The sequence below is a fragment of the Bradyrhizobium sp. JR4.1 genome, from assembly GCF_040548605.1.
Taxonomy (GTDB): Bacteria; Pseudomonadota; Alphaproteobacteria; order Rhizobiales; family Xanthobacteraceae; genus Bradyrhizobium; species Bradyrhizobium canariense.
Window position 1 is genome coordinate 1 of sequence record NZ_JBEPRY010000029.1, and the last position, 86,007, is coordinate 86,007.

Sequence of the window (86,007 nt, forward strand, 5' to 3'; positions counted from 1 at the left end):
GACAGCGCGAGCCAAGCAACAATGGCCAGGCCATGGATGCGTCTCGCCGGAACACAGCAGATCGCTGACCAGCGGCCTCAAACTGGATCGACTTTTGGAGTAAACGACTTTGAAACCCCTCGACAACCCGTTCGGCACGAGGTTGTCACCCATGTCTTAGGTACGACCTGTTACCTATGTCTCCGGTCTGGACACTTGAAATAATGGTCGGAGTGGCAGGATTCGAACCTGCGACCCCTGCGTCCGCAGCCCCGACTAGCCGATGGAGTGATCCGCCCCGTTGAGAGAGGGCGAAGGCGATCGATCGGAGGCCAATGTTAAGTGCTGGGCTGGGCCCCCCGGGTTTGATGTCGATGCATTTTGTAATAGGAGATAGTCCTGCAATAACCTGACAAGGGGCAGGGCACGATTCCGAGCTGCTAATGGGAAGCACGCGATGTGATCGCTGCGCAAAGCATTAGGGTCATAACCAAGCGGAGGATTTTTGTACGTAACGTTCCAATCTGTGGCCGGAGCAACACGCTCGGGCGAGTAAAGGCACCGTTCGTACGTCCGGTGCTGTATTGTCGGCGCTCCGCCCAGACTTCGCTATTAATAGTTGGCGAGCAAAGCAAAACTCTTCCTTCGCACTCACATGCTCGGAAAAAGTTCGATATGAATCATGACGACAACGGAAATCGCCATGAAGTATCGCTGATGACGGACGAACAGCTCGAGCTGGCGCACTGCAAGCGACAGATTGCTCGCCTCAAACAGCTGGTTGTGCGCCTTTCTGAAATTGCGTTGCGCAACGTCGTAAGAGAGGCCGAGGATCGAAGATCGGAGCGCGCGTGAATCTCTGGCGGGCCACCGAACGACCGGCCCGGAGGGAAACGAACGTTGCCTCGTAGCGCGCTGTTTGGCACCGTGGTTCCCGCCGGGGGTCAGGGAGCAGCCCCCCCTATCCATAGGGTGGGGCTCCTATTTTGTCGCCCGTGAAGAATTCGGAAGCGATTGATCTGTCGCAGTGATTTGACGCGAGCAAGTATTCGATTTTGCAAGAAAGCCGTGGGTAGGTCCTGGTTTTCTTGCGTTTTTGGATTCCGGATTGGGCGGCTTCGTGATTCCTTTGACGGCGAGATTCGCTGTTGGGGAGAACCCATGAGCCATCCGCGCGACGATCGTCAGGACGATCTGTTTCGTCCATCTCTGGAGAAGATCATCAACCTTCGCCATCCGTTGGTGCGTCTGGCGGCGGAGATCGATTGGGACTTCCTGGCGGGACGCTTCAGTTCGGTCTGTCGCCTCGGGCCGGGGCAGCCACCGTTGCCGACACGATTGGTAGCCGGACTATTCATCCTCAAGCACATGCACAATCTCTCTGACGAGGGGCTGTGCGACAGGTGGGTCGAGAACCCGTATTTTCAGTATTTCTGCGGCGAGGTGGTGTTCCGGCACGACTTGCCATTCGATCGCTCGTCGCTGACCCGCTGGCGCCAGCGGCTGGGTGAGGAGCAGATCGCCGCGCTGTTGCAAGAAAGCCTCTCGGTGGCGCATCGAACTGGGGCAATCGAGACCAAAGATCTCGAGCGGGTCGTTGTGGATACCACCGTACAGGAGAAGGCGATCGCGCATCCGAGCGATGCGCGGCTCATGCACCGGGCGATCGAGAAGCTGGTCGGTTTGGCCAAACGCGAGAGCGTCGAACTGCGCCAAAGCTATCTGCGCGTGGCCAGGCGCGCCGCCATCATGGTGGGACGCTACACGCATGCCCACCAGTTCAAGCGTGCCCGGCGAGAGCTCAAATTCCTGCGCACCCGGCTTGGCCGCATCATCCGTGACATCAGACGCAAGATCGAGGGCGACCCTGCCCTTGAGGATCGCTTTGGTCCGCTGCTCGATCTTGCCCACCGGGTTCGCCATCAAGAGCAGCGTCAGCGCGGTCCCAAGGTCTACTCGTTGCACGCCCCCGAGGTGGAGTGCATCGGCAAAGGCAAGGCCCGAGCACCTTACGAATTTGGCTGCAAAGTCTCGATTGCCACGCCTGCCACCGCGCCCAAAGGCGGGCAGTTCGTACTGGCCAAGGCCCTGCACGGCAATCCCTATGACGGCCACACGCTCGGTCCCGTCATCGCCGACCTCGAAAAGCTCACTGGTGTTGCAGCGCGCCGCATCCACGGCGACAAGGGCTACCGCGGCCACAACTATCCCGACCGGTTCAAGGTCTGGATCAGCGGCCAGGTTCGCCGTGTCACCAAAGCCATCCGCCGCGAGATGCGGCGTCGCGCCGCCGTCGAGCCTGTGATCGGCCATCTCAAGGACGACCACCGAATGCGCCGTAACCATCTCAAGGGTCGCGACGGCGACCGCACCAACGCCGTGCTCGCCGCCGCCGGCTACAACTTCAGCCTGCTCCGCCGCTGGCTCACCGAACTTTTATGCGGCCTGTTATGGATACTCTGTCGCCACCTATCGCAACCACACCTTGCGTAAAACGGTGCTCAGGGACGTTCTTCACGAACGACTATTTTCTAGGCGAAACCCTTTTGAGGGTTCAGATGGCTCGGCTCCGCTGGTTGATCGGACACCGGACATTCGCAGGAAAAGCGTAGAGGACAACTATTGCCGATTGAGTCGATTACGGCGCACAGCATAGTTAGAATGCAACAGCCGACGAATGCATCCGGGGCCTCTTATCGGAAACGGGACAATAGAGATACCAACTCCGGTTGCCGCCTAGTCCCGGCTCGCCAAAGAGGCCTCGAAATGGTTCCGTGCCGTCCCCGACGAAATCTTCATATCGAAGTCAATTTCCTCAGCGCTCTTCCTTCTTACCATAAACGAGCCGAGTCTGAGCGGGCGTCAATCCGAATATCTCCATCACATCTGATCGAACCCGCAATCGCGCCGTCAAACCCCTCGGAGACTCGCCAGTCCGGGGAGCTATGAATTCGACGGCTGGAAACACCTCATGATAGCTATCAGACGAACCTGCCGGGCGCCGCCATTGGCGCAACCCTTGGCTGGCTGACTTCGAACATCAGTTATGGCGCGGACATCATCAAGGCGATCCGGCCGCTGACGAAGAAAATGTTCGACGTGCATCTCATGATCGCGCCGGCACGATCGGCATGACACGAGCTTCGGATCAATGCCGCGTATCTTGATTCGTTTACGATTGGTGGCGGCAAGAGGGACGAATTTGCCGGAGTTCTGCATCATGTGTATTTCGGCATGGGATAAGGGGTCTGACTCACATCTGATGATTTTGTCTGCCGAGTTTGCGGTTCTCCAACGGGGGAATCAGCCATGCCAGTCGGTATTCGAATCTCGTCGCTTGTGCCGAGTGGGTTGGTTATCGAGAGCGTAAGTGATTCATCTGACTGGATTATTTTAGCGTCCGATCCGAGGGCGATGCAGCCGGGTGCCCACTGTGCGGGGCGAAATCGCGCCGAATACATAGCCGATATGACAGACGAGTCGCGGATTTGCCGTGTTCCGGGAAGGAAATACGACTCCGCGTGATCACGCGGCGGTTCGTTTGCGAGGTGCCCCAGTGTCGGCGACGGATTTTCGCTGAACGGTTCGGGGACGATATTCTCCCGACCCCGTCGCGCCCCGCGCATCAATGTACTCGGCAATTTGCTCAGACCGCAAGGTCGAGAGACTGGTCGAGATTGGTCGCCGCGACCAAAAAGCCCTTCGGCTTGATCCGGTCGATGAAGATCAAAACGCTGTTGACCACGCGCCGCAGCTCGTTGTGCTCGCTCGTATCGTCACGCGAGCGCGCCAGGGCATCGAATTCGTCGAGAAAAAGGACGCAGGGCTGCTTGCGCGCGAACTCGAAAATCTTGCGAACGTTGGTCGCGGTTTCGCCGAGATAAGACGAGATCAGGCGGTCGATCTTGACCACGAACAGCGGAAGGCCGAGCTCACCTGCGAAGATCTCGGTGCAAAGAGTCTTGCCGCAGCCCGGAGGTCCGCAGAACAGTAACTTGGACCGTACCGGCAGTCCGCTGCGACGGATATCATCAGCTCGGCGGAATTCCTGGATCAGTCCGGAAAAATCCGGATGTTGGCCTTGCTGAGAACGATGTCGCTCTTGGTATGCTCCGGCTCGACGCGCTCGCCGAAGTCGTTGGCCGCATCCGTGAACGGAACGAGTGGCGCCAGCGCCCGCGGGGGTGGCGCGCGATTCGAGGCATGGTCGAGGGTCTGGCGGAGCGACCGCGCCAGAACGCGGTTGTTCTTCTGCTCCTCCTCCAGAATGATCTGTTCGGCGACAGCCCGGTACTCGTCGTCCCGGCCGTAACTCGCCAACAGCTTTTTCATCAACTCGCCGCGAGCCATTAGCGGTCCACTCATCTATTCTGGCGACAAACATAGTTTTGATCGTCGGTCCCCACCATGCCTTTCAGCCGTTAAAGCGACGTCAACCACAGCCAGATGCAGGCTAACGGCGGCGGTTCGGCCGGGCGGCCTTAGCGAGCCCCGGCGATCCGGCCCTGGCGCGGCAAGTACAGATGTTATACAGCGACTCCGCGCCAGTTGCGAACAACACAGGAACAAGCGATCGTCAGCTCGGGCCGTCGGGGATTAGAATTCGTGTGCCCGCCCCTTGATTGGGCGCCGAGCTGGATTGGGATGGGTGAAGGCTGCCATAGACCTCGTCCAGTCTTCGCGACACGATCACCTTCGCAAGGTCCAGAGCTTGGCGCGGCAGGCTAAAGCCAGAGAACCATTGCCTCGTGCTGGCGAATCGCTTTGCCGAGTACCTGGCCCGGTGAAGATCGTCATGCGCGGGCCCGAAGACAAGGCGGCGGGCATAGGCGGCCTTGGTACACGTCCATCCGGCGTAATTAAAGGACGGCCGAAGCGCAATGGAGGCGGAAAGGATGGCACCCCGCCTTAGGGGCAGTGATAGCGACGCCGGAACGGCGGCCCTTGACAGCGCGTGCAGTTGCGAGACCGGTTAACAAGGCACCCGCGCGACAGGCAGTGCTAGCCATCGCCGCGAAACGACGAGCCCTTCGCGCGAGTGCCTCCGGCAAGGAACACTTAAATGAGCGCGAGGATTGAAGACGAAAGGCCGAGACCGTCCGGGCTCGTTTCACAAAAGCCGGTCCGGTTCGCCGGACGCGCCGCCCTAGAGCCGTTGACCGAAACTATGACAACTACGTCCGGGATTCATTCGCGGCGAGTTAGTGGCAAACCAAGGCCCGGACTTTGCAGTCCTCGTCGCCGGTCTCATCGCATCTGATCAGCGCGCCTTGTTGCGATCGCTCCTCTTCCAATTCACCAATTGGGTAGGACGACCACGCACGTCCCACCCCGCGTCCCCTGCCTATGGCAACGGCGGCGCAAGCGTTATTTTCGTAAGCTGCGATTCGGCAATCCGAGCCGCCGTTGCCGCGACAGTTAAGCAGGGCCCACCATCTAGCGTGCCGTTGTGATCCAGATCCGTACGAGAAACCGATCACGTCATCTGGTTTGGAGTATGCGATGGCCCCGGAGCCGGCGAACGCGGTAGTGTTTGAAATGAACAGCGCGAGGGCGCCGATTATTAGTTTACGCATTCACTTTCCCCCATTTGGATTTGAGCATCGCACCGCTATTGCCCTACGGCGAGATAGAGCAAGGGCCGTGCCAGCGCTCCTGGCGCGCATTAAGCGCCTGATTGTGCTTTGAAACAGTTCGCGATGCGCATACGGCGCACCGTGTTTTGAATCTGACAGCTTTGTGCACCGCTGTCAGAAAGCGGACAAGGATCTGACGCATCCGGACCTTGCCCACGGACTTGATCTGGGTTGAAGGCAATTCCTTTTTGGCAACGCGCGGCGCCCTGGGAAACTTGCGGTGGGCTACCGCCAACTCCTGCGAGAGGATTTCACGGTCCAAGCCGCGTTACAGCAAACTAGGGCGATGCGGCGCAAGTCATTGAGCCGGCAAAAGCAGCGTCCGATGACATTTCGGCCTCTGTAGACGCATTTGTTGAAGCGATGAATGACGACACGGTTGGATTTATTGGGAATGACGGGCCTGGCACCGCGACCAGCGATTTCGGCGCGAAGGTTGTCCCCGTCCTACCCTTTGTCTGCGAGAAGCGCGCTCAGGGTGGTGCGAGCGCCAGAACATCGGGCGCGGCAGCGATGTCGGCATCCTGACCTGGGTCAGCAGGACGATCGGTCGGCGATGCTGATCGCTCAGCGCATGGATTTTTGTCGTACGGCCTCCCCGCGAGCGGCCGATTGCCTGATTGTGCTCCCCCTTTTCCGCCGGAGGCACACCGATGAGCTTTGATCGAAGTCGAGTCGAGCGACAGCACGACGGCATCTTTGCCCGGTTTGGCCGGTGCTTGAAAGATTGGGCACCATCGTTCGCGCTTGGCCCAGCGATTGAAGCGATTGTAGGTCGTCGTGTAAGGACCGTATTGGCGCGGACAATCACGGCATGCCGCCCCCGATTGCAGCATGTGAACAATACCGCTGATGATGCGCCGATCGTCGTCCCGATCCGGCCCCGTCGGTCCCGTCGGCAGATGAGGTTGGATACGACCCCATTACCTGTCATTCAGCCAAAACAAACCTGCGAGCATTCTCTTGCCCCCGAATCAAGAACACGGACGCAAGAGAAACACGCGGCGCTTGAGGTGAGCCCGACGCACGATACCACTCGCCTCGAGAAACAAACCACGTACCAGAGGTGTCAATGCACCGCCTCCCGCCATCTCCGACCCTGTGATGCCAATACATCCCGACGTGCTTGAGGTGGCGGCAGTACCTTAGATTTCATAAGGCTGCCTTCTCATTTCCCAGAGAGCTTAAATCGCACGTAGCGTCACCTTGTACGATATCGGTCGGGTAGAGTTACGCCTCCTATCGCGCAGTTGTGACGACATTTTCACGGACGTTCGACTTGTGGACACAATAGCGCCAATGGCATGAGTGATGCTTGTTGGAATAAACGAGACGTTAGATCAACCCACCCATGCATGTGCACTCGGCGGCCGCCCGACCCTGCTGGTCGACGGCGGTAACGGGGGAGAGCCGCGGTGCTGTCTTTATCTGTCGCGGCCGAGTTTGCGACCGTGCCGCAAAGCGACGATCAGCGGCGCATCGAGAATGATGCGTGAGCAATCCGGCATGAGGGATTCAAATCGACCTCCCCTCAAGATCTCTTTCTTCCAAACAGTGGAGCGCGGAAAGTGGACAATATAGACGCGATGGCTCGACAGGAACTGCGTTCTGCAATCACTGGCGGCAGGATTTTGGAGATAACTACGACAACGGGCTGTGTCGTCGGATGTTCTTATTGCCCGCAGGACAAGTTTGCCGAACGCCAGAGAGAAATATCCGAGGTGAAGGATCTCTCTCTCCAAGATTTCAAGCGGTGCCTGGCGCGCGTACCAGCCGCTGTCGACATCAGCTTTTCCGGCTACTCCGAGCCTTGGCTCAATCCGGCTTGCACCGAAATGGTTGAGCACGCCTACGCGTGTGGCCATGGCATCCGGATTTTAACAAGCCTGGTAGGAATGAACGGCCAGGATCTACGACGCTTGCTTGCGCTGCAGTTCCGCGTTTTCCTGGTGCATGTTTTTGATGACGGCACACACATGGATAGTAGTCTCGTCAGGCGCAACTATGTCGATTTGATGCGCCAACTTGTCGATTCCGACATTTCATCATTGCTCTTCATAGTCAGGGGCGAGGTTCATCCAGAACTTGTCGACATCATTCCTGAGGAAGTGCTGGTCCGCTCGCGTCCGCCTCACAGCAGCGCTGGCGGCGGCGAGCTCAAGGTGGTTGGAGCACGACAGCCACTCGTCGGAGCACTGGCGTGTCCTGACGAACGGCAGTATCGCAATGTTCTTCTCCCAAACGGCGACGTTACTTTCTGCTGCATGGACTTTGAGCGACGACATGTTTTGGGCAACCTCCTCCGCGACACGTACAAGGATCTCTTCGAAGGGGCGAGTTTTTGCGAGATTTCCGATCGCATGAACGGAGCGGACGGCTTTCTGCTTTGTCGATCGTGTCAATTCGCCGAGGCCATAACGTTGCAATGCTGATGTTTGAGAGAAGTTGACCCTGCCCGATCGAAGCGTTCGCAAGCTTTGGCGAGGACGGCCAGCTCATCATCAGCCGCGGGACGACCCTGCCATGAAGGGAGGGTCGCCATGGCCTTGAGCATTTTGTTGGCCGCGGGCCTGCTGGAGGTCGGCTGCGCAATCGGCCTCAAATACGCCGACGGCTTCAGCAAGCTCTTTCCGTCCGTGCTCACGCTCGCGGCAATGGCCGGCGGCGTGATCCTGCTCGGCGTTGCCCTGAAGACGCTGCCCATTGGAACTGCCTATGCGGTCTGGACCGGCATTGGTGCGGTCGGGCCCGCAGCGCTCGGCATTATCCTCTTCGGGAAGCCGGCCGCCGCGTTTCGCGTTGCCAGCATGGGACTGATCGTCGCCGGCATTGTCGGGCTGAAGTTCGTGTCCTGACGAGAACATGGAAAGCATTGACGCCCACCAGGTCAGCGCCGCAACAATCGCCGAGGGCGGCACCGTGATTGTCAGGCATAGACAATTGAGCTGGCCGCGTTCCCAGCGCACCGCCGAGGATACGGCGCCGAGAATGGCGGGGTGATGGTGTGGCCAGAAAAGTCGCCGTGAACCAGATGCCGATGCAAGCCCTCTGGGCCGAGACCTGCTGACCGCGACCCTCAGTGTCGCAATGCGGAAGCCCAGGGTGCGGACGATACGCCAGTCGCCAATCGGGCGTGTCCGGCCATCGCGTCTGGCACGATAGCACCCCCCGGAATGGCACGAACAATTCGCTGCCGAGATCGCCGTGCGAACGGAACAGCAATGCGCCGCCAGCTGTGCGGCTGATGCTCCCGGCGGCCACGAAAGCTCGCTTGCCGGAGTCAGACGATGGTGCACAGTGCAAGCATGGTCAACACCACGATCAATCCAGGCACGGCTTCTTCTGGCATAGCTCTTGCTGTCGAAATGTCGCAGACGAAGCGAAGGCTGAGTGCACACCGGTCCGCTCTGGCAAAAAGGGGAATTTACCAGTGGACCGACGGCGGGGACGGTGAACTAGCCGAAGGCGGCCGGACGGCGCGGGGGCGCACGGGCATTCTCCAAGTGATCGGCAATGCGCTCCTGGTTCAGCAGCGCGTCGCGGGCCGCGTCGCAATTGCCGAAAAGCCCGACGCACTCTGGGAGAAGCCGGAGCTCGAGCGGCTCTATTCGCGTCTGAAAGACGAATACGAACTGAAGGAGCGTCTTGAGACGCTTGACCGCAAGCTGTCGGCCATCTCCGGAACGGCTAACGCACTGACGGACATTGTCGACCCACGGCGCTCGCTGCGTCTTGAGTGGATTATAGTCGTGCTGATCGTGATGGAAGTTGGGATCGGATGCTTTCAAATTATTACAGCAGCTCACTGAAGTGCCGCTGCTCGTAGCATGCAAGGCGCTTGCGTGGGCTTTGAGCGGGCTTGTTGACTGACCTGGCCGGCATTGGCGCGCGACGCGCCGCTCCGCCGCACTCAGCCGCAAGTTTCGGCCAGGTCTTCGCCGTGTTCGTGGCGCGAGGTTCGGCGATGTCTGTGCGGCTCGCGAATCCAGCAAATAGCCGAGGCGAGTTCGGCGCATTTCCCCGGTATAGAGATAATGGGTGTATGGCAGACGCATGGCGGAGCGTTCATCTCGGCGATCCGGCGCCACGCGAGATGGTCCTTTGCCCGGTTTGCAGCGGACCGCCACTGAGCTTGTCTGCTATTGTCGACTGGGTCGGGGAACATTTGCTAGATCTTCCTGGGTCCTCCACCAACGTGCACCCAGCGACTCGCGGTACGGCCGATTTCAACCAGAGCGCCTCGCCGAGTTGAGCGGCGCGTTTCGCCGCTCTGGCGCAACAAGGGAACTGCGCCGCGACTTTCGACGCGGTCTTGGCCTCGCAAGCAGGCGCCGAGATTTCTGAGATCCCGTTCCCAGTGGACATTCCGACTGCAGGGAGTGTCCCCGCGAGCGCCCTGGACATTCACGCGCGGTCGGCAGCTCCACCCAAATCCGCTGCCGAACCGATCCCGGCATGGCGATCCTTCGCTGGCGTACTCAAGAGCCCGGCGAGCCTGAGACCTTCAAGGACTCCTTCGAGCCGCTGTTCGCGAAGGGTTGCGGCAAACAGCGAAACAGCCTCCTCCCGATGGACGGTGAAGCAGACGTCAGGCGCTCGCTGAACCAAGACATCCAGCAAGCTCGGAAGCTTGGCAGCGTGGCGGCGTAGAATCGAGACCATATCATTCGCGAGATAGGTCGCCAAATCGGCATTCGCCGGCGGGTCAAAGTCGAGGTCGAACTCGGCGCGCTTGTCGATCGCCTGCCGTATCAACTCGCCCTGCCGTCTTGCATTCATCGAGAGCATGAACACCGCATCCGCGAGCTCCTCGCGCGGCAAACCTCTCAGTTCGGCTATGCGCGCCTGGATGTCACCAGCCGAACTCTGACGACGTGCCTCTGCTCGCCGCGCGTTAGCGGCTGCCCTGCTCTTTTGTACTCGAACCATGGCTATGCTCTCCGGCCGACGATATATCCCGCCGATACAGCCGAATGAAAGTGCAAAATTGTGTGCTGCATGTGCGCAGCCCGCCTGACGATCGCGGAGCCGGCGGTCGCGCAAAGGACTCTGGATGGCGCAAATTCCGTGATCTGCTCTTGCTTTTCTCAGCTGTCGGTCGGCGGCTGTGGGCGAGCGAAGTCAAGCTTCGAGCATTTCGTACGCAGGTGTTGGGCAGCGCCGCGAGGCGGTCGCAGCAGGCGGATCTCCGCCAGCCCTTCCAAAGAGGACCAAACCGACCAGAGAGTTTGGCAAGAGAAACAAGATCCGTCGACCAGATACGAGATGGACGATCGAATCTTACAAATGCGCGGCCCCCTTGCTTCGGATCCGCTCGCTTTGGTTATCTTCGGGCATACTATCGCGAAACGTGACAAGCTGCGGTTGTCCAGCACGCAAGGGCCCGCCCGGTAGATGGAAAGATTACGACCCGTAAATGTGCCCGGGTGAAATCTCGATGTCGCGCTGATCTCTTGCATCGAGAACGCTGGATCGGGCCAAGGTCAGGTCCTTCCCTGGACCTTCAGCCAAATTTGAATAGAACACCGTAACCACCGCGTGGGTAGCTCCACTCGATATCACCGCTTTCTTCGCAGATTACCCGGCAGGTGCCGCACTCGATACACCCGTCGACTGTAACCTCAACATGGCCTTTATCGTTGAGCTCGTAGCACCGCGCAGGGCAGGCCTTCAGCATCGATAAGAGCCGCGGCGATGGCGTGGTGTGCGGCCGCACCTTGATATGGGCGGGGCCGGAATCAACGAGATAACGGTTGTAGAATAGTTTGTCCTCGACACGTCCGGATGGCTCGCTCGGCACGTTTTTGGCTCCTTCGTTCATCGTCATCTGCTTTGTCATCAGCGCCAGGCGCGCGCAATGCGCAGGGCATCGCTGAACAGTCCACTCCATGACCGCGCCTTGATGAACGACTTCAGCATTAGCTTCTCCTTCTCGAGCTTTGGTGTGCCGTCGACGCGCACGTAGTCCTGCATCGCCTTCGAGAAGAGTTGCGGATATGTGAGAAAGAAGTTCTGGGAGTGGGTATGCAACAGTGCCGGCATATCCTTGTACTTCTTCAGGTCCTTGATCACGAAGGAATCGGTCAGCATTTTGTTGAAAAGTGAAAGGTTTTTGGCCGTCATTGGAGCTTTTCGCGATTTGATGAGACATATCGCTTCCGCCGCGATACGGCCGGAGGTCATCGCCAGGTTGGACCCCTCGCGATGGATGGCGTTGTTGAGCTGGGCGGCGTCTCCAACGACGAGCCAGCCCTCCCCACAAAGCTGCGGGATGGCCTTGTACCCACCTTCGGGGATCAAATGCGCGGAATATTCCTTTACTTCCGAACCCTCGATCAGCGGCGCGACCGAGGGGTGACGCTTGAAGTTCTCCAGCAGGCCGTAGGGCGTCTCGCCGGTACGCTGGAAGTCGGCAACGAGACACCCAATACCCAGCGAGATGCATTCCTTGTTGGCATAGATGAAACCCATACCGGTCATGCCGCGGGAGATGGTTCCGGCGGCTTCGATGACGAGCCCCTCGTCGCCCTTGAGATTGAAGCGAGCATCGATTGTCTCGCGCGACAGGAAGTGCATTTCCTTGACCGCGAGTGCCACCTTATCCGCTTTCGGCCGCCCTCTTAAGCCTGCACGCGTCCCGAGCACCCCGTTCACCCCCTCCGCCAGCACGACGACATCTGCATGGATTTCTCCCCCCTCGCGGTCTGTGCGCACCCCGACGACCCTCCCATGGGAATCCCGGAGGAGCTCGGTCACCGTGGTCTCGCAGAGCACCGTGGCGCCGGCCTCGCGAACCTTCTGCGAGAACCATTTATCGAATTGGGCCCGGATGATGGTGTAGCGGTTCGGCTTCTCCTCATTGAAATCATCGGAGCGATAGTGAAGCCCGGTGTGCGAACGCTCGTCCACGATCCAGAAGCGTTGCTCGACCAGATGCCGCTCAAGCGGCGCATCTTCTCGGAAATTCGGGATCAGCTTCTCCAGCATGTCGGCATAAAGGATGGCGCCCTGCACGTTCTTGGACCCCGAATACTCGCCGCGCTCCAGCTGCAGCACTTTGAGGCCCCGCTCGGCCATGGTAAGCGCCGCCGCATTCCCGCCCATGCCAGCACCGACGACGATCGCGTCGAATTTTTCCTCGATCATAACAAGCTCCCCTAGCCGGCGATGCGGTCGTGCGAGTGCGGCGACAGCCGCGCGCGGAATGCAGAGGTCAATGCCGGCAACAGTCGAATGGCGTCGGTGACGATGCCGATATGGGCGAAGTCGAAGATCGGGGCATTCTTGTCGGTATTGATCGCAACGATGAGGTCGCCCCCCTCTACGCCAACGCGATGCTGGATCGCTCCGGAAATACCGGCCGCGATATAAAGCTTTGGCCGAATGGTTTTCCCGGTCTGGCCGATTTGCCGGTCCGAGGTGACCCAGCCCTTCTGGACCAGCGGCCGCGAGCAGCCATATTCGGCGCCAAGCACGTCTGCAAGCTGCTGTACGAGTTGGAAGTTCTCGGGCGATCCCAGACCAAGCCCTCCAGCGACGACCACGTCGGCATAGGCAAGGTTGGACTTCATAGAATCGCGGTCGGGCAGGAACGACAGGACTTTTGTGACGATATCCTCTTCTACAAGCCCGAGCGGATGCGAGATCACGCGCGAGACGGCGCCCGTCACGCGCTCGGGCATTGGCATCACCCGCGGGCGGACGGTTGCCATCTGTGGACGATAATTGAGTGTATAGATAGTGCACAACAGTGAGCCGCCAAACGTCGGCCGGGTCGCTGCAAGCGAGCCGTCGGCATCGACATCGAGCTCGGTGCAGTCGGCGGTAAGGCCGGTGAGCAGTGTGGTGGCCACTGAGCCGGCGAGGTCGCGGCCGAGTGTAGTTGCCCCTAGGAGTAGGATTTCCGGCTTGTAAATGTTGACCAGCTCAGACAGGGCCTTGGTATAGGACTCGTTGCGATAATCGGCCAAGAGATTGTCCGCGACGATATAGGCGAGGTCGCCGCCGTAGCAGAAGGATTCGGCGACAGCCTGCTGCGTTGTCTCGCCGACCGGGCCAATGACGACCGCGGCGAGATCGACGTTGAGCTTATCGGCGAGTCGGCGGCCGGCTCCCATCAGCTCCCAGGAGACGGGATGCACAACCCCGCGTTCCTGCTCGATGAAGACCCAGACGTGCCTATAGGCCTTAAATCGTTCGGGCAGCTCCCTCTTGGTCGCCGCGCGACCACCACCCGCGGCCGGAGCTGCGCTATTGGGTGCGGTGCTCATCATGTGTACTCCCATCCGTGTTCAGTAACGGCTCGCCAGCGAAGCGTGCTCCGCCTTTGAGCTTCGACTTCGCGCTTGAAGATCTCAGTTAAATTTTCAACCGGGTGCCCGCCGTCATTGTGCCAGCACCGCCTGGCAGCAGCGCGGGCCAAGACAGACATCGGTCAATGTGTGGATGACCCCGGAAGCGCGCTTCGGGTTCTTTCCGGGTTCGGCATTCTGGGGCCACCATTTGGCAATGAGCGCTGGTGTGGCATCCAAGCGCGCGGTCCCGTGATCCGATGGATGGGTCCCCCTCATCGTCCAGATGCAACCGAGCTGGAAGGGATCGAGGACCCTGCCAGAGGCTCGGCTGATATCATTGTGGGACGCGTGCTTGGTGGTGAAAACGCGATCCACTGCTCCGAATGGCCTCGAGATCCTGCCGATTGCAGCGAGAGGCCAACAACTCTTGCCGAGGGCACGAGCGCCGGCGGTCAAGCCGCCCGTCAACGGTGCCACACGGGCGGCGCTGGGCAGCAAGGGCTGCCGCCGCCACACTTCGGCCAGGGATCGGCGAACGGCGGTGATTTCGTCGACGAACCTTTGGCGCGGATCAAGCGCAGCTTTCAGCTCAGCCGGACATGCGACAATCACTTTGGCATGGCGACGCATCATCGCGCGCAAACCTGCGCGGCGTCAAAAACGAGCTCGATGCGGATCAAGATGTGCATGCGCTTCTCCAGACTAGCGGAGCTTATGTCAGCAAATGTCGTACCAAATGCGCATGCGATGAAAATTGGCCGCCAGTACAGAATCTTGCTGAAGGAAATCGGCTTGGCAGCCTCTGGCGAGGATGGGAACATTCGATAACGGTGCTGACGCATGTCCGGAAGGCGACAGAAGGCGGTCATCCGAACGTTGATGCGCTTTCCTTGCCCAATGTGTGCCCCCCCGCCGGCGTACGGTCACAGGAGATAGGTGCACCCTGGCCACCAGCTTCAAACGCTGGAAATACGCGGGCTAAGCCGTGATTGGCCGTTAAGGAGCCGAGAGTAACATCTGCGGATCCGCCGGCCGTAGCTTCAACTTCGGCTTGAATCGATGGCCTGCGTGGCGGCAGGCTCCGTGAACTTACACGGGCGAGAGCACGACCGGTAAGCTCAATTTATTCCAAGGATCCGAGCTGAACCAATGCTGGATGCTTGTTGGCTCGTTGTGCGGCCGCATCCTTCAGGACTTTGAATACGCGTTGTTCGATGGGGGAGGACGTGACGAAGTCGGCATAGGCGCGCTCAAGCGTGGCTTTGCAGCGCAAGGCGATGTCGGGATCGGATGCACCGCTCAACGTCTCGCACGCGAGGTATTGACCCATGCGACGCAGAATGTGCAGCCGCGCCACGTTGACGATTTTCGCCTCGTACTCGACGCCGAGCAGCTCAAAAAACTCCTCTGCCGCCGAGGCCTTGTTCAATCGCGCAAGAATCCCGTCCGTCGTCATTGTCATCTCCGTGATCCCGGCCCCCGCCAGCGCACGCGCGATCGAGACCTTTTCCGTGGTCGTGAAGGCCATGCCGGGTGCCTGTTTGCCGTCGCGCAAGGTCGTGTCGTTGAGAACTATGGATCTGAACCGATGTTCGTCGGCAATGGTCTTGGCGGCAACGAACGCCGTCAGCGGCTCCGTATGTTGTTCCGGGAGCTTCAGCAACTGCCGTGCCAACTTGTCCGATTCCCGAGAACCTCTGAATGAGTATTTTAGCTTACCCGAGTGTGTCGCAAACCCGACGGTTAAAAACGGCGGAGCGTCAGGTTTGGTGTGCTCGCGACCGAGTTGACGGCAGGCGCCGAGGCTGCAAGCTCCCTAGCCAGGCGCCGGTTCGAGCATCAGCTCAAGCTGCAGCACTTCGTGGAAGGTGGGTGCACTCTGGATGCGTGAAGAAGTAGTTTGAGCCGCCGGTTTGTCCAATCACAGCTCCGCGTTCGTAACAAGTTCAGTCGGCGCGATCATCAGGCGCATGTTGGCCTCGCTCGCACGTCAAGAAGGAGCATTTTGGGCGGCAAATGTGACCGTCACCCCCGCCAAACGTCAACCCGCGACCATCAGGCACAGCCGCGGCGGCCGTAGGCTCGCTGCGCGCAATCGTTTACCCCGGTGTCCTTTCAAACCTCAGTGTTCTCACGTGAGAGCTGGCCGAAACTCGTCCGATATACCGGGAATGGCGCCGAGGAGGGTGCATCATTATGAGCTCAGTCTTGAGAACCTGGGATGGCTTGGACGGAGTTATCGAGACGACGCAGATGATCCCGCCGGCGTCCGGCCATCCGGCTCTCCCCGCTCTCCTCGCCGAAGCAAAGATCAAAATCATTGCATTCCGTACAAACCGGCGTGGTACACATCACCAAGCCGTCATCTTCGCATAGCATGCGATAGAAGAAGCGCTTCCAGCGCATGTTCTTGGTGTTGCGAGCCGCCAGCGGCCCGAAATGGCGCGCCAGGAGGCAGGACAATTCGTCCCGCGTCCGCAGACCGAGATCTTCCCACAAGTGATTAGGCTCCATAGCGCGCCGCGCGATCATCGCTGCCAGCCAGCCGCCGACCTCGCCATGGGTGGAACGTTGCGCAAGCAGGAGGTCGCGCACCATAATCCTCTCGTCAGGAACCGGTAATGCGGACTGTTCGCCCCAGGTCCAGCTCCTGACCGGGGTGGATGGGAAGTATTGCACCAAGAGCGAATTGAGCTCCTGGTTGGTCAAGCCAGCCCGTTCGGGAAGTTCGCCGCCATCCATAGCGGCTGCGGCGAGACCGCAAGCGAGTACATGGCGATCGAAACCGTCAATGTCGTCGATGTCGACTTCTGTTGGAAGGCGCCCCGTCAGAAGGCCGTAGAGTTCGCTCGCATCGCGCTGGTCGGCGACGTCAGCCGCCGATACAAGAGGAGACATCGTATCCCCAATCCTCTTTGTGGGCCGATCATGAAGGTCCGCTTGCTTCTGAGTGGACGATGTCGGCCTTCCCGGTCGAGAAGGCCGACAACATGAGCTATGCCGAAACAGCGGCGAGCTCGGCGGCAGACTTGCCGACTAGGCTCTCGTCGACCGGCTTGATGATGCCGTGCTCCATGAGCATGTCCTCGAGCTCGTCCATGCTGATTGGCGTCGGGATAGCGCCTTGTCCAGCATTATTGTGGATCTTAGTCGCAAGATTGCGATAATGATCCGCCTGCTTGGACTCCGGCGCGTATTCCAGCACCGTCATGCGGCGCAGCTCCGCGTGCTGCACCACATTGTCGCGCGGCACAAAGTAGATCAGCTTGCTTCCGAGCTTCTTGGCAAGCGCATCTGCAAGCTCCAGCTCCTTGTCGGTCTGCCGCTCGTTGCAGATCAGCCCGCCAAGGCGCACGCCGCCGGAATTGGCATACTTCAGAATGCCCTTGGAGATGTTGTTGGCGGCATACATCGCCATCATCTCACCGGACATCACGATGTAGATTTCCTGTGCCTTATTCTCGCGGATAGGCATCGCGAAGCCACCGCAAACGACGTCGCCGAGCACGTCGTAAGAGACGTAGTCGATGTCCTCATAGGCGCCATTCTCCTCCAAAAAGTTGATGGAAGTGATGACGCCTCTTCCGGCGCATCCGACCCCCGGCTCCGGACCGCCGGACTCGACGCATCGAATGTCCTTGTAGCCGAGCTTGATGACGTCCTCGATTTCGAGGTCCTCGACGCTGCCGGCATTAGCCGCCAGGCTGAGAATGGTGTCCTGCGCCTTGGCGTGCAGGATGAGGCGGGTCGAGTCCGCTTTGGGATCACAGCCGACGATCAGAATCCTTTGGCCCAGCTCGGCAAGGGCCGCCAGCGTATTTTGTGACGTTGTCGATTTGCCGATGCCACCCTTGCCGTAAAACGCGATTTGTCTCAGTGAAGACATGTTGCTCTCCATCAACCGATTACCAATTTTTCGCGCGAACGCGCGAGGCCGTTTCTCTCTGAGAAACGTGTGCACACGAGTTTCGGGAAGGAGGCCATCGCTCGCCATCGGCGTCGGCATGCCCTCAGCCCTTGTTCGTTGTTGCTGCATCGAGTTAGCAACTGGCGTGCCATTTCGTTCGCACGCGCATTAAGCGTCTGATCAGGTTAGACAAAATAGCGCGGCGATGCTGTGGCGCAGCCGACAGCCTCAAGAGCTCTGACAGAAACCGAACAAAGCGGCAGCGCGTGGTTTCCACTACAAGTGTCGGGTGAAAGAGCGCGAAACGGGACAGCCTGGCCTTAGCCCGAGAGACCACACGGTACAGATCGCTTTCGAGGATCAAAGCGATCGTCCAAGGCGAATGTTTGATGATCGGCGCGCTTGGTACTTGGCGTCTGATCGGGTGGCATATCGCTTGCTTTGCTTGTGCAGAACGCTGTTTCCGCGTGATGACTTGTGAGGACAATATGCTTGGAATTGGAAGTAAGTTGCCGTCGTTCGACATCACAGGCGTGAAGCCCGGCTTTCACCTGCAAGAGGAAAACGGGAACAATGCATTCGAGACGCTGACGGAGCAGAGTTTCCCCGGCAAATGGAAGATCATCTTCTTTTACCCTAAGGACTTCACATTCGTCTGCCCAACGGAAATCGTTGAGTTTGCCCGCCTGTCCAAGGATTTCGCCGATCGCGATGCAATCGTGCTTGGTGGCTCAACCGATAACGAGTTCTGCAAGCTCGCCTGGCGGCGTGAGCACAAGGACTTGCACCGTCTAGCGATCTGGCAGTTTTCCGACACAAAGGGCGCGCTGGTCGATGGCCTTGGAGTACGTTCACGTGACGGCATCGCTCATCGCTACACCTTCATCATCGATCCTGAGAACACGATCCAGCATGTCTATGCGACAAGCCTCAACGTCGGCCGCAATCCGAGGGACACGCTTCGCGTTCTGGATGCGATACAGACTGATGAGCTCTGCCCTTGCAACCGCGAAATCGGCGGCGACACGCTTAAAATCGGCTGAAGCAACATGTCGACCGTGTAATTGAAAGAGCAGCTCCCGCATTCGAAGGAGGTCGGACCGCGGCTATTCGCCTTTCTGCGGCTTACTCGACTGCAGCGTCAGGGTGATCTGCGTCAGCCGCAGGCCGGCTCTCACGATATGCGGTAGGCCGACGATGCTGGCGCCTGCGGACGGTGCCAAGCGCCTCTTGGAGCCGCTCTAGGTTGCAGTCGCGCGTCTCCAGAAGGCTAGGCAGCAGCGGGACCCAGCTCAGCGCCGAATGATTCTGCCGACGAGCCCATGATCCGCCGGCACGCTCGCGGACCGTATTTCCGGGCTGAGTAAATACTGACAGATGCAATTCGCACAATGGGCGGACGAGTGGCATTATCAGCGCTGATTGAAACCATGACAATCGATGAGGTTTAGGCCAAGTGAGCCGACCGATCGGAAAAGCGGTCAGCTCGTTGACGGCGAGCTGACCTGCGGGGACAGAGACCCGAAATGATCGGCTGGCCAGCGGCCGTAAACCGGCTGGCCGGATCACGCCGGTCGATTTTCGAAATTTGAATCACATCTCAGCGCTGGTGACCCAAGCCGATCCCCAAGTTACGTGCTTTCTGTCTTAGAGAGCCCTCGGATCGCTTCATAAGCTTTGAGACCCGAGCTGCAGGGGTACGGGGCTGTGAGTGCGCTTGAGCAGCTTGACGTCATCTTTACTATACTCTTTGCGCTTGGTGCTTTTGGCCACGTGAAGTTCTCCCATTTCGCTTTGCACATTTGCCTGTAGCGTCTTGTTTTTTGGCGAAGATGCAACTGCTTCCCATTACCATATCGATGGTCATCGACAACTGTTCAAGCGCATTTTTCTATTCGAGATAAGAATGGAACTACACGGGAATTTGTCCTGTACCCCCCTCGATTTCGGTCCGCGTAACAACCCGATTCTGGACATGCACGTGACCCAGCTTCAACATGGAAGCAAACCATAGAAGAGGGACGCTCGATGCATCTTCGAAAGGCGCCTCGAAGAGCCCTTCTTGATTTGACGCCGCGACATCAGCTCACCAAGACATTTCCAGTGTTGATCCGCTGTTGATCCGCGCACCGCTGGATCGGCCGCGGCACTCATACTGCGTCACTTGCAGGGCTCCGCGGCGACTGCACGGGGTTATCACGCGAAGAAGAAACGTCTTCTCCTAATTTATGAAGTTCTGCGGCTTCAGTTACCATAAAGGCGACTCTTGCGATGCCTGAGCGTTAGCTCGTCAGCCGATCGAACACGGCTCGCCCATCCTAATTTGATCTACCGCAGGATCCTTGATTTCATAAGCCACGTTGAGATATCTAGGCCACCTGCCCTCAGCGAACATTTCGGCGAGAGCATCGCCTGCCCGTCTCATGGAGCGGACGAACGAGCGAGCGACCTGATCGCGATATTGCCAGGGCCGGGCGCTACAGCATGGCAAACAACCTGCGCGCCTTGCCGTCCTGTGTGAGCTTGGTATCGGCAGGCGATTGCTTGATCATGAGCTGCCAGAGCGCTTGGCCAGCACAATGCCTGTGGCGCGCTGCGGATTATTCGTGATCTGTGCACAGTGACCGCTAGTGTCGAGCAGATGCAGCTCGAACTCTCCGAGGCGGCGGAAAGGAGTCTGCGTTATGTCGGAGGCGTCGCAACTAATCCAGGCGAGATGTGGAAATTTCTGCCGGAGCGTCAGGCAGGGCTCAGAGGCCGTATCAATGGCGGCGAGCGTCTGCTCGATGTTCGTCAATTCGCCTTCGAGCACCATCTCTGGATCCTTATTGCCAGAACAAACGTTCAGGGTCGGCGTTCAGAACCGCTGTCGCCGCGCAAAGCCGTTGATGGGTCGAATGCCACTCCCAGACGCCCTTGCCGTGATCTTTGCAGAACAGCTGCCATGCCGCCCCAGTCCTATCGTGGTGCAGCAACGCGACCTCGACCACGCCGCCCTCCGCATCGATATTGCCTGAACAGCACGGGCTCTCCACGAGATACCCGCCAGCAACCGCTGTCACCTTTGGCGAGACATATCGGTAGCGCTCGCGCCTCGTCAGCGCGCGCACGATCCGCCACCGGTCGAACTCGTTGGGATGCGCAGGCAATCCGGATTGATGTCGTCTGATGATTGCGGCGTTCATTGCGCGATGTCCCAGACCGCGGAAATTTCTGCCTCGAGGCAGCCGACCACCAATTGCTCGCCGAAGTCGACCATATAAATGGGTAAGTTCGCTTCCGTATGGCGACCGACCTGCACGATCTCACCAATGCGCCCGACGCTGACCAGACACTCTTCCTCCGACGTGTCAGGAAACGAACCGTCGTTGAGCAGATCGATTGCCGCCTTGACACGTTGGCCTGGGCGGTATTTTGGCAATCTTGGCTCGATCATCGGCGTGCCGCTCCTGGTACAAAAGGCTCCTCGCCTCCAGGGAGTCGTCTTACCAGATCGAGCTCCTTGCATTTCATGCCGACGCGATAGCCCGAGTCGAGGAATTCGACCCCATAGATATAAAACTGTTGCAGGAACGTGCCGATCGAGACGACATAGCCAAGCTCCCCTTTCTTGACCAAAACCTCACCGATCTCCTTACCCACGTAAGTGCCGTCGTTGCGGATGGTGCGGTTGGCCCGCACTTTGTCGCCGTAATCAAAGAAGGGCTGGTCCGTCAACTCGACGATTTCACTATCCCGGGCGATGTTGCTCATGCTGTCGTCCCCGTTCCGTGCTTCAACTGTACCGTGCCTCGCGAGCGCCCGACCTTACCGGCGCCCATCACAATTCTCGATCAACCCATCGCCCGCACCGCGCGCGGCTTGCAATCAGGCGTTTCAGAACGGTGCCGGGATCCGTGCGGCAACATCAAGCCCTGCAACTTAAACTCAACATGCTCGAGATAAACATTCGTGAGCCAATGGTTGATGTTGAAGAAGCACTTGACGCGGCACCGACGGAGGCGTGCTTGAGCTCGCAGCGAGCCGCGCGCTTCAGCGCGGGATGCACACAGCCCCAGAGTCGCCTTGATTACCCCGGCAACTGAGGGCATCGCGGACGTCATCACTCACGATCCGGCCCATACGCTCGAGCGTGCCTGACAACCCCGAGGCCCCGATCTTGTGCGCGGGACCGAGCCTCGGCAGTTCTTCGACAGCCGCCGTCCTTGCTTGAGTTGACGGAGAGGTATCTCCAACTTCTTCTTCAACGACAACAGGAATGGCCCGCGAGGTGCTCTCATGGCAGCCGAGTTCGGGCTTCTTGGCGCCGACCGCGCCGAACGCCAGGAAGTTTGTCTCGCAGAATGTAATCGGGTGCGAACGCCTTTGCTTGGCGCAGCTGCATTGTCGGCAACGTCATCGAGGTGATAGGCTGGTTCTGCCGCGCTGGGATGATGCTCGACCGCCTCCACAACGCGCGAGCAACACAGGACTCGGCTCTCGGATGGCGGACTGAAGAAGGCCTCGGGCATGAATGTTGCTCGTTCAATGATCGCCAGGTGATTGGATTGGTGTCGCGGAAGACGAGTCCGCTCTTGGTAGACCCATCGGCGAAATCGATCCTCGACGCTCAAGACGGCGGCCTTCGGCTCGACGGCATAGCCGGACGCGTTCCGTCGACGATCGCGTCGCGAGAATATGCCTTGGTAGCTCGCGAAAAACTCGACGACCGAACCGTCCACCCGGTCTGAGAAGGCGTAAGCCGCGGCCGGGCCCTTCGTCTATGCCGAGCATCATCCACGCGAGTTTCTGAGCCGTTCGTGTGGTGGTGACATCCATGTTGTGGTCCTCAAGGGGGCGCCCGATAGCGTGGCAGTGCTGTGTCGAGCACGCATGTGTTGTCAACCGGACAAACCGCCACGCATTGCGGTTCGTCAAAGTAGCCGGCGCACTCGGTGCATTGCTCCGAATCGATCAGGAAAGCGCCGGCTACCTCGGAAATAGCAAGATTTGGGCATTGCGTTTCGCAAGCTGAACAGCCCGTGCACTGCGAGGCGATGATCTTGAACGGCATTATCTGTGCCCATCCTCAGGCGGCGGAAATCACGGCGTTGTGGCGGGCTGCCGGATCGACCCGTTCAACGTGCTTCATCTTCCCTTCATTGACTTTTTCGAGATAGAGTTTGAACCAGGCGATCGCGGAGGCATCGATGAACTCGCAGGCGTACTGATCGACCGGCTCGATGCCGGCCTCGATCAATTCGGCTTTGGGGCAGCCGCCGATCTTTGACACGAATACGGCGTGGCAATCCTCTATCGCGCCGATGGCGATTTCGAGCTTGCTCTCCTCGCCATGGCCGCCCTGGCAATAGGGCTGGATAGGACGATGGCCGACGAATTTTGCGCCTGAAGTCGAGAGCTCGTAGATCTGGAACTCCGTGGCATGACCGAAGTGCTGGTTGATTAATCCCGAGCCTCTGGTTGCAACCGCCACCAGTACCTTGATTTCGCTGGAAGCGCTGGCGAGCCCGGCAAGCTCCTGCTGCTTGGCCGCGAACTTTGTAATGCGCGCCTCCTCGATTTTGGCCTGATACTCCTTTCGGGGCTGCTCGTCGTACTTGATGTCCATCGTCATGATCTTTTCCATCGTGAACTCCGCGCCGCGGTCCTCGCCGAGCAGTCCGACGGCGTCGGCCCGGCACTGGCGACAGTGACGCATCATGTTCATCTCGCTTTCGCAGCTATCCTGTAGCGCTGTCACTTCCTGTGCTGTCGGGCTGCGTCGCCCGCTGAGGCCGAACACGGTCCCGTGCTCGGGCGACGATATCAGCGGCATCACGTTGTGCAGGAAGGCACCGCGTGACTTCACGGCCCTATTGACCTCAACGAGATGCTCATCGTTAATCTCGGGAATCATCACCGAGTTGACTTTGCACAGGATGCCGCGGGCGGTGAGCATCTCCAGGCCCTGGAGCTGCCGAGTGCTGAGGATGCTTGCCGCTTCGATGCCGGTGTAGCGCTTGTGGCGGTAAAATATCCAGGGATAGATCTTTGCACCAATTTCGGGATCGATCATGTTGATCGTGATCGTCACGTGATCCACCTTGAGTCTTGCGATCGTGTCGACATGATCGGCTAGCGCAAGACCGTTCGTGGAGAGGCAGAGCTTGATATCTGGCGCGAGCTTGTTGATGAGCTCGAACGTTCTGAATGTCTTGTCCGGATTCGCCAGGGGGTCGCCAGGGCCGGCAACCCCGACGACGCTCATCTGAGGGATCGCGGAGGCGACCGCTAGCACCTTCTTGGCGGCCTGCTCCGGCGTCAACTTCTCGCTGGCAATGCCCGGGCGCGATTCGTTGGCGCAATCATATTTACGATTGCAGTAATTGCACTGGATATTGCAAGCGGGTGCGACCGCGACATGCATGCGGGCATAATGGTGGTGCGCCTCCTCGCTGTAGCAGGGATGGTTCTTCACCTTTTCCCAGACCTCATTTGGCAAATTGCCGATGCCCGCCTGAGATCCGCAGCCCGCCTTCCCGCTGCCGCCGATTGTACCGCAGCCCTGCTGCTTACCCATGACTTGCAGACTCTCGCGGATCTCGCCGCATCCGCAGGAGACCTGGTGTTGCGCTGAAGTACTCATCGTTTCAATTCTCTTCGCAAACCGAACCCCTTCGGCAACCATCCTCAGAGTCGTTTCTGAAAGCCAAGAGCAACTGGCGTGCCATGCCCGCTACAAATTATTTTTGTGTTTGGCTTCAAGTAGTTAGGCAACGCTTGCTCGAATGTCAGTTTCATCAAGTCATGTTGGAAAGCTGACAGAGGTTGCGATCACAAGAGCGTTCGCAACATGGTTTTGACCACGAGTAGGTTGCTTCGCCGATGCCCTTGGCAAAGAGCAGAGCGGGTGGCGACGTTGAAAGTTGATCTTCTCGCCACAATGTGACGCCTCTGCAAAGCACAATCCGCAAAGGACCTTCCAGACGCTTTGAATGACGCCCTGCGATTCTTCGTAGATGCAGACCAAGCAGCCCCGTTAGCGACCTATGCCGTGGAAGATCAGGCGGGCCGCTGGGTGACATTCCGGAAGAATTATCAATAACCCCGATGGCCAGGTACCCGACGCGCACGAATTCGACCGTCCGTCCCGCGCCTCGGTGGGCAGCTCTAGGTCGCGCGGTTGTGGATGCCGATCAGATTCAGAAGCTGCTGCCGCCTCGGTCGACATCGCACGAACTGCCGCTCCAACGCTATGTCGCTGATGTCTCATCGAGCCAGCCGATCCTGCTCTTCAGGAAACGGAGACCCAGCACCAATAAGCTGGCTTGCTCCCTGTTGTCCTTGCCACGGCCGTGGCCGCCAGCGGCATGCTCGTGGAAATAAGCCTCATACCCCACGGCCTGCAGCTTTGCTGGCATTTTGCGCGCATGTCCGGGATGGACGCGATCGTCCCGCCGCCTGGTCGCGATCAGGATCGGTGGATAGGACTCTCCGGGCCTTTGCGGCATGATAGGCAGAATAAGTCTTCAGCCACTCCCACTCCTCAGCGTTGTCGGGATCGCCGTATTCGGCGAGCCAACTCGCCCCCGCGCTTGCTGTAGCGGCACATGTCGATCAGCGGGCTCGTGCAGAACAATGTGCCGAATCGTTCGGGATATCGCGTTAGCATGTTGATGATGAGAATGCCGCCGTTCGACCCACTCTCGGCCGCGATCCGTTTGGCCTGTGTCACGCCACGCGTGACGAGATCGGCGGCGACGGCTGCGAAATCATCTGCGACAATCTTTTGCCCAGCCGGCCGGCATCATGCCAGCGCGTGTAACTCACTGCGGCCGCGCAAATTTGACTGAACCGTGGTGCCGCCGCAGTCGAGCCAAAGCTTGCCGAGCGCGGAATTGTGGTACGGTTTCACGCAGAACCCAAACCCGCCAGATCCGCTCATATGGACCAGCGCGTTGCCGGTCTCTCTGGCGGGGGCCCGTCTGTCGATAAGGAATTCGCTCACCATCGCTCGACGTAACCTCGTGCTGCGTGACCACGCAGTGCTCCGCGGCAAACGCCCTCGGCGCCTGCTTGAGCACGGCGGGACTGGCAATGCCCCGCTCCATCAGGATCAGGGACGGCGGCGTGAGCGGATCCTCGACGTGGACCAGCAAGTCGCCATTGCTCTCGGGCGGATAGCGATCGAGAGACCAGACTTCGACACGAAGATCGGGAAGCGCGCCCAATTGCTCGCGGTTCCAGCCATTGCCGGATGCCGCGCAGATATCGAAGACTGGCCGGAGTTCGTCGAGAATACAAAGCACGAGCTTGCCCGTGCTCCAAAAAAAGCTTTGCAGCGCATGGCGCGGGCCCGGCTCGAAGAGGACCTCGAACTGGCGGCTGCCCGCCAGAAACACCGGCAGCGGAATGACGATTACCGAATCCGCGGTATAGGTCCGCCCTGCCACGGACCAGGATTCGCGCGGCTTCAGCGCAAGCCAGTGGTGATGCGACCGCATCCACATGTTGCTTGGCAGATCAAGGCTCGTCTCCGCGCCGGTTCGATCGCCAAGCCAGACTTCGCAATTGGCGGACTCTGTGGCATCGAGGAGCCACATTCTCGGCGGCTCGGTAGCGCCGTCAACAGTGCAACCGACTGACACATGAGCGGCCTTGGTCTGAAAGATCACTGCCGCTTGGTCAACGTGCGTACCACGCCGCCACAGCCTCACCATGCGCGCATAGCCGCTGGTCGCGGCCATGCCCTCACCCCGAGCGCTTGACAACACCAGCATATCAGACTCGAGCCATACGCCCTTACCCTTCGCTTCGGCACGATAAAGCCATCGTGGATGAAGAGCTTCGTGTCGGTATCAAATTCACGAAAAGTCACGGCATCACTTCCGCCGCGCGATAGACCCAACAGCCACGGCGGCTGATTTCCAGGCGGTGCGACCGTCGCGTTCAGAAACCAGTCCTCGTCTTCGCTGACGGCGAGGTGATCGATGTCGAGGAGGAGTTCCGTGATGGCTTCAGCGAGCGATAACTCTTCCAAAGTGGTTCGCCCCTAGAGACCGCGTGGATTGTTGGCGTCCGTCCGCAGATTGTAGAGATACCCGCCGCGTCGGCTGACATAGGGCATATTGTCAGGGCGGTCGTAAATCACGGTTAGCGCATCTTTATCTCGTTCGGCCGCCGGTCCGCCAAACACCTCGAGCGTTCTGCTATTCTGCCGCTCGACAACGTTCAGCGCTCGCGCACCTTCGATCTGTTTCAGCCCCAGATAGGGATCATCGTCTGCAGCGGATGGAGTTGGCTTTCCGGTCCGCGACTTCGTCTGTTTGACCATTCTTCATTACAACCGTTAGCATTGAGGCGCAGCTTCAGGATGGTTCAGGGATTTGCATCGCGAACGTTGCGACTTCTAGGCGCACGATCTAATCTGGACCGGCACGCAACTCAATGTTTTAAAGCTGGATGTTGCGGAGTTAATTGGCCCGACGCTGTTAGGACGCGCGGAAGGAAAGGAGCGGTCTGGCGGCCAGCGCAAGGGACCTCGCGAAGGCCTCCCCGTCAACGCCATGGCGCTGGCCGGATGCCTCAGTGCTGCGCCCAGGCCCAGACATTGCCTTTGGCACCGCGCGGCAGCACGATCTGGGTTCCGCAGGAGGCTGCAAGGACCGCACCCCGCCAAAACTTCCCTGGATAGCCCCCCGTTTGACGAGGTTCCATGGAATCGCAGCATTCATTCTTGAGTTGCTTCGCCTCCGCGCTTCTTGGCGTTGATGGTGATTGGTAGCCTGGTGTCACTCGCCATAGCGGGTAGGTCTAGCACCCAACCGTTCGCGATCCTGATCCAACCACCCCACAGCGTTTCGTGCTCCCACTCGACAATCGGCTCCTCAAGATCTTTCTTAGGTACATAAATCGAAAGACCCGTTTCCGGCGAACGACGAATCATGACTTTCATAGGAGCTCCGCAGGTTGCGAACTCGCGTCCGCGCGCTCCTGACACGCACGCCACAAGGCTCTCTGTTTGGCAGTGATCTCCGGCAGAACTTGCAGGACACGATCGATCTCATCCGGCGCGGTCTCGTGCGAGAGCGAGAAGCGAACCGCACCGCGGACAAAGGCCGGTGGTAGGCCCATGGCGCGCAGCACATGGGACGGCTCCATCGAGCCGGACGCGCAGGCCGAACCGAGTGAGGCGGCAATTCCGTTGCGGTTGAGCTGGTGCACGATAGCCTCTGCTTCGAGATGCTCGAAGGCAATGTTCGACGTATTTGGCAACCGGTTCTTGATTTCACCAAGCACCATGCAACAGCCGAGAGCGAGAATGCCTTGCTCCAGCCGATCGCGAAGGGCGCCAATCTTCATCTGCTTTTCTTCGAGGTGTGCCGCAGCGAGTTCCGCGGCCTTGCCGAGCCCAACAATGCCGGGAACGTTTTCGGTGCCAGCGCGGCGACGCCGCTCCTGTGGGCCGCCGAAGATCAACGGCCGTAACTCGACTCCCTTGCGCACGTACAGGGCGCCGATCCCCTTTGGGCCATGGAGCTTATGGGCAGAGAGCGAAAGCATATCGATCTCCGTACTCTTCAGGTCCATCGGAATCCGCCCGACCGCTTGGACCGCATCGGTGTGAAAGAGCGCGCCGACCGAGCGCGCCATCTTGGCGAGGGATTTCACCGGAAAAATGGTACCGGTTTCGTTATTGGCCCACATGACCGAGACGATCGACGTGCGCTTTGACAATGCGTTGCGATAAGTTTCCATGTCCAATCTGCCGCTTGCATCGACCGCAATCAGGTGGGTCTTGATTCCTCGTCGGGCCAGCTCCTGGACAACGGACAGCACGGACGGATGCTCAACGGCCGTCGTGACGATCTCGTCGCGTCCCTCCTGCACGGCGAGTGCGGACAGGATCGCTGTATTGGCGGATTCAGTTGCGCCCGAGGTGAAGACGACCTCATGATCGAATGCCGCGCCAATCAGGGCCTGCAGCTTCCGCCGCGCCTGTTTCAATGCGGGCGCAACCTCACTGCCGAATGCATGCGCGGACGACGCATTGCCGAACTGCGCAGAGAAGAACGGCAGCATTGCCGCGACCACCAAAGGATCCGCACGGGTCGTCGCGTTGTTGTCCAGGTAGATCAGCCGCACGGGCTCTCCCCTCTGCACTTAACGTCCTAATTTGGAGCCCGGAAGCGGGATCAGGTGGACGAACACTGCGCGCCGCTCGATCAGGCGCGCCCGAATGGCGGCCACCGTCCTGCCGGCAACCTTACACAACACGCAAAATTCGGTGAGCCTGACCACGATCTTGTTGCATCGATTTTGACGAGCTCACACCGTCCGCGATCACGCCTGAGGCTCGGCCGAATCTCATCGAGCACGGCGCGGATAATCCGCTCGCGATCGAAGGCTCAACAGTCAAAGACTGCTTCGTTGGCTCATCCTCAAGGCCCATGTCCATGCTCTTCCATTGCGGGTCCGAACGCGGCTCAGCTGAACGATTTGCCGCAGGAGCAGCTCGAGTTGGCATTTGGGTTATCGAAGCGAAACCCTGATCCTTCGAGCGACACCATGAAATCGATCGTGGTGCCGTTGAGATACGCTTGGCTCGCGTTATTGACGAAGAGTTTAACCCCGCCTTGTTCGATCACGGTCTCATCGGAGCTCGGCTCATGAGCAAGATCCATTTTATATGTGAACCCTTGACAGCCGCCGCCTTCGACCATAATCCGCAAACCGCTTGCGGCCTGCGTCGTCGAGGCGATTGCAGCCTTCAGTACGTTTATGGCGCTATCTGTTAGATGGATCATCTCTGGCTCGCTCTCAGTTCCTGTCGCAAGGCCAAATTCGCAAATCCCATGCCAGTTGAGATGCAGCTGAAATCAGTTCGTTTTGCAGGAGCCCAACGTTCGATTTGCGACCCGTCGGCTTTGCGACAGGCGGATTTGCCACGTCCGGACGCCGTTCGGCCAAGAACTCGTATTGTGCCGGCACTTAACGGGACGGCAAACAAATTGCATAGAGGTAGCGGACACGTCGCATTGGGCGACGCATGCATACCACACTCTGATGAGGAGGCTCCATGACGTCGATCGACAACACCGCTCTTGGCCCGTTGGACAAGGAAGGGCGCTTGCTGAATGCGGTGCTCAAGAGCGAAACAACGAAGTCGGGACGATTTGGATTTCGAGGCGACATCGCGCTGAAATTTCAAGCCCAGCTCGCCGACGAAAAACGACCGCCTGACTATTCTATCGAACAAGTTCTCGCAATCGCGCAGGAGGGCGAACCGACCATCGCAGTTCTTGCCGGATATCTGCATTCGTTTGCGTATCTACCTGAGGCCGCAAAGGTGCTGGACGGCAGGCTGAGCCCCGAAGGCAGCTATTTCATGTTCTGCAACAACATTGATCTGCTCGCGAAGTACCGCACCAAGATAGGGGACATCACCTTCCGCATTCTGCCTTGTGACGAATCAACGGTGTGGAAAGAGATGATGGACCTCGCCGGCGTCGAGAAGAATGACATCAAGAAGCTGGGTACCGCCGGTAGACTCGACTACTTGCTCGACGCGGCCAAGGACATCGATGGATCATACACGGACATCTCATACGAGGACGGCCTGGCTAAAATGCAGCCGGTGAAGAACAGAAGCGAAAACCGCCCCGTCTGAGGAAGCGCCTCAGGCCCTCTCTCTCGCCAGCTCAGCGGCTGCTGCCGCAGGCGCGGGGTTGTCGTTCCAGCACAATCGAGTTGCCGCCGGGCATGATGACGCGGGTCCCAAGAGGATGCGGCTCTGGCCGAACGCGACAGAGCTGTCGTCGTTGCCAATCAGCTTCGCATCCTGGCGAATCAGCAGATATTTTCCGGACGGACTAACATAAACGGCCTGAGTAAGCTGCGCGGTGATCTGGGTGCGGTCATGGGATGACAGCAAAAATGCTTCCAAAGTGACCATCGACCAGGAGTTCCAACATCTGCTTGCCAAGCGGGCGATGGCGACAAGCGGCCAGACACTGCTTCTGTTCAGCAAAGAAGGCTCAGCCACTATGGTCGAATTCAAGGCTCCGGAGTGTCGATGACGAACATGTCAGCGACCTTTCAGAGTACGCTCATTTGCTTGCGGCGAAATCGGGAGGCGGGCTGAGGCAATTTTACAGTTATCTTATCGCGACATGGTCAATCCGCTGCCCTTGAGCGGGTCGTGGACACGTTTTTCAGTCGCGGGATGGTTCAATTTAGCCTCCGTTTGGGCCCTCGTAGTTGGGCGAGGCCTATTTTGAGCTGCTCCACTTCGGCGACGTCATCGAGCGAGCAAAAAGCGGTTGGCGTATGCCAAAACAAACACAAGCTGAATCTAAGTCGGCACAATCGTTGAAGCCGCGTGTTGCCTTTCGCCGCACCTTCTGACGGGCGCATTGCCGAGATTCGGGCAATCGGGACGTTTGAGCCGCCATCAGTCGGTTTGACCAAGATTCCCAACTGCGGCGAAGGAGAAGCGCCCGTGGGGTAGAACGTTTAGCATTGATCGGTGTGCAGGCCGCGGCAGAGGGTGTGCAGGCGGGCGTCAGTGGGCGCAGGCTCGCTCGATAACGATCAAGTACAGTTTTGGAGCGAGATTCCTGAGCGGGCCGGCTATAAGCGTATTGAACGGAAATGAGCGCCGGACCGGCATTCTGGAGTGACGGCACCGCATTTGGACTTCTTGGCTTCGTGAAGAAAGGGTTGGACGCAGTCCCGGCGCCCGGCATCGTTGAGCGAATGGCCTCGATCACGTGCGGATCGAAACTGCGTCATGTTCGCCGCTCGAACCCGCGCCTCTTCGAGGGAGCCGGACGCATATAGGCGACGGAAAACGGGCGGGCTCAAGAAATTTCCGCAGACCGTCATTATGGATAGGAGGTAAGCTCAGGGCCCAAGTGGGGGGCGACTCGAAGCCGTTGAGACGGGTTGCCGACGACGCTGGTCCAAGCACGAGAAGCTGAACTCGTTCTGGAGAGCTCGCGGGAGCGCCTGGGTGCCTTTCACGAGCGTCGCCGCCTCTTGATTATCGAGCTGCAGAGCTGGGTGCGCGAGGAGCGTGCCAAGCTCTCCAGGAACAACCACACGGCCAGCGCGAACAGTGCAAACGGGGGACAGGGCAAGCCGGACTCGGGGCTATGCCGCCCCGAGCTACTTGCGGCTTCGCGGCCGATGGCGCGCTGGTCTACTCGGCTGCCGCTCGTGGAGAGCGGCCGACAATGACGGTGAGGAGCCCCTGGCCCCACAGCCGCTTGGCGGCGGCCTTGACGTCGTCCAGCGTCACCGCGTCGACGATGGCGTTGCGCTTCTCGATATAGTCGATCGGCAGCTTGTCCTGCTGATTTTGCAGCAGCGCCTGCGCAAGCTTGGAGGAGGTGTCGAGCGCCAGCATCTGGGAGCCCTTGAGGTAGGACTTGGCCTCATCGAGCTCCTTCTGGGTGGGACCCTCCTTGGCAATGCGGCACACCTCCTTCTGGATCACCTCCATGGTGTCGCGGGCGCGGTCGGCGCGCGAGCCGGTGTTGCCGATGAAGACCGCCGAGTGCTCCATCCAGCGCAGCGACTCGGATACCGAGTAGGCAAGCCCGCGCTTCTCGCGGACCTCGCGATGGAGTCGCGAGGACAATCCGCCGCCGCCCAGGATGTGATTGACGAGATAGGCCGCCATGAAGTTCGGATCGCTGCGCTTGACGCCAGGGCCGCCGAAGGTGATCACCGTTTGCGGCACGTCGAGCGGCACGAAGGCGACCTGCGGCGGCTTGGCGGCACCGATTTCGGGGACCGGGACGAGTTTGCCATTGGTGGGTAGGGCGCCGAACGTGTGGTCGAGCAGCTTGCCGAGCGTGTCCGGATCCACGTCGCCGACGACTGCGACCTTCAGCCCATCCCTGGCAAGCACGCGGCCGACATAATCCTTCATGTCGGCGACCGTGATGGTCGGCACGCTGTCGAGGGTACCGTTGGTCTGCCGGCCATAGGGATGCTCGCCGAAGGCGATCTCCAGGAATTTCCGGCTCGCCAGCGACGTCGGCTTCGTGGTGTCGCGGCGCAGGCCCGACATGACGTGCGAGCGGATGCGCTCGACGTCGGCGGTGTCGAAATGCGGCGAGGTCAGCGCCATCCGCAACAGGTCGAACGCTTCGTCCTTGTTGTCGCGCAGCATGCGCAGACTGCCGCGGAAGGTGTCGGGGTCGGCACCGAACGAGAGCTCGATGGCGCGGCGGTCGAGGCGTTCGTGGAAGGTTTTGGAGTCGAGATCGCCGGAGCCCTCGTCGAGCAGGTTCCCAACGAGATTGGCTACGCCGGGCTTGTCATGGGGATCCTGCGCCGAGCCGCCGGCGAAGGAATATTCCATCGCGATCAACGGCACGGTCGCGTCCTGGACGAACCAGGCCTCGATGCCGCCCGGCGAGACCAGGTGCTGGATCTTTGCGGCCGCTTGTGACGGCCAAATCGTAGCCAGCACGAGCACCGCGCCGGTTGCAACGGAAAATGCGGCGCGCCGCAAGCGACTGAATGGATGGGTCACGAACGCTTCTCCTCGCGCTTGGTGGTGGCAGTGTCTTTGATCAGATGGCCCGTCACAGAACGCTTCTTCTCGAGGCATTTCTGTGCGACGGCGCGAACCTGTTCGGCGGTGACCGCGCGGATGCGGTCGGGCCAACTTTGAATATCCTCGATCGACAGGCCTGTGCTGAGCCCGCCGCCATACCAGCCTGCCAGCTCCGCCTGGTCGTCCTGGGCGTAGATCGCTTCCGCGATCAGCCGGCTCTTGACCCGCTCCAGATCCTCGGCGCGGATCGGGTTCTGCACCACATCGGCTATGACACCGTCGATCACCTGCTCGACCTCTGCGAAGCTGACGCCGGATTTCGGCGCGGCCAAGATCGAGAACTGCGTCGGATCGAGTGAAATGCTCGAATACCTGGCGTTGGCGAAGACCGCGAGTGGCTTGTCGACGACAAGCGCGCGGTAGAGATAGGAGTTGCTGCCGCCGCCCATCAACTGCGCCAGCACGTCGAGTGCCGCGCTCTCACCGGCCGCGGCCGTCGTGGCCGAGGGCACCAGGTAAGAGCGCTCCATGCTGGGCTGCTCGACGAGCGGGTCGGACAGCGTGACGGTGCGCGGTGCGGCCGGCTCCGGCTCCTGCGGGCGGATGCGCCGCGCGGGGATCGCGGGCTGGGCCGGGATTGAGCCGAAATTGCGCTCGACCAGCGGGCGCACGTCGGCGGCCTCGACGTCGCCGGCGATTACCAGGATCGCGTTGTTCGGCGCGTAGAAGCGGCGGTAGAAGGCGAGTGCGTCCTCGCGATCGAGCTTCTCGATCTCCTGGTGCCAGCCGATCACCGGCCGGCGATAGGGATGATTGAGATAGAGCGCGGCCATGATCTGTTCGTTGAGACGCGCGTCTGGGCTGTTGGCAACGCGCATGTTGTACTCTTCGAGTACGACGTCGCGCTCGGGCAGCACGTTCTCGTCCTTGAGGATCAAGCCGGTCATGCGGTCGGCCTCGAACTCCATCATGGTCGGCAGCTGCTCGCGCGGTACGTGCTGATAGTAATTGGTGTAATCGACCGAGGTCGAGGCGTTCTCGTGGCCGCCGACGCGGCGCACGGTCTGGGAGAACTCACCGACCGGGTGTTTCTCGGTGCCCTTGAACATCAGGTGCTCGAGAAAATGGGCGAGCCCGGACTTGCCCGGTGTCTCATCGGCCGAGCCGACGCTGTACCACATCATCTCCGTGACTACGGGCGTGCGGTGGTCGGGGATCACCACGACTTGCAGACCGTTCTGAAGCATGAAGCTCGCTGGTCGTTCCCAGGTGGGTGTGATCTGGGCAAGAACGCTCCTGTTCACGGGAGCGCACGGGGAGCTCGGATCCGGGCTATTTTCTGTTTTGGACTCGACCGCCGGCGCGGTACGCGTCATCAAGGCCAAGGCAAAAATGGCCGTGCCTAGCACCTTGATTGTCAGGGACCTGGAATTCTTCATGTCATGGCCTTTCAGTAGAGATCCACGTTCTGCAGCGGACATCGCGACAAAGCAGGTGAGCCGCACGCCGTTGGCAAGCAGTAGAGCAAATGTCGGGCCAATCGCCTGACACCTCTGCGCACGGGCCGCTGCGCGGCCAACTGCACGCAAGCGAACCGCAAACGCGTGTCTTCTCTCCGAAAGCCAACCCGCACTTTGTTTGGTGTCCGCCAACATGTTGCGAACACGACATTGCACACGAACCCGCAGACAACTCGCCGCCTCGCCGTTTCCCCAATTTTCTGAGCACCCCTACCCGACTGGTTTGCGAAGGCTTGAACGGCTCGTCGCAGGGAGCCGCACCAACTGCCGAATGCATGCGCGGACGACGCATTGCCGAACTGCGCAGAGAAGAACGGCAGCATTGCCGCGACCACCAAAGGATCCGCACGGGTCGTCGCGTTGTTGTCCAGGTAGATCGGCCGCACGGGCTCTCTCCTCTGCACTTGACGTCCTACTTTGGAGCCGGGGAGCGGGACTCGGGCCGCACTCATCGAGCACCGCGCGGATAATCCGCTCGCGATCGAAGGCTCAACAGTCAAAGACTGCTTCGTTGGCTCATCCTCAAGGCCCATGTCCATGCTCTTCCATTGCGGAATGGTCCGAACGCAGCTTAGCTGAACGATTTGCCGCAGGAGCAGCTCGAGTTGACATTTGGGTTATCGAAGCGAAACCCTGATCCTTCGAGCGACACCACGAAATCGATCGTGGTGCCGTTGAGATACGCTTGGCTCGCGTTATTGACGAAGAGTTTAACCCCGCCTTGTTCGATCACGGTCTCATCGGAGCTCGGCTCATGAGCAAGATCCATTTTATATGTGAACCCTTGACAGCCGCCGCCTTCGACCATAATCCGCAAACCGCTTGCGGCCTGCGTCGTCGAGATGATTGCAGCCTTCAGTACGCTTATGGCGCTATCCGTTAGATTGATCATCTCTGGCTCGCTCTCAGTTCCTGTCGCAAGGCCAAATTCGCAAATCCCATGCCAGTTGAGATGCAGCTGGAATCAGTTCATTTTGCAGGAGCCCAACGTTCGATTTGCGACCCGTCGGCTTTCCGACAGGCGGATTTGCCACGTCCGGACGTCGTTCGGCCAGAACTCGTATTGTGCCGGCACCTAGCGGGACGGCAAACAACTTGCATAAGGGTAGCGGACACGTCGCATTGGGCGACGCATGCACACCACACTCTGATGAGGAGGCTCCATGACGTCGATCGACAACACCGCTCTTGGCCCGTTGGACAAGGAAGGGCGCTTGCTGAATGCGGTGCTCAAGAGCGAAACAACGAAGTCGGGACGATTTGGATTTCGAGGCGACATCGCGCTGAAATTTCAAGCCCAGCTCGCCGACGAAAAACGACCGCCTGACTATTCTATCGAACAAGTTCTCGCAATCGCGCAGGAGGGCGAACCGACCATTGCAGTTCTTGCCGGATATCTGCATTCGTTCGCGTATCTACCTGAGGCTGCAAAGGTGCTGGACGGCAGGCTGAGCCCCGAAGGCAGCTATTTCATGTTCTGCAACAACATTGATCTGCTCGCGAAGTACCGCACCAAGATAGGCGACATCACCTTCCGCATTCTGCCTTGTGACGAATCAACGGTGTGGAAAGAGATGATGGACCTCGCCGGCGTCGAGAAGAATGACATCAAGAAGCTGGGTACCGCCGGTAGACTCGACTACTTGCTCGACGCGGCGAAGGATATCGATGGATCATACACGGACATCCCATACGAGGACGGCCTGGCTAAAATGCAGCCGGTGAAGAATAGAAGCGAAAACCGCCCCGTCTGAGGAAGCGCCTCGGACGGTCTCTCGCCCGCCGACGAGCGTGCCGCAAAGAGAGTCACTGCACCCGCCTCGCCCGGGACTGGCTCGCACAAACCTTCGCGATGGAAACCACCGCCAGGTTGTCTGCTATGCCGGCGTCGCCGCCACGCCATGGCGCAGTCGAGCGCAAAACAGGGCGTGTCGAAGGGTGGCAATCCGCGGCTGAGAACCACGATAATTCAGCTCGCGTGGTTGTAGGTGCGCCACCAGCCTCAATCGGCTCTGACCCAGTTGTTCAAGGCGAACAGCCAGCGCGCGATTGTGGCGTTGGTGCGCAAGCTGCTCGTGGCCCTCAAAGTACGCGACCGCCGCCGTCGTGATCGAGGGAGCCGTGATGAATACCGCCTGAGATCAAGCTCCTTCCGTAGCTGACAACCAATCAGCCGGGACCCGATCAGCCCTGGACGGTCCGGGGGACGAACCGATGGATTGCATGGCTTCAAAACGCCGCAACGAAGACTGGTTTCGTCCTCTCGATCCTGCCCGCCGCAAGCGGAATGTTGGTGCTGTCGCTATCGCGCGACGATCGAATGTGAGTTTGATCTGGCATGCAAACCAGATTGTCGAACCGGCTGGACGCTGAGATCGCCGACGATGAGGAGTAGTTCGCCCCGCGTGCGCCCGACCACACGAGCCTGATGGTGTGCTCGATCCTGTCAAGGTCAAGCCGTTACGCGGCGGCTTTAAAGAGCCGACCTTGAGGCGATCTCCGGGCGTCATCCGAAAGGTCCCCGCGGTCGGGACGAAGAGCTGGTCTGCAGTCGAGCAAAGAGCTGAACAACCGCCGATACTTTTAATCCCGCCGTTTTCCGGAGATAATCTGGATTGCTTCGCTGCGCTTGCAATGACGGGCGCTGATATTTCTTACGCCCAGACCGCGATTTTCGGCTCGGCGTCCGCGTTGGCGGCCAGTTCGCGCAGCGCGCGCCGGTACTCGACCGGCATCACCTTGCGGAATTTGGGCAGCCAGTCCTTCCAGTTGGCCAGGATGTCGGCGGCGCGCCTGGAGCCGGTCGCTTTCGCATGGCGCGTGATCAGGACGTGCAGACGCTCGACGTCGGAATGGAGCAGGTTCTTGAACACGTCGACCCGGCCATGCGCCTCGAGGTCACCGGAGTGGTGATAGGTGCCAGCGTTGATCAGCTCTTCCGACAGCACCGGCTCGAGCTCGACCATCAGGAGGTTGCACAATCCGTCGAAGTCGCCGATCTCATCGAGCACGTAGGCGATGCCGCCGGACATGCCGGCCGCAAAATTGCGCCCGGTCTTGCCGAGCACGACCACGATGCCGCCGGTCATGTATTCGCAGCAATGATCGCCGGCGCCCTCGACCACCGCGACGGCGCCGGAATTACGCACGGCAAAACGCTCGCCGGCGATGCCGCGGAAGTAGCACTCGCCTTGAATGGCGCCAAACATCACGGTGTTGCCGACGATGATGCTCTCTTCCGGCACGATGCCGCTATTGGCCGGCGGCTTGACGATGATCTTGCCGCCCGAGAGGCCCTTGCCGACATAGTCGTTGGCTTCGCCTTCGAGCTCGAAGGTGACGCCTTGCGCCAGCCAGGCGCCGAAGGCCTGGCCGGCGGTGCCCTTGAGGCTGACATGGATGGTGTCATGCGGCAGGCCGGCATGGCCGTAGATCTTGGCGACCGCACCCGACAGCATCGCGCCCGCGGAGCGGTTGGTGCTGCTGATCGTGGCTTCGATCTTCACCGGCGCGCCGCGGTCGAGCGCAGGCGTCGCCTGCTCGATCAGCGTGCGGTCGAGCACCGCTTCCAGATGATGGTTCTGGCGCTCGGAGTGATAGATCTTCTGGCCCTTCTCTTCCTTCTGCTTGACGAACAGGTTTGAGAAGTCGAGCCCCTTGGCCTTCCAGTGCGCGACCAGCCTGGTCTGGTCGAGCAGCTGCACCTGGCCGATCATCTCGTTGAAGCTGCGGAAGCCCAGCGAGGCCATGATCTCGCGGACTTCCTCGGCGACGAAGAAGAAGTAGTTGATCACATGCTCGGGCTGGCCGGTGAAGCGCTTGCGCAGGACGGGGTCCTGGGTCGCGACGCCGACCGGGCAGGTGTTGAGATGGCACTTGCGCATCATGATGCAGCCGGCCGCGATCAAGGGCGCAGTGGCGAAGCCGAACTCGTCGGCGCCGAGCAGCGCGCCGATCACGACGTCACGGCCGGTGCGGAAGCCGCCGTCGACCTGGACCACGATGCGGCTGCGCAGCCGCTCGCGCACCAGCGTCTGGTGGGTTTCGGCGAGGCCGATCTCCCACGGTGAGCCGGCGTGCTTGATCGAGGTCAGCGGCGAAGCGCCGGTGCCGCCCTCGAAGCCCGCGATGGTGACATGGTCGGCGCGCGCCTTGGCGACGCCCGCGGCCACCGTGCCGACGCCGATCTCGGAGACGAGCTTGACCGAGACGTCGCCGTCCGGGTTGACGTTCTTGAGGTCGTAGATGAGCTGCGCCAGATCCTCGATCGAGTAGATGTCGTGGTGCGGCGGCGGCGAGATCAGGCCGACGCCCGGCGTCGAATGCCGGACCTTGGCGATGGTCGCGTCGACCTTGTGGCCGGGCAGCTGGCCGCCTTCGCCGGGCTTGGCGCCTTGCGCCATCTTGATCTGCATCATGTCGGAGTTGACGAGATACTCCGTGGTGACGCCGAAGCGGCCCGAGGCGACCTGCTTGATCGCCGAGCGCATGCTGTCGCCGTTCGGCAGCGGCTTGAAGCGGTCGGCTTCCTCGCCGCCTTCGCCGGTGTTCGACTTGCCGCCGATCCGGTTCATGGCGATCGCGAGCGTGGTATGCGCCTCGCGCGAGATCGAGCCGAACGACATGGCCCCTGTGGCGAAACGCCTGACGATGTCCTTGGCCGGCTCGACCTGGTCGAGCGGCACGGGCTTGCGCTTCTCCTCGTCCGCGTTCTTGATCCGGAACAGGCCGCGCAGCGTCAGCAGACGCTCCGACTGCTCGTTGAGGATCTTCGCGAATGCACGGTAGCGTTCCAGCGAATTGCCACGCGCGGCGTGCTGCAGCAGCCCCACCGACTCGGCGGTCCATGCATGGTCCTCGCCGCGGCTGCGATAGGCGTATTCGCCGCCGACATCGAGCGAGGTCTTGTACACGAGAGCGTCGCCGAACGCGTCGGCATGACGGCGCACCGCCTCTTCGGCGATCTCGCCAAGACCGACGCCCTCGACGCGGGTATGCGTGCCGGCAAAGAATTTTCCGACGAATTCCGCCTTCAGGCCAATGGCGTCAAAGATCTGCGCGCCGCAATAGGACTGGTAGGTCGAGATGCCCATCTTCGACATCACCTTGAGCAGGCCCTTGCCGATCGACTTGATGTAGCGCTTGACGATCTCGTAGTCGTCGAGCGAGCCGGGCAGGCGGTCCTTCATCGCGATGATGGTCTCGAACGCCAGATACGGATTGATCGCTTCCGCGCCGTAGCCGGCGAGGCAGGCGAAGTGATGCACTTCGCGCGGCTCGCCGGATTCGACGACGAGGCCGACAGAAGTGCGCAATCCGGTACGGATCAGATGATGATGCACGGCGGCGCAGGCCAGCAGCGACGGGATCGGAACCCGGTCGGTGCCGACCATGCGGTCGGACAGGATGATGATGTTGACGCCCTCGCGCACGGCGCTCTCGGCGCGCGCGCAGAGCTCATCGAGCACCTGGTCCATGCCGGCCGCCCCGAGGCCGGCATGGAAGGTGGTGTCCAGTGTGCGCGACTTGAAGTGCGACTCGGCGACCTCGGAGATCGAGCGGATCTTTTCGAGGTCCGCGTCGGTCAGGATCGGCTGGCGCGCTTCGAGGCGCTTGGTGGTGGCAAGCCCTTGCAGGTCGAACAGGTTCGGCCGCGGTCCGATGATGGAGACGAGGCTCATCACCAGCTCCTCGCGGATCGGGTCGATCGGCGGATTAGTGACCTGCGCAAAGTTCTGCTTGAAGTAGGTGAACAGCGGCTTGGCCTTGGCCGACAGCGCCGAGATCGGCGTGTCGTTGCCCATCGAACCTGCGGCTTCCTCGCCGGTGGAGGCCATCGGCGTCATCAGGATGGTGATGTCTTCCTGGCTGTAGCCGAACGCCTGCTGGCGATCGAGCAGCGACAGGTTGGAGCGCACGCCGGTGGTCGGCACCTTCGGCAGCTCTTCCAGCACGATCTGGGTCCGCTCCAGCCACTCGGTGTAGGGATGGCTCCTGGCGAGCTCGGCCTTGATCTCGTCGTCGGGAATCAGGCGGCCCTGCTCGAGATCGACCAGCAGCATCTTGCCGGGCTGCAAGCGCCACTTGGTGATGATCTGGTCCTCGGGAATCGTCAGCACGCCCATCTCGGACGCCATCACGATGCGGCCGTCCTTGGTGACGAGATAGCGCGCGGGCCGCAGGCCGTTGCGGTCGAGCGTGGCGCCGATCTGGCGGCCGTCGGTGAAGGCGATCGCGGCGGGGCCGTCCCACGGCTCCATCAGGGCGGCATGATATTCGTAGAAGGCGCGGCGCTTCTCATCCATCAAGGGATTGCCGGCCCACGCCTCCGGAATCATCATCATGACGGCGTGTGGCAGCGAGTAGCCGCCCTGCACCAGGAATTCGAGCGCGTTGTCGAAGCAGGCGGTGTCCGACTGGCCTTCGTAGGAGATCGGCCAGAGCCGGTTGATGTCCTTGCCGTACAACTCGGAGCTCACCGAGGCCTGGCGCGCCGCCATCCAGTTGGTGTTGCCGCGCAGCGTGTTGATCTCGCCGTTATGCGCGATCATGCGGTAGGGATGCGCCAGCGACCACGCCGGGAAGGTATTGGTCGAGAAACGCTGGTGAACGAGCGCCAGCGCGCTCTCGAAATCCTTTTCGTGCAGATCGGGATAGTACTTGCCGAGCTGATCGGCGAGGAACATGCCCTTGTAGATCACGGTGCGGCACGACATCGAGCAGGGATAATAGCCGGCGAGGCCGCGGTCGCGGCGCTGATAGATCGCCTGCGAAATCGACTTGCGCAGGATGTAGAGCCGGCGCTCGAAATCGTCCTCGGTCTTGGCGGTGCCGTTGCGGCCGATGAACACCTGCATGCAGGCGGGCTCGGTCGGCTTCACGGTGACGCCGAGCGAGGAATTGTCGGTCGGCACGTCGCGCCAACCGAGCAGCGTCAGGCCCTCTTCCTTGATCTGGTCGGCGATGATGCTCTTGATGACGTTGCGCCAAGCGGTGTCGCGCGGCATGAACAGCGCGCCGATGGCGTATTCGCCGGGATTGGGCAGCGCGAAGCCGAGTTCCTTCGCCTTGCGGCTGAAGAAAGCATGCGGGATCTGCACCAGAATGCCGGCGCCGTCACCGGCGCGCGGGTCGGCGCCGACGGCGCCGCGGTGCTCGAGGTTGCACAGGATGCTGAGCGCGTCCGCGACGATCTCGTGCGACTTCTTGCCCTTGATGTTGGCGATGAAGCCGACGCCGCAGGAATCCTTTTCCAGGCTCGGATCGTACAAGCCTACGGCCGGCGGGCGTGAATTGTGTTCCTGAATCGGATCAGTCGTTTTCGAGGCGACCGTCGCCGACAGTTGCTCTGCCACGATGTTTCCGCGCTCGACTTGCGACCCGTTCATGTCCTCGTCCTCTCCATGCGGCAAGCTGCCTCACCGCCATCTTCGGCGCACCTTGGGCGTCCCGCGGCACCCGCTTCTGGGGTCACCGCTCGTCCGCTCGCGAGCCGCATTTTCTTAAATTCAGGTCAAGAATTCAGGCCAAGACGTTCTTCGTCCCCGAGAACGGCTTTGCCTCCTCATCCTCGTACTTGGCGAAGGCGTTAAGCAACAGCCGCAGGCAGTGCGCCTTCTCTTCAGCCCCCATTGGCCTCGGGCCGTCCAGCGACTTCACCGCCGACTCGACTAACTCGACCGCACGATCCCTGTTGCCGCTTTCGAAATAATACTGAGCGACCGCCACATAGGACAGAAACTTGGGGCGGCCGCGGCCTTCTGGAGAGTTCAGCGCGACGATGTGTTCGGCCAATTCCTTGCTCATCGCAAAGCGATCAGAATGCGGGAAATCAGAGTTGTCCTCCGCTGGATTAGAGAGTTGGCGGATCGCTTGCACCTTCCACAACTCGGATTGTTTTTCGATCGCATCGCCAACCAATTGACGCACAACGGGTAACCCCGTCTGCATGTCATGGATTTTGTGCAGGAGCAGATCCGCATGAACGAGGCGAACGTTGATGTCGTCCGGCATCATTGCGACGCCCTCTTTAGCGGCCGAAAGCGTCATCGACGAATCCTGCGCCTTCAGCGCCGGTCCAAGTTTGCCCCAGAACGCTTGCATCCGGGCTTTCTCGCGCATTTTAGATTCTGCTTTAGCGATTCGCTCCGCATCCGCTGCTTTGGCTTCATCGCTGGTGCGCCAAGTGCCATTTACGATTTTTGGAAACACGTCATTCAGTTGCATCGGGTGACCGATAAAGGCGACGTGACCGTCGCGGTCGATGACGAATGAGGTGGGGATAGTGGTAGAAAAACTGGGCGCCATCCAGAGCTTCTTCATTTTTCCGGCGTAATCGAACCCGATCCGAAATTTCAGCTTGGAGCCTTTCTCGGTCAACCACGCGTCCAAGCTTGTTCGCGCCTCCTCGGCCGTTGAGCCTCGCTCGGAAGCTGCAACTGCAATGACCTCAACTGCGCTATGGTTGTATTTCTCTTGCAGCTGCGCGAGATGGGGAATCTCCGCCCCACATCCGCCGCACCAAGTCGCCCAAAACTCGACAACATACAGCGTACCCAGCTTAAAGTTGGTGAGGGGCTCGCCACGTACCCAGCTTTCCACCCTGATCGGAGGAGCTGGCGACTCCATACGAAGGATCACGTTGTTCTCCAAAGCTATTCCCAAACCTTCGCGCGATCGTATGCGCAAGCTCGTTTGTCTCTAAGAAACGGGGCACGAGTTCAATGAACGAGAGAGCGCGTCTGCATCCACTCCGCCTGACACCGTGCTCAATCCCAGCAGCAATGGCCGTGCCAACGCCAGCAACGAACATCACGCACCTAATTCGGTCTAAAACCACTCGGCGGCTCAACACGACGGCGCGTTTGTAGCTGGCGGTCTCGTTCGATGTCAGACATCAGACGCGGGTTGTGCGCTGCGAGCCGTGGCGTTTTATGCCCCGTCCATCATGACGATCGCACCTGACGTTTGGATGAGCGCGGCCGTAAGCCCGGGTCCGGAACCGGCAAATAGCCGTGAGTATGAGCCTCGCTCGCTCTGCCGGTCTGATTGCGCTCCTCCTACTCGGTGTTCCTGCTTCCTAAGGAAAGTGCGACCGCGGCTGCCGCCGCTGGAAGATAATCCAGTAGCCGAATTGAGCGCCTGCGCAAATTACAAATGGTGGTTCGAACTTTGAATGGCGAGCTTTTGTGACGATACATTCTAAAGGGCAGACAAGACGCAGTCCAGTCACAGTCCTGGAAGATCACGCGCAGCACCGGGATGAGATTCAGCACGCAAGTGAGGTCATAGAGTTGGTGAAGAGAAACCGTCCTTATCAAAGTCCCGGCGAGACACTAACTCCACCATGCGTTGGTTCAAGCGCCAGGATCTCGAATCGGTCGTGCGGGAGGACTGGACGTCGGTCAGATCGCCCTCGCCCTGGTCGATATCGTACGAATGTCATTTGGCAATTGCGTTAGCTCGGTGACGCCTCCCCGTCCTGCCAGCCAATCTTGCTCTTCAGAAATTCAAAGCCGAGCACCTCGAAGCCGGCGCGCTCCTTGTTGTCCTTGCCATAGCCGTGGCCACCCGCCCCGGGCTCGTAGAAATAAGCCTCGTAGCCCATCCCCTGGAGCTTTGCTGCCATCTTGCGCGCGTGTCCGGGATGGACGCGGTCGTCGCGCCGTGTCGTCCCGATCAGGATCGGCGGATAGGGCTGGGCCGGCTTTGCGTTGTGATAGGCGGAGTAGGTCTTGAGCCACTCCCATTCCTCGGGCTTGTCGGGATCGCCATATTCCGCGATCCAGCTCGCGCCCGCGAGCAGCTTGGTGTAGCGGCGCATGTCGATCAGGGGGATGGTGCAGAACAGCGCGCCGAAGCGCTCGGGGTATCGCACCAGCATGTTGGTGATGAGGATGCCGCCGTTCGAGCCGCCTTGCGCGGCGATGCGCTTTGGCTGCGTCACGCCGCGGCGGACGAGATCGGCGGCAACGGCTGCGAAATCATCATGCGACAATTTCTTGCCGGCGAAACGGCCGGCATCGTGCCAGCGCGTGCCGAACTCGCCGCCGCCGCGCAGATTCGCCTGCACGATGGTGCCGCCGCGCTCCAGCCAGAGCTTGCCGAGCGACGAATTGTAGTGCGGCTTCACCGCGAGCCCGAAGCCGCCATAGGCGCTCATGTAGACCGGCGCATCGCTGGTCTCGCTGGCCGGGCCGGTCTGCACATAGGGAATCCGCTCGCCGTCAACCGAGATCGCCTCGTGCTGCGTCACCACGAGGCCGTCGGCGCGACGGCGGCGTCAGCGGGTCCTGCACATTGGCGAGCAGGTCGCCATTGCTCTCGGAGGAATGGCGATCGAGCGGCCAGACATCGACGACGCCAATCTCAGGAAGACCGCCAAGTCTCGCGGCTCCACCCCGCAGCGGATGGTGTGCGGATCTCGAATCGCGGCTTCAGCTCGTCGAGGATCGACAGCACCAGCTTGCGCGCGGCCCAGAAGAACCCCTGCAAGGCCCGGCGCGGTCCGGGCTCGAACAGAATTGTGAAGTCGCGACTGCCGGCGAGGAACGCCGAGAGCGAGCTGCCGAGCACGGCGTCGGCGGTGTAGGTTCGTCCTTCGATCGCCCAGTCCGTGCGCAGTTTCATCGCAAACCAGTCGCCATGCGCCTGCATCCAGATGCCGGTCGGCTGGTCGAGCTTCGTTGTGGTGCCGGCGTCGTCGCGCAGCCAGATGCCGCAATTGAAGAAGTCGATCTAGTCGATGATCCAGGCGCGCGGTTTCGCGCCGGTATCGTCCATGCCAAAGATCCCCATATGATCGGCCGAAGTCCCGCAAGGTGACGGCGTCGCTGCCGCCGCGCGACAGGCTCAAGATGACTCGCGAACTTCCCGGCCGCGAGCTGATCGAGCTCACCAGCCAGTCTTCCCTCGCTCGCCGCAAGCCGGTCGATGTCCAGCACGGTCTCCCACGCCGGCCGCGGTTTGCGAAACTCCGCGAGGGAGGTTTGCCGCCACAGGCCGCGCGGGTTCATGGCATCCTTCCAGAGATTGTGCAGATGCTCGCTGCGCCGGCTGACATAGGGGATCTTGTCGGGCCGATCGTAGATCGCGGCGAGCGTATCGCGGTCGCGCTCGAACGCCGCTCCGCCAAACACCCGCACCGTTCTGCTATTCTGCCGCTCGACGAAGTTCAACGCCCGTCCGCCTTCGATCTGTTCCAACCATAGATAGGGATCATCATCTGGAGTCGAGGCCGTTGGCCTTTCAATCCGCGACTTCAAGGCACACCTTTTTTTGACCATGATTCACTCCAAGCTTAGCATTGACGCGCACTTTCGATAGGGTTCAAGGCTTCGCGCCGTACATGTCGCCGCTCGATGCCGGATCTCCCGCTACGTTTGTCTCTGACAAACCACCCCTGTTCATAGCGAGAGAAACGTCGGTTCAAGCAGCTGGCGCGTGGGTCTGACAGTTTGTCGGGCAGACCCGGGCGCAGGCGCTGCAGCCGATGCAGGCCCCCTCGTCCTTCATCACCATGACCTTCTTTTCGACCTCATCGTCGTCCTCATCGAGATCGATCATCTCGCCGTCCTCGCTCAGGCCCTTCAGCGTCATGACCTCGCGGCCGCAGACCTTGTAGCAGCGGCCGCAGCCGATGCACTTGTTTGGATCGATCCAAACCAGGTAGTCCGGCCTCCAATCGCGGCCGTCGCGGGTCCTGAATGACATGGCTTGAGGTCCGTTATCCTTTGTGTAGTGCCTGGAGATCTTGGCGCTTGCTTTCGAGCTCGCTGAAGGCGTCGTGGGCCTTCTGCGCCACGCTCAGGATCGCGGTCCAGTTGACAGGCAGATCCTCGGAGAGGTCGTGGAGGTCCATCTTGGCCTGGGTCGCTTTGGCCGACAGCTTCTTTATTTCCGCTTTCAGGCTTTCAACATCGCTCATACTTGCCTCAATAATTCGCCACTTCCGGGAACTCGCGGATCATCTCAACACCACTGCTGGCGATTTTGTCGCCTTGCTCGGCAAGATGACAGAGATTGTTGAAACCAAAGCGATGCACGTCCCGTAGCTGCTTACTCACGACAACGAGCCGGCCCCCAATCAGCACGATCCGGCCGAACCCTTCATGATGCATCTTCAGCATTGGCGAGATCATCACACCCGTCGCCTTCTCGATCGAGAGCGCAATGGCGTCAAAGAACAACTGCAGTCGCCATGTCGTGTCGGGGTCGGGATTGCCGACGATCGGCAGCGCGCGGCGCTTGCGCTTGTCGAGAATGTAGGGTTCTAGCAGGTCGAGGTCCTTCTTGCCCTCCCAGGCGCCGTGGGTATCCTGGGCGCGCCAGATCTTGATGAGCTCTTTGAGAAATGGCCGCTCCGCCGCGGCGGCGGCTGGAGTGATTTCAGACTGATCGGGCATCCTCTTTCCTTCAGGATTCGAAATCCACCGTACGTTCCGGGCTTTTAGTGAGCAGCTTCCGCAGCCAGGGCGGCGGCGAACCCTTCAGCACGGTTTGCAGTTTGATGCAAAGCTCGTCGATGGGTTCTGGTTGCAGCACCTTCATAGGATGAATCCTACTCGCGACGACTCGCGCAGCACCCGAGCCGCCGATCGCCGCAACATAAAGGATTGCGCAGTCCCTGATCGCGTCGATCTTCGGCGCCAGCTTATCCTCATTGCCGTCTTCGGTGAGATCACCGCCGAACTGAACCGCCTCAATAAACCGATGCCCGTCCGGGCCGACTTCGTAGATCGCGATGTTCTTGGCCCAGCCGAAGTGCGCATCGACGTGCTTCAAGTCCTGAGTGGCGAATGCAACTTTCATCCGTGTTTTTTCTCTCCCTGCTCAATGCAACTGGGGCGGATGGACCTGCAGCTCACCGCAGCTGATGGCCAGGTGTCGGGCGTCGGCCCATGGTTGGTTTCGCGGTCGGTGATGATCAGATTGGCGATATCAAAGATCAGATCGCGCGTGCCGCGATAGCCAACGGTCGTGAGATGCGCAGCGCCAAGGCGATCGAACATCGGAAAACCCACCCGGAGGAACGGAACATTGAGTCGCGAAGCGGCCTGGCGACCATGTGAATGCGACATCAAGAGGTCGCAGTCACGTGACCTGGCAAGCTCTTCAAGATCCTCCAGATCGCCGATCAGGACGTCCTCGGTCCTGACCCGCTGAAGCACCGGTGAGTTCGTCGTCGTCACCGCAGCCGTTACCTGCGCCCCCATCTCGTGGAGGAAGCTGGAGAGATCGAATAACAAGTCCGGCTCGGCGCCGATCGCGAGCTTGCGGCCGCCGATATGGAAATGGGCATCCAGCATGGCGTCTGCCAGCTGTCCACGCTGCCGGCGATATTTCGAGGGCACCGACTGGCCGCTGATCTCGCTCAGAAACGCGATGAATTCGTCGTTTGGAATAAGGCCGCAGAGCCGCTCGAACAGACGGAACGGCGTGCCTGTCCGCGCCTGCATGATCTCGGCCGCACGGCGCATTTGCGCGCCGATGGCGATCGTCCAGGCCGCCTGCCCCATGGTCGCGATCTCGTCCACTCCAATGCCACCGATCGTGGTCGGCGTGAATTGGTCGGGGATGTGGCCATCCAGCGAACCGGCAACGTCCGGCAGGAAGGAGGGCTTGAGCCCAAAATCCTCAAAGATCGTGCGAAGCTCGTCGAGATCGCCGGGCGTGAGGTGGCAGCCAGGTAGCACGTTGACGCGGGAGCCATCGCGCGATCTCACTGCGTCGACGGGAGCCACGAGCACCTCGATCATCCGCGCCACTGTTTTGCCCCAGCCATCCTGAAAGGCATCCTTGAAATCCGGCGTCGAGACGTAGACAAGGGGAAGCTTTTCGAGCTGCGGATGCTTCTGACGGATCAACCGGATGAAGGCCTCGACGTCATCGCCGTTGGTCTCGGTGACGCCAGTCGAATTGATACCAATGATCTCGGGCTTGACGCGATTGTAGATGTTGAGGATCGCCTGTTCGAGATTCTCGTGACCGCCGAGCACGGTGGCAACCTCGCTCATGGCGGTCGTCTGCATCGGCACGGCTTCATTGAAATGGCGCACGAACAGCGTCAGCCCGAACGAGGCGCAACCTTGCGGGCCGTGCAAAAGCGGCATCGCGCCGCGCAGGCCCATGAAGGCAAATGAGCCGCCGATCGGCTGGCTCATCTTGAGCGGATTGACCGAACAGGCTTTCTTCGAGGCAGTGACGATCGCCATGTCGTTCTCCTACTCAGCCGCCTGCAGCGCTGGGGGCTGGAGATCGGAACAAATGTCCTTACAAGCAAGGCTCCTTGCGGTGGACTCGGTGCACGGCTTGGCGGCCTCGACGGGGTTCGGGCCATGCGCCGCAATAGCGCTCTCACCATGGCCGATCTCAGTCTTGTTGGAAAAACTTATCGTCTTGACGCCGTTCGTGTTCGCGCCCCGAACTGGATCAACGGCTTGCGCATGCATCTGCGCAACCGTCTTTGCCTGACGCTTCCAATCGAACTCATCCCAGGGCGCGGCTTGCCTGAGCTGATCCCATATCGGATTGTAGAGCGCTTTCTCGATCTCCTCCATGAGCTTGACAATCCCGACATAGCCCATATAGGCGTGGCAGCGCTCCTGGTTGATATCGAGCCATGGCGTCGCCGCCTTTAGTGCAACGAATTGCGACTTGCCGCCCGAGAGCATGATGTCGGCTTTTGCGTCCTTTAGCATCTTGTAGATCTCGTGAGGTGACATGTCCTCGATCATGTGGGCGTGTTGACCCATTAATTCCTTGATACGTTCCTTGTCCTTCTCGGTCGATTTCTTCACGGACGTGCCGACGATTTCGAGCCCGGCCTCCTGCAAAGCGGCCACCATCGACCAGGATTTCACGCCACCGGTGATGAGAACGACCCTCTTGCCAGCAAAGCGCGGCTTGAAACGTTCGATCGCAGTCCAGGCTTTGGTCTCTTCGCGTGCGATCAGGGCTTGCGTTCGTTCCATCAGCTCAGCCGGCGCGCCACGTTCGATCAGCATGCGCGCAATCTGGCGCAGTGAATCGCCGGAATCCTCAATACCGTAGAACGAGCCTTCAAAAAACGGGATGCCGTAGCGCTGCCTCATCTTGCGTGCGACGTTGATCATCGCTCTTGAACAGACCATCATCGCGGCTTTGGCTCGGTGCGAGCAAGCGACCTCGCGATACTTGCCGTCCCCTGAGATGCACGAAAGGATACGGATTCCGAGCTCATCGAGCAGCGGCTTGACCTGCCAGAGCTCGCCGGACAGGTTGTATTCGCCGATGATGTTGATGTCGTACGGCGTGGTGTAATCCGGCTCTCCGGTACCGATGACGTGCTCCAGCAGTGCTTCGCCCGCGAGCTTGTTACCGAGGTTCTTCGACCCCACAAATCCCGGTGAATTGATGGGAATGACGGGTTTGCCGAATTTGGCGGAGGCCGCCTTGCAGACCATATCGATGTCATCGCCGATCATCGCGGGCACGCACGTCTGGTAGACGAAGATGGCCTGTGGATCGTATTTCTCTGTGATCTCCTTGACTGCCCTGTACAGCCGCTTCTCGCCGCCGAACACGACGTCGGTCTCGCTCATGTCAGTGGTGAAGCTTCTGCGCCACAGATCAGAGCCGGAGGAGGCGGAACCGCGGTTGTCCCAGGAATTGCCCTCACAGGCAATTGGACCATGCACAAGGTGGGCGACATCGGTGAAGGGCTGCAGTGCGATTTTGGCGCCATCGAAGGCACACCCGCCGGCGGCGCCGCCCGGCTTCAACTGCTTGGTGCATCCATTCTTGCGCTCGACCTTCGACTTGCTCGCGTTCCTGGGGCAGCCCGGTTCGTTAAAGACGTCCTGTATGATCGTGGGAAGCGAACTCATGGTGCCTCTTTCGGGGATGTCAACACACCGCACAGACCAAGAGGATGGCCGCCGGATAACATGTGATCCCCGCCACAGCGCCGCTGTTCCCGCGGACGATGAGGCGGGGCGCTCGCCTTAACGTATGATGTCGAAGCTGTAGTCTGTCTTGCCAACCGAGCTGGTTTTTCTATCGAGCTCATCAAAGATCTTATCGAGAATCTTGACCAGCACATTCATGCTACCCTGATAGCCCCACACTGGATAACGATGATGATGATGGCGATCGAAGATAGGAAACCCGATGCGGATTAGCGGTGTTCCAGTGTCACGCTCGAGATACTTGCCATAGGTGTTACCGATCAGGAAATCGACGGGTTCTGTGAACAGAAGCGAACGCATGTGCCAGAGATCCTTGCCCGGAAAGGCGCGACAGTTCTTACCGAACGGCGAACTCGCGAACAGCGCCTCCATCTTCTGCTTCCAGGCCTTACTCCCATTGGTCGAGAGCACGTGGATCGGCTCAGCGCCGAGCTCCAACAAGAATGCGGCCAGGCCATAGCAGAGGTCGGGATCGCCGTAGATCGCGAACTTCTTGCCGTGAACGTGCGCGCTAGAGTCAGCCATTGCGTCTACCAGACGTCCGCGCTCCTGCTCCAGCGCATTTGGAATTGCCTTGTTGGTAATACGCGACAGCGTCATCAGGAAATCGTCTGTGGCGCTGACGCCCAGCGGGTGATTGAAGGCGACGACCTCCTGGTCGTGCCCCTTGACGAAGGCCAACGTCTTCTCCGTGCAATATTGCTGCATGGAAATCGTTGCCTTTGCGTGGACTGCGTTCGCTGCATCCTCTAGTGTGGTGCCGCCATCGTACATGCGGAACTCGCCATCCGTGGGGGTATCGAACACGTCGCTGTTATCCGCGAGGATCGTGTAGCCGATCCCCATCAGCTCGAAGATGCGCTTTATCTCACGGACGTTGCCGACAGTGTAGCCGTCGAATCCGCCGATCAAGTTGATTGTGTCGTTCGCCTTGCGCTGGAGTTTTGGCGCCGTGCCGGCTTTGCCATCCCAGAAATGCTCGAGGATGCCCTTGAGCGCGTTGTCGTAGCCGGTAACGTGGCTGCCCACGAATGCAGGAGTGTGAGCGAATGGTACGTCGTAGTCCGCGGGGACTGAACCTTTTTCCTTAGATGTTTTGATGAAGGCGTTGAGATCATCCCCGATGACTTCCGCCATGCAGGTCGTGGCGACCGCGATCATCTTCGGTTTGTACATGTTATAGCTGTTGGCAAGCCCGTCGGTCAGGTTGTTGAGCCCCCCGAACACTGCCGCGTCTTCCGTCATGGACGAGGAGACGCACGAGGTCGGCTCCTTGAAGTGTCGCGACAAATGGCTGCGATAATACGCGACGCAACCCTGGGAGCCGTGGACGAACGGCAGTGTGCGCTCGAACCCGAGCGCGGCGAACACCGCACCGAGCGGCTGGCAAGCCTTCGCCGGATTAACGGTTAGCGCCTCGCGGGCAAAGTTCTTCTCGCGGTATTCGGGCGTCTTGGACCATTCTCTGATGCGGTCGACTTCGGCGGGATCGTGCGGATTCTCAAATAGCGCCTTCTTGTTGGCCAGCATCTGCTGGTATTCGTCTCCCCGGAAAAGCTCAGAGTGGTCGAGTATGTGTTCGGCGTTCTGTGTCATCATGGCACTCTTTAGGTTCTTGTGTTTGTTCTCCTGCCCCTCCCCTCCTCTGCGGAAGAAAGGGACCAGGCGCCGGCTTTCCTATTCCGCCGCCATGAGGCTCGGCCGCGGAGCGTCCTTCCAAGGTGCCTTGGTCTTTCCCCAGATCGGGGAGTTGATCGCCATGTCCATGTCGCGGGCGAAGATCGCGAAGCCGTCATAGCCGTGGTAAGGACCCGAGTAGTCCCAGGAGTGCATTTGGCGGAACGGCACGCCCATCTTCTGAAAGACGTACTTTTCCTTGATACCGGAGCCGACGAGGTCTGGCCGGATGTGTTCAACGAATCGCTCGAATTCGTAGCCGGTGACATCGTCGTAGATCAGCGTGCCATCTTTGACGTAGTGCTGAGCGGTGCGCTGGTAGTCATCGTTATGCGCGAACTCATAGCCCGTGCCGACAACATCCATCCCCAGGTCCTCGTAGGCGCCGATGACGTGGCGAGGACGTAAGCCGCCGACGAACAGCATTACAGTCTTGCCTTCGAGCCGCGGCCGGTATTTCGCGGTCACCTTATCGACAAGCGGCTGATACTTGGCGATGACCCGCTCGGCGCCTTCCTTGATCTTGTCATCGAAGAAGCTTGCAATCTTGCGCAGCGACTCCGCGATTTTTGACGGCCCGAAGAAGTTGTACTCGCACCAGGGAATTCCGAATTTTTCCTCCATATGCCGTGAGATGTAGTTCATCGAGCGATAGCAATGCAATATGTTGAGCTTCGCCTTCGGCGTCGCCTCCAATTCAGCGAGAGATCCATCCCCGGACCACTGGGCGATGACGCGCAGGCCCATTTCTTCGAGCAGGATCCGAGAGGACCAGGCATCGCCGCCGATGTTGTAGTCGCCGATGATCGCAACGTCATATTGCGTCGACTCAAATTTAGAGCTGGCCTCTGGGGCGCTCTTGTCGAAGATCCAATCTCGAACGGCGTCGTTCGCGATGTGATGGCCGAGCGATTGTGACACGCCACGAAACCCCTCGCACCGCACCGGCACGATGGTTTTGCCGCCATATTCCTTTGACTTTGCTCTCGAGACTGCCTCGATATCGTCGCCGATCAAACCGATCGGACATTCGGACTGAATGGTGATGCCCCTGTTGAGAGGAAATAGCTCCTGGAGCTCGTCGATGAGTTTGGTAATCTTTTTATCGCCGCCGAACACGATATCCTTTTCCTGGAAATCGGAGGTGAACTGCAGTGTCACGAAGGTGTCAATGCCGGTCGTGCCGATGTAGTAGTTGCGCCGCGAGCCCCATGAGTACTGACCACAACCGACCGGACCGTGGCTGATGTGGATCATGTCCTTGATCGGCCCCCAGACCACGCCCTTGGAGCCCGCGTAGGCGCAACCACGGATGGTCATCACGCCCGGAATGGACTTGATATTCGACTTGACGCCACAATCCGACTTTCCCGCCTCGTGAACACTGAGATGCTTGGCGCGCCTTTTGGCGGTCTTCTCTGGGTAGACCTTCAACACCTCATCGATTAGCTGCTTGTTGCGCGCCTTGATCTTAGCGACGCTCTGGGTAGTTGCTCGGCTCATACAAATTTCCTTTCGATTGTCGTCTCAAATCAAGAAGCGACGCTTCTCCGGCAGACCGACGGATTTCCGATCCGGCGTTCAGGTGTACAGCGTGCAATCTCCGTGACCGGTCCTACCGATCGCAACTTCGCTGTCTTCTGGATCATGCGGCAGCGGTCGTCCACGATCTTGTAGTTCGTCTCGGCTGAGCGCTTGCGAGCGCCGTGTGTGTGACGCTGTTGATTTGTCGACGGGATCGCTGACCACGACGCGTCTCGGTGAAGTCATGCCTGCTCTCCAGCGGTTGGACATATCGGCTTCTTTACTCACTGCCTGCCATCAGGGGCGTGTCCCTCTGCATGTTGATGCAAAGGGCTAACAGCCGCCTGTTGCGCAGGGGTCTGCAACGAGTGTGCCAGCGCGGGCTCAATACAAAAACCCACGTCTGTAGAGCTAGATAGCTGGTAGGACGCGGATTGTTAGAAACCTGACCCTGTCTGGCACCGACAGGCGTACCCGCTAGCGCCGTGTCTGAAACAAAACAAGCAAGTGCGCTCTCCGCGAAATCGACGCCGCCAAAGATAGGTTGTTCGCCGCATTGAAGGTCGAGTCAGGGACGAAGAAAGATATCGCCAAGGAGACATCGCTCACCTTGGACATCACCGAGCACCGGCATTTCGGGTTGGATCATCGCTGCCATGGTCGCGCTTTCCGCTTTGATGAGCATGTCCGCCGGACTTGTCTGAATGATCCCGCTGGCCGCGGCGTACCTTCTGCCAACCATCATCGCCTTCAAGTTTCGGCATCACTACGCCTGGGCGTTGGCCATCCTGAACGTCGTCTTTGGCTCCCCCGTGCTCGGCTGACTTGGGTTCTTCGTGCGGGCGCTGATTCCTCTTTGGAATCGGCATTGGCCGCCAGGTCACAGCATTCGGCACCCGGCCTGGCGAAGACTCCAGCCGGGGATCCGGCGCAACGGTGCCCAATTACGATCTGCGCTCCGTATGGAAGCTGCCCGTCTTGCAAGCCGAGATCTTCGCCTTCGAAAGAGAGAGAGCCCGGTGGAATCAGCCGTGACCATCAAGCTGCATTGCGCGCCGTCCTCGCTTCTGAAGCGACGAGTTGGCTGCACTCAGCCGCCAGTCGGTTCACGCCCTCGCGTTCGACCTGCTCACGACCCCTTTTGACCTTCTCGCGCTCCTGCTGGAGCGCTTCGGTCTCTCGGGCGACCTCCGCGTCCTTGCTCGCCCAGGTGTTCCCGGAACCGCTGGCGGCTCTCGGTGAGAAAAGGGACGGCGAGGGATTCAGTTAGCCGAATCCCATGGTTGCAGATCGGGCACTGCAGAGTGGGTTCATGAGCGCATCTGGCCGCCGTCGCGTTAGATGTCATGCCCCCTCACCTTTCGGCAACTCCTCGGCCTGAATAAACGTGATCCGGCCCGCTCTGCCGCGCTTCCGATGTCGCTTTACCGTTATTTCGACGTCCTGGTCGAACGCTGTCAGCATACGCAGCAGTTTTACCACCGAAACCAGCCTGAACTGGCCCCGAAGCAGCTTGGACAAGTTGGGCTGCTTCACGCCCACCAGTTTCGCGGCTTGGGCCTGCGTCATCTTCCGCTCCGCCATCAACCGTTTCAGTTGTACGACGAGGGCTGCCTTGAGTTGGTGCTCGTGGGCATTCGGCAGGCCGAGATCAGTAAAAATGTTGCCGGAGCCCCGACTGTGGGCGGGCAGCTTCTTCTTCGCGCTCATCATCAGGCTGGTTTTTTCCTTGTGGATCGCTTCGGTGTCGCGCAGGCGCTGTCGAAGAGATGCCCCTTCTGCGAGGCTAGTTCGTCCCTGATGCTGATCAGCGCTCTAAAGAGCTGCTGATCGGCTCGGGTGAAGGTCAATTTGAACGCTCTACCGGGCTCGAGTGCCTTCGGAGATTTAGCTTAATTTGTTGTGGGGTTTGCTCGTCTTGGAGGACGGCACACAGGCGGGGAGCACGTATTGTGTGAGGCTAAGAGTATTGACAGTAATTCGTGCGTCCGAGCGCCTGCTGAAATCAGTGTAAGACACGGGTCACTTCCATAGAAGAGTTTCTGGCCAATCTGTGAACTCCAACTCGAAGCTACGCAGGCCAGTGAGTTTGGTCGTAAATTTAAGGGTCTTCCCTGAAAGGGCTGCCAATGAGCCAGACGCGAAGTTGAATACTGCTGTACCGGAAGCTGCGACCGCGATTCCTTGCTCGCCTTCTAAGCTAGAGAAGCCGGTCGCCTCGGAGAGTTGCCCAATTGCAACTCCCTCCGGCGCGCCGTGAAATTCCAGGGACGCCAAGTATGTTCCCTTGTCAGCAGCCCACTCGCTAACCGACACCGCTGTAATCCCCGGGTCGCTGCCATCCGTGATCCGACAGCCATATTGAACCGTGAGAACGACCCGCTCATTGCGAACTCCGACGGGCTCTCGATCGGCGGCGGTGATCGTGCACGCGTACCGCCTTGTATCCGCAACCGCGCCCGTGCTTGGCCCGAACAACTCGATAGCGGAACATAACACAAAAGCGAGAACGGATCTTATCATTCGGCTGCACCTGGTCTGGAATATCGTTCGCCTGCTCTGTACAATCTGACGCTACGGCCGATTCAAGCTTCTTCGATCGCTCTGTCGGACGAAGGACACTCACCACGACCGCGGTGTCGCACAAAGAGGCGAGCGGTTTCCCCTGGCCCCTGGATGGGTGCCCGAACCATTTCACTGCGGCGCTCACGGCGCGCAGACAGCACGTCGGTGAACTAACGCTATGGACCGATGCCTTTCAGCTCAGCGGCAGCCATGAGGGGTGCGACGAGCCGCGGCGTCGGAGCGCTACGCTCCTGACGCAGGCGCAGGCGTTCTGTGGGCGGATGCCATTTCCGCTTCCATGACCCGCGGCACAGGTCCCGAATTTCGCTTCAGTGTCAATGTAAAAGGAAACGTGGTCGCTAGGAGCCGTTCAAAGGCAGACTGACGTTCAAGCAGACGCTCTTCGAGGATCTTACGCTCGAGATCACTTAGCTCGCTTTGAAGCCGTCTGCGACAGCGCCAAATGTCATTCCGCACGTATCTGATCTCATTCAAGCGATCGTCAATCGAAGCCATCATGGATACGGTATCCAACTTGAACCAGCCATGGACAATGGTCAATCACGTCCTGTCGTAAGACGCCGATGAGATCTCACGACCTGGCAATCTGCGGACACGATGTCACGATTTCGTCCCAGCACGTTCTCTTTGTATCGCAGTCTTTCAACGCAAGAGCACGAAGTGATGACTCCTTCTGCAGAAATTCAGCTTTTTTGCCATCAACGCGCAGGATTTCAAAAGCTGCCGTTCGTCCGCGAGTCGGCCGAATAGCTATCTTATTCCAACCAACACCCGGCCAGATCAGGTATCAGGCCGCCCATTCAAGCTGGTGTCGAATGGGAGTAGGAGTAATCGGACGGTCGCACCGTCCAACTCTGGGCAACCGCGCCTTTCAGATTTGAGATCAGCAATTGCCATGCCAGCGAACTTCAGGTGGGATTGAAGACAGGCCATGTTCAGACTCGGGGCTCGTCTGTTACAAACGAGCGGGATTTTGCGGCGGCGGCGCGCCAGAGCGGCCGGACATCAGTCGGAGAGACTTTAGTCGGCAGGGCTCGGCGAATCGTGAGCGACGCAAGCGCTGGGCGCCTCGGCTCAGTGTCTCGTGCGCAGATCTTATTACCTGCCAACCCGCGTGCGGCCCGCAAGCTGGCAATTTGATCTCATCACAAAAGTTTCAGCCGGGACTGGAGCTTGTCGCATCTGGGACACTGAATGTAGTCATCAAACCAGGACATCCGACTTTGTTTGTTCGCCCGGACTCGTCACCGAAATCAGTAGCTTGCATGTCAGATGCAACTGGCATCCCAGTTGCTATTGCCCAGTAACACCGTAAGCGCTGAGTGCGACAGCGGTGTAAGACGGATACATCAGCTTTGCGGGAGCGTATTGGGCACCCAATCGCTTGATGGAGCACCGATGCGGCCACCGGACAGCTTACCCTTTTGCGGTACACCTGTTGTTGTCAGATCGACCAGCAAGATTAGTCTGATCTACCAACACGACCGCCGTGATCTAGCTCAAAGCGAACTCGCCAATCAAATATGGGCCGAAAGCTTCGTGGACGAACGCCGGCAGCGAGCACCTCGAAAGGCACAGCTTGATGCAGCCTCGCGTCAGAAGATCCGGTGCATGCTGCGCCGGCCCGTCGAGGGAACGGGGGCTCGCATCGCTTTCGACTGTTTCCTTGATTAACAATCAGAACTGATGAGGCGGGGGTATGAACAAATCGATCCGGGAGCTTCGGCTTTAGCTGAAGCATCTGTTTTGGCGATCGGGCTGCTGATGTCGTCAGGAGCTAACGCCGACGATGATCTGATGAGAACCGCCAAGGAGATCTTCCATCCGATTCCCTCAGTCGTTCCTGAGGTAAAGAACAATCCAATCACGCATGAAAAGATTCAGCTTGGCAAGATGCTGTTCTTCGATCCGCGGCTATCGGCAAGCGAGATCATCAGCTGCAATACGTGCCACAATCTCGCCACCGGCGGAGTCGATGCCGGTCCGACCTCCGTCGGTCACGGCTGGAAGGTCGGCCTACGTCGGGCCCCCACCCTCTACAATGCAGTGTTCAATACGGCGCAATTCTGGGACGGACGCGCCGTGGACCTCAAGGCGCAAGCCACCGGCCCTGTGCAGGCGAGTGCCGAAATGAATGCGACTCCGGATCATGTGCTCGACACCTTGAACTCAATGGCAAGCTATGTCGACTTGTTCAAAAACGCTTTCCCGAACGAAGCGAGACCGGGTCACCTTCGAAGGCTTTTGAAGCAACTCTCATTACGCCTGCGGCCCCATTCGATCAGTATCTGGGGGGCAATACACATGCTCTCAACGATCAGGAGAAGTCAGGCTTGGCGCTGTTTATGGAGAAGGGGTGCTCCACCTGCCACAATGGACGTCGGTGGACAGGCCTATTTCCCATTCGGCGCGATGAAAAAGCCGGACCCAAGGGTGCTTCCGGACGCCGACGGGGCCGGTTCGCGGTCACCAAGGCGGCCGCCGACGAATATGTCTTCCGCGCGGCGCCGTTGCGGAACGTCGCCTTGCGAGCCCCTTACTTCCATTCGGGTCAGGTTTGGAATCTGAAGCAAGCTGTTGCCTGATGAGTGAATTCCAGCTCGGCGCCAAGCTTAGCGATGAGGAAGAGAACGATATCGTAGCGTTTCTAAATTCGCTGACCCGGCGGCTGCCTAAGATCGAGTATCCGATACCACCCACGCGTACGAACACCACACCAGAGCCTTCTATAGACAAATAGGTTAACGCACCGGCCCCATGCGTTGGCTCCAGATGCGGTGCAACGACCCTGACCGATCTCGTGCACTAAAAAAACGCCCGGCCTCCTCGGGAGGCCGGGCGAAAGTCACGCCGGAGCGAGCTGCTTTATGAATCGCACCAGCTTTCGTCGGTAGGGAGGACTACCGGCGATCGATTTACGGCGAGGGCATTCGCCGTCAAACAACGAGGAGCGGAGATCGCTCCGCGCGAAATCTGGAGCCTCTTGCCTTCCACTCCTGTGGGAAATCTCAGGACTTGACCACCACTCGCCCGCTGTCCGGTTGGCAAGGCAGTGCCTTGCTCAAGCTGGGATCCTTCGCGCAACCGGTTTCGGTGCCGTGCCCTGAAACTCAAGCCGCCGTTTGCTTGGCGCAGCAGCATCCCCAAGCACCAACAGCGCTCGATTATCTTTCCCGAGCATCGTGCCAAAGCGCCAATTTTCGTATGACATTCCGTAAGGGCGGTAAAATTGATTGTTATGATGGCACACATCCACGCGATGGATAAATGAAACAGTCGGGCTGCGGTTCGCGTACAGCGTTAATGACTATGGAATATGTCACCTGATCGGCACGAAAGTTCCTTGATCTTCTGAACTGAGAACGCCAGCTACGTCTTCACATTGGGATCGAGATCGGTCTCTAGCTCAATGTCGATCGGAACATGAAGCAGCGAGCAGGAGGGAGCAACCTGAACACGGTCCCTACCCAGGTTTTGGACCAGAGGGGCAAGTTGGCGGAGCAGCGGCGGAAGATTGGAGCGCCACACGTTGCGACCATCGACGACGCCTAGCGAGACCACGAGATCTCTAGGAGCTGTGGCGACAATTGTGTCCAACTGGTCGGGCGCCCGAACCAGGTCCACATCAAGCCCGGCAACGGGCAAGGCCAAGGTTGTTTCAAGATTGTCGCCGATAGCCCCGAAATAAGTGGCCAGCATGATTTTAAGCGCCGGCACGGCCTTTGCGAAATGAGCATAGGCCCGGCGGACAGCCGCCCGAGATGCCTCATCCAGGTCCATCACTAGGGATTGCTCATCGAGCTGAACCCATTCAGCACCGCGCGAGGCTAGTTCGCGGAGAACATCGACATAGACTGGGAAGAGTCGATCAAGCAACGACAACGGATTGAATGCTGGATTTGAGCTTTTGCCGAGCTTCAGGAAAGTGACTGGGCCAACCAGGACGGGGCGCGTCTGCTAGCCGAGACTTTTTGCCTCCTCATACTCCTCGATCGGCTTTCGGGAGGAATACTTAAAGATTTGATCCTGGTGAAATTCCGGCACCATGTAGTGGTAGTTGGTATCGAACCACTTCGTCATCTCCTGCGCGGCTACGCCAGGCCCATGCTGAGCGTGACCACCGTCCTGAGCGCCACGTGCCATGGTCTTGAGCGACACAGGACAGTCGGTCCAGCCGTATACGTCGGGAATGGCACCGACCATTACGCTAGTATCGAGCACATGGTCGTAGAGCGAGAAGTGATTTGAAGGAATGACGGTCGCGCCGCGGGATTTCTGCCGTGCCAATTCGCGGCACGAAGTCCACTTCCCGCCTCGAGGAACTCGGCTGCGCTGGACTTTCCCGCCCAGTAGCTCTCGAGCGCGAACTTGAGCTCGCGTCGTGGGCCGATGCGTGACGTCCCCAGTGTGGCAACGGGAAGCGACCGAATAGACATAACTTAGACCCCATGATTGGGGGCAAAGGCCATGTCGGACGCGTGCAGCGAATGTCGCGTGAACGACAGCTGCTAGGCGCACCACCGGGACACCCCGCCCGTGGACGATATCTTGTCGAGGCAGGTCTCCTGGCTCGCGGGTCGTCGCTGCTGTCCGGCCTTCCCGAAGCCGCATGGCTTCAGTGACTTCGTTGGACAGCGGCTCGCCGTTCACAGTTGCGGGGACAGCGCTGGGATTACACCGGCTTCCCTCTTAGCTCCGGATCAAACGAAATCCGGAGACCACGACTTCCGGCATTATGCGGACGGGGATCGATGCGCCAACCTACCGAGCCTGGCTGCGATGTTGCCCAAGTCATTGCGAGCCGTACTAGGTAGGCTATGACAATCTGAGGCGAAATCGAGCGATGAAGGTTTCTCGACACGGGGCTGGCTATGCTGCCTTAGACGGGACACAGGTGTCAGGCACCGGACAGACGACCGCGCATTGCGGCGTGTCGCAATGGCCCTCGCACTCCGTACACTTCTTGGCGTCGATAACGTAAATGTCACGCTTGAGGCTGATCGCCGCGTTGGGACACTCGAACTCACATGCACCACAAACCGTACATTGCGAAGCGACGATCTTGTAAGCCATACCTTCCGACTCCTTTGGGCGAACGATGCGATTCGCGATCCCCTTCAAGGGCCGTGCCAAACAGACGCGTTCAATGCTGGGCAATTCGCGCAATTGTGCTGCCCGGGTCTGAGACCATGTTACATCTGCGACAGCAACAGGCCGTCTCAATTTCGAGCTATACGAGCCCTCGGACCCTGCACGAGAGCCAGTCGCGACTCAACCAGTGCGCGCTTCCAGGTTTGTCTGTCACGGCAGCGCGGGACCAACCGAGGCTCGACGATTCCGAACCGGCGGCGCGACTAAAAGCCGCGAGCCAACGCGTCTACGCCGGATCTCGGCAGACCTTCGGTCACACGCCCTGACCGGAGGTTTTTTGCAAACCTCGCTGATGGCTGCAACGTTATCTCCGCGGAACTGGCTGAGACTGGCCAAAAACAGTCTGTGCTACAAAACGCTCCGCGTCGGCGCTTCGGAGAGAAATGAAGTTGCGCTGGGAGGAGCGACACTGGCTTTGCAAAGTGACCGCCTATCAGCACGCCTGGTACAGTAGGCGCAGCAGTGCGGACGAGCGCTGGTCCGCTTTGCCTGGCCGTGCTTAGCCACCTGTCGTGCAACTATTTTGGACGAAGTGGAGGAGGGCTGAAGGATGATTGTGCAAATTGCTTCAGCGGCATGGCCTTTCCGAACAGATGGCCCTGCGCAAGGTCGAAGCCGAGTTCGGTCACAGCAATCAGGTCGGCCTCGCTCTCCACACCTTCGGCGACAGTGCGCACACTGTACTCTTTGGCTAGATCAACGATATGGCGGCACACCGTTCGCTTCAGGGCCCCATTTCCGCAACCAGAGATGAACTTCCGGTCTACTTTCAACTTCATGAACGGGAATTTCTCCACCCCCATGAGCTGCGGCCAATTGGTGCCAACATTGTCGATTGCAAGGCCAATGTTGTGAAAGCGAACCTCACGCGCGACCTCGATCAGGAGATCTAGGTTCTGGATGGCCTCCTTGCTCGCGATTTCAATCGTCAAGCCGCCGAAATCCGGGTGCGACGGCATGCGCTGACAGAGATCACGTACCCCCTGCGGGTCAATCAGGAATGCGGCCGGGAGATTGATGGAGAGATCGATCGAAGTTTGGTGCTCCAGAAGATAGTGCCAATCCCTGATGGCGCGGTCGATCACGAACTGCGACAACTCCCTAAAATGCGGATCGTGAGGCTCCGGGATGAAATAGGCTGGTGGAACAACGCCCCAGGTCGGGTGCCGCATTCGCACAAGCGCCTCGGCGCCGCGGCGGCTGAGGGTACACGCGTCAAACTTCGGCTCATACCAGAGCTCAAGCCAGCCAGCGTGTAAGGCTTCTCCGACATGGACCGCCGGACGGGGCGCCGGCTCTCTGGGCAAGAGCATGGCGACCCGATCGCGCAACGTCTCAGCTGCAAACGGCGTCCTCAGCGGCGGCAGCATAGCAAGTCCATATTCGCCCCCCACCTGCTGCACTGCCGTCATGACGATCGACTCGCGGGCGCCGAACGCCAGCACTTTGCCCGCAAATTCTTCGCGTACGAGTATCTCGAGCAATCGTCCAGGCTCGATGCGATCCGAGCCAATGCCGAGCAGGATCAGATCAGGGAACTCCGTGCAGAGTACGTGCGACAACTCGTCAGCAGTGCCGCATTCGCTGATAACAAACCCCATACCCTCCAGCACATCCCGAAGAAAGGCGCGCAGATGCCGCTTTCCGCCCGCCACGCACGCTCGCGGCCGCACCTTACGGTGCCCGAAGATTACAGGTTTTCGTCCGACAAGTTCGGCCTGCCCATGCCCCATCGCAACCACTCCCGTTCCGTGATGGTCCCTTAAACGAGGAGCGAAGGTCCAAACAAGCTGTGCTTGGCATTATCTCTCGATTCTTCGAGGTAAGCTTAAGATGGTGCACTAGCGTGCAAAATCTTTCGCGGTGTTGTTCACACGATTTTGTCGGCGCATGCGTATGATACCTGGCCGGCTTCGCGCAACTTTGTACGAGTGACGCACGCGGTTGTCGGGAATCTCACCTTCGGGTGCGCGGACCCGGTGCGCCCTATGTGCTGCGATCATCATGGTGCGAGATCTAATTGATGGACTCGCTTGTGAGTGACGATCGGCAATCACTCTTACGGCGACAACTTGCACTTTCTTCAGCTCTGCTGCTTATAGCGAGTGCGGAAGTCCCATTCTCTACCGAGCTTGATAGTTGCTCTCATTTGCGGTTTCTGTATCTTTCTGGCTATGAATTTCCTCAAGAGGGGCTAACGTTACGGGTGTTCGTGTTGGAGATGAAGCGCAAGGTCTGTCCCACGGGGCACGGCTTTGCACAAAAGGCGTGCCAGGAGCTGAGGACGCGATTGCAGAAGTGGTCGAAAAGCTCTTTCTGAACTAGGTGGCCCCGGACCGGAGTTCAGCCTTGAAGGCGCGAAGCAGGCGGCCTTGTGCCTGATTCAGGATCCCGAAGAGGGGTTCATTTTTGTCATCGAGCAACAAGCCACCGGGCAGATTGTAGGGGTCGCCACCATCTCGGCCGTACAGGCCGTGAGAGTTAGCCGGAGCCTACGGCGTGCTTCAGGATTCATGGATTTGTCGCGACTTCCGAAGCTCTCGCCACGGTCGGCGTTTGCTCGAGGCGGTACATTCGGAGGCGAAGTGCCGAGGCTGGCAGATGATTGAGGTTGCGTTGCCTCCGGATAGCTATCCGGGCTTAGAACGGGTGCGCCGTTTCGGGGATATCGGGTTGGAGGGTTGCGCTCATTGCGGTGGCCTAGCAACGGCCGGATCGTGCCGCACTGCGGATCGAGTTCCATGAGGCCTTCATGTAGTCCGCCACCGGCAGCCGGCCATCCGGTGCGATCTTCAAACCGTTCGGCCAGCCGTCATATTCGATGATCAGAGACCAGGCGCCGTCTGGTGAAATCCGGTAAATGCGGCCGAAGGGGTATCGACGACGTAGAGATTTCCGGACTTGTCGAACGACGGCCCCTCGATGAAACCATCCACTAGATGACCCCCGCGGTTGGCATCAGCCCAGTCCCAGGAAACATCCGGGCGACGAAATTGCGCCGGCATCGAGGAGAACTCGCGAGGCTCGACCAGCTGAGGCGGCTTGTCCAGATACATCATGACGCGCCTCCCAATGTGCGGCGCGGCTGGCCCTCATATTTGTAGCCGAACTGCTTGGGCATCGGTCCCTTGTTGCGATCCTTGCGCCCGGTCTGCTCCCACGCATGCGCAAGGATTCCAACCGCACGCGACAGGCAGAAGACCCCGCGCGCCAGCGCAGGCGCAAAGCCCAGCTCGCCGTAAATGACCGCGGTGGCGCCATCAATGTTCATCGGAATGAGTTTGCCCTTGCGCTGCTGCATCGCGCGCTCGATCGCGCGGGCGGCCCTGGCATAATCGCCGCTGACGCTGCCCTCGTCGGCAGCGGCATCCACCAGCGCCAATAGCGGTGCTGCGCGCGGGTCGACCGGATGAAACCGGTGGCCGAAACCGGGCAGATATTTGCCGCGTCTTGCGGTGAAATGGTCGATCGCGGCGGAAGCGGCCTCGCCGATCTCCAGCCCATCGCGCCGTCGCAACACATCTTCGTACAGTTCGATTGCCTGCTCTCCTGCTCCGCCATGTACGTCATCGAGCGTATTGATTGCGGAGGCGATTGCACCGTTCAGGGGCAGGCCGCAGCTCACCGCCATTTGCGCGATCGCGATGGAGGGCGCGTGCGGACCATGGTCGATGGACGCGACCAGCGCAGCTTGTAGCAAATGCTCCTGCGCGGGCGTCGGCAGATCGCCGCGCAACATCAGCCAAATCATGGCGGGAAAGGAAATCCGGCCGATTAACTGTTCGATCGGATAGCCCCGATAGGCGATGCGACCGGGCACGATATCGCAGATCGAGGTTCGCCACCAATGGGCGGCTTGCTGTCGCAATTCTTGTTCGCTCATTTCCGGCTCCATCCATTCAACCTGCCGATCGCCAACCGCTACAAGCCGTTGGGCGTCATGATGCCGTTCCGTTCGTGGCCACGCGAGCTGCCGGAAGATCGGTCTCGCCCTGATGTGGCGTGCCGACCGCGCGGCTCGACACCAGCCTCTCAACATCTGCATGCGAATAGCCGAGCCGCTTCAGCCATTTCTCAGTGTCGGCGCCGAGTGCTGGAGCTGGTGAAGGCACCGGAAACTCCTCATTCAGCCGGAAGCCTGGCCGCGTGATTCGTAACGGCCGCGCACCAGCCTCTTCCGGCACCAGCGCCTCGACGAACCGGCGATCGAGCAACTGTGGCTGCTGCAAAACTTGCGAGACCGTCAGCACGCAGCCTGCGGGAACACCAGCCAAATTCATTTGGGACTCCCATTTATCAGCAGGCTTGCAGCTCAGTGCCTTGTTCAACTCCGCGTTCAGCGCTGCGCGATTGACCTTGCGCATCTCGCGCCCTGCGAAGCGTGGGTCCGTCTTCAGGTCCGGTCGGCCGATCAGGTCACATAGCGCTTCGTATTGCTTCTGCTCGTTGGCGGAAATATTCAGCGGGCCTGTTGCCGTGCGGAACGTGCCGGACGGAGCCGCCGTGAAGTTCTCGTTGCCCATAGGCTGCGGCTCGACGCCGGCGTTCAGGTGGTTGGAGACAACCCATCCCATCGCTGCAACCGTGGCCTCGAGCAGGGACACGTCGATGAAGCGACCTCGGCCGCTGTGCCGCTGTTCGACCAGAGCCGCGGCGATGGCAAACGCAGCTGTCAGTCCCGCGATGGTGTCCGAGATCGGAAAGCCGGTGCGCAGCGGAGCCGAAGCTGTATCGCCGGTGACGCTCATGGCTCCGGAGAGACCCTGGACGATCTGGTCATAGGCCGGACGGGCGGACCACGGCCCGCTCTGCCCGAAACCGGAGATCGCGCAGTAAATAAGACGCGGATTCTGCCTGCTGAGCACATCTACGCCCAGGCCAAGCCGTTCCATCACTTTCGGCCGGAAGCTTTCGAGCACCACGTCGGCTTCCTTGACGAGCCGCAAGAACACCTCGCGGCCCGAATCTGACTTCAAGTCCAACGCCACGGATTGCTTGCCGGCGTTCACGGCGACGAATGAAAGTCCCTGCAGGCGCTCTGACCTTTGCGGATCGGCTCCGAGTCGCCGCGCCAGGTCGCCGCCGTTCGGATTTTCGACTTTGATCACCTCCGCGCCAAGGCGCGCGAGGTGGTAACCGCAGAACGGCCCGGCCAGCACGTTGGACAGGTCGAGGACGCGGAAGCCGGTTAGCGGCAGAGACATCTGAAGAAGCCTTCCTCTTAAATGATCCGATCGCGAGGGGCCGGGTCTGTGTGCGGCTATTTCAGCTGCTGCGCGGCCTGTTCGGCGAAGCGATTGGTGAAGGTCTTGCTCAGGTCGATCTTTGCGGCAGCGATTTTTGGATCGAAGTCGCTCAGAACAGCCAATGGGACCTTGGCCGCCTCGATGTCCATCTGCCCGGTTGGCGAGAACAGCGCTTTCGACGCGCTCATGATTTGGATATTCACGTCGCGATTGTCAGTCTTGTAACCAGGGGGTATCGCATCGACGAGCTGCTCCGTCGACACGGAGTTGATCCAGCGGTGAGTTTTGAGCAAGGCGTTAACCAGGCGCTGAACCGTTTCCGGATTTTTGTCGATGAAGGACTGCTGCAGGTAGAGACACGCGGTCGGATAGATTCCGCCGAAGGCCTGTTTTGAGCCTTCGACCGTGCGCGCGTCGAACAGCGGTATCGCCCCGTTCTTGCGCGCGAGAAGCGTTGCGATAGGGTCGAAGTAGACGAGCGCGTCGATGTTCTTGGCCTCAAGCGTCACCAAGCCCGGTGCGCCGCTGCCGGCCGCGATGATATTCACATCGCGCGGGCCCAATCCTGATTTCTTGATGTAGGAGCGCGCCATGGTGTCGGTCGATGATCCCGCCGCCGTGATCCCGAGCTTAAGACCCTTCAGGTCGGCGCCGGTCTTGACCTTATCGGCTAGCTCAGTGCGGACACCGAGCAACACACCTGGAATGTCATTGAGCAGGAACACGCAGGAAATTTGCTTGCCCTGCGCTTGCATCTGAATGGTGTGATCGTAAAATCTGACAGTGCCGTCGACCGAGCCGCCGACCAACGCCTGCAACGCCTTTGAGCCACCGGCCTGGAAGTTCTCGACGGTCACGTCGAGGCCCTCGTCTTTGAAGGCGCCGAGCTTCACACCAAGTTCGAGAGGCATATAGTTGAGGATCTGTGACCCCACGGCGATCTTCAACTTTGTTTTCTCGGGCTCGGCGGCATTCGCGGACATGACCGAGAAAGCGGCCACCATGACCAGCATCAGGCGTGTGAAAACGTGCATGCGAACCTCCGTGACTATCGGGACAGCGTTAGCATCAGCCTTCGTGGGCAGGCGCTGGCCTGCCAGACCATGAGCCGCTTTTCCGCGCGGTCGACGATAGCATCGAGGACAACGACGAAGGCGGAGAGAACGATAATTCCTGCATCACCCCGGCGGCATCGAGGACGCCCTCGGCCTGCGCAATCAAGTGCCCCAATCCCGCGGACGAGCCGAGATACTCCGCAACCACCGCGCCCAGAACGGCCATGCCGACGGATACCCGCAGGCTGGACAGAATCCAGGTTGTGGCGGACGGCAGGTAGATGTGGCGCAGCAGAGAGGACTTCGATGCACGCAAGCGGGCATTGGCCAGCACGACCGGATTGACCTCGCGGACTCCTTGGAACGTGTTGAAGAATGCGACGAACAGAACCGGCGTCACGCCGAGCGCGACCTTGGAGGTGAGCCCCAATCCGAACCAGATGACAAAAATGGGTCCCAGCAAGATGCGTGGGATGGCATTGAACATCTTGATAAAGGGCTGAACGACTTCGGCCGCAAATTGGCTTAAGCCCAGCCAAATACCAAGCACGGTGCCGATTCCGATACCGGCGAGGAACGACAGGACCGTCTCCAACAGCGTTATGCCAACATCGGTCCAAAAGTCCGCCGTCGATATCCACTCGCCTATTCTCGCGACAAGCGTCGACGGGGCCGGAAAGAAGAAAGGATCGATCAGCCCGCCCCTCACACCCAGTTCCCATATCAGGATCACACCGAGGAAGATGGCGAACTGCGTGAGAGCGACCTTACCCCTGCGTCGCATAGCTTTTCTCCACTTCGGCGCCGAGCAGCAACCAGATTTCACGATAAAGAGCGACGAATTCGTCGGTGGTCTGGAGCGCCGAGACATCGCGTGGACGTGGCAGCGTGATCCTGACATCGCCAACCATGCGGCTGGCGGGACCCGCGGACATCACAACAACGCGGTCCGCCAGCGTGATCGCTTCGTCGAGATCATGCGTGATGAAGACGAGGGAGCGCCGGTCCGCCTGCCAGAGTTCGAGCAGGATGCGGTGCATGAGACGACGTGTGTGAACATCCAACGCGGAGAAAGGCTCATCCATCAGGACGATCTTCGGCTCCATGATCAGCGTCTGGGCCATCGCGACACGCTTGCGCTGCCCGCCGGACAATTGATGCGGATAGCGCTCCTCGAACCCTTTCAGGCCGACTTTGGCGAGCCAGGGCCGAGCCTGCGTGCGCGCCTTCTCGATCGAACTGCCCTGAAACACGAGTCCAAGCCCGACATTGTCCTGCGCGGTCTTCCAGGGCAGCAGCCCTTCCTGTTGCAGCATGTAGCCGGGCTGACCATTCAGGCCGGTAAGCGACTTGCCGAAGATGCGAACGTCCCCCGCGGCGGGCTCCAGCAGTCCGGTCACGGTGTTGAGAATAGTCGATTTCCCGCAGCCGGTCGGTCCCACCACTGCAACGAATTCGGTCTCGCCGACCTGGAGGTTCATACTTTTCACGGCGGTGAAGTCGCCGAAGCGAATCATCACGTCGCGCAAGTCGACGGCAAGTGCCGGCCGCCCCGCCATTGTTTCGCTCCATAGAATTTATTCTGCTGTTCGAAACAGATAACTGGCGGTATCCCTGAAGTCAAGTACGTTCTGGTGCACAGAAACGAAGATTCCCCATGGGGCACTGGACTTTCTACCAATTCTGGCTATCTGTTCTGTATAGCAGAACAAGGGGCCATGAATGGCAAAAACGGGGGTCGATGCTGTTGGGCGGGCCTTGGCGATCCTCAAGGCCTTCGCCCCCGAGCGCGCGGCCATGACGCTGACGGAGATTGCGGAGGCAACCGACCTCTACAAGAGCACGGTCCTTCGCCTTGCCGCATCGCTTGAGGCAGATGGCTTCCTGGTGCGGGGCGTCGACCGGCTATTTCGACCGGGACCGGAGCTATGGCGCCTAGGGGCGCTTTATCAGCGCGGGCTCGATCTCGGTGATCTCATCAGACCCTCGCTCCATCGTCTGGTCGAGGTAACTGGAGAGACCGCATCCTTCTACATCGCCGAGGGCGACGAGCGCATTTGCCTTTATCGGGTCAATTCTCCGCGTTCAGTTCGGCATCACCTCGAAGAAGGTCAGCGATTGCCCATCGATCGCGGCGCCGCCGGCCGTGTTCTTGCCGCCTACCGCGATTCTGCATCAGCTGATGGAAAGAAGATCAGAGATCGGGGTTTCTACGTTTCGATCGGCGAGCGCGATTCTGAGGTCGCGGCCGCAGCCGTGCCCGTGATCGACCTTCATGGCAAATTGCGCGGGGCGCTCTCCGTCTCCGCCATTCGGACCCGCTTTGATGCACATGCTCGAAAGGCTGCCATTGACGTTCTCAGGTCCGAGGCCAAAGCGCTGGTAGGTCTGCTGCCTGCAAGCGACCGCTGAGCTACTATGGCAGGGTTCTGTTTATAGTGCGCCGCTCAGCGTGTGTTGCACGTAAACGCCCGGTCTCGACGATATCTTCACCTGTTTGAGGGCGGACAGCCGCTACAGAAGCAAGCCGTCGAGGATTGGCAGGAATTGCCGCCTATCGGGGTGAACGCAGAGCACATCAGAAAGTGCTTCGAGCAGGCGTTGAAGGAAGGTCTCATCGAAGCGCGAAATGGCGAATTTTCCTGACGGGATCTGGCATGGAGCGGGCCAAAGAGGTGCTGCCCGAAGGCCCATTGAGGCTGAACGAACATCGACGGGTAGGATCGAGAAAGCCGCGCCAATTGAGATCGCACTTGCGAGCGCAAAGGACTGTGCCGCCAAAGCCGGTATCAAAACCATTGTGGTGAGCGATCCCGAGAACTTGCTCGCCGTCGCCTGGGCCGTGATCGTGTCAGGGGCGCGCATTCTCGCCGCTGACGAACAGCCGTTTTGCCCGACGGTCGCTTGTGTCGAAATCCGCAAAGCGGTCCTCATCATGCGCCGGCCACCGGATAGGCGACATCGATACAAGCGTCGGTACCACCGTCCCGCTTTATCACCGCACTCCACTTGCCGCCCACCGCACATTTGCCGCCACGAAGTCCGGGACAATTGATATTGCACTGAATTCCGTGACTGAGACTTCGGGATAAGGCGCATTTGGTCCCGTACCGTATGCTTCCAAAGTTAGTACGCAATCGACCATGGCCGGAAGATTTTCGGACGTCAGTTGCGTGGCAGGATAGCCATCAAATTCAGCTGTGCAGCTGAATAGCCCATTGTTTTGCGCCGTAAGCGTCATGCGACCAATCACGACCGTGCCCGGAGCGACCTCTTCCCAGTGCGTCGTAAACATCAGATCGTTCTGGCCTCCGACCCAAAAGCTCGCGAGCCCCCACGCATTGGTGCTGCCGCGAGCCGGAAATGGCGCCCATTGGAGCACCGGCTGAACGATATGATCGCCGGCTGCATCCTGCAGTCCGCTGAATAAGTAAATCGTCTGACCATTCGCGACGGCTGGAGGTGCGGGCAACGTCCATCGCGCCACAAATGAGGCGATTGGCTGTGCAGACCGGTTTGTCCAGCTTTCCGCCCCGGATTTGCCGAACTTGCGCCCCCCTCCGCGGCCCCTTTGAAGTAAAAAAATCTCATTCATTGACGTACCCTGCGCAATGACATCATCTGAGCGGGCGGACTCCCGACAACTCCGTTGTAAGTTGATTAATGTTGATCTGCTCGATGAGCCGATCCGCCTTCGCTCTGCCAGACGTCCGGAATGGTGTTCCGGCCTTGTCGCCTCGCGCAAACGCAAACGTCAGTTTGTCAGTGTTGACTTCGGAGAAGGACCCAAGATTGCTCCCAGGTCCGATAAAGCTGGTCAGCGTCCAGGTCGGCCCGCCGTTTACATTTTTCGTCACGACGAAATTGACGTACTCTCCGAAGACACCGCCGTCATCGGAAAGCTTCTTACCCCAATCAACATGTTGCGAGGTAAAGGCAAGCTCGAGGGTTCTCTTCAGACCCAGCTCACCCGCGAGATTTGTATCAATCGGCCAGCATTCCGCCAGACTGCCGCCCGCCCTCCTCACGGCCTCGGCCTCTTTCCACAGCGCCCGCGTCGAGTAATAGAACTTCTGCGTGAAATTTTGCTCCCGCGATTGGCTGAGCGTACTGCCCAGACTGAACGCAAAGGGCGCATTGGCATAAGTCAGCGACGGGCTGAGGCCTCCCGTATCGTTGACGGTCAGGTTCAACTGAACAGCGACGTCCACGTCGTCACCAAGCAGAGCATCTGAGATCGCGTCGCCCCGCTCGATCAGCTGGACCAGCTCGCAGCTTACGCGACGCGAGATGGAATGTATCGTCGGTCCATTTTGATCGACCGGAATGTCGAAGTTAGGAACGGCCGTGGCACATCCAGAGAGCCAAACGCCAGAAAACAATACCCAGAGGCAGACAGCCGCTGTCGCACTATCTCCCTCACCTCGCGCCCTCCCGCAAACTGGCACAGAAGCCCACTTTGTGCGGCACCGTATTGACGTCGACCCTGATCTCACCCATCGCCTCACAGACTGACGTTCTCCGTGTCTTGCATTCGATGGTGGTGCGCCCCGCGATCACCTGACAGTCGCACAATGGATCGTCGGCCGTTACGACTGTTTCCCGCTCTAGCTTTTCGAACGCTGCGTCGATCGCGGCAGATGCCGGCGGCGACTTACCGAGAAAGTACATCGTCGAATAAAAGCGGCGCTGAAGCCCTTTCCACATCTGGCCCCCAAAAAGTGATTTTGCTCAAAGTCTGATACTGAGCATCCCGGGCGAGAAACAATGGCTCAGCGCTCGCTCTGATCGATTTTCCCCCGCTCGCTCCCGACGTGCAGAGTGTGATGCAGTGCACCGATGGCGCGATCTCGGTCTTGCCTGCCCCTACATTGGTCAACCGCTCCTTCGTTTGCGGTGGGGATTGGACGCGCCACAAAAACCATCCGCAGGACGCTGGCTGCGGCTCCGTGAGCCGATAGCGAGCCGTCTGCCACGCGCTCCGTCGGGTTAGCAGGGAGTGCCCGGACCATTCCCGGCGTGACCACCGTTGCGGTTCTGCTCCCGAGATTCAGGAAGGTGCAGATCGGCCAAGCACCAAGGGGTCTCATGTGCCCTTGCGATTCGCAGCGGATTGGCTGCCGTCGCCGCCGGCGAGAAGGCGCGCGACCAGGTCCTGCCACTCGTTGGCACGTCCGACCCCGCGCAGGACTTGATCTCGTCCGCTACGATGCCGAATCTTCTCGGGATCGTCCACAGGCTGCGCCGCCCAGGCGGGCGGCGCGTTTGGCACCAACAGCAAAGAACTGGACGATCTTGGCGGCAACGCCCGGGAATGGACCGAGACTTGCACCGCCCTCCATGATGGCCGCGAGCGCATCACGAACCCCAACTGCGGCGTGCGCGTCGTGGAAGGCGCCCATCGCGCCTACATGACCGACTTCGTCCGCGATGCCAAAACGGGGTGCTGCGCGTCGGGCGTTCCGCCCCCAATATTGGCTTCCGGCTCGTCATCGAGCCATCGGAGCCCGCCGTTGCCGGCATTGTCCGCAGCATCTCCACCTTGCTCGGGAGAAGCCGATCCAGCATCGATCTAATTGCGCCAGAGCAAGGTCCTTCTCTCACGATGCCGGTAAGCAATCCGGATCAGAAGGAGACAGAGAATGCGATCCGATCTGGCGCAATCGTACGGACAAGATAGGCTCCCCCACTACACGAGCTACCCTCCCGCACCACATTTTTCTCCGGCCATCGCGGAAGCCGACTATCGAAATTGGCTGAAATCGCTTTCGCCCCGGAAATCCGCATCGATCTACCTGCACGTCCCCTTCTGCCGGTCCATGTGCTGTCATTGCGACTGTCACACCTCGGTCACGAAGAAGGACGATCCGATTGCCGTCTACACCTCGGGCCTGCGCACCGAGGCCCACCTCGTCGCCCAAACCATCGGTCACCGCCTGCCGATCTCCCATATCCATTTCGGCGGCGGCACACCAACAATCATGACGCCCGGGGCCTTTGCGGATCTCGTCGGCGCGCTCCGCTACTCCTACTTCGTGCTGCCCGACGCCGAACTCGCCGTGGAGATCGATCCGCGCACCCTGACGGAGGCAATGGCCGAGGCCCTGGGCTACAGCGGGGTCACCCGCGCCAGTCTCGGCGTACAAAGTTTCGACCCGGCTGTGCAGCGCGCCATCGACCGTCTGCAGAGCTTCGGGCAGACCGCCAAGGGTGTCGAGCAACTGAGGCGTTCTGGGGTCGGCCGGCTTAACTTCGATCTTCTCTACGGTCTGCCGCTTCAAACGGTACAATCGTGCTTGGACACGGTCGCCAAATGCATCGAACTTCGTCCGGATCGCTTCTCGGTGTTCGGTTACGCACACGTTCCGTCGTTCAAGAAGCATCAGCGGAAGATTGATGAAGACGCCCTTCCCGCCAACATCGAGCGGCACCTGCAATCCGAAACGATCGCGCAGGCGCTCGTTGACGCCGGCTACGTGCGCATCGGCTTCGACCACTTCGCCCTGCCCCACGACAGTCTCGCCGCGGCGAAGCACGAGGGGCGGCTGCGCCGGAACTTCCAGGGCTACACCGACGACGCCGCAGAAACGCTCATCGGACTCGGCGCAAGCGCCATCGGTCGGATGCCGCAAGGATTCGTACAGAATGTCATGGCGATCCGCGACTACCTGGCGCGCATCGCCGAGGACCGGCTGGCCACCACGAAGGGCTACGCTTTCACGGCTGACGACCGCTTCCGGGCCGATTTGATTGAGCGGGTGATGTGCGACATGGCAGTCGATCTATCTAAGATTGCTCGTTCCCATGGCTGCGCCCCGCAGACGGCCATCGTCGATCGGTCCCGTCTAGAGGGCCTCATCGCGGCCGGCGCAGTGACAATGGAAGGCGAGGAGCGACTGTTCGTCTCGGACGGCGCGGAGTTTCTGGTACGGAGCGTGGCATCCGCATTCGATGCTCATCTGGCCCGATCTGCGGCTGTCAACAACCGCGGAGTTTGAAGCGCTTCGCCGAGTGCCCAAACCAGGCTGCGTCCTTTGGTTCCCGCTAGGTCTCACCGAGCAGTCGGAGGGCACTTGCTGCTCTACGAGCTCGAGTATCCGGCGCCGGTTATCGGCGTCGGATATTTGCTTGAAAGTTCTCAGCTGCATATCTGCGCTGCAACTCCATGGTCGCTCTCCGTGCGCAACCCAATCGACCGCGGGCGTGGCGGCACACGATGTATCGAGATGATGATAGAGTTTTGGCTGCAGGGTTAAGCTCCATCGCGACAGGATGCCGGAATATGGCTGTGCCGAGGCGCCGGCCTCCTGCACCGCCTTGCGCGTCCTCGATGGCGAAGCGCCCTTCGTCGTGATCGACATCGTTCGGCTTGCCGTCGGTGAGCAGGATCAGCAGCTTCTTCCGCTTGGGCCACTCGCGAGTGGCCTGGGACCGGAAGCTGGCGAAAGATCTCGCCCACGAGATCGAGGTTTGCACGGGCGATAGGCGCGAAACGTGCGCCGAGACGCGCCGTTTTCTTGCCGTCAAGGTTACCGGGAATTGCTGCCGCGGTCGTGGGAGGCTCGCGCAAAAAGAATCGCCGAAGACGCCGTGATTGCGATCGCCCGCGCGATGCGCTCCTACGCGGAAAGGCCGCCTCTGTGTGCCGCGGCGTTCTGGACCGCCGCCGGATTTCCCGAATGGCACCAGGTTGATCAAAGCCTGCAGCCCTGATGACAGTGGTCCTCGCCGAATGCGGGCTGTGCGGCGAAGCCGTCGAGAACGCCTTATCATGCTGAGGAGCCTCGTTCGCGGCTACATGCTGCAAGAAGTGATGCACACTGTCGTGGGGGTCGATTCCTATGACGAAGCGTTCAACAAGGTCATGCAGGCCCTTGTGACCGGGCTGCCGGCTTTCGCTTCCTCGGGATGCGGCAGACCGTTGCAGCGGGAGCTTGCGGATGCGGCCGATCAGGAGGTCCGATCGGCTTTCGTCTATCGGGACAGGTGAACCCGACCGCGGCACATTGGACAAAATAGCGCGAGATCTGCGCGTCGCGCCTGCAGACCGCGATACGCTGGTCCATCAAGGAACGCATGCGGCTGACAAATTGTCCACCCTACTGAAGGTTCTCGGCATCGGTGATGCGCGACATGGAGCGGGTCTGCAGCCAATGCGAACGGAAGGTTCAGTGCAACAACGATATTGAGATCGGGGTAGAGACCAGAGACTTGGAAGGTTACTGCCTCAACGCTACGACAATGCAAGCGCTTTGAAGCGAGCTGGAGAGCGACCGACCCGAGTGACTGGGATTCCGTAGATCTACGGTACGCAAGTTCCCCTAAGCGAAGACACCGAATTCTATGGTGTCGCGGTTTCCCGCATCATCGAGCCATCAACAAGGAGATGGAAGCTGCTTGCGGCCATACTCAACGCCACCCGGGCTTCCTCGAACCGCTGCCCGTCTGTGCCCTCCAGTGCATTCGGCGGGTTGGTCGGGCAGCCGGCGCTCGTCGCCAGCGAATTCGCATACGGCAAGGACGAAGAGATCTTCGGCGAGGGCGAGCCCTCCGAATATGTCTATCAGGTCGTCTCCGGCGCCGTCCGGAGCTACAAGCTGCTGTCCTTGGCCGTCGTCAGATCGGTGCCTTCGCTCTGCCGGGCGACGTGTTCGGGCTTGAATCCGGCGCCGCCCATCGTCTCAGGGCCGAAGCGATCAATCACACCTGGGTGCGCCTGGTGAACCGGGCAAGCCTGGACAATGCAGCCAACTCCGACATTCAGGTCGCGCGCAAGCTCTGGAGCCTGACAGCCGGCGAGCTGAAGCACGCGGAGGACCACATGCTGCTGCTCGGCCGCAAGAACGCTCTGGAGGGGATCGCGACCCTCCTGCTCGCGACGGATTCCAGGACCGCCGGCGCCGGGCTGATGGCGCTTCCGATGTGCCGCCGGGACACCGGCGACTATCTCGGGCTCACCCTGGAGACGGTTTCGCGCGCCCCGTCTCAGCTTCACGTCGAAGGCGTTCTCGGATTCTCTGGAGCGGGCCAGATCGATGCTGCGTATTCGCAAGCATCTGCGCGACATGAACGCCTGACTGCCGCAACGCCCATTCGTTCAGTTAAGCTGATTTCGTTCGCATCAATGCACCGGCTGCGGTGACAAAAAACCTGCCGGCGGAAGAAAGCTGACGAAAGGGATTCTCCCATTCAGAGGAGTCAGGCACAGGAGGGCAGTGACCACGAACAACGCCGCCAGGCCGCTTTCACCTGAGGTCATGGACTTGGAGATGGAAGGCTGGGGCATCGCGGATTCTCTCTGAAAGAACACGCCGCCAGAAACCACATTCACCTCGCAGAGAATTGATTGAGATCAAGATGGTCTTTGGTTCTTCGTATGAGCGGTATTTTGGGAACGGCTCCGTACATTACGGCGCAGCCAGATGAAGTGCTCCTGCTGCCCCGCGCCCGTCATTGCGAGGAGCTCTTGCGACGGTCGCGGTAGGGACGTTAATTGCTGAACGCCCCCCGCACAGATCCGTACGTGCGGCTTTCCCGCATACGGCTCCCACCTCGGATGATGACAGCAAACTGGAGATTGCAGCCGTGCCGTATGTGGCGCAGCACTTTCGCACACCTATCCGGCTCGGAGTCCGGGGCGTGCCTTGCCGCTCCACATTTCCCTTGGCCCCAGCCCTTCGCTCCACCAGCTCCGTAGCAGATCGCTCCGCCTTGTTCGCCGGCTTCACAGCTACTATGACTGAGTCCGACGTCCCGCGTTCGTGCATCATCGGCTTCGGCTCCTCACCTTCCCGATGCGGACCTTGGGGGCAATGTGCCCAACGGTCGAACGCGGGACCTCCCAGGTTCCGACGTCTTCCTTTCGTGCGTGATGTGGTCTTCGACCACGGCAGAGCGTCAGCCCCTCGCAAAACGGGACCGCACATGTTGCCTTCGACGTTGCTTACCGGCTCGGCCTCTGCGGTTTTCTGGCTTTGCGGCTCAATAGCGCACCCCACACGATCGCTGTGTACGCTTCGCGACCGCCGTCACCGGCGAACACGCAACACTCGCTACCGGGCGCCCGCTACGGCTTACCCCGACCGGTCTTTCATCGGCAGGAACACGCCAGCTTCCCTGGCGCACAAGCAATCCAGGATCTCTCCGTGGCGGCAGTCTGGATTGCTTCGCTTCGCTCGCAATGACAGAGGCTGCAACCCTACCGCTTAGCTTGAGACACTCGCGCGCTCGCGGTCGCCTTCAGCGCCGTGATGACGTCCTCGCGGGCGATGATTCCGACCAGCTTTTGGGTGCTGTCGAGCACGATGGTGCTCCGGATGCGGTGCTCGACAATAATCTGGAGCACGCGCGTCAGCCTCGTTTCGGGACTGACATATATGAACTCGGGCGTCATCACTTCGCCAACCTTGCGGCTCATCAAATCACGATAACGCGGCAACATCTGGTTCGGAGTAAAGGCGAAGCACTTCAAAATGTCGAATTTGGTGACGACGCCGACCACCTGCCCATCATCCTCAACCGGGTAGCTGTTGAAATCGTCGCGCTCGAACATCTCGCTCAGCTTGAGCAGATCGAAATCTCGCTTGGCCGTCTGGACTTTGCGTGTCATGTAGCCGTCGACGGTCTGATCAAGAAACTTGTACACGGCGCGTTCTCCTCGCTTTGTCTGGGTTCGCCGGCCGTCGGTGCGACAGAAACACGCAGGGGGCCGATTGCGTCAACAGATGCTATTTGATGGCCGAGGATCAGCTCGCGGCACCGCGAATAGCCGTAGCCGTCTGGGACCTGAAGACACCCGTCGTTAGCGTGATCGAGCGCCAGGCTGACCATCACTGTCGCATATGTTATCGGGAGCCTCCGGGCAGCGAGATGCGACAGAATCTAGCTGCGCCGACGCAACGCTGGAATGAGGTAGATCAAATTTCGTCGCAACGGCCGAAAGAAGTCCGTCAATAATGCCGGACATCCGAACTTGCCTCCGGCCCGGCCTTGGGCGAAATTGCCGCCACGTTTGCAGCAGGGGGCCCACCGCATGAGAATAGGAGCAATAGTTTGGCGCCGACACGCGTGACCCATCCGCCAGCCGACAGTCGCGGCAAGCATTTTGACGAGCGTATCGAGGGTTTTTGCGTTGGCACCTGGGATCTCGATCTCAGGACACGCGAGCTGGAGTGGTCGGAAACCGCAAGAGTGCTGCTGGGCATCGAACGGGATCAACCGGCAAGCTATGAATTCCTTCTCTCGCGCCTTGAGCCCGCGGAGCGCGAGCGAGTGGAGAACGCGATCAAGGACGTTACCGAGCGCGGCGGCGGCTTCGACGTATCCTTCAGAGTCCCCAGTGCCTCGGGCCTGGGACGCTGGATTCGCGCCCGGGCGGGTCTCATTCGAGACGAGGCCGGCGCCGCCCGACATCTCAGCGGCATCTTGCTCGACATCGACGAGGAGAAGCAGGTCGAAGAGGCGCTGCGTCGTCGCAATACTCTCCTGCGCACGATCCTTCAGACCATCCCCGATGCGATGATCGTCATTGACGGCCGCGGCAAGATGCTGCTCTTCAGCACGGCGGCCGAGCGTCTGTTCGGCTGGGCCGAGCATGACGCCACCGGCCAGAACGTCAGCATCTTGATGCCGGAGCCCGACCGGTCCCGCCACGACAGCTATATCGTCCGCTACCGCACTAGCGGCAATCCGCACATCATCGGCATCGGCCGCATCGTGACCGGCAAGCGGCGCGACGGCACCACGTTTCCGATGCACCTGTCAATCGGCGAAATGCGTTCAGGCGGCGAGCCTTTATTCACCGGTTTCATCCGCGACCTCACCGAGTATCAGCAGACCCAAGCGCAACTCGAGGAATTGCAGTCCGAGCTCGTCCATGTCTCGCGGCTGACCGCGATGGGCGAAATGGCCTCCGCGCTCGCCCACGAGCTCAACCAGCCTCTGGCAGCGATCAGCAATTACATGAAGGGCTCGCGACGGCTGCTCGCCGGCAGCAGCGATCCGAACACGCTAAAGATCGAGAGCGCATTGGACCGGGCCGCCGAGCAGGCATTGCGCGCCGGCGAGATCATACGGCGTCTACGCGATTTCGTCTCCCGCGGCGGGTCGGAGAAGCGGGTCGAGAGCCTGTCCAAGCTGACCGACGAGGCCGGCGCACTCGGGCTTGCCGGCGCGCGCGAACAGAACGTGCAGATCCACTTTGATCTCGATCCCGGGGCCGATCTGGTGCTCGCCGACCGGGTGCAAATCCAGCAGGTGCTGGTCAATTTGTTCCGCAATGCGCTGGAAGCGATGGCGCGGTCACTACGGCGCGAGCTCGTCCTCACCAACCGCCGCGTCGCCGATGATATGATCGAGATCGAGGTCTCCGATACCGGCTCCGGCTTCCAGGACGACGTCATGCCAAACCTGTTTCAGAGTTTTTTCACCACCAAGGACACCGGCATGGGCGTGGGACTGTCCATCAGCCGCTCGATCATCGAGGCTCACGGCGGCCGCATGTGGGCCGCGAGCAACGCATCGGGTGGAGCGACATTCCGCTTCACCTTGCCGGCAGCCGACGAGAACTGATCCATGACGACTAAGGGAATCATCTACGTTATTGACGACGACGAGGCGATGCGGGATTCGCTGAACTTCCTGCTGGAAACTTCGGGCTTCGCCGTCACGCTGTTCAACAACGCGCAGAGCTTCCTCGATGCCCTGCCCGGCCTCGCCTTCGGCTGCGTCGTCTCCGATGTGCGCATGCCAGGGCTTGATGGGATCGAGCTTCTGAAACGCCTGAAGGCGCAGCACTGCCCTTTTCCGATCCTGATCATAACAGGTCACGGCGATGTCCCGCTCGCGGTCGGAGCGATTAAGCTTGGTGCGGTTGACTTCCTGGAAAAACCCTTCGATGACGACCGCCTCATCACCTTGATCGAATCCGCGGTTCGCGAGGGGGAGCCAGCCGCCAAGAACGAGGCCGTCGCGCAGGACATCGCCGCGCGTGTCGCCTCCTTGAGCCCGCGCGAGCATCAGGTCATGGAGGGGCTGGTCGCAGGTCTCTCCAACAAGCTGATCGCTCGCGAATACGACATCAGCCCGCGCACTATCGAGGTCTACCGGGCCAACGTGATGACCAAGATGCAGGCCAATAGCCTGTCGGAACTTTTGCGTCTGGCGATGCGCACTGGCATGCTGAAGGATTGAGGCAGGTCAATGCGCTTGCGCCGGCCTATGGTAGCCAGGCCACATGATCGAAATCGGCGCGCACCATCAGCGGCTCTCAAGCTGGGAATCGGCAAAGCCCACCGTCTACGTGGTCGATGACGATGCCGCTGTGCTGGCGTCCCTGAGCTTCCTGCTGGAAATTGAGGGCTTTGCCGTGCGGACCTTCAGAAGCGCCACGGCGCTGCTCAATACGACGACCCCACCGGGCGCGGACTGCTACGTGATCGACTACAAGATGCCTGAGATCAACGGCATCGAGTTGGCTTGGCGGCTGCGCCAATCCGGCGTCGACACACCTGTCATCCTGATCACCGGCTATCCGGATGGAAATATCTCGGCGCGGGCGGCGGCGGCCGGCGTCAAGCACGTGATTTTCAAGCCGCTCCTCGATGAAAGCCTGGCGAAATGCATCCGCCGCGCCTTCAGGACAGGTGCTGCTACAGACCTACGGGATTCTCCTTAGGTAGACCTCCTTAAGATATCGCTCGAAATTTTCGAACCGAACGATCCCGCGTAGCAATGCTCCATCACAACGGAGATGGCGCAGATGCTGATCCAGACGCTCAAGACCCAGGCGATCAACACCCAAATAGGTGGCAAGATCGCCCCCGCGCGTCTGGTCTGTGACCACTTCGGCGCGATCGCCGGAGATATCGGCCTCGTTGCCACCGAGTTCTCCTATCGCAAGGGAGAGGAGATCTATGGCGAGGAGGAGCCCGCCGAACATGTCTATCAAGTTGTAGTTGGAGCTGTACGCACCTACAAGATGTTCTCCGACGGTCGCCGCCAGATCGGCGCATTCCATCTTCCCGGTGACGTATTCGGCCTCGAATCCCGCCAGACGCATCGCTTTGCGGCCGAAGCGATCATCAACACCAGCGTGCGCCTCCTGAAGCGTGCCAGCCTGGAAAGGGTGGCCGGCACTGACGTAAAGGTCGCCCGCAAGCTCTGGGACATGACGGCGGGCGAGCTGCGTCACGCCGAAGATCACATGTTGCTGCTCGGACGCAAAACGGCAATGGAGCGTGTTGCAACCTTCCTGCTCCAAATGGATCGCCGCCTCGCTGTCGCCGGCATGATGGCCCTGCCGATGTGCCGCCGCGACGTGGGTGACTATCTCGGCCTCACAGTCGAAACCGTGTCGCGTGCACTCTCACAGCTTCATGTTGAGGGCATTCTCGGTTTTTGTGGCGCTCGCCAGATCGTGCTGCGCAATCGCCAGCGCCTGCGGAATCTCGACGCATGAGCGCTTTCACCCGGCGGATGTTCCTCCTCCGCGACTTGGTGCGCCGAACGCATTTCGGCCGGTCGGCAACGATCTCCCGCAAGCGCTCCATCACCTCGGTCTCCGCGCTCCTATCGAGGCGAAAGGCGCGCTGCCGGTACGGGCCGGCATCGGTTGGATTTGCAAACCCCAAGAAATGGAACGCCGCGCTGGCCATCACTTGCGGACACGAACACGAACTCGTGTATCCACAGCGGAAGCCCTGCCGGACGGGTTCGACGAGACGCGCTTGAAAAATTGCTGCTTCAACGATGGACGGCCCCGACGTGGTCGAGGACACGCGGCAAGCCGTCGCGTACTGCCTGGCTCATCCGGAATGGCAGCTCAACGTGAAGAAGGCATCTCGGCATCAGATGAAGATATCCCTGGCATTTAAGTTCGAGGCAGCCCACTGGCTTCCAAGTGTCCCACAGACACATCGCTGTCATCGGATGCACGGTCACTCCTATCGGATCGAGATCGTGTTGAACGGTCCAGTCGATCCGCACACCGGGTTCGTAGCCGATTTCTTCGACCTAGAAGAATCGTTCGGCATCGTTCTAAAGAGGCTCGATCACCAGTGCCTGAACCAAGTTCCGGGATTGGAGAATCCGACAGCGGAAAATATCGCCATCTGGATCTGGGAGCGCACGAAAGCGCGCCTAGCGCAACTCTCGATCGTGAGGGTCTACGAGACGTCGGATTGTTGGGCGGAATATGAGGGGCCCGATCACTGAAATGAGCCGGCACGATCGCATGACAGCTACACGGAGCCGAACTGAGACCGGCGGCGCGCTGGGGGCCTGACCGTGAGCTGGCAGTCAAGATGGTCAAGCAACGACGCCACATCCAGCGCCGCATCGACATCGCCTCAGCCCCACGGACGACGGGCCAGGCACTGACGGGAGCGCAACCGCTCGCGGTGAGCTCTTAGCCAGTGTTTCTGACCGCCTCTGCCAGCATGGTGTAGAGCTGCTGCTTGCTGAATTCCTTGGGCTGTCGCCTCTCCGCTGTGTTCCGCGACACCTTCCGTGCGACTGGACGGGCGCAGGCCGCCGACGAGGTCGGCCTCAGCTTCGGGCGCGGCCTTATCTTGGGCGCTGCTGTGGGCGGCTTGTGGCCGCGCTTAAGCCCAGACGGGTCAGCATGCCGCAGACCGCGTTGCGACTGCACCCGAGACGGTGCGCGATCTGTGCCGCGCTCTGTCCTGCGGACCAGAGCCTGTTGAGGAGCGCGATGTCTTTCGCATCCCAGCCCATGAGGAGATATTATAGCATCGACTGCCGAACACGCCAGTCTAGTCTTCGTCCGGCTCGCGCACGACCGGCGGTTCGTCAGCGTCATCTTCCTCTTGTCGTCCTCGTCGTCCTCCTCGTCTTCATCGGGATCTCTTGGCGGCATCGCGATGCCCATAGCCACGAGCGGTGTCCAGTAGATCGTTGTGGGTGGAAAATGCTTCGCAGGTGTGTTGCTTCATGTTGCTACTGCTCCTCGAAATCTACGCGTACTCGCATATTGCGGACGGACGGCAGGCGCGTGTCCAGGGCGCGATCGCTGCAAACGCGACGGGGCATCAAGTCGAGGACATGAGCAACGGGTGGCATCCGCCACCAAATGGCAGCGATTTTCGGCTACTTTATGCCGAGGACTCGTTCGGCTCTATGTTCACCAAAACCTCGCCGGTGGTGATTTCGGGAACTCCAAGGTCGAGGTCATGTAGACTTGCTTGAACAAGCGCGAGTATCTTGGCGTTTGCTGGGCACTTTCGCGGTCGTCAAGTATCATGACAGCGATACCAACACCATCACCCGCATCCAGCACATGGTAAGATCTAATCCGTGCGATTGCCTTAGGATCTGGCCGACGCCGCTCTTGGCGCGGCGAGCGGCGTCCGCTACCGAACGAACCTTGGTGTACTAGCGAATGACCATGTACGTGAGGCCACCACACGCCCCAACGCATCAAAGCATATCGGTCCCGGTCGGACTAGGGTCAACTTCCGAGATGGGCCACGGTGTCCGGTCGCGCGGACCGCGCAAGCCTTTCCAATGAGTCCTCCACGCCCTGCAAGCGGGGGCATCGAAACCTATTTCGTGTCTACCTTGACAGGATTAGCGGGGGCGAAAAGTGTTTGATGTCTATCGCAATGGAAAGCGTGACCTACTCGTTCTAAGCACAGGCTCCGCGATACTCGAGGCTTACGCCTGCAAACAAGTGGCGCAAGAGCAGAAAAAAATTCTCAAAGTAAGACGAGATACCGTTCAGCGACAAGGGTATTACGTTCGTAGTGAACCGCCCCGGGTTTGCCGGAGGCTCCAACTCCTGAGAGGATGGAGCCATGACGAGCAAGACGACGAACAAGTTTTCCCCCGAGGTCCGGGCCCGAGCGGTTCGGATGGTTCTGGATCACGCGAGCGAGCACCCGTCGCGCTGGGCGGCGGTGACGTCAATCGCAGCCAAGATCGGCTGCACGCCGCAGACGTTGCACGACTGGGTCAAGAAGGCCGAGGTCGATAGCGGGCAGCGGGCCGGCGTTCCGACCGACACGGCCGAGAAGCTGAAGGCGCTGGAACGGGAGAACCGCGAGCTGCGGCAGGCCAACGAGATCCTGCGCAAGGCAAGCGCCTATTTTGCGATGGCGGAGCTCGACCGCCGGTCCAAGCCATGATCGCCTTCATCGACGATCATCGTGGGGCGCATGGGGTCGAGCCGATCTGCAAGGTGTTGCCGATCGCCCCCTCGACCTACCACGCCCATGTGGCCAAGCGGCGCGATCCGGCCAGGCTGTCGGCGCGCGCCAGGCAGGATGTCAGGCTGAAGATCGAGGTTCGGCGCGTCTTCGATGAGAACTTCTCCGTCTACGGCGTGCGGAAGGTCTGGCGGCAGCTCAAGCGCGAAGGCTTCGATGTTGCCCGTTGCACGGTGTCGCGACTGATGCGGAACATGGGTTTGCAAGGGGTTATCCGCGGCAAGCCGGTCAAGACCACGATCAGCGACAAGGCCACGCCATGCCCGCTGGATCACGTCAACCGCCAGTTCAAGGCGCCAAGGCCAAACGTCCTTTGGCTCTCCGACTTCACCTATGTCGCGACCTGGAGCGGCTTCGTCTACGTCGCCTTCGTGATCGACGCCTATGCCCGCAGGATCGTGGGCTGGCGGGCCTCGCGCACGGCGCACGCGGGCTTCGTGCTCGATGCGCTGGAGCAGGCCCTGCACGATCGCCAACCGGTCCATCGCGGCGGGCTCGTGCACCACAGCGACAGAGGCAGCCAAGGCGGATTCAAACGGTCGTCGCAACACCAGGAGTTTGGAGGTTGCGATGAACGTTGTAAGGCGCAGATCGGCGCGGTCAGGACGAGCCCCGTTGCCGTCGCCAGGACGGCCCTCTGTTGCCGGGCGCGATGAACAGAATAAATTTTGGCGGGCGATTGCCGCTGGGTTAAGCAGCGAAGATGCTGC

At 59.9% G+C, this 86,007-nt stretch carries 63 protein-coding genes, 19 pseudogenes, 1 riboswitch and 1 other annotated feature; of the genes and pseudogenes, 25 read left to right on the forward strand and 57 right to left on the reverse strand.

Going from position 1 to position 86,007, the window contains the following annotated elements; translation table 11 throughout:
• The first annotated feature begins 654 nt into the window (after window positions 1–654).
• From ABIB90_RS35485 to ABIB90_RS35495, 3 genes and pseudogenes are all read left to right on the forward strand, one after another.
• On the forward strand, window positions 655–834 hold the full coding sequence (locus ABIB90_RS35485) for a hypothetical protein (RefSeq protein ID WP_354101570.1): 180 nt from the start codon (window positions 655–657) through the stop codon (window positions 832–834).
• A 306-nt stretch (window positions 835–1,140) separates the two neighbouring features.
• A complete protein-coding gene (locus ABIB90_RS35490) occupies window positions 1,141–2,472 on the forward strand; it encodes an IS5 family transposase (RefSeq protein WP_354202429.1) in 1,332 nt (443 codons plus the stop codon).
• A 528-nt stretch (window positions 2,473–3,000) separates the two neighbouring features.
• A pseudogene (locus ABIB90_RS35495) lies at window positions 3,001–3,102 on the forward strand (ribulose-phosphate 3-epimerase); the annotation flags it as partial.
• Window positions 3,103–3,625: 523 nt separating this feature from the next.
• On the opposite strand, the gene ABIB90_RS35500 reads toward ABIB90_RS35495, so the two are convergent.
• The 4 genes and pseudogenes from ABIB90_RS35500 to ABIB90_RS35515 form a co-directional block, all read right to left on the reverse strand.
• Window positions 3,626–4,036 carry an AAA family ATPase gene (locus ABIB90_RS35500; protein WP_354130031.1) on the reverse strand — a complete coding sequence of 137 codons (411 nt, stop codon included), beginning with the start codon at window positions 4,034–4,036 and terminating at the stop codon, window positions 3,626–3,628.
• Complete coding sequence (locus ABIB90_RS35505) at window positions 4,033–4,311, reverse strand: hypothetical protein (RefSeq protein WP_354101632.1); 279 nt, start codon at window positions 4,309–4,311, stop codon at window positions 4,033–4,035. Before ABIB90_RS35505 ends, ABIB90_RS35500 begins: the two co-directional genes overlap by 4 nt.
• Before the next feature lie 869 nt (window positions 4,312–5,180).
• A complete protein-coding gene (locus ABIB90_RS35510) occupies window positions 5,181–5,555 on the reverse strand; it encodes a DUF4189 domain-containing protein (protein WP_354101569.1) in 375 nt (124 codons plus the stop codon).
• A 339-nt stretch (window positions 5,556–5,894) separates the two neighbouring features.
• A pseudogene (locus ABIB90_RS35515) lies at window positions 5,895–6,593 on the reverse strand (IS5 family transposase); the annotation flags it as partial.
• 590 nt (window positions 6,594–7,183) lie between these two features.
• On the opposite strand from ABIB90_RS35515, the gene ABIB90_RS35520 reads away from it, so the two are divergent.
• The 3 genes and pseudogenes from ABIB90_RS35520 to ABIB90_RS35530 all read left to right on the forward strand — a co-directional run.
• On the forward strand, window positions 7,184–8,047 hold the full coding sequence (locus ABIB90_RS35520) for a radical SAM/SPASM domain-containing protein (protein WP_354202430.1): 864 nt from the start codon (window positions 7,184–7,186) through the stop codon (window positions 8,045–8,047).
• A 108-nt stretch (window positions 8,048–8,155) separates the two neighbouring features.
• Window positions 8,156–8,470 carry an SMR family transporter gene (locus tag ABIB90_RS35525; RefSeq protein WP_354101567.1) on the forward strand — a complete coding sequence of 105 codons (315 nt, stop codon included), beginning with the start codon at window positions 8,156–8,158 and terminating at the stop codon, window positions 8,468–8,470.
• 594 nt (window positions 8,471–9,064) lie between these two features.
• Window positions 9,065–9,424 (forward strand): annotated as a pseudogene (locus tag ABIB90_RS35530) (RMD1 family protein); the annotation flags it as partial.
• Window positions 9,425–10,019: 595 nt separating this feature from the next.
• Here ABIB90_RS35530 and ABIB90_RS35535 read toward each other — a convergent pair.
• The 4 genes from ABIB90_RS35535 to ABIB90_RS35550 all read right to left on the reverse strand — a co-directional run bounded on the left by ABIB90_RS35535 (window position 10,020) and on the right by ABIB90_RS35550 (window position 13,888).
• Window positions 10,020–10,658 (reverse strand): hypothetical protein, encoded by a 639-nt coding sequence (locus ABIB90_RS35535; RefSeq protein ID WP_354202431.1) that lies wholly within the window; start codon window positions 10,656–10,658, stop codon window positions 10,020–10,022.
• A 460-nt stretch (window positions 10,659–11,118) separates the two neighbouring features.
• Window positions 11,119–11,436 (reverse strand): ferredoxin family protein, encoded by a 318-nt coding sequence (locus ABIB90_RS35540; RefSeq protein ID WP_462676083.1) that lies wholly within the window; start codon window positions 11,434–11,436, stop codon window positions 11,119–11,121.
• 17 nt (window positions 11,437–11,453) lie between these two features.
• Complete coding sequence (locus tag ABIB90_RS35545) at window positions 11,454–12,761, reverse strand: FAD-dependent oxidoreductase (RefSeq protein WP_354202432.1); 1,308 nt, start codon at window positions 12,759–12,761, stop codon at window positions 11,454–11,456.
• 11 nt (window positions 12,762–12,772) lie between these two features.
• Entirely contained in the window at window positions 12,773–13,888 is a 1,116-nt protein-coding gene (locus ABIB90_RS35550; RefSeq protein ID WP_354101470.1) for an electron transfer flavoprotein subunit alpha/FixB family protein, read from the reverse strand.
• Between the two features lie 72 nt (window positions 13,889–13,960).
• Between ABIB90_RS35550 and ABIB90_RS35555 the strand changes: the two genes are divergently transcribed.
• Window positions 13,961–14,737 carry a hypothetical protein gene (locus ABIB90_RS35555; protein ID WP_354101469.1) on the forward strand — a complete coding sequence of 259 codons (777 nt, stop codon included), beginning with the start codon at window positions 13,961–13,963 and terminating at the stop codon, window positions 14,735–14,737.
• Window positions 14,738–15,032: 295 nt separating this feature from the next.
• Here ABIB90_RS35555 and nifW read toward each other — a convergent pair whose 3' ends face one another.
• The 4 genes and pseudogenes from nifW to nifH all read right to left on the reverse strand — a co-directional run bounded on the left by nifW (window position 15,033) and on the right by nifH (window position 17,795).
• Window positions 15,033–15,365, reverse strand: a complete 333-nt coding sequence (gene nifW / locus ABIB90_RS35560) for a nitrogenase stabilizing/protective protein NifW (RefSeq protein ID WP_354101476.1) — start codon at window positions 15,363–15,365, stop codon at window positions 15,033–15,035.
• 9 nt (window positions 15,366–15,374) lie between these two features.
• Window positions 15,375–15,584: pseudogene (locus tag ABIB90_RS35565) on the reverse strand (hydroxymethylglutaryl-CoA lyase-like TIM-barrel protein); the annotation flags it as partial.
• 527 nt (window positions 15,585–16,111) lie between these two features.
• Window positions 16,112–16,839: pseudogene (locus ABIB90_RS35570) on the reverse strand (nitrogen fixation protein NifQ).
• 65 nt (window positions 16,840–16,904) lie between these two features.
• A complete protein-coding gene (gene nifH / locus ABIB90_RS35575; RefSeq protein ID WP_027515627.1) occupies window positions 16,905–17,795 on the reverse strand; it encodes a nitrogenase iron protein in 891 nt (296 codons plus the stop codon).
• Window positions 17,796–18,304: 509 nt separating this feature from the next.
• Between nifH and ABIB90_RS35580 the strand changes: the two genes are divergently transcribed.
• The gene (locus ABIB90_RS35580) at window positions 18,305–18,859 is read left to right on the forward strand and encodes a peroxiredoxin (protein WP_354101475.1); all 555 of its coding nucleotides are present in this window, start codon (window positions 18,305–18,307) and stop codon (window positions 18,857–18,859) included.
• Between the two features lie 557 nt (window positions 18,860–19,416).
• Here ABIB90_RS35580 and ABIB90_RS35585 read toward each other — a convergent pair.
• From ABIB90_RS35585 to ABIB90_RS35655, 11 genes and pseudogenes are all read right to left on the reverse strand, one after another.
• Window positions 19,417–19,604, reverse strand: a pseudogene (locus ABIB90_RS35585) (hypothetical protein).
• A gap of 760 nt (window positions 19,605–20,364) precedes the next feature.
• Entirely contained in the window at window positions 20,365–20,631 is a 267-nt protein-coding gene (locus ABIB90_RS35590) for a DUF6129 family protein (protein WP_354202433.1), read from the reverse strand.
• Between the two features lie 10 nt (window positions 20,632–20,641).
• Window positions 20,642–21,001, reverse strand: coding sequence for a DUF3024 domain-containing protein (locus ABIB90_RS35595; protein WP_354101466.1), 360 nt, complete (start codon window positions 20,999–21,001; stop codon window positions 20,642–20,644).
• Window positions 20,998–21,252 carry a nitrogen fixation protein NifZ gene (locus ABIB90_RS35600; RefSeq protein WP_354101465.1) on the reverse strand — a complete coding sequence of 85 codons (255 nt, stop codon included), beginning with the start codon at window positions 21,250–21,252 and terminating at the stop codon, window positions 20,998–21,000. The genes ABIB90_RS35595 and ABIB90_RS35600 overlap by 4 nt, the downstream gene beginning before the upstream one ends.
• Entirely contained in the window at window positions 21,249–21,569 is a 321-nt protein-coding gene (locus ABIB90_RS35605) for a nitrogen fixation protein NifZ (protein WP_354101464.1), read from the reverse strand. The genes ABIB90_RS35600 and ABIB90_RS35605 overlap by 4 nt, the downstream gene beginning before the upstream one ends.
• 1,075 nt (window positions 21,570–22,644) lie before the next feature.
• Window positions 22,645–22,869: a 4Fe-4S binding protein gene (locus ABIB90_RS35610; RefSeq protein ID WP_084462149.1), complete on the reverse strand. Its 225-nt coding sequence runs from the start codon at window positions 22,867–22,869 to the stop codon at window positions 22,645–22,647.
• A 15-nt stretch (window positions 22,870–22,884) separates the two neighbouring features.
• The gene (nifB, locus tag ABIB90_RS35615; protein ID WP_354202434.1) at window positions 22,885–24,441 is read right to left on the reverse strand and encodes a nitrogenase cofactor biosynthesis protein NifB; all 1,557 of its coding nucleotides are present in this window, start codon (window positions 24,439–24,441) and stop codon (window positions 22,885–22,887) included.
• Between the two features lie 607 nt (window positions 24,442–25,048).
• A pseudogene (locus ABIB90_RS41710) lies at window positions 25,049–27,129 on the reverse strand (prolyl oligopeptidase family serine peptidase).
• Between the two features lie 396 nt (window positions 27,130–27,525).
• On the reverse strand, window positions 27,526–27,750 hold the full coding sequence (gene nifT / locus ABIB90_RS35645) for a putative nitrogen fixation protein NifT (protein WP_354101459.1): 225 nt from the start codon (window positions 27,748–27,750) through the stop codon (window positions 27,526–27,528).
• Window positions 27,747–28,940: a cysteine desulfurase NifS gene (gene nifS, locus ABIB90_RS35650; protein ID WP_354101458.1), complete on the reverse strand. Its 1,194-nt coding sequence runs from the start codon at window positions 28,938–28,940 to the stop codon at window positions 27,747–27,749. Before nifS ends, nifT begins: the two co-directional genes overlap by 4 nt.
• Before the next feature lie 341 nt (window positions 28,941–29,281).
• On the reverse strand, window positions 29,282–29,602 hold the full coding sequence (locus ABIB90_RS35655) for a HesB/IscA family protein (protein WP_354101457.1): 321 nt from the start codon (window positions 29,600–29,602) through the stop codon (window positions 29,282–29,284).
• 272 nt (window positions 29,603–29,874) lie between these two features.
• On the opposite strand from ABIB90_RS35655, the gene ABIB90_RS35660 reads away from it, so the two are divergent.
• Window positions 29,875–30,465 carry a hypothetical protein gene (locus ABIB90_RS35660; protein WP_354101456.1) on the forward strand — a complete coding sequence of 197 codons (591 nt, stop codon included), beginning with the start codon at window positions 29,875–29,877 and terminating at the stop codon, window positions 30,463–30,465.
• A 49-nt stretch (window positions 30,466–30,514) separates the two neighbouring features.
• On the opposite strand, the pseudogene ABIB90_RS35665 reads toward ABIB90_RS35660, so the two are convergent.
• The 5 genes and pseudogenes from ABIB90_RS35665 to ABIB90_RS35685 all read right to left on the reverse strand — a co-directional run.
• A pseudogene (locus tag ABIB90_RS35665) lies at window positions 30,515–30,705 on the reverse strand (TrbI/VirB10 family protein); the annotation flags it as partial.
• A 1,293-nt stretch (window positions 30,706–31,998) separates the two neighbouring features.
• A complete protein-coding gene (locus ABIB90_RS35670) occupies window positions 31,999–33,342 on the reverse strand; it encodes a M16 family metallopeptidase (protein ID WP_027515612.1) in 1,344 nt (447 codons plus the stop codon).
• Complete coding sequence (locus tag ABIB90_RS35675; RefSeq protein WP_156948650.1) at window positions 33,339–34,613, reverse strand: M16 family metallopeptidase; 1,275 nt, start codon at window positions 34,611–34,613, stop codon at window positions 33,339–33,341. Before ABIB90_RS35675 ends, ABIB90_RS35670 begins: the two co-directional genes overlap by 4 nt.
• A gap of 536 nt (window positions 34,614–35,149) precedes the next feature.
• Window positions 35,150–35,272: pseudogene (locus ABIB90_RS35680) on the reverse strand (aminotransferase class V-fold PLP-dependent enzyme); the annotation flags it as partial.
• 185 nt (window positions 35,273–35,457) lie between these two features.
• Window positions 35,458–35,778, reverse strand: a complete 321-nt coding sequence (locus ABIB90_RS35685) for a HesB/IscA family protein (protein WP_354101455.1) — start codon at window positions 35,776–35,778, stop codon at window positions 35,458–35,460.
• Between the two features lie 271 nt (window positions 35,779–36,049).
• Between ABIB90_RS35685 and ABIB90_RS35690 the strand changes: the two genes are divergently transcribed.
• Window positions 36,050–36,640 (forward strand): hypothetical protein, encoded by a 591-nt coding sequence (locus ABIB90_RS35690; RefSeq protein ID WP_354202437.1) that lies wholly within the window; start codon window positions 36,050–36,052, stop codon window positions 36,638–36,640.
• Between the two features lie 103 nt (window positions 36,641–36,743).
• A pseudogene (locus tag ABIB90_RS35695) lies at window positions 36,744–37,025 on the forward strand (transposase); the annotation flags it as partial.
• Between the two features lie 515 nt (window positions 37,026–37,540).
• Here the strand turns inward: ABIB90_RS35695 and gltB are convergent.
• The 11 genes and pseudogenes from gltB to nifD all read right to left on the reverse strand — a co-directional run bounded on the left by gltB (window position 37,541) and on the right by nifD (window position 54,013).
• A complete protein-coding gene (gene gltB / locus ABIB90_RS35700; protein ID WP_354202438.1) occupies window positions 37,541–42,274 on the reverse strand; it encodes a glutamate synthase large subunit in 4,734 nt (1,577 codons plus the stop codon).
• A gap of 133 nt (window positions 42,275–42,407) precedes the next feature.
• A complete protein-coding gene (locus tag ABIB90_RS35705; protein WP_354101452.1) occupies window positions 42,408–43,526 on the reverse strand; it encodes a TlpA disulfide reductase family protein in 1,119 nt (372 codons plus the stop codon).
• 817 nt (window positions 43,527–44,343) lie between these two features.
• Window positions 44,344–46,171, reverse strand: a pseudogene (locus ABIB90_RS35710) (prolyl oligopeptidase family serine peptidase).
• A gap of 142 nt (window positions 46,172–46,313) precedes the next feature.
• Window positions 46,314–46,598: a ferredoxin III, nif-specific gene (gene fdxB, locus ABIB90_RS35715; RefSeq protein ID WP_027515607.1), complete on the reverse strand. Its 285-nt coding sequence runs from the start codon at window positions 46,596–46,598 to the stop codon at window positions 46,314–46,316.
• Between the two features lie 13 nt (window positions 46,599–46,611).
• A complete protein-coding gene (locus ABIB90_RS35720; protein WP_027515606.1) occupies window positions 46,612–46,812 on the reverse strand; it encodes a CCE_0567 family metalloprotein in 201 nt (66 codons plus the stop codon).
• A gap of 7 nt (window positions 46,813–46,819) precedes the next feature.
• A complete protein-coding gene (locus ABIB90_RS35725) occupies window positions 46,820–47,290 on the reverse strand; it encodes a NifX-associated nitrogen fixation protein (protein ID WP_354101451.1) in 471 nt (156 codons plus the stop codon).
• 10 nt (window positions 47,291–47,300) lie between these two features.
• On the reverse strand, window positions 47,301–47,696 hold the full coding sequence (gene nifX, locus ABIB90_RS35730; RefSeq protein WP_027515604.1) for a nitrogen fixation protein NifX: 396 nt from the start codon (window positions 47,694–47,696) through the stop codon (window positions 47,301–47,303).
• Window positions 47,693–49,099, reverse strand: coding sequence for a nitrogenase iron-molybdenum cofactor biosynthesis protein NifN (gene nifN / locus ABIB90_RS35735; RefSeq protein WP_051448292.1), 1,407 nt, complete (start codon window positions 49,097–49,099; stop codon window positions 47,693–47,695). The genes nifX and nifN overlap by 4 nt, the downstream gene beginning before the upstream one ends.
• A 9-nt stretch (window positions 49,100–49,108) precedes the next feature.
• A complete protein-coding gene (gene nifE, locus ABIB90_RS35740) occupies window positions 49,109–50,752 on the reverse strand; it encodes a nitrogenase iron-molybdenum cofactor biosynthesis protein NifE (protein ID WP_354101450.1) in 1,644 nt (547 codons plus the stop codon).
• A 117-nt stretch (window positions 50,753–50,869) separates the two neighbouring features.
• Window positions 50,870–52,429 (reverse strand): nitrogenase molybdenum-iron protein subunit beta, encoded by a 1,560-nt coding sequence (gene nifK / locus ABIB90_RS35745; RefSeq protein ID WP_027515602.1) that lies wholly within the window; start codon window positions 52,427–52,429, stop codon window positions 50,870–50,872.
• Window positions 52,430–52,510: 81 nt separating this feature from the next.
• Window positions 52,511–54,013, reverse strand: coding sequence for a nitrogenase molybdenum-iron protein alpha chain (nifD, locus tag ABIB90_RS35750; protein ID WP_354202439.1), 1,503 nt, complete (start codon window positions 54,011–54,013; stop codon window positions 52,511–52,513).
• A gap of 725 nt (window positions 54,014–54,738) precedes the next feature.
• Here nifD and ABIB90_RS35755 point away from each other — a divergent pair.
• Window positions 54,739–54,858, forward strand: coding sequence for a superinfection immunity protein (locus tag ABIB90_RS35755; RefSeq protein WP_084462147.1), 120 nt, complete (start codon window positions 54,739–54,741; stop codon window positions 54,856–54,858).
• 520 nt (window positions 54,859–55,378) lie between these two features.
• Here the strand turns inward: ABIB90_RS35755 and ABIB90_RS35760 are convergent.
• The gene (locus tag ABIB90_RS35760; protein WP_027515600.1) at window positions 55,379–55,747 is read right to left on the reverse strand and encodes a helix-turn-helix domain-containing protein; all 369 of its coding nucleotides are present in this window, start codon (window positions 55,745–55,747) and stop codon (window positions 55,379–55,381) included.
• Between the two features lie 2,559 nt (window positions 55,748–58,306).
• Here ABIB90_RS35760 and ABIB90_RS35765 point away from each other — a divergent pair.
• Window positions 58,307–59,360 (forward strand): annotated as a pseudogene (locus ABIB90_RS35765) (cytochrome-c peroxidase).
• 632 nt (window positions 59,361–59,992) lie between these two features.
• Here ABIB90_RS35765 and ABIB90_RS35770 read toward each other — a convergent pair.
• From ABIB90_RS35770 to ABIB90_RS35815, 9 genes and pseudogenes are all read right to left on the reverse strand, one after another.
• Window positions 59,993–61,056: pseudogene (locus ABIB90_RS35770) on the reverse strand (5-methyltetrahydropteroyltriglutamate--homocysteine S-methyltransferase); the annotation flags it as partial.
• A 102-nt stretch (window positions 61,057–61,158) separates the two neighbouring features.
• A riboswitch (cobalamin riboswitch) is annotated at window positions 61,159–61,358 on the reverse strand.
• Between the two features lie 131 nt (window positions 61,359–61,489).
• On the reverse strand, window positions 61,490–61,693 hold the full coding sequence (locus ABIB90_RS35775) for a 4Fe-4S binding protein (protein WP_084462458.1): 204 nt from the start codon (window positions 61,691–61,693) through the stop codon (window positions 61,490–61,492).
• A gap of 596 nt (window positions 61,694–62,289) precedes the next feature.
• Entirely contained in the window at window positions 62,290–63,504 is a 1,215-nt protein-coding gene (locus ABIB90_RS35780) for an EAL domain-containing response regulator (RefSeq protein ID WP_027515596.1), read from the reverse strand.
• Between the two features lie 1,092 nt (window positions 63,505–64,596).
• Entirely contained in the window at window positions 64,597–64,830 is a 234-nt protein-coding gene (locus ABIB90_RS35790) for a hypothetical protein (protein ID WP_027515595.1), read from the reverse strand.
• Window positions 64,827–65,654: a citryl-CoA lyase gene (locus ABIB90_RS35795; RefSeq protein WP_027515594.1), complete on the reverse strand. Its 828-nt coding sequence runs from the start codon at window positions 65,652–65,654 to the stop codon at window positions 64,827–64,829. The genes ABIB90_RS35790 and ABIB90_RS35795 overlap by 4 nt, the downstream gene beginning before the upstream one ends.
• A gap of 55 nt (window positions 65,655–65,709) precedes the next feature.
• Window positions 65,710–66,975 (reverse strand): CaiB/BaiF CoA transferase family protein, encoded by a 1,266-nt coding sequence (locus tag ABIB90_RS35800; protein WP_027515593.1) that lies wholly within the window; start codon window positions 66,973–66,975, stop codon window positions 65,710–65,712.
• A 56-nt stretch (window positions 66,976–67,031) separates the two neighbouring features.
• Entirely contained in the window at window positions 67,032–68,051 is a 1,020-nt protein-coding gene (locus tag ABIB90_RS35805; RefSeq protein WP_354101449.1) for an ABC transporter substrate-binding protein, read from the reverse strand.
• A 14-nt stretch (window positions 68,052–68,065) separates the two neighbouring features.
• Window positions 68,066–68,856, reverse strand: a pseudogene (locus tag ABIB90_RS35810) (ABC transporter permease).
• A complete protein-coding gene (locus ABIB90_RS35815) occupies window positions 68,840–69,631 on the reverse strand; it encodes an ABC transporter ATP-binding protein (protein ID WP_354101448.1) in 792 nt (263 codons plus the stop codon). The pseudogene ABIB90_RS35810 and the gene ABIB90_RS35815 overlap by 17 nt, the downstream one beginning before the upstream one ends.
• 199 nt (window positions 69,632–69,830) lie before the next feature.
• On the opposite strand from ABIB90_RS35815, the gene ABIB90_RS35820 reads away from it, so the two are divergent.
• Window positions 69,831–70,484: an IclR family transcriptional regulator gene (locus ABIB90_RS35820; RefSeq protein ID WP_354202440.1), complete on the forward strand. Its 654-nt coding sequence runs from the start codon at window positions 69,831–69,833 to the stop codon at window positions 70,482–70,484.
• A gap of 102 nt (window positions 70,485–70,586) precedes the next feature.
• Here ABIB90_RS35820 and ABIB90_RS35825 read toward each other — a convergent pair whose 3' ends face one another.
• The 4 genes from ABIB90_RS35825 to ABIB90_RS35840 form a co-directional block, all read right to left on the reverse strand.
• On the reverse strand, window positions 70,587–71,009 hold the full coding sequence (locus tag ABIB90_RS35825) for a hypothetical protein (protein ID WP_027515588.1): 423 nt from the start codon (window positions 71,007–71,009) through the stop codon (window positions 70,587–70,589).
• Between the two features lie 58 nt (window positions 71,010–71,067).
• Window positions 71,068–71,667, reverse strand: coding sequence for a hypothetical protein (locus ABIB90_RS35830; protein WP_354101447.1), 600 nt, complete (start codon window positions 71,665–71,667; stop codon window positions 71,068–71,070).
• 22 nt (window positions 71,668–71,689) lie between these two features.
• On the reverse strand, window positions 71,690–72,283 hold the full coding sequence (locus ABIB90_RS35835; protein ID WP_354101446.1) for a hypothetical protein: 594 nt from the start codon (window positions 72,281–72,283) through the stop codon (window positions 71,690–71,692).
• A gap of 208 nt (window positions 72,284–72,491) precedes the next feature.
• A complete protein-coding gene (locus ABIB90_RS35840; protein ID WP_354101445.1) occupies window positions 72,492–72,779 on the reverse strand; it encodes a hypothetical protein in 288 nt (95 codons plus the stop codon).
• Between the two features lie 509 nt (window positions 72,780–73,288).
• Here ABIB90_RS35840 and ABIB90_RS35845 point away from each other — a divergent pair.
• From ABIB90_RS35845 to ABIB90_RS35860, 4 genes and pseudogenes are all read left to right on the forward strand, one after another.
• Complete coding sequence (locus ABIB90_RS35845; protein ID WP_156949169.1) at window positions 73,289–73,648, forward strand: SUMF1/EgtB/PvdO family nonheme iron enzyme; 360 nt, start codon at window positions 73,289–73,291, stop codon at window positions 73,646–73,648.
• A 66-nt stretch (window positions 73,649–73,714) separates the two neighbouring features.
• Window positions 73,715–75,070, forward strand: coding sequence for an oxygen-independent coproporphyrinogen III oxidase (hemN, locus tag ABIB90_RS35850; protein WP_027515584.1), 1,356 nt, complete (start codon window positions 73,715–73,717; stop codon window positions 75,068–75,070).
• 773 nt (window positions 75,071–75,843) lie between these two features.
• Window positions 75,844–76,062, forward strand: a complete 219-nt coding sequence (locus tag ABIB90_RS35855; protein ID WP_027515582.1) for a hypothetical protein — start codon at window positions 75,844–75,846, stop codon at window positions 76,060–76,062.
• Between the two features lie 457 nt (window positions 76,063–76,519).
• A pseudogene (locus tag ABIB90_RS35860) lies at window positions 76,520–77,149 on the forward strand (cyclic nucleotide-binding domain-containing protein).
• A gap of 1,121 nt (window positions 77,150–78,270) precedes the next feature.
• Here the strand turns inward: ABIB90_RS35860 and ABIB90_RS35865 are convergent.
• Window positions 78,271–78,717 (reverse strand): CBS domain-containing protein, encoded by a 447-nt coding sequence (locus ABIB90_RS35865; RefSeq protein ID WP_027515581.1) that lies wholly within the window; start codon window positions 78,715–78,717, stop codon window positions 78,271–78,273.
• Window positions 78,718–79,124: 407 nt separating this feature from the next.
• Between ABIB90_RS35865 and fixL the strand changes: the two genes are divergently transcribed.
• The 5 genes from fixL (at window position 79,125) to queD (ending at window position 83,285) form a co-directional block, all read left to right on the forward strand.
• Entirely contained in the window at window positions 79,125–80,642 is a 1,518-nt protein-coding gene (gene fixL, locus ABIB90_RS35870) for a sensor protein FixL (RefSeq protein ID WP_354101444.1), read from the forward strand.
• A gap of 3 nt (window positions 80,643–80,645) precedes the next feature.
• Window positions 80,646–81,263, forward strand: coding sequence for a response regulator FixJ (gene fixJ, locus ABIB90_RS35875; RefSeq protein ID WP_354101443.1), 618 nt, complete (start codon window positions 80,646–80,648; stop codon window positions 81,261–81,263).
• Between the two features lie 43 nt (window positions 81,264–81,306).
• Window positions 81,307–81,747, forward strand: coding sequence for a response regulator (locus tag ABIB90_RS35880; RefSeq protein WP_027515578.1), 441 nt, complete (start codon window positions 81,307–81,309; stop codon window positions 81,745–81,747).
• A gap of 84 nt (window positions 81,748–81,831) precedes the next feature.
• Window positions 81,832–82,530, forward strand: a complete 699-nt coding sequence (locus ABIB90_RS35885) for a helix-turn-helix domain-containing protein (RefSeq protein ID WP_354101442.1) — start codon at window positions 81,832–81,834, stop codon at window positions 82,528–82,530.
• A gap of 392 nt (window positions 82,531–82,922) precedes the next feature.
• Window positions 82,923–83,285: a 6-carboxytetrahydropterin synthase QueD gene (queD, locus tag ABIB90_RS35890; protein WP_354202441.1), complete on the forward strand. Its 363-nt coding sequence runs from the start codon at window positions 82,923–82,925 to the stop codon at window positions 83,283–83,285.
• 351 nt (window positions 83,286–83,636) lie between these two features.
• Here the strand turns inward: queD and ABIB90_RS35895 are convergent, their stop codons facing one another.
• From ABIB90_RS35895 to ABIB90_RS35905, 3 genes and pseudogenes are all read right to left on the reverse strand, one after another.
• Window positions 83,637–83,807 (reverse strand): GcrA family cell cycle regulator, encoded by a 171-nt coding sequence (locus ABIB90_RS35895; protein WP_354101441.1) that lies wholly within the window; start codon window positions 83,805–83,807, stop codon window positions 83,637–83,639.
• Between the two features lie 38 nt (window positions 83,808–83,845).
• Window positions 83,846–84,025: pseudogene (locus tag ABIB90_RS35900) on the reverse strand (hypothetical protein).
• Window positions 84,026–84,184: 159 nt separating this feature from the next.
• Window positions 84,185–84,479 (reverse strand): annotated as a pseudogene (locus tag ABIB90_RS35905) (hypothetical protein).
• Between the two features lie 407 nt (window positions 84,480–84,886).
• Here ABIB90_RS35905 and ABIB90_RS35910 point away from each other — a divergent pair.
• Together ABIB90_RS35910 and ABIB90_RS41715 are read left to right on the forward strand one after the other, a co-directional pair.
• A pseudogene (locus ABIB90_RS35910) lies at window positions 84,887–85,821 on the forward strand (IS3 family transposase); the annotation flags it as partial.
• Window positions 85,171–85,287 (forward strand) — a sequence feature (AL1L pseudoknot). Its footprint overlaps the pseudogene before it by 117 nt.
• 46 nt (window positions 85,822–85,867) lie before the next feature.
• Window positions 85,868–86,007 (forward strand): annotated as a pseudogene (locus ABIB90_RS41715) (IS30 family transposase); the annotation flags it as partial.

Coding starts and splice junctions, on each gene's coding strand:
- ABIB90_RS35485 (WP_354101570.1), top strand. CDS start 655: ATGAATCATGACGACAACGGAAATCGCCATGAAGTATCGCTGATGACG.
- ABIB90_RS35490 (WP_354202429.1), top strand. CDS start 1,141: ATGAGCCATCCGCGCGACGATCGTCAGGACGATCTGTTTCGTCCATCT.
- ABIB90_RS35505 (WP_354101632.1), bottom strand. CDS start 4,311: ATGAAAAAGCTGTTGGCGAGTTACGGCCGGGACGACGAGTACCGGGCT.
- ABIB90_RS35510 (WP_354101569.1), bottom strand. CDS start 5,555: ATGCGTAAACTAATAATCGGCGCCCTCGCGCTGTTCATTTCAAACACT.
- ABIB90_RS35525 (WP_354101567.1), top strand. CDS start 8,156: ATGGCCTTGAGCATTTTGTTGGCCGCGGGCCTGCTGGAGGTCGGCTGC.
- ABIB90_RS35540 (WP_462676083.1), bottom strand. CDS start 11,436: ATGAACGAAGGAGCCAAAAACGTGCCGAGCGAGCCATCCGGACGTGTC.
- ABIB90_RS35545 (WP_354202432.1), bottom strand. CDS start 12,761: ATGATCGAGGAAAAATTCGACGCGATCGTCGTCGGTGCTGGCATGGGC.
- ABIB90_RS35550 (WP_354101470.1), bottom strand. CDS start 13,888: ATGATGAGCACCGCACCCAATAGCGCAGCTCCGGCCGCGGGTGGTGGT.
- nifW (WP_354101476.1), bottom strand. CDS start 15,365: ATGACGACGGACGGGATTCTTGCGCGATTGAACAAGGCCTCGGCGGCA.
- nifH (WP_027515627.1), bottom strand. CDS start 17,795: ATGTCTTCACTGAGACAAATCGCGTTTTACGGCAAGGGTGGCATCGGC.
- ABIB90_RS35580 (WP_354101475.1), top strand. CDS start 18,305: ATGCTTGGAATTGGAAGTAAGTTGCCGTCGTTCGACATCACAGGCGTG.
- ABIB90_RS35590 (WP_354202433.1), bottom strand. CDS start 20,631: ATGGTGCTCGAAGGCGAATTGACGAACATCGAGCAGACGCTCGCCGCC.
- ABIB90_RS35595 (WP_354101466.1), bottom strand. CDS start 21,001: ATGAACGCCGCAATCATCAGACGACATCAATCCGGATTGCCTGCGCAT.
- ABIB90_RS35600 (WP_354101465.1), bottom strand. CDS start 21,252: ATGATCGAGCCAAGATTGCCAAAATACCGCCCAGGCCAACGTGTCAAG.
- ABIB90_RS35605 (WP_354101464.1), bottom strand. CDS start 21,569: ATGAGCAACATCGCCCGGGATAGTGAAATCGTCGAGTTGACGGACCAG.
- ABIB90_RS35610 (WP_084462149.1), bottom strand. CDS start 22,869: ATGCCGTTCAAGATCATCGCCTCGCAGTGCACGGGCTGTTCAGCTTGC.
- nifB (WP_354202434.1), bottom strand. CDS start 24,441: ATGAGTACTTCAGCGCAACACCAGGTCTCCTGCGGATGCGGCGAGATC.
- nifT (WP_354101459.1), bottom strand. CDS start 27,750: ATGAAAGTCATGATTCGTCGTTCGCCGGAAACGGGTCTTTCGATTTAT.
- ABIB90_RS35655 (WP_354101457.1), bottom strand. CDS start 29,602: ATGATCCATCTAACAGATAGCGCCATAAACGTACTGAAGGCTGCAATC.
- ABIB90_RS35660 (WP_354101456.1), top strand. CDS start 29,875: ATGACGTCGATCGACAACACCGCTCTTGGCCCGTTGGACAAGGAAGGG.
- ABIB90_RS35675 (WP_156948650.1), bottom strand. CDS start 34,613: ATGCTTCAGAACGGTCTGCAAGTCGTGGTGATCCCCGACCACCGCACG.
- ABIB90_RS35685 (WP_354101455.1), bottom strand. CDS start 35,778: ATGATCAATCTAACGGATAGCGCCATAAGCGTACTGAAGGCTGCAATC.
- ABIB90_RS35690 (WP_354202437.1), top strand. CDS start 36,050: ATGACGTCGATCGACAACACCGCTCTTGGCCCGTTGGACAAGGAAGGG.
- gltB (WP_354202438.1), bottom strand. CDS start 42,274: ATGAACGGGTCGCAAGTCGAGCGCGGAAACATCGTGGCAGAGCAACTG.
- fdxB (WP_027515607.1), bottom strand. CDS start 46,598: ATGTCATTCAGGACCCGCGACGGCCGCGATTGGAGGCCGGACTACCTG.
- ABIB90_RS35720 (WP_027515606.1), bottom strand. CDS start 46,812: ATGAGCGATGTTGAAAGCCTGAAAGCGGAAATAAAGAAGCTGTCGGCC.
- ABIB90_RS35725 (WP_354101451.1), bottom strand. CDS start 47,290: ATGCCCGATCAGTCTGAAATCACTCCAGCCGCCGCCGCGGCGGAGCGG.
- nifX (WP_027515604.1), bottom strand. CDS start 47,696: ATGAAAGTTGCATTCGCCACTCAGGACTTGAAGCACGTCGATGCGCAC.
- nifN (WP_051448292.1), bottom strand. CDS start 49,099: ATGGCGATCGTCACTGCCTCGAAGAAAGCCTGTTCGGTCAATCCGCTC.
- nifE (WP_354101450.1), bottom strand. CDS start 50,752: ATGAGTTCGCTTCCCACGATCATACAGGACGTCTTTAACGAACCGGGC.
- nifK (WP_027515602.1), bottom strand. CDS start 52,429: ATGACACAGAACGCCGAACACATACTCGACCACTCTGAGCTTTTCCGG.
- nifD (WP_354202439.1), bottom strand. CDS start 54,013: ATGAGCCGAGCAACTACCCAGAGCGTCGCTAAGATCAAGGCGCGCAAC.
- ABIB90_RS35755 (WP_084462147.1), top strand. CDS start 54,739: ATGATCCCGCTGGCCGCGGCGTACCTTCTGCCAACCATCATCGCCTTC.
- ABIB90_RS35760 (WP_027515600.1), bottom strand. CDS start 55,747: ATGATGAGCGCGAAGAAGAAGCTGCCCGCCCACAGTCGGGGCTCCGGC.
- ABIB90_RS35775 (WP_084462458.1), bottom strand. CDS start 61,693: ATGGCTTACAAGATCGTCGCTTCGCAATGTACGGTTTGTGGTGCATGT.
- ABIB90_RS35780 (WP_027515596.1), bottom strand. CDS start 63,504: ATGGGGCATGGGCAGGCCGAACTTGTCGGACGAAAACCTGTAATCTTC.
- ABIB90_RS35790 (WP_027515595.1), bottom strand. CDS start 64,830: ATGATGTATCTGGACAAGCCGCCTCAGCTGGTCGAGCCTCGCGAGTTC.
- ABIB90_RS35795 (WP_027515594.1), bottom strand. CDS start 65,654: ATGAGCGAACAAGAATTGCGACAGCAAGCCGCCCATTGGTGGCGAACC.
- ABIB90_RS35800 (WP_027515593.1), bottom strand. CDS start 66,975: ATGTCTCTGCCGCTAACCGGCTTCCGCGTCCTCGACCTGTCCAACGTG.
- ABIB90_RS35805 (WP_354101449.1), bottom strand. CDS start 68,051: ATGCACGTTTTCACACGCCTGATGCTGGTCATGGTGGCCGCTTTCTCG.
- ABIB90_RS35815 (WP_354101448.1), bottom strand. CDS start 69,631: ATGGCGGGGCGGCCGGCACTTGCCGTCGACTTGCGCGACGTGATGATT.
- ABIB90_RS35825 (WP_027515588.1), bottom strand. CDS start 71,009: ATGATGAGGACCGCTTTGCGGATTTCGACACAAGCGACCGTCGGGCAA.
- ABIB90_RS35830 (WP_354101447.1), bottom strand. CDS start 71,667: ATGAATGAGATTTTTTTACTTCAAAGGGGCCGCGGAGGGGGGCGCAAG.
- ABIB90_RS35840 (WP_354101445.1), bottom strand. CDS start 72,779: ATGTGGAAAGGGCTTCAGCGCCGCTTTTATTCGACGATGTACTTTCTC.
- hemN (WP_027515584.1), top strand. CDS start 73,715: ATGCGATCCGATCTGGCGCAATCGTACGGACAAGATAGGCTCCCCCAC.
- ABIB90_RS35855 (WP_027515582.1), top strand. CDS start 75,844: ATGCTGAGGAGCCTCGTTCGCGGCTACATGCTGCAAGAAGTGATGCAC.
- fixJ (WP_354101443.1), top strand. CDS start 80,646: ATGACGACTAAGGGAATCATCTACGTTATTGACGACGACGAGGCGATG.
- ABIB90_RS35880 (WP_027515578.1), top strand. CDS start 81,307: ATGATCGAAATCGGCGCGCACCATCAGCGGCTCTCAAGCTGGGAATCG.
- ABIB90_RS35885 (WP_354101442.1), top strand. CDS start 81,832: ATGCTGATCCAGACGCTCAAGACCCAGGCGATCAACACCCAAATAGGT.
- queD (WP_354202441.1), top strand. CDS start 82,923: ATGAAGATATCCCTGGCATTTAAGTTCGAGGCAGCCCACTGGCTTCCA.
- ABIB90_RS35895 (WP_354101441.1), bottom strand. CDS start 83,807: ATGGGCTGGGATGCGAAAGACATCGCGCTCCTCAACAGGCTCTGGTCC.